Annotated in this window: 99 protein-coding genes and 2 riboswitches (1 of these 101 running past the window's edge); of the genes, 78 read left to right on the top strand and 21 right to left on the bottom strand. The window is 49.9% G+C overall.

Annotation, left to right across the window (positions count from 1 at the left end; translation table 11 throughout):
• From GON22_RS25905 to GON22_RS01650, 6 genes are all read left to right on the top strand, one after another.
• Positions 1 to 208 (top strand): hypothetical protein (locus GON22_RS25905; RefSeq protein ID WP_237178952.1); only part of this gene is annotated, 208 nt, incomplete at its 5' end.
• Positions 209 to 484: 276 nt separating this feature from the next.
• The gene (locus GON22_RS01630) at positions 485 to 1,213 is read left to right on the top strand and encodes a YjgB family protein (protein ID WP_160394390.1); all 729 of its coding nucleotides are present in this window, start codon (positions 485 to 487) and stop codon (positions 1,211 to 1,213) included.
• 249 nt (positions 1,214 to 1,462) lie between these two features.
• Complete coding sequence (locus tag GON22_RS01635; protein ID WP_160394391.1) at positions 1,463 to 2,560, top strand: sulfate ABC transporter substrate-binding protein; 1,098 nt, start codon at positions 1,463 to 1,465, stop codon at positions 2,558 to 2,560.
• A gap of 42 nt (positions 2,561 to 2,602) precedes the next feature.
• Complete coding sequence (gene cysT / locus GON22_RS01640; protein ID WP_160394392.1) at positions 2,603 to 3,436, top strand: sulfate ABC transporter permease subunit CysT; 834 nt, start codon at positions 2,603 to 2,605, stop codon at positions 3,434 to 3,436.
• Between the two features lie 54 nt (positions 3,437 to 3,490).
• Positions 3,491 to 4,363, top strand: a complete 873-nt coding sequence (gene cysW / locus GON22_RS01645; RefSeq protein ID WP_160394393.1) for a sulfate ABC transporter permease subunit CysW — start codon at positions 3,491 to 3,493, stop codon at positions 4,361 to 4,363.
• Positions 4,348 to 4,590 carry a YezD family protein gene (locus tag GON22_RS01650; RefSeq protein ID WP_160394394.1) on the top strand — a complete coding sequence of 81 codons (243 nt, stop codon included), beginning with the start codon at positions 4,348 to 4,350 and terminating at the stop codon, positions 4,588 to 4,590. Before cysW ends, GON22_RS01650 begins: the two co-directional genes overlap by 16 nt.
• 125 nt (positions 4,591 to 4,715) lie before the next feature.
• Here GON22_RS01650 and GON22_RS01655 read toward each other — a convergent pair whose 3' ends face one another.
• Positions 4,716 to 4,874, bottom strand: a complete 159-nt coding sequence (locus GON22_RS01655; RefSeq protein ID WP_160394395.1) for a YqzM family protein — start codon at positions 4,872 to 4,874, stop codon at positions 4,716 to 4,718.
• 178 nt (positions 4,875 to 5,052) lie between these two features.
• Here GON22_RS01655 and uvrC point away from each other — a divergent pair, with 178 nt between their 5' ends.
• On the top strand, positions 5,053 to 7,086 hold the full coding sequence (gene uvrC, locus GON22_RS01660; RefSeq protein WP_160394396.1) for an excinuclease ABC subunit UvrC: 2,034 nt from the start codon (positions 5,053 to 5,055) through the stop codon (positions 7,084 to 7,086).
• Between the two features lie 142 nt (positions 7,087 to 7,228).
• Here the strand turns inward: uvrC and GON22_RS01665 are convergent, their stop codons facing one another.
• Positions 7,229 to 8,869 (bottom strand): CPBP family intramembrane glutamic endopeptidase, encoded by a 1,641-nt coding sequence (locus GON22_RS01665; RefSeq protein ID WP_160394397.1) that lies wholly within the window; start codon positions 8,867 to 8,869, stop codon positions 7,229 to 7,231.
• A gap of 300 nt (positions 8,870 to 9,169) precedes the next feature.
• Positions 9,170 to 9,374: riboswitch (cyclic di-AMP (ydaO/yuaA leader) on the top strand.
• 87 nt (positions 9,375 to 9,461) lie between these two features.
• On the opposite strand from GON22_RS01665, the gene GON22_RS01670 reads away from it, so the two are divergent.
• From GON22_RS01670 to GON22_RS01680, 3 genes are read left to right on the top strand one after another with little or no spacing between them, the layout of a single operon-like run.
• Positions 9,462 to 10,802 carry a TrkH family potassium uptake protein gene (locus GON22_RS01670; protein ID WP_160394398.1) on the top strand — a complete coding sequence of 447 codons (1,341 nt, stop codon included), beginning with the start codon at positions 9,462 to 9,464 and terminating at the stop codon, positions 10,800 to 10,802.
• 27 nt (positions 10,803 to 10,829) lie between these two features.
• Positions 10,830 to 11,489 (top strand): potassium channel family protein, encoded by a 660-nt coding sequence (locus GON22_RS01675; RefSeq protein ID WP_160394399.1) that lies wholly within the window; start codon positions 10,830 to 10,832, stop codon positions 11,487 to 11,489.
• Between the two features lie 3 nt (positions 11,490 to 11,492).
• Positions 11,493 to 12,728 carry a cation:proton antiporter gene (locus GON22_RS01680; protein ID WP_160394400.1) on the top strand — a complete coding sequence of 412 codons (1,236 nt, stop codon included), beginning with the start codon at positions 11,493 to 11,495 and terminating at the stop codon, positions 12,726 to 12,728.
• Between the two features lie 203 nt (positions 12,729 to 12,931).
• On the opposite strand, the gene GON22_RS01685 is transcribed toward GON22_RS01680, so the two are convergent.
• Entirely contained in the window at positions 12,932 to 13,825 is an 894-nt protein-coding gene (locus GON22_RS01685; RefSeq protein WP_160394401.1) for a LysR family transcriptional regulator, read from the bottom strand.
• A 229-nt stretch (positions 13,826 to 14,054) separates the two neighbouring features.
• Here GON22_RS01685 and GON22_RS01690 point away from each other — a divergent pair, with 229 nt between their 5' ends.
• From GON22_RS01690 to GON22_RS01710, 5 genes are all read left to right on the top strand, one after another.
• The gene (locus GON22_RS01690; protein WP_160394402.1) at positions 14,055 to 14,723 is read left to right on the top strand and encodes a succinate dehydrogenase cytochrome b558 subunit; all 669 of its coding nucleotides are present in this window, start codon (positions 14,055 to 14,057) and stop codon (positions 14,721 to 14,723) included.
• Positions 14,724 to 14,755: 32 nt separating this feature from the next.
• Positions 14,756 to 16,501, top strand: coding sequence for a succinate dehydrogenase flavoprotein subunit (gene sdhA / locus GON22_RS01695; protein WP_160394403.1), 1,746 nt, complete (start codon positions 14,756 to 14,758; stop codon positions 16,499 to 16,501).
• A 160-nt stretch (positions 16,502 to 16,661) separates the two neighbouring features.
• Positions 16,662 to 17,426 carry a succinate dehydrogenase iron-sulfur subunit gene (sdhB, locus tag GON22_RS01700; RefSeq protein WP_006038947.1) on the top strand — a complete coding sequence of 255 codons (765 nt, stop codon included), beginning with the start codon at positions 16,662 to 16,664 and terminating at the stop codon, positions 17,424 to 17,426.
• A gap of 155 nt (positions 17,427 to 17,581) precedes the next feature.
• A complete protein-coding gene (locus GON22_RS01705; protein WP_160394404.1) occupies positions 17,582 to 17,929 on the top strand; it encodes an MmcQ/YjbR family DNA-binding protein in 348 nt (115 codons plus the stop codon).
• A gap of 31 nt (positions 17,930 to 17,960) precedes the next feature.
• A complete protein-coding gene (locus GON22_RS01710; RefSeq protein WP_160394405.1) occupies positions 17,961 to 18,254 on the top strand; it encodes a YqkE family protein in 294 nt (97 codons plus the stop codon).
• A gap of 338 nt (positions 18,255 to 18,592) precedes the next feature.
• Here the strand turns inward: GON22_RS01710 and GON22_RS01715 are convergent, their stop codons facing one another.
• Both GON22_RS01715 and GON22_RS01720 read right to left on the bottom strand, forming a co-directional pair.
• Positions 18,593 to 18,784, bottom strand: a complete 192-nt coding sequence (locus tag GON22_RS01715) for a hypothetical protein (protein ID WP_160394406.1) — start codon at positions 18,782 to 18,784, stop codon at positions 18,593 to 18,595.
• A gap of 102 nt (positions 18,785 to 18,886) precedes the next feature.
• Positions 18,887 to 19,195, bottom strand: a complete 309-nt coding sequence (locus GON22_RS01720; protein WP_272898759.1) for a winged helix-turn-helix transcriptional regulator — start codon at positions 19,193 to 19,195, stop codon at positions 18,887 to 18,889.
• A 190-nt stretch (positions 19,196 to 19,385) separates the two neighbouring features.
• Between GON22_RS01720 and GON22_RS01725 the strand changes: the two genes are divergently transcribed.
• From GON22_RS01725 to GON22_RS01740, 4 genes are all read left to right on the top strand, one after another.
• Positions 19,386 to 19,784 (top strand): DoxX family protein, encoded by a 399-nt coding sequence (locus tag GON22_RS01725; RefSeq protein ID WP_160394407.1) that lies wholly within the window; start codon positions 19,386 to 19,388, stop codon positions 19,782 to 19,784.
• 46 nt (positions 19,785 to 19,830) lie between these two features.
• Positions 19,831 to 20,553, top strand: a complete 723-nt coding sequence (locus GON22_RS01730) for a pirin family protein (protein WP_160394408.1) — start codon at positions 19,831 to 19,833, stop codon at positions 20,551 to 20,553.
• 202 nt (positions 20,554 to 20,755) lie between these two features.
• Entirely contained in the window at positions 20,756 to 21,583 is an 828-nt protein-coding gene (locus GON22_RS01735) for a DUF695 domain-containing protein (RefSeq protein WP_160394409.1), read from the top strand.
• Between the two features lie 202 nt (positions 21,584 to 21,785).
• Complete coding sequence (locus GON22_RS01740) at positions 21,786 to 24,095, top strand: bifunctional 2',3'-cyclic-nucleotide 2'-phosphodiesterase/3'-nucleotidase (RefSeq protein ID WP_160394410.1); 2,310 nt, start codon at positions 21,786 to 21,788, stop codon at positions 24,093 to 24,095.
• Here GON22_RS01740 and GON22_RS01745 read toward each other — a convergent pair whose 3' ends face one another.
• Positions 24,096 to 24,971, bottom strand: a complete 876-nt coding sequence (locus GON22_RS01745; RefSeq protein WP_160394411.1) for an EamA family transporter — start codon at positions 24,969 to 24,971, stop codon at positions 24,096 to 24,098. It abuts the gene before it with no gap.
• Between the two features lie 305 nt (positions 24,972 to 25,276).
• Between GON22_RS01745 and GON22_RS01750 the strand changes: the two genes are divergently transcribed.
• Together GON22_RS01750 and GON22_RS01755 are read left to right on the top strand one after the other, a co-directional pair.
• A complete protein-coding gene (locus tag GON22_RS01750; protein ID WP_160394412.1) occupies positions 25,277 to 26,551 on the top strand; it encodes a trypsin-like serine protease in 1,275 nt (424 codons plus the stop codon).
• Between the two features lie 40 nt (positions 26,552 to 26,591).
• A complete protein-coding gene (locus GON22_RS01755) occupies positions 26,592 to 26,942 on the top strand; it encodes a DUF3221 domain-containing protein (protein WP_160394413.1) in 351 nt (116 codons plus the stop codon).
• A gap of 147 nt (positions 26,943 to 27,089) precedes the next feature.
• Here the strand turns inward: GON22_RS01755 and GON22_RS01760 are convergent, their stop codons facing one another.
• Positions 27,090 to 27,899: a histidinol-phosphatase gene (locus GON22_RS01760; protein WP_160394414.1), complete on the bottom strand. Its 810-nt coding sequence runs from the start codon at positions 27,897 to 27,899 to the stop codon at positions 27,090 to 27,092.
• Positions 27,900 to 27,935: 36 nt separating this feature from the next.
• The gene (locus GON22_RS01765) at positions 27,936 to 28,838 is read right to left on the bottom strand and encodes a LysR family transcriptional regulator (protein WP_160394415.1); all 903 of its coding nucleotides are present in this window, start codon (positions 28,836 to 28,838) and stop codon (positions 27,936 to 27,938) included.
• Positions 28,839 to 29,021: 183 nt separating this feature from the next.
• Between GON22_RS01765 and GON22_RS01770 the strand changes: the two genes are divergently transcribed.
• Positions 29,022 to 30,323: an MFS transporter gene (locus GON22_RS01770; RefSeq protein WP_160394416.1), complete on the top strand. Its 1,302-nt coding sequence runs from the start codon at positions 29,022 to 29,024 to the stop codon at positions 30,321 to 30,323.
• A gap of 62 nt (positions 30,324 to 30,385) precedes the next feature.
• Here GON22_RS01770 and corA read toward each other — a convergent pair whose 3' ends face one another.
• Positions 30,386 to 31,321 carry a magnesium/cobalt transporter CorA gene (gene corA, locus GON22_RS01775; RefSeq protein ID WP_160394417.1) on the bottom strand — a complete coding sequence of 312 codons (936 nt, stop codon included), beginning with the start codon at positions 31,319 to 31,321 and terminating at the stop codon, positions 30,386 to 30,388.
• 88 nt (positions 31,322 to 31,409) lie between these two features.
• Positions 31,410 to 31,541 carry a hypothetical protein gene (locus GON22_RS26380; protein WP_272898760.1) on the bottom strand — a complete coding sequence of 44 codons (132 nt, stop codon included), beginning with the start codon at positions 31,539 to 31,541 and terminating at the stop codon, positions 31,410 to 31,412.
• Positions 31,542 to 31,880: 339 nt separating this feature from the next.
• A riboswitch (SAM riboswitch) is annotated at positions 31,881 to 31,993 on the top strand.
• 132 nt (positions 31,994 to 32,125) lie between these two features.
• On the opposite strand from GON22_RS26380, the gene metA reads away from it, so the two are divergent.
• The 4 genes from metA to mqnC all read left to right on the top strand — a co-directional run bounded on the left by metA (position 32,126) and on the right by mqnC (position 36,738).
• Entirely contained in the window at positions 32,126 to 33,043 is a 918-nt protein-coding gene (metA, locus tag GON22_RS01780; RefSeq protein ID WP_160394418.1) for a homoserine O-acetyltransferase MetA, read from the top strand.
• Positions 33,044 to 33,082: 39 nt separating this feature from the next.
• A complete protein-coding gene (locus tag GON22_RS01785) occupies positions 33,083 to 34,243 on the top strand; it encodes a PLP-dependent transferase (RefSeq protein ID WP_160394419.1) in 1,161 nt (386 codons plus the stop codon).
• A gap of 4 nt (positions 34,244 to 34,247) precedes the next feature.
• On the top strand, positions 34,248 to 35,432 hold the full coding sequence (locus GON22_RS01790) for a MalY/PatB family protein (protein ID WP_202113040.1): 1,185 nt from the start codon (positions 34,248 to 34,250) through the stop codon (positions 35,430 to 35,432).
• Between the two features lie 169 nt (positions 35,433 to 35,601).
• Entirely contained in the window at positions 35,602 to 36,738 is a 1,137-nt protein-coding gene (gene mqnC / locus GON22_RS01795; RefSeq protein WP_160394420.1) for a cyclic dehypoxanthinyl futalosine synthase, read from the top strand.
• 517 nt (positions 36,739 to 37,255) lie between these two features.
• Here the strand turns inward: mqnC and GON22_RS01800 are convergent.
• Positions 37,256 to 38,371 carry a GGDEF domain-containing protein gene (locus tag GON22_RS01800; protein ID WP_160394421.1) on the bottom strand — a complete coding sequence of 372 codons (1,116 nt, stop codon included), beginning with the start codon at positions 38,369 to 38,371 and terminating at the stop codon, positions 37,256 to 37,258.
• 152 nt (positions 38,372 to 38,523) lie between these two features.
• On the opposite strand from GON22_RS01800, the gene ytxC reads away from it, so the two are divergent.
• The 3 genes from ytxC (at position 38,524) to GON22_RS01815 (ending at position 42,524) form a co-directional block, all read left to right on the top strand.
• A complete protein-coding gene (gene ytxC, locus GON22_RS01805) occupies positions 38,524 to 39,438 on the top strand; it encodes a putative sporulation protein YtxC (protein ID WP_237178954.1) in 915 nt (304 codons plus the stop codon).
• A gap of 440 nt (positions 39,439 to 39,878) precedes the next feature.
• Positions 39,879 to 41,816 (top strand): threonine--tRNA ligase, encoded by a 1,938-nt coding sequence (gene thrS / locus GON22_RS01810; RefSeq protein ID WP_160394423.1) that lies wholly within the window; start codon positions 39,879 to 39,881, stop codon positions 41,814 to 41,816.
• Between the two features lie 141 nt (positions 41,817 to 41,957).
• Entirely contained in the window at positions 41,958 to 42,524 is a 567-nt protein-coding gene (locus GON22_RS01815; protein ID WP_160394424.1) for a 3D domain-containing protein, read from the top strand.
• A gap of 109 nt (positions 42,525 to 42,633) precedes the next feature.
• Here the strand turns inward: GON22_RS01815 and GON22_RS01820 are convergent, their stop codons facing one another.
• On the bottom strand, positions 42,634 to 43,095 hold the full coding sequence (locus tag GON22_RS01820; RefSeq protein ID WP_160394425.1) for an Lrp/AsnC family transcriptional regulator: 462 nt from the start codon (positions 43,093 to 43,095) through the stop codon (positions 42,634 to 42,636).
• A 236-nt stretch (positions 43,096 to 43,331) separates the two neighbouring features.
• Here GON22_RS01820 and uraD point away from each other — a divergent pair, with 236 nt between their 5' ends.
• From uraD to GON22_RS01835, 3 genes are all read left to right on the top strand, one after another.
• Positions 43,332 to 43,841: a 2-oxo-4-hydroxy-4-carboxy-5-ureidoimidazoline decarboxylase gene (gene uraD / locus GON22_RS01825; protein WP_160394426.1), complete on the top strand. Its 510-nt coding sequence runs from the start codon at positions 43,332 to 43,334 to the stop codon at positions 43,839 to 43,841.
• A 214-nt stretch (positions 43,842 to 44,055) separates the two neighbouring features.
• The gene (locus GON22_RS01830) at positions 44,056 to 45,480 is read left to right on the top strand and encodes a methyl-accepting chemotaxis protein (RefSeq protein WP_160394427.1); all 1,425 of its coding nucleotides are present in this window, start codon (positions 44,056 to 44,058) and stop codon (positions 45,478 to 45,480) included.
• A gap of 113 nt (positions 45,481 to 45,593) precedes the next feature.
• Complete coding sequence (locus tag GON22_RS01835; RefSeq protein WP_336604250.1) at positions 45,594 to 45,965, top strand: hypothetical protein; 372 nt, start codon at positions 45,594 to 45,596, stop codon at positions 45,963 to 45,965.
• A gap of 74 nt (positions 45,966 to 46,039) precedes the next feature.
• Here the strand turns inward: GON22_RS01835 and GON22_RS01840 are convergent, their stop codons facing one another.
• Entirely contained in the window at positions 46,040 to 47,341 is a 1,302-nt protein-coding gene (locus GON22_RS01840; RefSeq protein ID WP_160394428.1) for an ammonium transporter, read from the bottom strand.
• A 258-nt stretch (positions 47,342 to 47,599) separates the two neighbouring features.
• Between GON22_RS01840 and liaF the strand changes: the two genes are divergently transcribed.
• From liaF to serC (GON22_RS01900), 12 genes are all read left to right on the top strand, one after another.
• Positions 47,600 to 48,685: a cell wall-active antibiotics response protein LiaF gene (gene liaF / locus GON22_RS01845; protein ID WP_237178956.1), complete on the top strand. Its 1,086-nt coding sequence runs from the start codon at positions 47,600 to 47,602 to the stop codon at positions 48,683 to 48,685.
• Between the two features lie 7 nt (positions 48,686 to 48,692).
• Positions 48,693 to 49,754 (top strand): sensor histidine kinase, encoded by a 1,062-nt coding sequence (locus tag GON22_RS01850; RefSeq protein ID WP_160394429.1) that lies wholly within the window; start codon positions 48,693 to 48,695, stop codon positions 49,752 to 49,754.
• Positions 49,732 to 50,400, top strand: a complete 669-nt coding sequence (locus tag GON22_RS01855; RefSeq protein WP_160394430.1) for a response regulator — start codon at positions 49,732 to 49,734, stop codon at positions 50,398 to 50,400. Before GON22_RS01850 ends, GON22_RS01855 begins: the two co-directional genes overlap by 23 nt.
• 137 nt (positions 50,401 to 50,537) lie before the next feature.
• A complete protein-coding gene (locus GON22_RS01860) occupies positions 50,538 to 50,960 on the top strand; it encodes a YugN family protein (protein ID WP_202113041.1) in 423 nt (140 codons plus the stop codon).
• 394 nt (positions 50,961 to 51,354) lie between these two features.
• A complete protein-coding gene (locus GON22_RS01865; RefSeq protein ID WP_160394432.1) occupies positions 51,355 to 53,079 on the top strand; it encodes a S1C family serine protease in 1,725 nt (574 codons plus the stop codon).
• 69 nt (positions 53,080 to 53,148) lie between these two features.
• Positions 53,149 to 53,838 (top strand): response regulator transcription factor, encoded by a 690-nt coding sequence (locus GON22_RS01870; protein WP_160394433.1) that lies wholly within the window; start codon positions 53,149 to 53,151, stop codon positions 53,836 to 53,838.
• A 5-nt stretch (positions 53,839 to 53,843) separates the two neighbouring features.
• Complete coding sequence (locus GON22_RS01875; protein ID WP_160394434.1) at positions 53,844 to 55,349, top strand: sensor histidine kinase; 1,506 nt, start codon at positions 53,844 to 53,846, stop codon at positions 55,347 to 55,349.
• Positions 55,350 to 55,379: 30 nt separating this feature from the next.
• Positions 55,380 to 56,333 carry a 4-hydroxy-3-methylbut-2-enyl diphosphate reductase gene (locus GON22_RS01880; protein ID WP_160394435.1) on the top strand — a complete coding sequence of 318 codons (954 nt, stop codon included), beginning with the start codon at positions 55,380 to 55,382 and terminating at the stop codon, positions 56,331 to 56,333.
• Position 56,334: 1 nt separating this feature from the next.
• The gene (locus tag GON22_RS01885; protein ID WP_160394436.1) at positions 56,335 to 56,889 is read left to right on the top strand and encodes a DUF2062 domain-containing protein; all 555 of its coding nucleotides are present in this window, start codon (positions 56,335 to 56,337) and stop codon (positions 56,887 to 56,889) included.
• Between the two features lie 302 nt (positions 56,890 to 57,191).
• The gene (gene aroF / locus GON22_RS01890; RefSeq protein ID WP_160394437.1) at positions 57,192 to 58,253 is read left to right on the top strand and encodes a 3-deoxy-7-phosphoheptulonate synthase; all 1,062 of its coding nucleotides are present in this window, start codon (positions 57,192 to 57,194) and stop codon (positions 58,251 to 58,253) included.
• A 260-nt stretch (positions 58,254 to 58,513) separates the two neighbouring features.
• Positions 58,514 to 59,938 (top strand): type I glutamate--ammonia ligase, encoded by a 1,425-nt coding sequence (gene glnA / locus GON22_RS01895; RefSeq protein ID WP_006038986.1) that lies wholly within the window; start codon positions 58,514 to 58,516, stop codon positions 59,936 to 59,938.
• A 278-nt stretch (positions 59,939 to 60,216) separates the two neighbouring features.
• Complete coding sequence (gene serC / locus GON22_RS01900) at positions 60,217 to 61,305, top strand: 3-phosphoserine/phosphohydroxythreonine transaminase (protein ID WP_336604251.1); 1,089 nt, start codon at positions 60,217 to 60,219, stop codon at positions 61,303 to 61,305.
• A gap of 111 nt (positions 61,306 to 61,416) precedes the next feature.
• On the opposite strand, the gene GON22_RS01905 is transcribed toward serC (GON22_RS01900), so the two are convergent.
• Positions 61,417 to 62,145, bottom strand: coding sequence for a response regulator transcription factor (locus GON22_RS01905; protein WP_160394439.1), 729 nt, complete (start codon positions 62,143 to 62,145; stop codon positions 61,417 to 61,419).
• A gap of 165 nt (positions 62,146 to 62,310) precedes the next feature.
• Between GON22_RS01905 and trmL the strand changes: the two genes are divergently transcribed.
• Complete coding sequence (trmL, locus tag GON22_RS01910) at positions 62,311 to 62,778, top strand: tRNA (uridine(34)/cytosine(34)/5-carboxymethylaminomethyluridine(34)-2'-O)-methyltransferase TrmL (RefSeq protein WP_160394440.1); 468 nt, start codon at positions 62,311 to 62,313, stop codon at positions 62,776 to 62,778.
• Positions 62,779 to 63,004: 226 nt separating this feature from the next.
• The gene (locus GON22_RS01915; protein ID WP_160394441.1) at positions 63,005 to 63,253 is read left to right on the top strand and encodes an AbrB/MazE/SpoVT family DNA-binding domain-containing protein; all 249 of its coding nucleotides are present in this window, start codon (positions 63,005 to 63,007) and stop codon (positions 63,251 to 63,253) included.
• A 300-nt stretch (positions 63,254 to 63,553) separates the two neighbouring features.
• On the opposite strand, the gene GON22_RS01920 is transcribed toward GON22_RS01915, so the two are convergent.
• Positions 63,554 to 65,179: a helix-turn-helix domain-containing protein gene (locus GON22_RS01920; RefSeq protein WP_160394442.1), complete on the bottom strand. Its 1,626-nt coding sequence runs from the start codon at positions 65,177 to 65,179 to the stop codon at positions 63,554 to 63,556.
• Positions 65,176 to 66,993: a cache domain-containing sensor histidine kinase gene (locus GON22_RS01925; protein ID WP_160394443.1), complete on the bottom strand. Its 1,818-nt coding sequence runs from the start codon at positions 66,991 to 66,993 to the stop codon at positions 65,176 to 65,178. Before GON22_RS01925 ends, GON22_RS01920 begins: the two co-directional genes overlap by 4 nt.
• A gap of 185 nt (positions 66,994 to 67,178) precedes the next feature.
• Here GON22_RS01925 and GON22_RS01930 point away from each other — a divergent pair, with 185 nt between their 5' ends.
• From GON22_RS01930 to GON22_RS01945, 4 genes are all read left to right on the top strand, one after another.
• Positions 67,179 to 68,060: a carbohydrate ABC transporter permease gene (locus GON22_RS01930; RefSeq protein WP_160394444.1), complete on the top strand. Its 882-nt coding sequence runs from the start codon at positions 67,179 to 67,181 to the stop codon at positions 68,058 to 68,060.
• Positions 68,060 to 68,890 (top strand): carbohydrate ABC transporter permease, encoded by an 831-nt coding sequence (locus GON22_RS01935; RefSeq protein ID WP_160394445.1) that lies wholly within the window; start codon positions 68,060 to 68,062, stop codon positions 68,888 to 68,890. Before GON22_RS01930 ends, GON22_RS01935 begins: the two co-directional genes overlap by 1 nt.
• Before the next feature lie 125 nt (positions 68,891 to 69,015).
• Positions 69,016 to 70,338: an ABC transporter substrate-binding protein gene (locus GON22_RS01940; RefSeq protein ID WP_160394446.1), complete on the top strand. Its 1,323-nt coding sequence runs from the start codon at positions 69,016 to 69,018 to the stop codon at positions 70,336 to 70,338.
• Positions 70,339 to 70,546: 208 nt separating this feature from the next.
• The gene (locus tag GON22_RS01945; protein WP_160394447.1) at positions 70,547 to 71,743 is read left to right on the top strand and encodes an aminotransferase-like domain-containing protein; all 1,197 of its coding nucleotides are present in this window, start codon (positions 70,547 to 70,549) and stop codon (positions 71,741 to 71,743) included.
• 141 nt (positions 71,744 to 71,884) lie between these two features.
• Here GON22_RS01945 and GON22_RS01950 read toward each other — a convergent pair whose 3' ends face one another.
• Positions 71,885 to 72,613, bottom strand: a complete 729-nt coding sequence (locus tag GON22_RS01950) for a DUF2161 family putative PD-(D/E)XK-type phosphodiesterase (protein WP_160394448.1) — start codon at positions 72,611 to 72,613, stop codon at positions 71,885 to 71,887.
• 270 nt (positions 72,614 to 72,883) lie between these two features.
• On the opposite strand from GON22_RS01950, the gene GON22_RS01955 reads away from it, so the two are divergent.
• Positions 72,884 to 74,779, top strand: a complete 1,896-nt coding sequence (locus GON22_RS01955) for a PrkA family serine protein kinase (RefSeq protein WP_160394449.1) — start codon at positions 72,884 to 72,886, stop codon at positions 74,777 to 74,779.
• Positions 74,780 to 75,328: 549 nt separating this feature from the next.
• Here GON22_RS01955 and dnaN read toward each other — a convergent pair.
• Complete coding sequence (gene dnaN / locus GON22_RS01960) at positions 75,329 to 76,462, bottom strand: DNA polymerase III subunit beta (RefSeq protein ID WP_160394450.1); 1,134 nt, start codon at positions 76,460 to 76,462, stop codon at positions 75,329 to 75,331.
• Between the two features lie 598 nt (positions 76,463 to 77,060).
• Between dnaN and GON22_RS01965 the strand changes: the two genes are divergently transcribed.
• The 16 genes from GON22_RS01965 to GON22_RS02035 all read left to right on the top strand — a co-directional run bounded on the left by GON22_RS01965 (position 77,061) and on the right by GON22_RS02035 (position 92,226).
• Entirely contained in the window at positions 77,061 to 77,867 is an 807-nt protein-coding gene (locus GON22_RS01965; protein WP_160394451.1) for a methyltransferase domain-containing protein, read from the top strand.
• Positions 77,868 to 78,031: 164 nt separating this feature from the next.
• On the top strand, positions 78,032 to 78,844 hold the full coding sequence (locus tag GON22_RS01970) for a class I SAM-dependent methyltransferase (protein WP_160394452.1): 813 nt from the start codon (positions 78,032 to 78,034) through the stop codon (positions 78,842 to 78,844).
• Positions 78,845 to 78,920: 76 nt separating this feature from the next.
• On the top strand, positions 78,921 to 79,154 hold the full coding sequence (locus tag GON22_RS01975; protein ID WP_237178958.1) for a hypothetical protein: 234 nt from the start codon (positions 78,921 to 78,923) through the stop codon (positions 79,152 to 79,154).
• A 397-nt stretch (positions 79,155 to 79,551) separates the two neighbouring features.
• The gene (locus GON22_RS01980) at positions 79,552 to 81,009 is read left to right on the top strand and encodes a circularly permuted type 2 ATP-grasp protein (RefSeq protein ID WP_160394453.1); all 1,458 of its coding nucleotides are present in this window, start codon (positions 79,552 to 79,554) and stop codon (positions 81,007 to 81,009) included.
• Between the two features lie 44 nt (positions 81,010 to 81,053).
• Positions 81,054 to 82,037 carry an alpha-E domain-containing protein gene (locus GON22_RS01985; RefSeq protein ID WP_160394454.1) on the top strand — a complete coding sequence of 328 codons (984 nt, stop codon included), beginning with the start codon at positions 81,054 to 81,056 and terminating at the stop codon, positions 82,035 to 82,037.
• On the top strand, positions 82,034 to 82,969 hold the full coding sequence (locus tag GON22_RS01990) for a transglutaminase family protein (protein WP_160394455.1): 936 nt from the start codon (positions 82,034 to 82,036) through the stop codon (positions 82,967 to 82,969). Before GON22_RS01985 ends, GON22_RS01990 begins: the two co-directional genes overlap by 4 nt.
• Before the next feature lie 5 nt (positions 82,970 to 82,974).
• The gene (locus GON22_RS26385) at positions 82,975 to 83,100 is read left to right on the top strand and encodes a hypothetical protein (RefSeq protein WP_272898761.1); all 126 of its coding nucleotides are present in this window, start codon (positions 82,975 to 82,977) and stop codon (positions 83,098 to 83,100) included.
• Positions 83,101 to 83,663: 563 nt separating this feature from the next.
• Positions 83,664 to 84,098 carry a FixH family protein gene (locus tag GON22_RS01995; RefSeq protein ID WP_160394456.1) on the top strand — a complete coding sequence of 145 codons (435 nt, stop codon included), beginning with the start codon at positions 83,664 to 83,666 and terminating at the stop codon, positions 84,096 to 84,098.
• Positions 84,099 to 84,253: 155 nt separating this feature from the next.
• On the top strand, positions 84,254 to 84,595 hold the full coding sequence (locus GON22_RS02000; RefSeq protein WP_160394457.1) for a hypothetical protein: 342 nt from the start codon (positions 84,254 to 84,256) through the stop codon (positions 84,593 to 84,595).
• A gap of 8 nt (positions 84,596 to 84,603) precedes the next feature.
• Positions 84,604 to 85,179, top strand: a complete 576-nt coding sequence (locus GON22_RS02005; RefSeq protein ID WP_160394458.1) for a histidine phosphatase family protein — start codon at positions 84,604 to 84,606, stop codon at positions 85,177 to 85,179.
• A 28-nt stretch (positions 85,180 to 85,207) separates the two neighbouring features.
• Entirely contained in the window at positions 85,208 to 85,483 is a 276-nt protein-coding gene (locus GON22_RS02010; protein WP_160394459.1) for a DUF1572 family protein, read from the top strand.
• Positions 85,484 to 85,700: 217 nt separating this feature from the next.
• Positions 85,701 to 86,642, top strand: a complete 942-nt coding sequence (locus GON22_RS02015; RefSeq protein WP_160394460.1) for a methylenetetrahydrofolate reductase — start codon at positions 85,701 to 85,703, stop codon at positions 86,640 to 86,642.
• A gap of 719 nt (positions 86,643 to 87,361) precedes the next feature.
• The gene (locus tag GON22_RS02020; RefSeq protein WP_160394461.1) at positions 87,362 to 89,167 is read left to right on the top strand and encodes a hypothetical protein; all 1,806 of its coding nucleotides are present in this window, start codon (positions 87,362 to 87,364) and stop codon (positions 89,165 to 89,167) included.
• 25 nt (positions 89,168 to 89,192) lie between these two features.
• A complete protein-coding gene (locus GON22_RS02025; protein WP_160394462.1) occupies positions 89,193 to 89,861 on the top strand; it encodes an L-threonylcarbamoyladenylate synthase in 669 nt (222 codons plus the stop codon).
• Positions 89,862 to 89,863: 2 nt separating this feature from the next.
• Positions 89,864 to 91,018 carry a glycine cleavage system aminomethyltransferase GcvT gene (gene gcvT / locus GON22_RS02030; protein ID WP_160394463.1) on the top strand — a complete coding sequence of 385 codons (1,155 nt, stop codon included), beginning with the start codon at positions 89,864 to 89,866 and terminating at the stop codon, positions 91,016 to 91,018.
• On the top strand, positions 91,015 to 92,226 hold the full coding sequence (locus GON22_RS02035; RefSeq protein WP_160394464.1) for an MFS transporter: 1,212 nt from the start codon (positions 91,015 to 91,017) through the stop codon (positions 92,224 to 92,226). The genes gcvT and GON22_RS02035 overlap by 4 nt, the downstream gene beginning before the upstream one ends.
• Before the next feature lie 141 nt (positions 92,227 to 92,367).
• On the opposite strand, the gene serC (GON22_RS02040) is transcribed toward GON22_RS02035, so the two are convergent.
• Both serC (GON22_RS02040) and GON22_RS02045 read right to left on the bottom strand, forming a co-directional pair.
• Positions 92,368 to 93,471: a 3-phosphoserine/phosphohydroxythreonine transaminase gene (serC, locus tag GON22_RS02040; protein WP_160394465.1), complete on the bottom strand. Its 1,104-nt coding sequence runs from the start codon at positions 93,469 to 93,471 to the stop codon at positions 92,368 to 92,370.
• 11 nt (positions 93,472 to 93,482) lie between these two features.
• Positions 93,483 to 94,670 (bottom strand): pyridoxal phosphate-dependent aminotransferase, encoded by a 1,188-nt coding sequence (locus GON22_RS02045; protein ID WP_237178960.1) that lies wholly within the window; start codon positions 94,668 to 94,670, stop codon positions 93,483 to 93,485.
• Positions 94,671 to 94,955: 285 nt separating this feature from the next.
• Here GON22_RS02045 and GON22_RS02050 point away from each other — a divergent pair, with 285 nt between their 5' ends.
• From GON22_RS02050 to GON22_RS02060, 3 genes are all read left to right on the top strand, one after another.
• Positions 94,956 to 95,354, top strand: a complete 399-nt coding sequence (locus GON22_RS02050) for a GNAT family N-acetyltransferase (protein WP_160394467.1) — start codon at positions 94,956 to 94,958, stop codon at positions 95,352 to 95,354.
• A gap of 372 nt (positions 95,355 to 95,726) precedes the next feature.
• The gene (locus GON22_RS02055) at positions 95,727 to 96,101 is read left to right on the top strand and encodes a hypothetical protein (protein ID WP_160394468.1); all 375 of its coding nucleotides are present in this window, start codon (positions 95,727 to 95,729) and stop codon (positions 96,099 to 96,101) included.
• A gap of 191 nt (positions 96,102 to 96,292) precedes the next feature.
• The gene (locus GON22_RS02060) at positions 96,293 to 97,042 is read left to right on the top strand and encodes a polysaccharide deacetylase family protein (protein ID WP_160394469.1); all 750 of its coding nucleotides are present in this window, start codon (positions 96,293 to 96,295) and stop codon (positions 97,040 to 97,042) included.
• A gap of 119 nt (positions 97,043 to 97,161) precedes the next feature.
• Here the strand turns inward: GON22_RS02060 and GON22_RS02065 are convergent, their stop codons facing one another.
• Positions 97,162 to 97,962 carry an AraC family transcriptional regulator gene (locus GON22_RS02065; protein WP_160394470.1) on the bottom strand — a complete coding sequence of 267 codons (801 nt, stop codon included), beginning with the start codon at positions 97,960 to 97,962 and terminating at the stop codon, positions 97,162 to 97,164.
• A gap of 141 nt (positions 97,963 to 98,103) precedes the next feature.
• Here GON22_RS02065 and GON22_RS02070 point away from each other — a divergent pair, with 141 nt between their 5' ends.
• The 8 genes from GON22_RS02070 to GON22_RS02105 form a co-directional block, all read left to right on the top strand.
• Positions 98,104 to 99,456, top strand: a complete 1,353-nt coding sequence (locus GON22_RS02070) for a glycoside hydrolase family 30 protein (RefSeq protein ID WP_160394471.1) — start codon at positions 98,104 to 98,106, stop codon at positions 99,454 to 99,456.
• On the top strand, positions 99,447 to 101,645 hold the full coding sequence (gene bglX, locus GON22_RS02075; protein WP_202113042.1) for a beta-glucosidase BglX: 2,199 nt from the start codon (positions 99,447 to 99,449) through the stop codon (positions 101,643 to 101,645). The genes GON22_RS02070 and bglX overlap by 10 nt, the downstream gene beginning before the upstream one ends.
• Positions 101,646 to 101,944: 299 nt before the next feature.
• Positions 101,945 to 102,862, top strand: a complete 918-nt coding sequence (locus tag GON22_RS02080; RefSeq protein ID WP_160394583.1) for an ABC transporter permease — start codon at positions 101,945 to 101,947, stop codon at positions 102,860 to 102,862.
• Between the two features lie 31 nt (positions 102,863 to 102,893).
• Positions 102,894 to 103,781 carry a carbohydrate ABC transporter permease gene (locus GON22_RS02085; protein WP_160394472.1) on the top strand — a complete coding sequence of 296 codons (888 nt, stop codon included), beginning with the start codon at positions 102,894 to 102,896 and terminating at the stop codon, positions 103,779 to 103,781.
• 87 nt (positions 103,782 to 103,868) lie between these two features.
• The gene (locus tag GON22_RS02090) at positions 103,869 to 105,572 is read left to right on the top strand and encodes an extracellular solute-binding protein (RefSeq protein ID WP_160394473.1); all 1,704 of its coding nucleotides are present in this window, start codon (positions 103,869 to 103,871) and stop codon (positions 105,570 to 105,572) included.
• Between the two features lie 79 nt (positions 105,573 to 105,651).
• A complete protein-coding gene (locus tag GON22_RS02095; RefSeq protein WP_160394474.1) occupies positions 105,652 to 107,220 on the top strand; it encodes a helix-turn-helix domain-containing protein in 1,569 nt (522 codons plus the stop codon).
• A gap of 1 nt (position 107,221) precedes the next feature.
• Positions 107,222 to 108,985, top strand: a complete 1,764-nt coding sequence (locus GON22_RS02100; protein WP_237178962.1) for a cache domain-containing sensor histidine kinase — start codon at positions 107,222 to 107,224, stop codon at positions 108,983 to 108,985.
• Between the two features lie 208 nt (positions 108,986 to 109,193).
• Positions 109,194 to 115,343: the 5' portion of a carbohydrate binding domain-containing protein gene (locus GON22_RS02105; RefSeq protein WP_160394475.1), read on the top strand. 2,505 nt of this gene lie beyond the right edge of the window; 6,150 of the gene's 8,655 nt are visible here — the first part of the coding sequence; it begins with the start codon at positions 109,194 to 109,196; its stop codon lies beyond the right edge, outside the window.

Raw genomic sequence — 115,343 nt, forward strand, 5'->3', positions numbered from 1 at the left:
TTTGCTGTTGCCGGATCATCCGCTCACCTACTTTTTTGTAATGACTCAATTATACGGCAAAAAAGGCATAGCCTCTTCAACTTTTTTGAAGGGCTGTACCTTTTCTAAGAGTTGGACTTTTTCAGTGACCTCGGAAAACCTGCCCTATCGGTGGGTAAACGAGCAAATGGGCGGGATAGGGCAGGAAAACCTGCCCTATCGGCGGTGAAACGAGCAAATGGGCGGAATAGGGCAGAAAAGCCTGCCCTATCGGTGGGTAAACGAGCAAATGTGTGGGATAGGGCAGGAAAACCTGCCCTATCGGCGGTGAAACGAGCGAATGCGTGGGATAGGGCAGGGAAAACTGCCCTATCTACAATGTGTGCGGCTGGCACATATAGGTAAGCATTGGTATTTAACTATTCTGCAACAAGAAAACAGGTCATCTCGTCAATAATAAGGAAGGCAGCAATGACAGTTCGATGACTGCAAGGAGATGATCAGTATGAACCGATTGCTTCAAAGAAACAAACGCAGCGCCATGATGATCACGATTATTGCGTTTACCGTTATGCTTTCAGCCTGCGGCTCTAATTCAACGCCTAACGGTACGCTCCAGCCTACTTCGCCTGATCCTTTGACGGACACGCAACAGCTGAGTACCGGGGATAAGACCTCACATAGCCCGGCCCCGACCCCGAATGTAACAACGCAGCCTGTAAAAGCGACGAAGCCAGCGCCAGCGCCAACGCAGGAGTCGGAGGATTCGCAGCTTCGCAAGCAATATGTGGAGCGAATTTACAAGCTCGCGAAGTCTGGCAAAATGGTGAATGCAGGTGACTTTATCGTCGGCAAAACATTGATCGACGAGGTGCACAAAGCTTGGGGCGAGCCCAACAAATCGGAAGGCGGCTATGATTTCTACTCGCCTGGGATGATGAAGGGAACGATTGCCTTTGGCGTCGGCCGAGGCGATGTTGTGAAAGAAATACGGATTTTTGGAACGGCGCTTGACCCGATTAAAGACGGTGTACTGCTGAAGGTGTCTGACGTGAAGGCTGCGCTAGGTAAGCCAACGACAGTTCGCACTACAGGCAAGCAACGTATTATGGTCTATAAAATAAGTTCGTATGAACTTAAATTTGTCTATACGCCAGGCAAGTCCAACGATCCAACCTTGGATCATATTAACCTTTTCTCCCCAAAAGCCGCGAAAGCGATGGGCGAAGGCTAACGGTTTTGCTGCTCCAATAGATTACGCATATTAAAGCCCGCATCCCATATGGGACGCGGGTTTTTTGGCATTTTCCGATGACGGCTGGGAATGGATTGAACAGTCACTATAAGCAATTCTTATTATCCATATAAGATTTGTTGAAAATATTCGTTGACAACTCGAACGAGTGCCTGCTATTATTTTCCCATAACCTACTAAACAGATAGGAATTAAACAAATTCGAAATTGGATAAGGGGTGTAAGGAAATGAAAAAGTCTAAAACGATCAAATGGTTTACCGTATTGCTAGCTCTCTCGGTGGTGCTGACAGCTTGCTCTTCCAAAGAAAAAGAAACGAAGAGCGATCCTGCGGCAGCCGACACGAAGGAGCCAACAACAACGACGGAGGCAGCTAAGGAGCCTCTCAAGCCGGTAGAATTGCTTAACGTATCTTACGATCCAACCCGTGAACTTTATGAAGCTTATAACAAAGCATTCGCAGCATATTGGAAGAAAGAGAAAAACCAAGAGGTTACGATCAAGCAGTCGCATGGCGGCTCCGGCAAACAAAGCCGTGCGGTAATTGATGGGCTCAAGGCAGACGTTGTAACGCTCGCACTCGGCTACGATATTGATGCGATTCAAGAAAAAGGCCTCATTAATGAAGGATGGCAAAGTAAATTCGAGCTGAACAGCTCGCCATACACGTCGACGATCGTCTTCCTCGTTCGCAAAGGCAACCCAAAGGGCATCAAGGACTGGAACGATCTGGTGAAGGACGGCGTGCAAGTCATTACACCGAATCCGAAAACATCGGGCGGCGCACGCTGGAACTACCTCGCTGCTTGGGGCTATGCACTGAAGCAGAATGGCAATGACGAAGCGAAAGCGCAAGATTTTGTAGCTAAGCTGTTCAAAAACGTACCGGTGCTCGATTCTGGCGCACGCGGCTCCACGACGACATTCGTCGAACGCGGCATCGGCGACGTCCTGCTCGCTTGGGAGAACGAAGCGTACCTGTCGGTTAACGAGCTTGGCAAAGATAAGTTCGAAATCGTCTACCCATCGCTCAGCATTTTGGCTGAACCGCCAGTCGCTGTCGTTGATAAAGTAGCTGATGATCGCGGAACGCGTGAAGTGGCAGAAGGTTACCTGAAATACCTGTACTCCGAAGAAGGCCAACGCATTGCTGCCCAAAACTACTATCGCCCAACACTGCAATCCGTAGCTGACGAGTTCAAGGACCAGTTCAAGCCACTTGAGCTGCTGACGATCGACAAAGACTTCGGCGGTTGGAAAGAAGCGCAAACGAAGCATTTCGCTGACGGCGGCATCTTCGATAAAATCTACGTTCCAGGATCTTAATCATACATTCATGATTGCGAATGCTTAAGGAGCTGACTTCACATGAAAGGTTCCGCTAACCGACGGGCACTTCCGGGGTTCGGATTGTCACTCGGCTACACCATCTTCTACTTGTGCGTCATCGTCCTCATCCCGCTTGCCGGCGTGTTTATTAAAACCGCCGGCATGGGCTGGACGGATTTCGTGCACACAATATGGAACGCACGTGTCATCGCCGCTTACAAGGTGAGCTTCCTGACTGCACTAGCGGCAGCTGGCATTAATGCGGTGTTCGGCTTGCTCGTCGCTTGGGTGCTTGTACGGTATCGGTTCCCCGGGAAGTCGCTTGTCGACAGCCTGGTTGACCTGCCGTTTGCATTGCCTACCGCGGTAGCCGGCATCGCGCTGACGACGATTTACGCGCCGAATGGCTGGATTGGCTCCAAGCTGGAGCCGCTTGGCCTGAAGGTAGCGTTCACGCCGCTTGGCATAACGATCGCACTCGTATTCATCGGGCTGCCGTTCGTCGTGCGTACGGTGCAGCCGATTTTGCAGGATCTCGAGAAGGATACGGAGGAAGCGGCGGTCATGCTCGGCGCTTACCGCTGGAGAACGTTCCGGCGCATTATTTTTCCAGAGATAGCCCCTGCATTGCTGACTGGCTTTGCGCTTGCTTTTGCTCGCGGGATTGGCGAATACGGCTCGGTTGTCTTCATCTCCGGCAACATGCCGATGAAGACGGAAATTGCTCCGCTGCTCATTATGACGAAGCTAGAGCAGTACGATTATGCGGGCGCTACGGCGATCGCGTTAGTTATGCTGGTCGTTTCGTTCATCGCGCTGCTCATTATCAATTTCCTGCAAGCCCGCATTAGCCGCCGCACGACCTCTGCATAAGAGGATGGAATTGGCAGAAGCATTGCAAGTTAGGTTAGATCAGGGGGGATTTACATGGCTGGCGCAGTTACCGCGCACCTGTCGGAGAAAGCCGCCGTCAGGCCGCGCCACATTAATGAATCAGGTTGGGTACGTGCTGTACTCATCACCGTTGCACTCGGATTTCTCGCACTTGTTGTGCTATTGCCGCTTATTACGGTCTTTATTGAAGGGCTCAAAAAGGGCTGGGATGTGTACACCGCATCCCTCCGCGATGCGGATGCATTGTCGGCCTTGAAGCTTACTTTGCTTGTATCGCTTATTGCAATCCCGCTAAACACGGTGTTTGGCGTCGTAGCGGCATGGGCGATTACGAAGTTTAAGTTCAGGGGGCGCAACGTCCTCATCACGCTGATCGATTTGCCTTTTGCGGTATCGCCTGTCATCTCGGGCCTCATCTATGTGCTGATGTTCGGTGCGCAAGGTTTGCTCGGGCCATGGCTGGATGATCGCGGGATTCAAATTATTTTCGCGCTGCCGGGCATCGTCTTGGCTACGGTATTCGTTACCTTCCCATTCGTTGCAAGAGAGTTGATCCCGCTCATGGAAGCGCAAGGCGTCCAAGAGGAGGAAGCAGCGGTAAGCTTGGGAGCGCGCGGCTGGAAAATGTTCTGGCACGTCACGCTGCCCAACATCAAGTGGGGATTGCTGTACGGCATCATTTTGTGCAACGCGAGGGCAATGGGAGAGTTCGGCGCGGTATCGGTCGTATCCGGCCATATCCGTGGCGAGACGAACACGCTGCCGCTGCATATCGAGATTTTGTATAACGAGTACCAGTTTTCGGCTTCGTTTGCTGTAGCTTCATTGTTGGTTATGCTAGCGCTGGTCACATTGGCCGCGAAGAAATTTGTCGAGTGGAGGGGATCGAAATGGGAAAGCAAGTAGAGCTCAATGAATGGTGGCAGGATCGCATCGCCGATCAACTAGAAGGCATGGAGTATGGTTCCGTCGTCATTACGGTGCATGATGGGAGAATCGTCCAGATCGACCGGACAGAGCGTAAAAGGTTCGACCCTTCCGCGGGCGTAGTGCCGGCAGCGAAGGCAGGAGCGGAGCAGTTGAAGAGTGCGAATGCGCCATTGAAAGCGGCTGGGAAAGTCGCTAACGGCTAGCATTGTTGCTGATGTAATTAATTCCGGTGGGACGAATGCGTCTCGCCGGTTTTTTTTGTGGAAAAATGCCGTTATGAAAAAAGGCTCCGCACCGGCATGCGCCGAGCGAAACCTTCTAACATCCCTTAGGATTGAACAAACTTGATAATAACCATTGCTGCGAATACGATGGTCATAAAGCCCAGCATCCCGCCGAAACCGAACATAACATCCTGCAAATCATCGCGTGGTTCTTCGTTAAGATGCGCGCGCGGATCTTCCACTGTGTACTGCGAGTTGTTCATGACTCAATATCCCCCTCGTACGTAACCGTAAGTACATATATACTGTAGTATACCCAACACCGTAAACAATTGTAAAGTGAAATCCGGACAAACCTTTGGCCTTACGTATGCTACAATAGTAAGGATGGCGCATCGCGCCGTAATTCATGCATATATTTCGACCATTGGAGGTAGATCGATGGAACGGCGGGGACAGGCAAGTGAACGGGATGCCGCCGCGGAGCTTATCCGAGGCAAGCTGGCGCTGCTGCCGGATGCGCCGGGCTGCTATTTAATGAAGAACGGCGAAGGCACGATTATTTATGTAGGCAAGGCGAAGGTGCTGAAAAACCGGGTTCGGTCATATTTTAACGGATCGCATAATGGGAAGACACAGCGGCTTGTTTCTGAAATCCGCGACCTTGAATATATCGTAACGGGCAGCAACATGGAAGCGCTCATCTTGGAGTGTAACCTGATCAAGCAATATCATCCGCGTTATAACGTACTGTTGAAGGACGACAAGACGTTTCCATATATCAAAATCACAAACGAACGCCATCCGAAGCTAGAGGTTACAAGGCGGGTCCTGAAGGATAAAGCGAAGTATTTTGGGCCGTATCCGAACGCATTCGCAGCCCAGCAGACGAAGAAGCTGCTAGATCGGCTGTATCCGCTTCGCAAATGCAACACACTGCCGGACAAAGTGTGCCTCTATTATCATATTGGCCAGTGTATCGCGCCTTGTGAATATGATGTGGAACAAGCTGATTATGATCGAATGGTGCAGGATATTACGAAGTTTCTTAACGGCGGGCAGGACGAGGTGAAATCGGAGCTTCAGCGTAAAATGGGCGAAGCGGCGGAGTCACTGGAATTCGAGCGGGCGAAAGAATATCGCGACCAGATCATTGCGATTGAAGCGATTGTGGAGAAGCAGAAAATAACGATGTCCGACGCGGTTGATCGGGACGTATTCGGTTACGCGATCGATAAGGGCTGGATGTGCGTGCAGATCCTGTACATGCGGGCGGGCAAAATGGTAGAACGCCGCTCGTCGTCGTTCCCGTACTATGGCGAGGCTTACGACGATTTTGTCACCTTCGTTGCCCAGTATTATAGCGATAATCCCGCACTGCCGCGCGAGATTTTGCTGCCGGAGCCGCCGGAGGAGCCTGCTGATGGGCAGGCGGGAGAGCTGGCAGAAGAAACCGAAGGTGATTCTGTATCGATGCAGCCGGAACGAACTGGTGAAGTTTCGCTCTCAAGTGAGGGCGTTGCGCCTGATGAGCAAGCAGTGGCGGAATCCGATGAGGATGCGCCTGCTGGTTCACGTGCCGATGATGTGCGGGAATCGCTCCAGAAATGGCTGAAGGTCAAAGTATTCGTCCCGCGCCGCGCGCGGAAGCGTGAGGTCGTGGAGATGGCTTGCAACAATGCCAAAGTGGCATTGGATGAGAAGTTTCGGCTCATCGAGCGTGATGAGGAGCGCAGCGTGAAAGCTTCGGAATCGCTTGCTGGATGGCTTGGGCTGGAATCGGTTCGCCGCATTGAAGCGTTCGATAACTCGAATATTCAGGGCACAAATCCGGTGTCGGCAATGGTCGTATTCATCGATGGCAAGCCGGAGCGGAAGGAATACCGTAAATACAAGGTGCGTACAGTCGTCGGAGCCGATGATTATGAAACGATGCGTGAGGTCGTGCGCAGACGGTATGAGCGGGTGCTTAAGGAAGGGCTGGAGCAGCCGGACCTAATTGTCGTCGATGGCGGCAAAGGCCAAATTGCCGTCGCGCTCGATGTACTGCGCAATGAGCTGGGGCTGCAGATTCCCGTATGCGGCCTCGTAAAGGATGCGAAGCATAAGACGGCGCAGCTGATGACGGGCGATCCACCTGAGGTCGTTCCCCTGCCGCGCGACAGCCAAGAGTTCTATTTGCTTCAGCGTATTCAAGATGAAGTGCATCGCTTCGCGATCACTTTCCATCGTGAACAGCGCGGCAAGTCGATGGTCGCATCGCAGCTGGATGCGATTCCTGGGATAGGGGAGAAGCGGCGCAAGGCGCTGTTGAAGCATTTTGGCTCGTTGAAGAAGATTCGGGAAGCCTCGGTGGAGGACTTCAAGCCGTTGTCGATCGGCGAGAAGCTGGCGGAGCAGATCCTTGCCGCATTGCGGGAGGATGAGGAGACGGCGGCGGTTCCGGAGACAGCAGTGGGCGAAGCTGGCGAATAGATGACGGAAATGAATAATAAGCGCTACAGGGATTGATCCTGCAGCGCCTATTTTGCTTTTTGGGGTCTATCCACCTTCGACAAATACCCTATCCACCCGTGAACGGGCAATCTGTGCGAATAGGGCAGCCAAGCCAATCGACTCAAGCCGTATCGGCATTTCTGCCGCGATTGGCCATCTTCCGCAGCGCCCACGCGATGCCGACAGGCAGTGCCAAGTAGAAGAGCGCAGCGAGCCAATTCACTACGGTCCCCAACGTAATGAGATCGAACGCCATAAGGATCGTATCAAGGATAGCATGCGTTAAGACGGCAGTGACAAAACCATATCGCAGGAACAGCCAGCAGAACAGAAGGCCAACGATTGTTAACTCAATTAGGCGGCTGTATGCCGGATATACGGGATATGTGACATGCCCAAGCGCCCAGATGATCGTTGGAATTAGGCAGCCCACGAACTTATTGCGGAACACCTTCGTAAACCAGGCGATGCCGAATAGCCGGTATATCGCTTCTTCTGAAATAGCTGCGCACCAAGCAAGCAGCGGGTACAGCAACGGAATCGCCAGATTGTAAGGCGATGATTCGACGCTTGTTGTGGACCAAGAGCCGATCGAACGGTCAAGGCTATACAATAAAATGGATTGGGCGCCGAGCATAACCAATGCCAGCGGGTAGGATAACTTCATCGCCCGCCAAACATGGTCGCCGTAACCCGGCTCCCCATAACGTGACCATAGGCGCCGTCCATCCCGCCGCCAGATTCCGTCCCCACCGATGAGGGAGAACCAAACGGAGACCGCCATCAGCCCCGTGAATAGGTTAGAGAACAATAAGCCAGCGACAGTGAGTGTATCGGCATTCGGGCGCTCGCCATAGGAAGCGCGAATGCCGTCCGCCATGCTGTAATTATTCGCTACATAGAAGAGAAGGAATAGCCCCGCAAGCAACAAACCACGCCGGAATGACGTGCTCCGCCTCGTGCGTATCGCCATAATAATGGCAAATAAGAATAACAAGGCATTCATGAGCAAGCTGCCGAACAAGGAAAGCGAGGCAGCCAGCTTATCTTGTCTCTCTACATCAGCAATATAGCCTCGTGGCGCTTCGAAAGCTGCATGATAGCTGGTTGCTCTTAAAGCGCCTGATTGATCTGTAGCCATAACGGATATGCGGAGCATCAGCTGTGCATCACCGATCTTATAGCCCTTAGGCTGAAATGTGACGATCTCGCCGTTAACTTGGCTATCGCGCAGGTCCGTGCTGCGGAATCCTTCGGCGATCGCGGCCTTGCGGGCAAATTGCAGCTTTGTCCATTCGGAGACATAACGGGCAGATGATTTTGTACGGTCATCGCCAATTGGGAACAGCCGCCATCCGACGATACGGCCTGATTCCATATGCGTGTATACAAATAACTCGCCGTATTTCGTATGCAATTGGGACTGAAATGTATCGGTCGGAAAACGGGAATCGTACGTGTGCGCAAAGTCCAGAAGTTTGTTTTCTTTGGACAAATAGCCATATAACAAGCTATCCGATTGATGAACGGTATGCGGCGCATCAGCAGCCCCGCCGAACCTCTCATCCGCTAAGGCAATTGCCTTCTTCCCAGCCACTACCCGCGTAATTACGCCGCCATTTCCTTGAATATCCGCATCCTCAGGCGAAGAGGCTGTAAAGATGGGCGATAGCTGTAGCAAGCCAAATAATAGCAGGCCAATGACTCCCAGTATCGTTAGAATACGGGGGATGCGCTGCGGCAATAATGGGGTTTCGGTCATGAGTTCCTCCTTGAACGCTGAGTGTAGCGGCGCCGTTAGCTTGTTTGCTTTCCTTCTACAGTAGCATATGTGTTTGGCGTCCCGTCAATGTCTGTCTTGTCCTTAATCAGCAGAAGTGCACTCAAAATACGCGATAATGGATGCAATCACGTAAAATAACGGCCAGCGTCCCGCTACGGACAAGCTTCTTCGGAGGATTTGGCTGTTTTTCGTTCAATAGCGCCGCAATCCGTTCGATTCGCCAGTTGGATATAGGAACCATTTCGCTATATAATCGTTAACGTCAGTCGACAATAACCGCATATTCAACAGCCGAATTTCCAATGGAAAACGGGGGAACCATATAGTTGCCGTCTTAATCAATGATAACGAATCAGAAACATGTTCGGTCATTCTCGGCAATTCGGGGTGAATTCTGCGCAGACATCAAGTCTAAGCCGCAGATAGGGCGATCTATCCAGCCCGAATCCGACAGCTAACCTCGTAGGCTGCATGGACAGAACTCATCGCAGACGGCATTGGGTTTCCAATGTCTTTTTTTCTATGCCTTGCGGCGGGTTCCGCTTCGTTGGATCAAGGAGAGGAACGTGTAATGGACAAAAAGAAAAAATGGTTTAAGTGGTCTCCGCCGCGCATTTTGGTAACCGGATTTGCGCTCATTATTTTGCTGGGCGCCGTACTGCTGTCATTGCCGATTTCGAATACGAGCGGCGACTCGCTTCGATTTATCGATGCGTTGTTTACGGCAACTTCTGCGACCTGCGTGACTGGCCTAGTTGTCGTGGACACAGGACTGGATTTTACAGTGTTCGGCCAAATCGTCATTATTGCGCTTATTCAGGTTGGCGGATTAGGCTTCATGACGATGGCAACGCTAATCGCACTCGTGCTGCGTAAACGGATTTCGCTCAAGGAGCGGCTTATCCTTCAAGAGGCTATGAACCAATCGAGCATGGAAGGCATCGTTCGGCTTATTCGCAAAGTCATTATTTATTCTCTCGTCATTGAAGCGACGGCAGCCGTATTGTTTGCTTCCCGATTTGCCTTCGATATGCCGATGGGCAAAGCCATTTATTTTGGCATCTGGCACGCGATCTCGATGTTTAACAATGCGGGATTCGACCTATTCGGTGAATATCGGAGCTTGACCATGTACGTGAATGATCCGATCGTCAATTTTACAGCAATGGGGCTTATTATACTCGGAGGGCTCGGTTTTATCGTTATGTCGGACCTTATTGAATATCGAACGAACAAGCGGCTCTCGCTCCATTCCAAAGTCGTTCTTACGATGACAGGCATTTTGCTTGCGGTCGGCGCAATCGTTATTTTCATTTTCGAATTTTCAAATCAGAAAACGCTCGGATCGCTAGGCTGGGACGGAAAAATTTGGGCTTCCCTGTTCCAATCCGTTACCCCTCGTACAGCCGGAGCAAACACGATCGACATTGGCGCGATGCGGCATGCTTCGATTTTCTTCATGGTCATCCTTATGTTTATCGGTGCATCGCCGGGCTCCACAGGCGGCGGCATTAAGACGACGACATTCATGACGCTAGTTGGGGCCGTAATCGCAATGATTCGAGGCAAGGAAGATATCGTGCTGTTCCGCTTCCGTTTGGCGCGCGAGCGCATTTTCAAAGCATTGACGATTACGCTCTTGTCGCTCGCTCTGGTTATTGGCGTTACGATGCTGCTGTCGACAACGGAAGACCGCGATTTCTTGCGAATACTGTTTGAGACGACTTCAGCATTCGGCACAGTTGGATTAACGACGGGCATTACGACGACACTGACCGATTTTGGCAAAATCGTGTTGAGCCTCACCATGTTTGCTGGCCGATTAGGGCCGCTTACGCTTGCGTACGCGCTAGGGCCACGTGCTGAGAAAGAGCTGTACCGCCATCCGGAAGGCAAAATTATTATCGGTTAACCCACTATAGGAGTAGGAGAGAAAGAAATGAAACAATTCGTCATTATCGGCTTAGGCCGCTTCGGCTCCAGTCTTGGACAAGAGCTTGTACAGCTCGGATATGAAGTGCTCGGCATTGATAAAAATGAGGAGACCGTCGATGATATGAGCCATCTGCTGACGCATGTCGTCTCGGCAGATGCAACGGATGAAGAAACGCTTCGCGCGCTTGGCGTCCGCAATTTTGATTGTGGCGTCGTGGCGATCGGCGACGATATCCAAGCAAGCATTCTCGCGACGATCCAATTGAAGGATATCGGTGTGAAGAAGGTTGTGGCCAAGGCGTTGAGCGAGCTTCACGGGCGTGTGCTGGAGAAGTTGGGCGTTGACCGCGTCATCTATCCGGAGCGGGATATGGGCATTCGCGTTGCCCATCAGCTTGTATCCCCGAACTTGCTCGATTACATCGAGCTGTCCAAAGAGTACACGATTGCAGAGTTGGCTGTGCCTAGCTGCCTCAATGGCAAAACATTGCAGGATATTAATACGCGCGCGAAGTTTGGATGCAGCATTGTTGCCATTAACAAGCCTAAGGGCGGCGTTATTATTGCGCCCACGGCAAGCGAAGAGCTGGCTGAGAAGGATATCATGGTTGTAATCGGCACGAACGAGCAGATCGAGAAATTTGAAGCAAGCGTGGCCCGTTAATTAATGGAGACGGCTACTGCAATTGATATTCGCCATATATTATCGTTATTTCTTATTATAGCGGCAGCAGGCATGTTATCCGGCCGAATGGCGTCGCTGCTTCGATTGCCAGACGTTGTCTTGTTCATAGGCGCAGGCATGCTGCTGGGGCAAGGGCTGCATTGGATCGATGAGGCTGCTGGCACGCTGTTTAATCAGCTGATTCTTACGGCGGGTTCTACACTTATCCTGTTCGATGGAGGGCGTAATATCCGTTTATCCGGCTTGCGGAAGGTTGGTTGGACGGTGGGATTGCTAAGCGTGCCGGGCGTATTGATTACCGTTGGCGTCGTTGGGGCGGCGGTTCATTATGTGTTTGGTTTGGATTGGCTCACATCGCTGCTTGCAGCGTCTGTGATTGCCTCTACCGATCCGGCATCGATTATTCCGGTGTTTCGCCAAGTGACAGTCCGAAAGAAGGTAAGGGAGACGGTTGAGAGTGAATCGGCTTTCAATGATGCGACAGGCTCGATTATTACGTTCGCTTTATTGGCTGCTGTAACCGGCGAGTCCGCACTTCAAGCAGGGCCATTGGCATTTGATTTTGTAAAAACGGCACTCGGAGGCATCGTTGTAGGGATCGTGTTCGGCGTTGCAGTCGTTTACCTGGTCGCCCATCTGCGCCTAGGGCTCTTCCGGGATTATACGACGATTGCCATGGTCGGCACGGCGATTGGCGCGTATTTGATTGGGGATATGCTGCATGTGAGCGGCTTTATGGCGGCATTCGTCGCAGGCTTGATTTGGGGAAATCCTGATGTGCTTCGCTTGAAACTCGATGAGAAGCAGGAGGAACTCGTTCATTTCTCCGATAACGTGACGATCATTATGCGCATGCTCATCTTTATCCTGTTGGGCAGCCAAGTAGACTTTAAACTGCTTGGTGATTATGGATGGCAAGCTTTAATTGCCGTTCTTGTGATGATCTTCATCGCACGTCCGTTAACGGTGTTTTTATGTGCGCTGCCAGACCGCAAGTCGAAGTGGACGTTCAAAGAGATGCTATTTATGATTTGGGTGCGGGAGACGGGCGTTATTCCGGCTGCTCTGTCAGGCATGCTGGTCGGTATGGGCATTCCTCATGCTCAAGTAATTGCGTCGATCACTTTCATGGCGATCATGCTGACGATTATGCTGCAAGCAAGCACGACGGGCTGGTTGGCACGTAAGCTAGGCATGGATGTTGAGGAGCGGGTTTAAGGACGGGGCGGGATTAGAATAAGTTCGCTTTGGTTTGTATAAATGTGTGAACGCAGGCGATTACTGTTGAAGCAATTCGTTCATACTACATAGTGACTACGGCGAATAAGTCGCGGCTGCTCTCGTGCAGCCGCGACTTCTCGCATGTAGAGGGTAATGATTGGCGCATGCGAATGGGCAAGCATGAGGCCAGCCGCCGCTATCTATAAACGGGGGTAGGCGGCCGCAAGGCTATCGACCCATAAGCGAACGGCTGGGCTAAGCCCTGAAGGGGAAGCGTAGATGAGCGATGTTGTCCGTTTGGTTTGCTCCAGCTCGCGGATTGGCGCGACGGTTAATTCATTATCGTCCAGCAATTCTTGGCGGACATAGGAGCGGGGCAGCAGCGTTGCGGAACGGCAGGTGACCAACAAGCGCAATATCGCTTCGAAGGAGTCGATTTCCATGCGTACATCCGGCTCCAGCTTATACTTGTCGAACACTTCGTCAGTCAGTGTACGGTACCAGGTTCCTTTGGTAAACAAAATCATCGGAAAGCCATTCAGTTCGCTGATCGACATCGGGCCGCGATCCGAGACGAACAAATTGCGGGGCATGACGAGTACAAGGTGATCATCGAATAACGGAACGCAATGCAGCTGAGGGTCTTGGATGCGAGAGGCAACGATGCCGAAGTCGACCTTTCGTTCGCGCACGAGCGATACGATTTCATGGGTCTTGCCGGTAACGGCCTTGATGTCCAGATCAGGATGGCTGGAGGTTAACGATTTGATAAAGTCGGGCAGCGTAGTTTGTAGCGTTGTTAGGCTTGCGCCAATCGTAACCTCCGTCGGCCCCTCGTTGCGGAAGCCGGAGACGGTATGCAGGTAGCGTTGATGAAGCGAGCGAAGCTCCAGTGCGTATTCGTAAGTCAACTGGCCGACTCTCGTTAGCTCCAACCTTTTGCCAAGGCGGCGAAACAGCTCTACGCCGAGCTCTTCTTCCAGCTTCGAAATCCGGCGGGATAAGGCGGGTTGTGACAAATTTAGCAAGACGGATGCCTTGTTCATGCTCGATTGCTCGACCACAACGGCGAAGGCTAGCATATCTTCAAGCATGTCAGCAGCTCCTTTCTATATAGGTAATGGATGGTCTTATGCATAATAGTTATAAGAATTTATCAACAATAAGCAATTCCATTATAAGCGGAAAAGGAGTAGGATGGAAAGTGTGGCTAAGTTGTGTCGACTTTTGTTGGCGCTGTACGGGCTCGGGCTTACAATGTAAAATGTTTTGTTGGGCAAAGCAATCTAATCGGGTAAGTTTGGAAAGGAGAACGCATTACTTATGAAAGCAAACTCGTACCATTGGCGGAAGCTTCATTCCCTGTTGGGAGTCGTTCCGCTCGGCTTGTTCATTATCGAGCATGCCATTACGAACTATTCCGCATTCGAAAGTGGAAAGGAAGGGTTTAACGACAGCGTTAAGTTTCTGAATGACTTGCCGCTTGTGTACTTCCTGGAGATCTTCGGGATTTTCCTTCCGCTCTTGTTCCACGGCGTATACGGCCTGTACATGGCTTATCAGTCCAATATGAATGCTGGCCGATTCAGCTATGGCCGTAACTGGGCATTCGTCGCGCAGCGCGTAACGGGTGTCATTACGTTCATCTTTATTTTCTGGCATCTCTATGAGACGCGATTCCAAGTAGCAATGGGCAACTTGACGCATGAAGAGCTGGGCGCGCATATGCACGACATCTTCACGCATCCGGTAAGCCTCGTGCTGTACGTCATCGGCGTATTGTCTGCTGTCTTCCACTTCAGCAATGGCTTCTGGGCATTCCTGATTAGCTGGGGCATTACGGTAGGCCCTCGCGCACAGCGCATTTCGGCTGCGATCTGCATGGGCTTGTTCGTCATTATTTCCGTACTCTTCCTGCTGTCGATCGTTGCTTTCACGGGCGATGAATTCAAAGAAGCAGCATCTGCAGCGTCTTCAATATTGGTAGGCTAGCAACAGAACTTCCGAAAGGAGAGCATTCGATTATGGCTAAAAATAAAGTAATCGTCATCGGCGGCGGCCTTGCCGGCCTTATGGCGACGATTAAAGCAGCTGAGGCAGGCGTTCATGTTGACCTGTTCTCGCTCGTTCCAGTTAAACGTTCCCACTCCGTATGTGCGCAGGGCGGCATTAACGGTGCGGTTAATACGAAGGGCGAAGGCGACTCCCCATGGGAGCACTTTGACGATACGGTATACGGGGGCGACTTCCTAGCGAACCAGCCGCCGGTAAAAGCAATGTGCGACGCAGCGCCAGGCATCATCCACTTGATGGACCGGATGGGCGTTATGTTCAGCCGTACGCCAGAGGGCTTGCTCGACTTCCGCCGCTTCGGCGGCACGCAGTACCACCGTACAGCGTTCGCAGGCGCTACAACAGGCCAACAGCTGCTGTACGCATTGGACGAGCAAGTTCGCCGTTGGGAGACGGCAGGCCTTGTTACGAAGTATGAGCACTGGGAATTCCTCGGTGCTGTGCTTGACGACGACGGTGTATGCCGCGGCGTGTCGGCGCAGGACCTGCGCACGATGGAAGTTCACACCGTACGCGCGGATGCGGTTATTCTCGCAACGGGCGGACCTGGCATTATTTTCGGCAAAACGACGAACTCGGTTATCAATACGGGTACGGCTGCGAGTGCCGTGTATCAACAGGGCGTTAACTATGCCAACGGCGAAATGATTCAAATTCACCCGACTGCAATCCCAGGCGACGACAAAAACCGGCTCATGTCGGAATCGGCGCGCGGCGAAGGCGGACGGATCTGGACCTATAAAGACGGCAAGCCTTGGTACTTCCTTGAGGAAAAATACCCGGCTTACGGTAACCTCGTGCCGCGTGATATCGCGACTCGCGAGATTTTCAGCGTATGCGTCGACCAAAAGCTCGGCATCAACGGCGAGAACATGGTATACCTCGACCTGTCGCATAAAGATCCGAAGGAGCTGGACGTTAAGCTCGGCGGCATCATCGAAATTTATGAGAAATTCGTCGGCGACGATCCACGCAAGCTGCCGATGAAGATTTTCCCTGCTGTGCACTACTCGATGGGCGGCATGTGGGTTGACTACAACCAGATGACGAACGTTCCGGGCTTGTTCGCATGCGGCGAATGTGAGTACCAATACCATGGCGCGAACCGTCTGGGTGCGAACTCGCTTCTGTCTGCCATTTATGGCGGCATGGTTACGGGACCGAAAGCTGTTGAGTATATCAAAGGCTTGAAAAAATCGGCTGAGGACGTTGCTTCCTCGATCTTCGACCGTGCGAAAAATGAGCAAACGGCGAAATACGAGAGCATTCTCAAAATGAACGGTACGGAAAACGCGTATGTGCTTCATAAAGAGCTTGGCGAGTGGATGACGAACAACATGACTGTCGTTCGTTACAATGACCGCCTGGAGCAAACGATCGCCAAGATCAAAGAGCTGAAGCAGCGTTACAACAATATCAATATCAACGACACGGCTCGTTGGAACAACGCAGGCGTAGCCTTCACGCGCCAGCTGTGGAACATGTTCGAGCTTGCGGAAGCGATGACGCTTGGCGCATTGATGCGTGACGAGAGCCGCGGCGCACATTACAAGCCAGAGTTCCCTGACCGTAACGACGATGACTTCCTCAAGACGACGATTGCAAAATGGACCAAAGACGGTCCGCAAATTTCGTACGACGAAGTCGATACGTCGCTGATCGCACCGCGCAAACGCGACTACTCGAGCAATAAGTAATCGAGCGAACGATTTACGCAAAACCTAAGCAAGCGTATGCTGAAGTGAGCGAACGGATTCAAGCAAACCTAAGCATATGCTTACGATGTGGTTTTGCTCCATAGGGTTACCTCGAAATTCGGTAATCTGATTCACGCAAAACCTTTAGGAGGGATAACCGATGGCCGAAACGACTGTTGCAGCCAAAACGGTGAAGCTCGTTATCTCCCGTCAGGACGGCCCTGATTCGGCGCCGTATACGGAAGAATTCGAAGTGCCTTACCGTTCCAATATGAACGTGATTAGCGCGCTGATGGAAATTCAGCGTAATCCGAAAAAAACAGACGGAGCCGACACGGCGCCTGTCTGCTGGGAATCGAACTGTCTGGAGGAAGTATGCGGCGCGTGCTCGATGGTTATTAACGGCAAGCCTCGCCAGGCGTGCAGCGCGCTGATCGATAAGCTCGAGCAGCCGATCCGCCTGGAGCCAATGCGCACGTTCCCTGTCGTTCGTGACCTTGTCATCAACCGCGAGCGCATGTTCAACGCGCTGAAGCGCGTGAAAGCATGGATTCCAATCGACGGTACGTACGATCTCGGGCCGGGGCCACGCATGGCGGAGACGAAGCGCCAATGGGCTTACGAACTGTCCAAGTGCATGACTTGCGGCGTTTGCCTTGAGTCTTGTCCGAACGTAAACGACCGCAGCAGCTTCATTGGGCCGGCGGCGATTTCGCAGGCTCGCCTGTTCAACACGCATCCTACGGGTGAAATGCACAAGGAAGAGCGCCTGGACGCACTGATGGAAGATGGCGGCATCGAGGGTTGCGGCAACTCGCAAAACTGCGTACGCGCATGTCCGAAGGGCATTCCGCTGACGACTTCGATTGCAGCGATCAACAAAGATACGACGAAGCATTTGTTCAAAAAATGGCTCGGCATGTAGCATCACGCCTACATGTAGCCTGAGGCCGGCAGCTTAAGACGCTGCCGGTTTTTGCTTTTCCTTTTTGCGCGAATATCGCTCTAGCCTTGGCATCTTTACGCTCTCCAAGCGGTATGGTACGCTCATACAAGATGTTAAAGGGGGGTTCGCTAGAGATGGGAGCTACTAGCCTAAGCGTAAAATCTTATTGCCTCTCCAAGCGTGGAGCGGAGGAGACGTACCCATTCGGGCCAGAGCCGCTCGTATGCAAGGTCGGTGGGAAGATGTTCGCGTTGCTGTCTGATAATTCGGTTTCCTTAAAATGTGATCCAGCCATTGCCTTAAACCTGCGTGAGCAGCACGAAGCAGTGAAGCCGGGCTATCATTTGAACAAAAAGCATTGGAATACCGTCGAGTTTCATTCGTCGCTCACGGAGGGCGAGCTATGGGATATGATTGACCATTCGTATACGCTCGTCGTGAAAAGCTTAACGAAAGCGCAGCGAGCTGCTGTGGAAGCTTAGGTTATAAAGCTGAATGTAGGAGGGGAATCCAATGGCCAAACGCCAAAAGAGCAACAACGCATCGAATCGCAGCCATGCACAGGGTTATCAGCAGGGGCATGAGCTGCCTAAGGATAAACCGGCAACGTTGAAAGATTTGCTCGGAGGTGACGTACTCGAGAAGCTTAAGCAACAGCAAGATCAGCTGAAAGCTGCTGAGGAGCAGCGGAAGGAAGCAGAGCGCGTACAGGCTGAGGAAGCGCGCAAAGCGGAGCAGAAGCGGCTGGACAACGATTTTGAATATTTGCTGGGCAATAGCAAGATGGATTGGCGCAAGCACAAGTAAGCAGGATACGAGCATGCCTGCCGGCAACAAAAGCATAGCTGTCCGAAAAGTATGCCTATACGACTTTTCGGACAGCTTTTTCATTCAGTTCATATGTACAGATGCATGATGCACCGGAGGATGCGGGACCGGCGCGGCTAAGATAGGAGCCTTCCTTTTGATCTAATTGTGATGCCATTGTATTTTGTACAATGGGGAAGGCAGGAATGGACTGTCCCGAAGGTTCCCATTGTAGTTCATACAGTGGGAGGTGGTCCAGAGAAGCGAAGTTGTGCCCAAAACATAATAAGCAGCGTTCCCATTGCACGATATGCAATGATGCCTTCTCACTTCCGCGTTCAAGTTGATTCCATTGTACGAACTGCAATGAGCACGCTGCTGCATGAACCAACAAACCGCGTACCGCCGACGGCATCGCATGCTGCCGACGGCATCGCATGCTGCCGATGGCACTGCATGCTGCCGACGGCACCGCATGCGGCGCCACCTTCAATACGGCGTACAACGCCGCAGTCCACCCGTATACTCACCGCCGGCGCTACAGCATACAAACAACACAAAAAGGGTGTCCCCAGCCGTTGTGGCTTAGGGACACCCTTTTTGTGTTATTCAAGCGTTCGTTCCAAGCAAGGCTACATCCATTTCTCTCCCCAATTTTGAATGGAGGAGATAACGGGCTCCAAGTCATGCCCTCTTTCTGTCAGTTCATATTCGATACGAACAGGCATCTCAGGGTAAACCGTCCGTTTTACGATAGTTGTCGCTTCAAGCTCCTTCATGCGGTCGGTCAGCATTTTGTCGCTCATCTCAGGAATCTGCTCTTTAATTTCTTTGAACCGTTTCGGGCCTCCAAGCAGTACGCGAATGATGAGCCCTGTCCACTTTTTGCCGAGCAGCTCAGCTGCTGCTTCGTACCTCGGGCACATTTTTGAGTAATCCAACCGTATCACCCCTTTATCTAACTCTATTGTACCATATGAACTAAGGAAAGGTAAGTGAGTCTGGCTGGGAAAACGATAAAAACTTTATATTGGTTATATACTTGACTTTAGTAAGTGACTTACGATATGATGAGTCCATCAAAACATTACGCATCGATTCCACGGCGGAATCGGAAAGGTGAGGGGAAACATGTTGGATACAGGATTATTGATTATTCGGGTCGTTATTGGTTTGTTGTTCGTAGGGCACGGCGCGCAGAAGCTGTTCGGTTGGTTCGGGGGCTATGGCCTGAAAGGAACGGGCGGTTGGTTCGAGTCAATCGGCATGAAACCAGGTGTTCTGATGGCATTCGGTGCAGGAGCTGCTGAAGTGCTGGGTGGAGCGCTGTTCGGCTTCGGTCTTATCACATGGCTTGGAGCAGCATTTATTATCGGAACGATGTTGATCTCGATTGTGAAGGTGCACGGGGCTAATGGATTATGGGTGACGCAGAACGGGTATGAATATAACTTGGTGCTGCTGGCCGTTGCGCTTGGCGTTGCGCTCACTGGCGCGGGTGAGTATTCGATTGATGCTTGGTTGAAATAATACAAATAAGTGAAGCCAGAAACGGCTCGTGAGGAGAGATAGCGCTATGATTCAAACCTTCAAAGCTAATGAACGTTACCATACGAACCACGGCTGGCTCGATTCCTATTTTAGCTATTCATTTGCTGATTATTATGATCCTAACAACCTGCAGTTTGGCCCGATGCGCGTGCTCAATGACGACCGGATTGACGGCGGAACAGGCTTCGGCATGCATCCCCACCGGGAGATGGAGATTGTATCGCTCGTGCTTAGCGGGCAGCTTGAGCATCGCGATAGCATGGGCAATCAAGCGGTAACATCTTGGGGCGGCATCCAACGGATGTCAGCGGGAACGGGCGTACATCATTCTGAGAAAAATCCATCGCCAAGCGAGCCTGTCGAGCTGTTGCAAATGTGGTTTTTGCCCGCAGAACGAGGGATAGAGCCTTCGTACGAGACGACGGCATTTGATCCTAGTGCGCTTAGCGGCAAGCTTGTGCCAATCGTTAGCGGCAATGCAGAACTGCAGCAGCCAGGCAAAGTGGCGAAGATTCATCAGGATATGACGATGTATCTAACGGAGCTTACTGATGGCCAGACGATTGCATTCGATCAACAAGCCGGCCGTAAACAATTCGTGTTCGTGCTTGAGGGCGGCCTGTCCATCGAAGGAGGCGGCGAGATAGCGGATCTCCATCGCCGTGATTCCGCTCGTATTGAAGGGATCACATCGCTGAAGCTGGTGGGCAGCGATACGTCGCGAGTATTAATTATTGATCTCCCATAATCTGTGGCGAAGAAGCTGCGCATTTGGAATCGGAAGGTTCCAGGGCGCAGCTCTTGCCGTTTGTGCATAGGCAATATCGAAATTGGGCTAATCATAGGTTGGTTCCTTGGACCTTGTGCAGTATAATAGGCTCAAAGGCATGCTAACCGATCGGTTAGTTTTATGCGACATCATGGCAGGATAGAGAGGTAACGAGCGGGAGATGGCGGGAGAAGACTGGGGTTTTTTTGAACGGCGTACGAATAGCGAGCATCTGCGGCTGCTTGTCAATTCTGGATATAAATCAGAATATCCGATCGTATCGTTCGATGAGCTGTTATCCGTTACCGTGAACGTCTATCGGCTGTCCCACAGCGGGAAGCGCAGAGCGGACGCCGTCGCACAGCTTGAACAGTGGGCGAGCCGACTGGAGAGGACGATGCAGCAGGCAGGGGAGCATCATTATATTGGACGGCTGCATACGGAAGCGAAGCTTGAATTTTATTATTATGTGCCTAACAGCTTCAATGATGAGGCGGTTCGGGCGTTACTTAAGAATGAGGGCGATGTTCGAGCCCAGCTTTATCGCAAGCCAGATCCGGATTGGAGCTTTTATGCGTACATGCTTCCCGACGATAGGGAGCAACTGCTTATCCACAATGCACAGATGGTATATGCATTGGCGCATCATGGCGATCAGATCAATCGCCAGCGTACTGTGTACCATTGGCTGTTGTTCCGGCGAAACGATGACCGTGCTGGCATGAAGCATACGCTGGAGCGGTTAGGCTACCACATTGAGGACGGCAAGAAAGGCGATCCAGAGCCAGATTACCCTTATCCGCTAGTTATTAGCAGGCAAGACGATGTAAGGCTCGATACGCTTAATCGGCGGGTCGAAGAACTATATGGCTTGTTGAAGGATACAGAGGGCAAATACGATGGATGGGGTTCGGCGATGAAGCTGTCGCTTGGCGCCCGCATCAAAGCGTATTGGCGGCGCCTGCTTACCGGTTCTACGGACAGCAAACGTAATGGCATGTGGAAATGATAGGCGATCGAAATACGGCACTTTATGCATGAGATAGTGATGCATGAGGTGCCGTTTTTTACATTTTCAAAATAATGACAATATTGTTATTAAGATTATATATGGTTTAAGCCGAATGGATTGCGCAACTCCATATTCATCCGTACCATAGGTTTGAATGAATGACCCAATCACATAATAGATGGTGGAGGAGAGCGAATTCATGAGCAGGTTAACGTTATGGAAAGGTGCATTAGCAGCTGTTGCCGTTATTTCGGTTATCGGAACGATTGCTGTACCTACGAGCGTGCTAGGGGCTTCGGTTTCTGAATCGGCATCGGCATCTGCTGGTGCGACCGTTATGCTCCGCGTACTGGAAACGACGGATTTACACGTCAATTTGATGAACTATGATTATTTTGCAGACAAGCCTACCGTTGAGTATGGGTTAACGAAAACAGCGACGTTGATCAAGCAAGCGCGGGCAGAGAGCCCGAATAGCTTGCTGTTCGATAACGGCGATCTTATTCAAGGCAATCCGCTTGGCGATTATGTGGCGAAGGTTGCTCCGCTAAAGAAAGGTGAAACCCATCCCGTATACAAAGCGATGAATCTGCTGGATTATGATGCGGGCAATATCGGCAATCATGAATTTAACTATGGCCTCGATTTCCTCCAAACCTCGCTTCAAGGCGCCAAATTCCCATATGTGAACGCTAATCTTTACGTTGATGACCATGACAATAACGCTGCGAATGACAAACATTATTTTACTCCTTACTTGCTGCTTGACCGTACTGTAACGGACACTGCAGGCGCCAAGCATACGATTAAGGTCGGGGTTATCGGCTTCGTGCCGCCGCAGGTCATGCAGTGGGACAAAGCGAATTTGCAGGGCAAGGTTATCGCCAAAGATATCGTGGAAACAGCCAAGAAGCTTGTGCCGGAGATGAAAGCGAAGGGCGCTGACTTGATCGTCGCACTGCCGCATTCGGGCTTTGAGGACATTCCACAGACAGAGAACATGGAGAACAGCGTACTGTATTTGAGCCAGGTTCCGGACATTAACGTGATCTTGTTCGGCCATGCGCATAAGGTGTTTCCAAGCGCTGCATTCGAAGGCAAGAAGGGTGTAGACTTGGCGAAAGGGACAATTAATGGCGTTCCTGCGGTGGAGCCAGGCTTCTGGGGAAACAATCTTGGGGTGGTTGATCTGGAACTGTCGCTTAAGGATGGCAATTGGGCGGTTCAGAACTCGAAGGTTGACGTTCGGCCGATCTATGATGCCGCTAATAAGAAAGCGTTAGTTGACGTGGACCATGAGATTGCCGATGCGGTCGAATCGGACCATAACCATACGCTTGAATATATTCGGGGACCGGTCGGAACGGCGAAAGCGCCGATCAATAGCTTCTTTGCTCTCGTGCAAGACGACCCATCGATCCAAATTGTGACGAGCGCACAGAAGTGGTACGTGGAACAGCATCTGCAAGGTACGGAGTATGAAGGGCTGCCGGTATTATCAGCTGGCGCGCCGTTTAAAGCAGGCGGGCGGCAAGGCCCAAGCTATTACACGAATATCCCGGCGGGCAAAATTGCTATAAAGAATGTAGCCGATTTGTACCTGTACTCGAATACAGTGAACGCGGTCGTGCTGACAGGAGCAGAAATTAAAGAGTGGCTGGAATGGTCGGCTGGACAATTTAATACGATTGATCCAAAAGGGACAAGCGAGCAGCCGCTCGTGAACGAAAATTTCCCGACGTATAATTTTGATGTCATCGACGGCCTGAATTATCAGATCGACGTGACGCAGCAGGCTAGATATGATGCTGGCGGGAAGCTGGTTGCGCCGAATGCGCATCGCATTCAGAACATCGCTTACAAGGGCAAACCGCTCGACCTGAAGCAAAAGTTTATCGTCGCCACAAACAATTACCGAGCTTCCTCCAGTACGCTGGCGAATCCAGACGGCAAACGAATCGTACTCGCTTCGCCAGATGAGAACCGCCAAGCGGTCATTGATTATATTAAAACGTTCAAAACGATCGATCCGGCCGCTGACGGCAACTGGTCTTTCCTTCCGATTAAGGCAAACGTGAATGTGACGTTCAAAACTTCGCCGGATGCTAAAGCGTTCGCTGCTAAGCTAGCAACAATGAAATATGTAGGCGATACGGAGGATGGCTACGCGAAGTATAAGCTGTCGTTTGAAGGTGCGTCAGGCGCTAACGTGACGGCCGTGGAACCGGGGCAAACAGCTAAGCCGGCGGCAGGCTCGGCTCCATCCCCGGCAGAAGCGGGATCGAAGCCTTCAGCAGGCACGGGAAGCACTGCGACAAGTGCAGCGCCGTCGCCAGTTGGCCAGACGCCGACCGCTAAGGATAAGGTCTACATCGTGAAGGCTGGGGACACGCTTTCCCAGATCGCTTTGCGTCATGGCACAACGTGGCAGAAGCTAGCGGATTACAATAATTTACGTAACCCGAATTTGATCTATCCTGGCCAGCGCATCAGCATCCCTGCGAATTAGCTACAGCCGGATAACGACGAGGCCTGCAATGGTGAGCGCAAAAGCGATCCATTGCAGCTTCGTAAGCCGCTCGCGATAAAGCACGATGGCTCCGAGCGCAATGACTAAGCTATTGGTAGCAAATATAGGGGCGGCAATGCTGGCCTTTCCTGTCTCAAGCGCAACGGCGTACAGCTGTAGCCCCGCATAAGAGAAAATCCCCGCAAGAAGCCCCCAACGAAAGCCGATTCGGCTTGCAACAACAGGATTAGCTGCGGAGAACGGGATGATCGCTTCCCGTTCCCTGCGGTCAAGTCCCCAGAACCAAAGCAGCGACAAGGCATAGCCAACGAATAGGACAGGGGCGCTAGCCAGCCCGAGCTGTTCCGTAACTTTTAGCCCGCCATTGCGGAAAGCAAACAGTATAATAGCGGCAATGACCAGAACGTACCATCTTCGCTCGATAACGGTCAGCCGTTCCCGCCCTCGAATGGAAACGAATACGACAGATAGGAGTAGCAGCGCAATGCCGACGGATTCGGAAGCCGATACAGGCTCGTCATATACGATGATGCCCATGCCGACAACGAGTGCAATATTCATATTGGTCAGCGGCGAGGTTAGGCTGGCAGGACCGCATTGCAGAGCTTTCATAAATAAGGCGTTGCCCCAAGCGGAGCCAGCTCCGATGATTAGCCCGCCAAGCAGCAGGCGAGGGTCAAGCAAGCTGCCAAGCGTGCCTGTCACAGCGCTGTGAATGCCGAACCCGATCGTGCCTGTCACATATAAGCCGTAAAGCAGGCCGTTCGAAGATCCGCCCTTCATTTGGCTCACCTTCATCCACCAGCCAGCTAGCCCGAACAATATCGCGCTTCCTATCGCTGTTAACCACCACATGAGCAACCATCAAACCTTTCTAAGCCGTTGCGAATGCATAATACGACTATCTATTTTAAATTCCTCGTAAAATCAACGTTTCTTCGCTACATCCTATCAGATGGCCACGCAAATGACCACATTAATTTAATCTAGCTATTTACATGTTTTATGCTGTTAAGTAAAATGCAGTGCGAAAACGAAAGTTTAATCGTGGATTGTTATTTTAATGAGATAAACTGGGTAGTAAAACAATATTTTGTTAGTGAAATATGGTCTTTCTGTGAATAAAATTAGGATTAATTCTTGTGTGGAGGCTAATCCTTGTGAAAATGAAAATTATTGTAATGGTTTTTCTATCTTTAACCTTGTTGACACCATTAACAAACGGCGGAAATGTAAGTGCAGAAAATGAATTATCGACAGAAATTGAAAAAGCAAAAATGTTTAGAGAGAAATTCGGCCTAAACAATGACAAGGATTACGTAGAGAAACTTGAAAAAGATTCAAAGTCTAAAGAAGAGTTCGGAGTCGCATTAACAGTTGAAGAAGAAAAGGAGATTTATAGACGCATTAAAATTCAAGAAGAAGATTATCCGAAAATTAAAGAAAAAATGAAAGAGTACAAAGTAAGAGGAGACATTGTTTATATCGATCAGAAAGATGGCGGAAAAATAAACATCGGATTGAAAGATTTGAATGCTTCTGCATCAAAGATCGCAATTAGTGAAATTGACAAAGAATTCAGCGGCAAAACAAAGTTTTTTCAGGCTAAATACAGCGAACAAGAGTTGGATCAATATGTAAGTGGCGTGTGGGCAAAGAAAGCAGAGATCAAGCAACAAGGCATTGGCCTAATTTCGGTATCTACTGATGTGATTAACCAGACGGTTATCGTTGGTCTAGCAGATCTTGATTCTCAAACACAACATATCTTAACATCATTGCTTCCAGAAATCCCTATTTCAATAATGAAAGTTGAAGCTCCTCAAGATACAGCAGTAAGAGGTGGTGAAAAAATAATCTCAACTTCTGGTTCGAGCTGTTCTGTAGGATTTGGTGCAAAAGATAGTTCAGGACAATATTATGTAATAACGGCAGGCCATTGCAGCCGAGACTACAATGTAACAACGGGAAAGGGAACTTACAAGTCTGGAGAAGGGTGGAATTATTCAGGCACCTACCTTGGCTTTGCAAGTTCACATTGGAGTTATTACGGTTTGTCTGATTCGATGGGAATAGCAGTTACTAGTGTGACAGTCAAAGAGATGAATCTTAATGGTGGATTAAGAACAATAACTAGCTTTCAGGATTCGGCAAACGATGTGGTTGGGCAATTAGTTTGTAAAACGGGGTATGTAACCGGGGCGACATGCGGTACATTAAAGAGCAGGAATGTAGGGTATGATATTGACGGCTCCACATTTTTTAACTTGCGCGGAGATGATACCTACTCTGATCATGGAGATAGTGGGGGAACCGTCTATTCCAACAGTATGGTGTTAGGCATTACAAAAGGGTCTGGCGGGGGTTATTCTCATGTATACTCACAAGTAGAAAATGTTGCCAAAGATTTGAATGTTACGCCAACTACATCTTAATAATTTGTACGAAACACTTAAAATGCCGAAGGGGACTCATATGAAAAATTATGCTTTTTTACTCATACTGTTATTGTGTTTCGTGACGGGATGCTCAAGTGAAAAGAACGCTTTAGAAAGTGCTGAACAACAAGAGGGTTATGTTAAAGAAATAAAAGGAAATCAATATTTAATTATCATTACTGAAGATAAAAACGCAGCATTAAGCAATACGATGGTACAATTGGCTGAAAAGGATATTCCTTCGATTTGGGTTACAGTATCTGAAGAACTTTTATCGGGGAATATTAAAGTAGGGAATAAAGTTCAATTCTCAACTAAAGGCCCTATTGACCAATCAAGTCCTGCTAAGGGGACAGCCCAAAATATTGTTGTAATCGATGAGTCCTAGCCTCCGAGAATTTGTAACACAACGGTAATGTTCCTGTTATCGTCCCATCACATTAAGGGGCTATTATAATAAACAAGACCCCCTTTTTAATATACGATTTGAGCCTTCCCTGTTGGGAAGGCTCCTTTTTTTGCCTATAACGCTGAACTACAGCCCAACGGTGATCCGTTCTTTGTTCTTGAAGTACACCCAGTGCCTAAAGCCGATTTCCTTCAGCCGCTGCTGGACGAGCTCCCAGTCATCGCCTACGCGGGATGGAACATGCGAATCTGATCCAAACGTTACATCTACGCCAAAATGGCACGCGCGCTCAAGCATGGCGTCGGAGGGGTACCAGCCGCCGACATCTTTTGTTTTGCCCGACGTATTAATTTCAATCGCTACGCCGCACTCGGCAATGACACGAAGTGCTTCATCGACAGCATCATCAGCTGCAATATCCGCGAATGCTGGATAATAGCCTTTCATGGCATCGATGTGGCCGAGTATGTGGAACAACCCCGTACGGGCGGATTGCGCAATTAGCTCGTAATAGTGACGTTTCTCATCGATCTGCTGCTCGGCATCAAGGCTTTTCCAACGGTTTCTGTTAAAAATGCTAACGCCGCGTGTCTTATGCACCGAGCCGATCAAGTAATCGAACGGATACGGGGCGTAAGCTTGCCGGTAAACCTCGATATGGTCAGGGAAATAATCGGATTCCATCCCCAGCAGGACATCAATTTTCCCTTCATACTTTGCCTTGAGCCGCAGCACCTCGTCTACGTAGTTTTTCAGCTCGCTCCGGGCCATGGCGATTTTGGGAAATGGCTGCTCGTCCTTGTGTGCAAAGAAAGGTGAGTGATCGGAGATGCCAATCGCCTGAAGGCCAGCATCAATGCCTGCTTGAATGTATTGTTCAATCGTGCCGTCAGCATGGCCACAGCGATAATGGTGGGTATGCAAATCGAATTTCATTAAATCCCCTCCTAAAACTCCTAAAACTGAACTGAACTATTCCGTACTCACGAACTGGCTTTCCGACATGCCTCGCAGATCGCTTATAAACTGTTTAATAGCCGAGTTCAAATAACGTCCTGAACGGTAAACGACACTGACCGGATGCGTGAGCTCAAGCTCGTTGACCTTGATCATGCGTAGTGTGCCCAGCTTAAGCTCATTTGCAATCGACAGCTTGGACACAACAGCGGCGCCGAGATTAATTTCAACCATCCGTTTGACCTCTTCACTGCTGGATAGCTCCATGACGATGTTCGGTTGAATTTTGTATTTCTCAAAAATTTGATCGACAAAACGCCTTCCGAACGTATCCGGGGAGAGCATGATCAGCGGGGTGTCCTTTAAAGCTTCAACGGTTGTGTGCTTTAAGTGGCTCATGGGGTGGCCAGGCGCGACGACAAGCTCATATGTATCATAATATAGGGCGGCTGTTTCGATGCTGGGGCTTTTCTCCGAAATGTAGGTGATGCCAATATCGATTGAGCCGTTTTCGACAGCTGGCGTTATTTGCGAGGAGGGCATGGAATGAATGGTTGTCTTGATCATAGGAAATTGATTCTGAAAATAAGATAAGACACGCGGCAAAATTTGAATTGCGATCGTGCTGGTTGTGCCAAGCACGATATGGCCTTGCGGGATTTGATTGAGGTCAGACAGCTTCTGTTTTAATTCTTCAACGACGCCGAGTATTTGCTCTGCATGTTCCAAGAAAACCTGTCCGCGGTCGGTCAGCGTGACGGGTTGATTACGGTCGATCAGGACCGTTTTGAACTCATCCTCTAAGCTCTTAATCTGGGCGGATACAGCAGGCTGTGTCAGGTTGAGCAGTTCTCCTGCTTTACGAAAGCTCATCGTCTTGGATATCGTAAGGAGCGTTTCAAGCTGATTGATGTTCATGAAAAGCCTCCTTGATAAGAGATATTTATCACCATAATCTCTTATTATAATTGAAAGAGCCGTCTAGGGCAAAGTGTAAGTAAACTTTACATAACCTTTAGGAGGAGTCCGTACCTGCTTGTCGAAAATGTTGTCGCAACCTGTATTTTGAGAGGTTTAGCATGATGAGGGGGTCGGACATTAGTGAGCAACAAGAAGGCGATAAGAGGGTGGCTAATGTATGATTGGGCAAACTCGGCATTCGTAACGACGATGATCGCGGCGGTTATGCCTGTTTATTATGAGAAAGTAGCGGCCAAAGGGCTCGGCGGGAATTTGCCAGAAGTATACTGGGCGAATACGGCGAGCATCGCGGCGTTAATCGTTGCAGTGCTATCGCCAATCATGGGAGCGATTGCGGATTATACCGGCTCCAAGCTGAAATTTCTAGGCTTCTTCGCTGTACTAGGCTCGATTGCGAGCTTGCTGATGGCCTTGATCGGCGAAGGGGACTGGCTGCTCGCTTCGGCTCTCGTTATTTTAGGAACGATTGGCTTCGCCGCAGGCAATACGTTCTACGATGCGCTGCTAGTCGATGTTGCCCCGCCGGATCGGCGTGACCGCATTAGCGCACAAGGATTTGCATGGGGATACTTGGGCGGTGGCGTACTGCTGGCAATCAACGTCTTGATGATTCAAAAACCGGCGCTGTTCGGGCTTCCAACCGAGGGGAATCTCAGAACGCAGATCGTCTTCTTAACGGTTGGCGTTTGGTGGCTGTTGTTCACCATTCCGATCATGCGCAATGTGAAGGAGCGGAAGCGTAACGAGGCGGTTAGCGGCACAACAATCTCTTTTACACAAGCGGTCGGAGCTTCTTTCAATCGTTTAGGGCAAACACTGCGGCATATTAAGCGATATCCAGAGCTGCTTAAATATATGATTTCGTATTGGTTTTTCAACGACGGCATTAACACGGTTATCGTGATGGCGACGATCTATGGCAGCGGCATCGGGATCGAGATGAACAACCTGATCGTCGCGCTGCTGATTACGCAGTTAATCGGATTTCCAAGCACGCTGCTATTTGGGAGGTTTGCGGAGAAGCTTGGCGCGAAGAAGGCGCTATACACCTCATTGGCGATTTATATCGTAATTGTGACGTTAGGCTTCTTTATGGAAAATGCTACGCACTTCTACATTCTCGCGACAATGGTTGGGCTTGTGCAGGGCGGGAGCCAGGCGATTGCGCGTTCGATCTATGCCGACATGGTGCCGCCGGCACGGACGGCAGAGTTTTTCGGCTTCCTAACGATCTCAAGCAAATTTTCTTCTGTGGCAGGGCCTTTCGTGTTTGCCATTGTGGCAGGCAATACGGATTCGAGCCGTATAGGCATTCTGTCGCTAATCGCGTTCTTTATTATAGGCATTGCATTGCTCCGGTTCGTTAATCTGGATAAGGGCAAGCGTGAAGCGCTAGCTGGGGATGATGGGGGAGCGGCATAGTCCGCGGCATAAGAAAGGCGGAGAGCTGTTCGGCATTAGCCGAATGCTCCCCGCCTTATTCGTTATAGCCAATCTTTCTTGCGGAAGATGTAGAACATGCCCAGTCCCAGAAAAATCATAAACCCGAGCAAAATATACGACCCGTTGTGCATATGCAAACCTGGGATGAAATCAAAGTTCATTCCGTATACACCAGTCACAAACGTAAGGGGCATGAAGATTGTCGTTAATGCGGTGAATACACGCATGATTTCGTTGGCGCGGTTCGATAGGCTGGACTGGTAAGCCTCGCGCAAGTTGCTCATGAGATCGCGGTACGTATCGAAGGTCTCAGAAATTTTGACCGCGTTCTCGTATATATCGCTGAAGTACTTCTGGAGCTGGTCGTCGATCAGCTTTAAGTCCTTCTTATTTAGAGTCGCGATAACCTCGCGCTGCGGGCCAAGCACCTTCTTGAGCCATAAAATTTCGCTTCGCAAGCCAATAATTTCATTCAAGTGCGTCTTCTTCGTATGCATGAGGATGTCTTCCTCAAGATTGTCGATCCGAACCTCGATCCGGTCACCGACGAAGAAGTAGTTGTCGACGACAAGGTCGACTAGATGGTATAAGAAACGGTCAGGCTTATCAACCTCTTGCTCCCACAGCACAGGCTTAAGGGAACGAAGCTCGTTGATCTTTTGTTTCGTTACGGTAATGATGAAATGCCGTCCTAGAAAAATGTTCAATGCCCGCATGAAAATTTCTTCGTCATCGAATCGAATGCTGTTTATAACGATAAAATAATGCCCGTCATGAATTTCGATCTTAGGGCGCTGCTCCTCTTCGCTTAAGCAGTCCTCTACAGCGAGGTCATGCAAGTTGAACAAGGGCTGCAGTACGATCAGGTCTTCTAAATCGGCGTCAATCCAATAAAAGCCGTTGGCTGGTGGAATGAGCACATCCTGAATTTCTTCAGTCGGGGTGAATATGCCGTTGTGGACGTGGCGGATTTTCATGCCGCGTTCGCTCCTCTCGTCAAGTCGTCCGATGCCGGACGGCCATGACAAACGAAAGCCGCGTATGCCGCTGCGCCGGTAACGTCACTTAATGGTTAGCCCAGTGGGCTGGACCTTTCAAGTGAAGTCGCATGGCAGACAGATACGGGCGCCGTATGACCGTCGGAATCGCTATGCGCGAATCATTCGTCTGATTAGGACTAGACCCATCGCCTTCCATGCCGCTACCCCCTTCGTGAATGTCAGATTCTTCTCCAAATGAAACGTACTGTACCGCTGAATTGCACGGGTTCAGCCAATTCACCTTGTTTAGTATACTCCTGCATGGTAAGACGTACAAGAGGCATTGCAACAAGGTTTTTGGAACCAAACAGGCCAAGGTGAAAGCTGTCGATTGCCGTAGCATATGCGGACGTGGGCGACGCGGTTCGACATCCATTTATTCGGGTGAATTTCCAGCTTGACGCGTAACGAAGAATAACCTATAGTATAGACTAGATTAGTGTTCTGCCATACAAGTGCAGCATTCGACTAACCCCTAACAATTAAATATCGATCTTTCTTATCAAGAGCAGGCGGAGGGACTAGCCCGATGAAGCCCGGCAACCGGCATTAAGCACGGTGCTAATTCTTGCGGATCAGATGGTTTCCATCAGGTCTGGGAGATGAGAGAGTCATTATGGATACCATAAGACCCCTCTCATTTGACGAGCGGGTCTTTTTTGTTATTATCCGCTTTTGGTGATGTGCAAGCTTGGCGGAAGAGAATACTTACACAATGCAGGACAAAAGGAGTGATCGTACATGCCGATCAAAGTACCGGACAGTTTGCCGGCAAGAGAAGTTTTAGCCAATGAGAACATCTTTGTCATGGATGAGAGCGTAGCTTACCACCAGGATATTCGCCCGCTGCGCATTGCTATTCTGAATCTGATGCCAACGAAGGAAACGACGGAAACGCAATTGCTCCGTTTGATTGGCAATACGCCGCTACAGATCGAAGTTGTGCTGCTGCACCCGGCAACCCATACGTCGAAGAATACGTCGGCGGACCATCTGGAAATGTTCTATAAAACATTCGAAGAAATTAAAGACCAATGGTATGACGGTTTAATTATTACCGGTGCGCCGGTTGAGCATATGCCGTTCGAAGAGGTCAATTATTGGGAAGAATTGCAGCGCATCATGGAATGGTCGACACGCCGCGTTACTTCGACCCTGCATATTTGTTGGGCTTCGCAGGCAGGCTTGTACCACCATTACGGCGTTCCCAAACATGACATGGACAACAAAATATTCGGCGTATTCCCGCATACGATCGAGAAACAGAACGTGCCACTGCTTCGCGGCTTCGATGAGTGGTTCCATGTTCCGCAATCACGCCATACAGAAGTTCGCCGCGAAGATATTGAGAAGGTTGCCGAGCTGGACATTTTGTCGGAGTCTGAAGAATCGGGCATTTATATTGTAGCCTCCAAGGACGGCAAGCAAGTATTCGTCTCGGGCCACTCTGAATATGATCCGCTATCGCTGAAGTGGGAGTATGACCGCGACAAGGCCAAAGGGCTTCCAATTGATGTGCCGCGCAACTATTTTCCAAATGATGATCCGTCGCGCGAGCCGCGTTCGTCATGGCGCGCACATGCGAACCTGCTGTTCTCGAACTGGCTGAACTACTATGTATACCAACAGACGCCGTATGATATGGGCGCATATATTTAATCAACTATTCAACCTTCTATATAAAAGGAGATCCCGTTAATGAAAATCGAAAGCCGCTTGGCACAAATAGGCTCCACCAAAGAACCGAAGACAGGAGCAGTCAGCTTCCCTATTTATAACTCGACAGCTTTCCGCCATCCGAAGCTTGGCGAAAGCACGGGCTTTGACTACTCGCGTACGAAAAATCCGACACGTTCGGTGCTGGAGGAAGCAGTGGCGGAACTAGAGTCTGGCGATGCAGCATTCGCATGCAGTACGGGAATGGCGGCGCTGCAGACCGTATTCTCGCTCTTTGGCCAAGGCGATCATCTGATCGTTTCCCTTGACCTTTATGGCGGAACGTACCGCTTGCTGGAACGAATCATGTCGAGGTTCGGTGTTACAGCTTCCTATGTGGATACGAATGATTTGGATGGCATTAGCGAGTTGTGTACGCCGCAAACGAAGGCTGTTCTTATTGAAACGCCAACCAACCCACTCATGATGATTACGGATATCGAGCGCGTTAGCGCTTGGGCGAAATCGAAAGGCCTGCTCACCATCGTGGACAACACGCTGCTCACGCCGTTCTTCCAACGCCCAATCGAGTTAGGTGCAGACATCGTCGTGCACAGCGCGACCAAATACCTCGGCGGCCATAACGATGTGCTTGCGGGGCTGATCATTACGAAAGGCAAAGAGCTGTCGGAGGAAATGGCATTCCTGCATAACTCCATCGGCGCGGTGCTTGGGCCGCAGGACTCTTGGCTGTTAATGCGCGGCATGAAGACGCTGGCGCTGCGCATGGAGCGCCACCAGTATAACGCAACGCGTGTTTCGGAATATCTGATGTCCCATGAGGCTGTCGAGGAAGTGTTCTATCCTGCGTTGCCACACCATCCAGGGCATGACGTGCAAAGCCGCCAATCTTCCGGTAATACAGGAATCTTCTCGTTTAAGCTGAAGGATGCGCGTTATGTTGAGCCGATTTTGCGCCACGTTCAGTTAATCGCATTCGCAGAGAGCCTTGGCGGCGTTGAATCGCTCATGACGTATCCAGCGGTACAGACGCATGCGGATATCCCGCTTGAAATTCGCCAGAAGATCGGCGTTGACGATCGGTTGCTTCGTTTCTCCGTCGGCATCGAGCATTCGGATGACCTGATTGCCGATCTTGAGCAGGCGCTTGCGGCAGCGAAGCGCGAAATCGAGGAGGCATAATTGCATGGGCATCAAGTACGATTTTGATAAAGTCATCAATCGCTACGGTACAGCATCGTACAAGTGGGATCAGTCGGAGAAGCTGTTTGGACGGGCCGATCTGCTTCCGCTGTGGGTGGCAGATATGGACTTTGAGCCGCCGCATGAGGTTGTAGAGGCGATCAAAGAGCGCGCGAATCAAGGGATCTATGGCTATACGATTCGGACGAAGGGGTATCATGAAGCTGTGGAAGGCTGGCTGGAACGCAGGCATGGCTGGAAGATCCAGCATGACTGGATTTCATCGAGCCCGGGTGTCGTTCCGGCGCTCAGCCTTGTCGTACAAGCTTTCACGAAGCCGGGGGACGGCGTTATTCTGCAATCGCCTGTTTACTATCCGTTCTATGACGTCATTCGCATGAATGACCGCGTGGTCGTCGATAATCCGTTAGTGCTTAAAGATGGGCGTTACGAGATGGATTTCGGCTTGCTGGAGCAGCAAGCTGCAGCGGGAGCTAAGCTGTTGCTGCTATGTACGCCGCATAATCCGGGCGGACGCGTCTGGACGCGCGAGGAGCTGGAGCGGGTTGCAGAAATTTGCATCAAACATGATGTGCTCGTTATCGCCGATGAGATTCACCATGATCTCGTTTTCAGTGGGCATAAGCATACGCCGTTTGCAACGCTCTCTGAAGAGATCGCCCAGCAGACGATTACGTGTATCGCAACAAGCAAGACGTTTAATCTGGCTGGCTTACAGGCAGCAACGGTTATTATTCCGAATGACAGGATTCGCAATAAGTACAATCATTTGCTCAAGACGTTATCCATACATATGGAAAGCTACTTTGGCCTAACGGCGGTGGAGTCGGCTTATAATCACGGTGACGAGTGGCTGGATCAGCTGATTCCTTATCTGGAGGAGAACGTGAACGTCGTGCTCTCGTTCGTGCAGGATCGCCTGCCACAGATTAAGGCGATGAAGCCGGATGGCACGTATATGGTATGGCTGGATTGCCGCGCTATATCGGAGGATCCGCAAGAGCTGAAGAAGCTGATGTTTGAAAAAGCGGGCGTCGCCTTCAGCGAAGGCTCCGTATTCGGCAAGCAAGGCGCAGGATACCTGCGCATTAACGTCGCGTGCCCAAGGTCGATTCTGGCCGAGGCGCTGGAGCGGTTCGCCGAGGCCGTTCAAGCTGTTCGCCAATAGGAAGCGTTGCGGAAACGAGCCAGATTTGGCTCGTTTTGCCGTGGCAGTCACATTTCTGTCGGGTGACTGCCGCGGTCTTTTTGTGATAGGATAAGATGATGGACATTACCACGACCGGATTATAGCGTACATGTTTTTATAAGGCGCGATCCTTAAGGAGGGCTTCAGGATGCATACTGTAGATTCCGTATTGGAAAAGGCGCTTCGCGGCGAGCGAATTAGCCTCGAAGAGTGCGTCGTGCTTCTTGAATCAGACGAAATTGAAAAAATGGGGCAGGTTGCAAACCAAATCATGCTCCGTAAGCATCCGGAACCGATTACGACGTTCGTTGTCGGCCGGAATGTTAACTATACGAATGTGTGCGACGTATATTGCCGATTCTGTGCATTTTACCGTGCGCCAGGCTCGAAGGAAGGGTATGTTCTTCCTAACGAGACAATTATGCAGAAAATCCAAGAAACCGTTGATGTAGGCGGTACGGAGATTCTGATGCAGGGCGGAACGAACCCGGATTTGCCGTTCTCGTATTACACGGATGTGCTGCGTGAGATTAAACAGCGCTTCCCACAAATTACGATGCATTCCTTCTCGCCAGCCGAGATCATGAAGATGAAGGAAGTGTCGGACGGGTTGTCGCTCGACGAGGTTATCCGCCAAATTCATGAAGCGGGCCTCGACTCGTTGCCAGGCGGCGGCGCAGAAATTCTAGACGACCGGACACGCCGTAAAGTGAGCAAGCTCAAAGGCTCTTGGACGGACTGGATGGATGTCATGAAGTCCGCGCATAAGCACGGCATGAATACGACGGCTACGATGGTGTACGGCTTTGGCGAAACGATGGAGGAGCGTGCGCTTCACCTGCTCCGTGTGCGGGATGCGCAGGATGAGTGCATCGCGAACAACTATGATTCCAAAGGCTTCTTGGCCTTTATTTCATGGCCGCTTCAGCCGGACAATACGAATATGCGCGTTGAGAAGTCGAAGCCAGAGGAATATTTGAAAATGGTTGCGGTCAGCCGCATTTTCCTCGATAACATCGACAACTTGCAATCCTCTTGGGTAACGATGGGACCGGAATACGGCAAGCTGTCGCTTCAATACGGCTGCAACGACTTCGGCAGCACGATGATGGAAGAAAATGTCGTTTCGGCCGCAGGCACGACGCATAAGGTCAACATCGAGCTGACGCTGCGCCTTATTCGCGAAGCTGGCAAGATTCCAGCGCAGCGCAATACGAAGTACGAAATTATGAAAGTGTACGAAGAGAACGAGGAAGCACAAGTCGATTTTGTCATGCAGAACTAATGGATTTATATTGCCAATAAGGGGGTGTCCCAAAAGCCGCAATGGCTGGGTGGGGACACCCCCTGTTTTTGTGCTGCAATGGTAGGCGTTGTGTTTGAGTGCGGAGTGTGTGGCGTTGCTGTGTTAAGGCAACGTTGGTGTGTGCGGGTTCTGTTGTACGTCTTATTTAAGATGGCGTTGGTGCATAATGCAGCCGCAGCCTGCTCTCATTGCAGTTTGTACAATAGAATCAACGCGAATGCGGAAGTGAGGTGGTGTCATTGCATATCGTGCAATGGAAAAGGCAGCTTTCAATGATTTGGGCACATCTTGCCTCTTCAAGACCGTATCCCATTGCATGAACTGCAGTGGGAGCGTCCCGTGCAGGCTGCTCCTGCTTTTTTTGTTGTACAGAATGCAATTGCATGGCAATAAGCTAAAAGAAAGAACCCGGACCTGCTGGACCGCATCAGGTCCTTCTATGAAAAGAAGCAGCCCTCCTTGGTTTTAATAAGGAAGGGCTGCTTTTGATTTTGCGCTACGCGCTCGTAGAAGCGGATTCGGCATTTCCGCTCTGTGGGTCGATGTCATCAGCCAATACGATGCGGTTTTTGCCTGATTTTTTAGCCATGTACAAGGCTTCGTCGGTTCTGGCGAAAAACACTTCTTTTCCTTCCCAAGGGCGATAACGCGAGAAGCCGATGCTGATCGTAACTTTTTTGCCATCCAACAGGTCATGGGTTTCGGCAGCGATTTTGACACGGAGCTTCTCAAGAAGCGCTAACGATTGCTCGGGCATCTTGTCTGTCAGAAGAATGGCGAATTCTTCGCCGCCATACCTTGCAGCAACATCATTAGCGCCGGAAACGGTACGAATAATTTCAGACACTCTTCGTAAGATCGCATCGCCGGCACGATGTCCGTACTGGTCATTGACGAGCTTGAAGTTGTCGATATCGATAAGGGCAAGCTGCAACGACAGGTCGTTCGCTTCATGCTGTACGATTAGATGCTCAAGATATTCATGGAACGTAATGTGATTGTACAGCTCGGTCAATGCATCTGTTTTGATCAGCTTATCCATAAGTACGGTTTTGACCAGCAGGTCTTGGTTTGTAAGGTGGATTTTCGTTGAATATTGGATGAGCGCTTGCCCTCTTCGTATCGTTGCCCATGAGATGAAGGCGACGAAAGCGAAAATGATCGTTGTGCCAATCTGCTCATGCGCTGGTTTAGCTGTAAAGGCAAATAACTCGGTTCCTGCCCAATAATAGAGTTGAAGCGGCAATAATGCGGTAATTGCGCCAAAGAAAAGCTTACGCGTATCCAGATAATAAATGGTAAGCACGATTGGGAGAAGCAGCAGAAAGCATAAGTAGTCTGTATCGTAGCTGAATAGGTAGACAGAGGCTAGAAGTGATGAACAAATAATCATTACATAGTCATGTAAGCTTTTGTCCATTCGTTTCAAAGAAAAGTGCGAAATTAACATAATGAAGAGCTGAAGGGCGGTTGGCATTAGAATGTCGAATCGAGCTGTAAAGGCCCAATAAGCGAGCTCAATGAGCAGCGATACCGTCACAAAAGTCCAAAAGCCTAGCAATAATCGTCGATTCCATCTCTCGCGTGCTTCGATCAAGGATTCTAAATCCATGCGAGTCATTCACCACCAGAAAACTTTCATAATACGTTCCAATATATCATGATTCGACCGCCGTTTAAATACCTTTCCAACAGTCCCAGACGGTTCATCGTATATACGCGGGCTGGCGGCATATACTTTTAAAGAAGGAAAGGGGTGAGCGCATGGAGCTTTTTTCCATATCCTTGCACGACGCTGAACAAAGTCAGCGAATCAAACTATATGAACTGTTAGTTCGGGAGTACACGCAGTTACATAATATCCCCGCCGTGTCGCGGCTCGAATGGAAGTCGGGGATGGATCGGCTGATTGGCTGGATCGATAAGCAGCCTGAATTCCGGTTAACCCAGCATGGTGCAGCGTTGTATCAAAGCACAGCCTTGGCCATCGCAGAGTATATTGTTTCTGAATTGGAGCCATTGTTGCTCTCGTCAATCGTCCGCAAGCAATATCGGATTGAGCGTCCGGAGGAATTGGACACAATCGTTCGTTTCTGCTCCGAGATGCTCGGCTCGGTCCCTGTTTCGCTCCCAGACCGAGATGCTTTTAGCGAGGTGGACCGCAAGAGAAGAAGGCAGAAAGTAGCGGATGAGCTGGAACTGTATCTACAGGAACATACGGAGCTTCACCTGACGGGTTTTGTCACGTTCCGGTTGCAAGCCTACTGGAATGAACTGCGGGATGCAGCGGAGTATGCGGTCGATGAATTCGTGATGGATAAACAATACCAGGAGTTTATTTCGCTGCTGAAATATTTTGTCGACCTGCAGGATCCCAAGCTGCCGCTCGTCCATCTCGTCCATAAATCCGGGCATGAATTTATGGTGTGCGATGAACGGCTGCAGCCGCTCGAACATAAGCCTGTCGACCGGATCGTTGCAGAGATGGTTGAGTATGAGATGAATGTGGAGGATATGGTGATAAGTACGCTTGTGACGATCTCGCCTAAGCAGATTATCATTCATACGAGGCAGCCGGAGCTTCAAATCATTCGGACGATTGAATCGATCTTCGGGCTTCGCGTAAGCGTATGCGTCGGCTGTGGATCATGCCATTCGTCATTCGAAAATCGAGTGTAGAATGGGTGGCAGTGGCCATATTGACCATGTGTGATCGCTTAGGTATAATAAAGCGAACACAATTGTTAACAATGGAACAGCGTTGACGAAGACAATGATTTGCCGACGATGCACGGTACAGAGAGAGAAGCCAAGGCTGCAAGCTTCTTCCGGGGCAACGGTGAATATACCCCTTTGTAGCTTTGCGGTTGAACCTGAGTTTGAATGGTGAGCATTCGCTTAGTTGTAAGCCGTAACGGATCATTCCCGTTACCGAATGTCATGAGGTTCGCGTTTCCAGCTCGTCAGCAGCTGGCTATATAGCGCGTACGAATGAGGGTGGAACCACGAGTATACAAGCACTCGTCCCTTTGCGGGGATGCGTGCTTTTTTGTTGTTTTCGGGCATCCTCGCTAAACTTGTTTGACCTTAATCATAATAGAGGCAGAGGAGAATGAACCATGGCGATTCAAGTCACGCTTCCGGACGGCGCAGTCCGGGAATATGAGTCAGGCGCAACGATTGATGATGTTGCTGGCTCGATTAGCAAAGGGCTTCAAAAAAATGCAGTAGCAGGAAAAATTGACGGTAAAGTTGTCGATATTTATACGCCGATTGAGGCAGATGCTAAAGTTGAGATCGTAACACTGGACTCCGCGGATGGATTGGAAGTGTACCGCCACAGTACGGCTCACTTGATGGCACAAGCCATTAAACGCTTGTATGGCAATACTGCGGTTAAGCTTGGCATCGGGCCAGTTATCGAAGATGGCTTCTACTATGATATTGATTTGGAACAATCGTTAACGCCAGAAGATCTGGTGAAAATCGAGAAAGAAATGGCAAAGATCGTCAAAGAAGACTTGCCAATCCGCCGCCGCGTCATTGGGCGCGAAGAAGCGATTGCAACGTTTACAGAGCTGGGCGATCCGCTGAAGCTGGAGCTAATCCGTGATCTGCCAGAGAACGTCGAGCTAACGATCTATGATCAAGGCGAGTTCTTCGACTTGTGCCGCGGTCCTCATCTTCCGTCGACGGGACGCATTAAAGCGTTTAAGCTATTGAGCATCGCGGGCGCTTACTGGCGCGGCGATTCCAAGAACAAAATGCTGCAACGGATTTACGGAACAGCTTTCCCTAAGCAAGCGCAATTAGATGAGCATCTTCATTTCCTCGAAGAGGCGAAGAAGCGGGATCACCGTAAACTGGGCCGTGAGCTGAAGATGTTCACGTTCTCCCGTGAAGTTGGCCAAGGCTTGCCGCTGTGGCTCCCGAACGGTGCGCGCGTTCGCCGTACAATGGAACGTTATATCGTTGACCTTGAAGAACGTCTGGGCTATTCCCATGTTTACACGCCGGTTCTCGCGAACGTTGAGCTTTACAAAATCTCCGGACACTGGGAGCACTATTCGGAAGATATGTTCCCTCCAATGGCGCTCGATAACGAAGAGCTTGTTCTTCGCCCGATGAACTGCCCGCATCATATGATGGTATACAAAAGCGACATGCGCAGCTATCGCGATCTGCCGATCCGCGTAGCAGAGCTTGGCACGATGCACCGCTACGAAATGTCCGGCGCACTGACGGGCCTCCATCGCGTGCGTGCGATGACGCTGAACGATGCACACATTTTCTGCCGCCCGGATCAGATCAAAGAAGAGTTTGCACGCGTCATTAACTTGATTCGCCAAGTGTATGCAGACTTTGGCATCAAGGAATACCGGTTCCGCTTGTCGTACCGCGATCCTCAGGATACGGAGAAGTATTTCCCAGACGACAACATGTGGGAAATGTCGCAGCGCATGCTTCGCGAAGTAGTCGAAGAGCTTGAGCTGCCATTCTTCGAAGCGGAAGGCGAAGCGGCGTTCTACGGCCCGAAACTGGACGTGCAGATCAAAACAGCGCTTGGCAAAGAAGAGACGCTTTCGACGGCACAGCTCGACTTCTTGTTGCCTGAACGGTTCGAGCTTGAATATGTCGGCGACGATGGCAAGAAGCATCGCCCGGTCGTTATCCACCGCGGCATCATCAGTACAATGGAGCGCATGACGGCTTACTTGCTTGAGAACTTCGCAGGGGCATTGCCGCTGTGGCTGTCCCCGATGCATGCTCGCGTTATTCCGGTATCGTCCGCATACGACGGCTATGCACGCGAAGTGGAAGAAAAGCTGATGGCTGCAGGCGTTCGCGCAGAATCGGATTTGCGTAACGAGAAGCTTGGCTACAAAATCCGTGAAGCACAGCTTGAGAAGCTGCCTTACATGCTCATCGTAGGTGACAACGAGGCCCAAGCTGGCACGGTGTCGGTCCGCAAACGCGGTGAAGGCGACATTGGAGCGAAAGAAGTGAGCGAGCTGATTGCTTTGCTTGCGGGAGAAATCGCAGCCAAGACGGTCTAGGTAACCAGCCAGGTTGCCATTTGAAATCGCATAGAAGAAATACGATCCTCTGCTGCCCGATTTTAGGTTGCAGAGGATCGTTCTTTTGTGCATAATTGGAAGGCATGCGGGGCAACCTTCTTCATAAGGAGGAGATAACTGATGTTATCAAGCTTCGCTCGGGTACGGCACCGTGCTGCCTTGTTCCTATGCCTAACGATATTTGCTGCTAGTTCAGCATTAATGGGATGGGAAGGGTGCGCATCAACTGTATACGCAGCAGCCATCGACAAAGCCGATGGCGATGATGAATTAGCTAGGCCGTCTACGATCGAGGTCGTAGCGACAGGTTACACCGCAGGTGTAGAGTCGACAGGCAAACGCCCTGGGCACCCGCAATACGGCATCACTTATTCGGGGGTTAAAGTAAGGCGGGGCCGTATGTCGACGATTGCAGCTGACCCGAAAGTTTTTCCGATCGGTACCTTGCTGTACATTCCGAATTATGGTTATGGAGTAGTGGCTGATACAGGCTCAGCAATTAAAGGCAAGCGGATTGATTTGTATTTTGAATCGATCAAACAAGTGTACTCACAATGGGGCAAGCGTAAGGTGAAGGTGCAGGTGCTCAAGAAAGGGAATGGCAAGCTATCCCAAGCGTGGCTTAATTCCGTTAATGAGGCGCTTGCGGCCAGCCGGTCAATCCCGCAAGCTTATCTAGAATCTTAAACGGCGGCGATGCTGCCGGCTCACATAATGGAATGGAACAGTTAATGAGCAAGAGCCCCTGTGCCGTCGACACAGGGGCTCTTGCTCATTCGTGAGGTGGCCTGGTGAGTTAGTAAACTTCAAAGCCGTTGCCAGCTTTAAAGCGTTTGATGACGAGCTGCGTTTCGACGTTTACGACGCCTTGCAGCGTATAAATTTTTTCGTATAAAAACTTTTCTACATCTTCTTCGTCTTTCAGCTGGGCATGCATATGCAGCGTTGTCGGACCTGTCATTTGGTAGATGCTGATAACACATGGCTCTTCCGCTAGCTTGTTGCCAACTTGTTCTACAAAACGAGGCTCTATGACGACTTCAAAGAAAGCAGACACCGCCTTGCCAAGCTTGGCGACGTTTACGCGAATCGTAAAATGCTCGATGATTCCATCTTCAATCAGCGATTCTACACGCTTCTGAATTGCAACACGCGACAAACTTAACGATTCTCCTATCTTCGCATATGGCAGCCGCCCGTTTACCAGCAGCAGATCGACGATTCGTTGATCGATTCCGTCCAAATGTGGAAGCACCATCAGCAGTCCACCTTTCCTTCTGTATGTAATAAAACATAACATAAAAATGCTTGTTTGGAAATAGATCTTTCATAAACTAACCGTTTCAGCCTGTTTTTGCACCGTTTGACGCAACATAATAGGGTTTTATATAATATGAGGATAGGATAGTTAACATCCGAGCTTGTTTAAGGGTTGATATTATCGATATATCGATTAGTGAATCAATTTGGTTAACAAACGAAAGGAGAATGGGGATGAAAATTTCGCAGTTGAACCAATTGCCGAAGGAATCGTTTATGGAGGCGGTAGGCTGGGTAGTAGAGCATTCGCCCTGGGTCATGGAGCGCGTATTTGAGGAACGGCCATTCCATAATGTCGAGCAAATGCATGCGGCTTTAAAACAAGTTATTGCTTCTCTTGATGAAGAGGATAAGGTTAAGCTTCTTCGCAGCCATCCTGACTTGGGCAGCCGGCTGCAGATGACAGATGCTTCAGTAGCTGAGCAAAACGGTGCGGGCTTAGATCGCTTAACGCCTGCGGAATATGAGCAATTGGTTGCGTTAAATGCGCGGTATACCGCGGCTTTCGGGTTTCCTTTTATAATGGCGGTCAAAGGGAAGTCGAAGCCTGATATTATAGAAGCGATGATTAGACGGGTGGAGAATGGACGGGAAGATGAGTTGGATGCTGCGGTTGCCGAGATTGGACGGATAACCGGTTTCCGGCTCAGGGATCGTGTTCAAGACGAGAACACAACAGCTTGAGCAAATTGCAAGCGGAACGCATAGGTTAATGTGCCTGTGCGTTCTTTTTTTTTTGCTGATTTATCATCGCTTCGCTTGATTTAGCAGACAATGTGGGAGGTAATGTAACGGCAGTTTATAATGGGAAGGAGGAATGTGACATATTGTGTCGAATAAATTAACATTGGTGGGTTTTTTAAGAGGAAGCAAACAACGGATGTGGGAGTGAAGACGTATGGCAATCGGGCTGCAAAAGTTGTGGAAAAAAAGAAACGAAGCACCGGCTGCTGGACATTCAGAGGGATTGTCGGCAGACAGGCAAATGCTGGTGAGGCTGTTTAACGAATCGGAAGTGATCTCGAATCAGTTGCAGGCAGCTGTAGTTGAAGTTAATTCATCTATCGGGCGGTTGACGTTTGTAGCGGATCATTCTACTAAGCAGGAGGAGCAGTTACACAAGCGAAGTGCGCAAGCGGTATCGCGCATTGAAGAGGCGTTCTCGGCATTGCAGGAGGTTGCTTCTGCAGCTGACGAAATAAGTGCAGCGTCTTCACGGCTTAATGTGGAGAGTAAGGATGCCAAAAGCGTGGTTCTCGATGTTTGCCGCTCATTGCAAGCTACCGACCAGGTGATGGTTGATTTGGCTGGGCATAACCATTCAATGGAATTGCATTTTCAATCGTTGATTGACCAAATGTCGAATATATATGAAATTAATACGTTTATACAGGATATTGTATCCCAAACGTCATTGCTGGCGTTGAATGCGTCGATTGAGGCGGCACATGCGGGAGAATATGGCCGAGGTTTTTCGGTAGTCGCTCAAGAAATAAGGAAGCTGGCGGATCAAAGCCATCAAGCGGTGCGCCGCTCCTCCGGCATTGTGGACCAGATCGAGCAGGGGATTCAGAATGTTGTACAATCCGTCGAGCAGGAACGGCTGGCTGTGGAACGTGGCGTAGCGGAGATGGCCAAAAATAAAGAACGAATGGATATTATTTTTAATCGCATTTCTGAAGTGGATCGTTTGGTTGGGCATACGGATAAAGCGAGCACGCAACAAGCTGGCCATATGGAGGAGCTTTCCCAGATGCTGAAGGAGGTTGTTGATTCTGTGAACGAGACGCTAACCAGCGTCGATGGCACCATTGCGATTTCACAGCAGCAGCGCCAGCAAATTTCGAAGTTAAACCTTGTTAGCCGCAACCTGAATAAAACGTCAGATGAGCTGGGGCAAACGTTACGCCAGATCGGCTATCAAGCTGAAGCGAAGATGGTTAATGTGAATGGGGCAGAATTGCTGAACTGGCTTCAAACCGAAGCTGCGAATCCAGAGATCAGCGCAATGGATGAGCTTGCGCATGAACGTTTGCTGACAGCGCTGCTGCGTGGCAAGACGGATATCGAAGCAATCTGGTCGAATCGGGCAGATGGATCATTCGTATTCTCGTTGCCTGAGGCAGGGCTGGTGAACGCCAATGGGCGAGACTGGTGGAAACGTTCGATGGAAGGAAAGGCGTTCACCTCTGAAGTTTACATATCGGCAATTACGAAGAGGCCGTGCGTAACGATTGCTGTTCCAGTGCGTAATCAAGAGGGGCGGCCGATCGGTGTCATTGGAGCTGACATCAGGGTCAAGGAATTCAACGAATCGACATAAAAAGTTACGAGTCGAAATGAATTTGGGGGTTTTCAAATCGTTTTGGTTCATGTAAAATGGTGATATTGATCAAATGTAATGTATTATTACATGAAAGAGTCAGGTGAATTGACGTGACTGATCCCATTCCTACAATGAGCGCGATTGGATTGAAAGCTCCCAATAAGCCTGCGGACGTCGTTCCGTTTTTGGATGCGTACATCGCGAAGAAAGAAGCTGAAATTACCGAGATTGAAGAGATGGTTGAGCGTTATGAGAAGCGCCGCCTGAAAGAAGAGCGCGCTTATCAGGCGATGTCCTCGTTCCGTCGGCTGTTGTCCGGAAGAAAGCCTGCGCATCATCTCGCTGTCGAATATATTCATTACGTGAAAAAACCGATGGAGAGAGCTCGCAAACTTCGAGTTGAGGCTGACCGGGCGCGCCATTTGTTGGACAGCCCGAAGTCTTCAGATGAGAAGTTGTCCGACCTTGAAACGTTAACGTAATGCCTAATGAAAACGCCCTGTATCTGATGAGTATCAGACAGGGCGTTCTTTGTTGTGTTGCTAGCGCGTATATGCTAATGAGGGCGTTCTTGTTTCAAATGTTCAAGGTCGAGGAAGTCGTGCTCTTGGCTATAGGCTGGCACGCCGTGGATGCCAACATCAAGGCCGACGAGCTCCTCATCTTGGCTTACGCGCACGCGTACAAATCGGTTAATGATTTTTAAGGAAATCCAAGTAAGGGAGAAGCCCCATGCGCATACAACAACAAGACCGAGCGTTTGGATGCCGAGCAGTTGCCACCCACCACCATAGAATAGGCCATAATAGCCTTGTCCGACTTGCGAAGTCAATTCTTCCTTCGCGAAGAGGCCAAGGGCAATCGTGCCGATGCTTCCGCTAACGCCGTGCACTGCGAAGGCTCCAACAGGGTCGTCAATCTGGCGTGATTCCAGCCATTCGGTTGCGAGTAACATGGCAATGCCGCAGATGATTCCGATTAGGATAGCGACGTCATCAGATACATATGCGCAGCCGGCAGTGATGCCTACTAGCCCTGCAAGCGAGCCGTTGATGACCATAGGTGGATCGGCTTTTTTGTAACGAAACATGGTGAACAGAATGCAGGCTGCGCCACCCGCTGCAGCGGAGAGCATCGTCGTGACTGCAATATGCCCAATTGAGCCGTTGGTAGCGCTCATTGTGCTGCCAGAGTTAAAGCCGAACCATCCGAACCACAAAATGAAAGCGCCGACAGAGGCGAGCGGCAAGTTAGAGGGGGGGACGATATTCGCTTGCCCGTCTGCGGAAAACTTGCCAATGCGCGGACCGATGAAAATAGCTGCTGCCAAGGCTGCGAAGCCGCCAAGGCCGTGAATGACAGCGGAGCCGGCGAAGTCGAGCATGCCGAGTTTGCCTAGCCATCCGCCTACAGCCCAGATCCAATGGCCGGCGATTGGGTAGATAAGCCCGGTCATTGCGATCGTGAACAAAATATAAGCGCGGAAGTTGATCCGCTCAGCCACTGCACCGGATACGATCGAAATGACGGCGATTACGAATGCGCTTTGGAATAGCCAGTAGGTATCGAGCGAAACATTAAGTTTGATATGGGATAGATCGCCATTCATGAAAAAGCCAGAAAGCCCGATGAATCCGCCTGAATCTTTGCCATGCATGAGTGCGAACCCGAATGCAAAATAAATGAGAGCGCCGAATGTAATATCAACAAATACTTTCATAATAATGCTGACGGCATTCTTCTGTCGCACGAACCCGGCCTCAAGCAGGGCGAAGCCGCCTTCCATCAATAAAATCATTGCAGCGGTGAGTACGATCCAGATTGTATCTAGGCCTTGCGATAAGGTTAACAAATCCATATGCTGCTCACTCCTATTTAGATCAAACTACACGTCAGGTTTTATGCAATATATGAAGCCGAAATTCATTATAAGTTTACGAAGTTAACTATGTCAACACGATATGTAACAATACGTTACACAAATTAAAGATTTCTATTTAAAAAGGTAGACTCAGTCTTGAGACGGATGTTGGGTTCGACCAAGCGACGGTTAACGAAACGCCAAGCTTTCGTTATAATCAAATGTAACAACGGCACACTTAGGAGCTGAACGAGAATGAATGGACGACAATATGCAAGCCGATTCTTATGGGGATTGTTTATCGTCGCGATAGGAAGCGGCTTTTTGCTTAAGCAGTTTGGCATTGTAGATTTCGACATCGGGGATATCGCCTCTACGTATTGGCCTGTTGCCTTAATGTTTGCCGGATTGAACGGATTATTATTCGCGAGCAGCGTAGGATCGGCCATTTGGAGCGGAGGAGTGATGTTCTCTATTGGCTTCATTTTCCTCGGGCGCAATTTGGACTGGTTTGAATGGTCGGTTGGTGATCTGATGCGTTTCGTAGGCCCGGTCATTCTTATCATGTTTGGCCTTAATATGATCTTCAAACCTAAACATTACGGAAAGCGCGAATATAATCAGAAGGATGATTGGCAGCCTTACAAGCCGACGGGATATGTGCCGCCAGCGCCGCCACTGCATCCGGATCCGACTATGAATCCGGGAGCGCCTGGTCCAGAGGCTCCGGAGGGACCGATCCCTCCCCATCCGCCAACAGGGCCAAACTTGAGGAAAGAACCGACTCATAATTATGAGAGCCGCCATGCTCAGCATCTTGCGGATCGCATGAATCGCCATCAGCAGAAAATCGAGCGAAAAATGGAACGTATTCACCAGAAAATCCAGCGCCATGCGGGAGCCTCCTACCGGAAACACCACAATCCATGGGAGCGTGTGGAATGGTGGGATTCTGACCCGAATACGCAGACGCGATCCGGATTTATTGGTGACATTCACATTGGCAACGACCATTGGGAGCTGAAGCCGCTCAATATTTCCCATTTTGTTGGAGATACCGTGCTTGATTTAACGAAAGCGCAAATTCCACCGGGCGAGACGAAGATCACAATTTCTTCTTTTATCGGGGATGTCAAAATCTATTTGCCTAACGATTACGAAGTCGGCATTCACGTCGTATCGAGTGCATTTATCGGTGATGCGAGGGTGCTCGATATGAGGGATTCCAGGGTGTTTCGCAGCATGGATGTCGAAAGCCCTTATTATAAGGAAACGGAAAAAAGGATTAAATTGGTTTGCAGCACATTTATTGGTGATGTGCGGGTGACGAAAGTAGGGTGAGCGTGGCATGATGGTTCGGTTGTTTCGCAGCGGCAAGCTAGAAATTATTGCCCTATTCGCCGTGTCTGCCCTGCTCTCTGCAGGAAGCATGTATGCGCTTCGCGGCTGGTTCTCGGACGTAAGTGGCATAAAAGGGTTTGAATTTGGCCTGTGCGTGATTGGGGTAATCCTGCTCGTAAGCTCAGGATTCGGTTATTGGACTGCGCAGACGATCCAGCGGCGTGTCGATGCGCTGCACTTAGCAATTAAGCAGGCGAATAACGGCAATTGGGCAGTACGGCTGCCTGCAAGTGGCGCACGCTCCTTCGAAGCGGTCAATACGGAATTTAATGAAATGGCAGCAATGGTTGAAGAGAGGCTGCAACTCGTTCAGATCGCAGGGGAAGAACAGGTCATGCGGGAGATGGCTTCGAATGAAGCGGCAGTGCATGAGGAACGGAAGCGGCTCGCGCGTGATTTGCACGATACAGTTAGCCAGCAGCTATTCGCTATTCATATGTCAGCAGCATCGCTTCCTAAACTGCTTGAATTAAGGCCGGATCAAGCGGCGGAAGTAATGAAGCAATTGATAGATATGTCTACGATCGCACAGAAGCAAATGCGAGGCTTTATTGCCCAACTTCGTCCAATGGAGCTAGAAGGGCGCTCGCTCCAACAAGCATTGGACAAGTGGTTTCCGGATTATTGCCGCCAGAACCAGTTGCAGGGCGAGATGGATTGGCGGGTTATCGATCCATTGTCAGAGGCGAAGGAACACCAACTCTTCCTTATTATACAAGAAGCAATGGCTAACATTGTAAAGCATGCCCGCGCACATCGGGCAGTATTAACGCTTTCGGAGACCGACCATCAAATTATTATGACATTGCAGGATGATGGAGTGGGGTTCCGGCCGGATGAAGTGCGCGAAGGCTCATATGGCTTATCTACGATGAGGGAGCGAGCACAGAAGCTAGGCGGGGATGCAATCCTCTGGAGCAAGCCAGGCGGTGGAACGCGAATTCGGGTGACGATACCGAAATATACAGATAAGCGAGGTTTGATGGATGACGGTGACGGGGAAAAGTAACTATTCAGTTATGATTGTGGATGACCATGATATGGTGCGGGCCGGATTAAAAACTTACCTGATGCTGGAACCGAAGTTTGAAGTTATTGCAGAAGCAGGCAATGGGGAAGAAGCGCTTCGTGTGCTAGAGCAGAGCGAAACGCTGCCGGATCTTATTCTTATGGACTTAATGATGCCTGTTATGGATGGCGTACAAGCGACCGCCGCGATAATGGAACGTTATCCAGAATTAAAAATTGTAATGCTGACGAGCTTCCTAGAGGATGATAAAGTGCTTGCCGCTGTAGAAGCGGGAGCTGTTAGTTACGTATTGAAGACGGTATCTGCCGAAGAACTTATCTATGCCTTAACCGGTGCGGTCAAGGGGATGCCAGTCATGACTGCCGATGTATCCCAAGCGCTGACGCGCGGGCTAAGACAACGCTCAGCTCAAGGAGCGGATGAAGGGTTAACTGAGCGGGAGAAAGAAGTGCTGCTGCTAATTGCGGACGGGATGGCGAATAAGGAGATTGCGGAAGAGCTGCATATTAGCATCAAAACGGTCAAGACGCATGTGAGCAACCTATTAATGAAATGCGAGCTGGAGGACCGGACGCAGCTTGCTGTTTATGCGCATCGCAAAGGCTGGGCGAAGCCGCAAGCATAACTGGACAAGGGCTTCTCTTCGAGAGAGGCCTTTTTCGTTGTTGGTTGGCATAAAGCGGAAGTATGCAGGACAACCTACGGATATATGGACACTGCCAACTTACGGCATTGAATAAGCCGTGCTGGCCGAAAGGGGCAATGATAGTGATACCGCTGGAATCCGACATCGAATCAAGAGAGTTTGCCTTTGTAGAAGCCAAAGAACGGCTGGAGCAGCAAGATTTTGCATTGGGCGGCAATTGGGATTATGAGAGAGGGTCGTTCGACCGTTCTCTTGATGAAGCGAATAAAGTATGGCTTCGCCTCCCCTTTGAAGTGTTATCTGGGGCAATCGATAACCAGGATTCGGATAATGACGCGACGATCCGCCTGGGGGCGCCATATGTGCTGAAGCATTTATACAATGAGGGCAACGATGAGGAAGCGTCGGTACGCCTCCTCGGCAGCTTGGTTGATCAATTCCAATCGCCTGTTGATCCAGACGCTAAGATCGAGTCGAAATGGATCGACAAAGCGAAGCAAGTGTTATCCAGTGCTGAACAAGGATTGCTGCTTCATTAAAGGAGTCATGCTTCCCGGGCGGCTAGCCTGCAAACAACCTCTCGATGCACGTTCCTTTCAAACGTGGCCGAGAGGTTGTTTGATTTTTAAAGGCTGACTACTAGCGCTGCGACATTAATGGCCCATGTGATCAATTGCATGGTGTTTCCTCCGTTTATACTATTTGGAAATATTTCTCCTCATTTTATTTCTATCGAATAACGAATGCGTTACTATTTTAATGCGCATATCCAGCTGCGCGAACATGCTTAAAGATACGCAAATTTCAATATCATCAAGCTTTTCACGTATGCAAAAGTAATCAGAAATTCAGGTGAGTTTAAGTTTGTTTTAAGGTAGAATGTGCATGATAGAACTATAGAAACGGCAATCATTTGGTTGGAGGGATTTCAAAATGGATGATCAGAACAAAAAAGGGTCTTTTGATGATTTTTTCGCAGATAAGCCAGAGAACAATAACGATCGCAATGATGGCGAGCAAGCGCGTCCGTCTAGCCACCATAGTGAACCTCATGATGATATAGACAACCAGCATGGCGACGATTCATCTTCCAATAAATCTTCATACTACTATTCGTACGGGCCGTTTAAGCCAGGCGCCCAAGACGGCAGGTACAATAGCTTCCGCCAGCAGCCAGAAGCAAGCGAACGCCCTGAAGGGCCGGCGTATGGGGACGAACAGCATGAGCATGCCAGTTCGCCGCAGCCTGCTTCAGCGGAGCCGGTTTTGGATCAAGACAATGTGATAGTATCGCCGCCGCCGCTTCGCTCGTTCGCGCCAGTGGCGGCAACGTCAGCGGCACGCAATGGCTGGCAGGTGAAGGAGAAGCGCAAATCTCCGTTCAAAGCGGTAGTTATTGCTTTTCTAGCTGGTGTACTCACTGTTGGCTCGTTAATGTATGCCGCGGATTCGAACAACTGGTTTACGGGCAAAGAATCGCTTGCTGCAAGCGGCACGGTTCAGACGGGCAGCACGGTATCCAGTGATGGCTCAGGCGCTGGCGTCTCGAATGCGGCGGATGTCGTTCGGCCGAACAATATCGCCAAGATTTTTGAGCAAGCAAGCCCAGCGGTTGTAAAAATCGAAACATATGTCAAACAGCAGCAGCGTGGGAACAGTGGGAATGGCATGTTTGATGATCCATTCTTCCGCCAATTTTTCGGGGAGGATTCGCCCAATGGCGGCAATGGCGGCAATAACGGTAACGATCAACAGAACCAATCGCAAGGCCAATTGACGCCAGCTGGCATCGGGACAGGATTCTTCTTTGACCAAAGCGGATATATTCTAACCAATCAGCATGTTGTGGCAGATTCGGATGAGATTCAAGTTACGGTGCAAGGCTTCGATAAGCCATTCACGGCCAAACTGCTCGGTTCAAGCTATGATCTTGATCTTGCAGTGCTGAAGGTAGAAGGCACCAAACCATTCCCAACGCTGGCGCTCGGCAGCTCAGACGGGATCAACATCGGCGATTGGGTCGTTGCAATCGGCAATCCGTACGGGTTTGACCATACGGTAACGATTGGCGTATTGAGCGCCAAAGAACGCCCAATTGATATTCCGGATGAGAATGGCACACGCCAGTATAAGCATTTGCTGCAAACAGACGCTTCGATTAATCCAGGCAACTCTGGCGGCCCGCTGCTCAACCTCAAGGGTGAGGTTGTCGGCATCAATACAGCGGTTAGCTCGCAAGCGCAAGGAATTGGCTTCGCCATTCCGACGAGTACGATTCAAGAGGTGCTGGATAGCCTCAAGAACAATAAAGAAATTCCGAAACCGCCAGTGCCGTTTATCGGCGTTGAGCTTGAGAATTTGAACGAACAATACGCTCAACAATTAGGGCTCAGCTCGACGGATGGCGTGTTGGTCAAAGCGGTTTACTTTAAATCGCCAGCCTATATGGCGGATGTACGGCAGTATGACGTCATCGTGGGTGTAGATGGCACGAAGTATGCTGATTCGACGAAATTAGTAACTGCAATCCAAAGCCGCAAGGTAGGCGATAAAGCAGTGCTCAACGTCATTCGCAATGGCAAAAATATCGACCTCACCGTCGACATTGGCGACAAAAATAAATTTAATGTTGAACAACCACAGCAGCAGCAACAATAATAGAATAAAGAAGGAGACGCAGGCCGGCGCATAACCGCCTGCGTTTCTTGCCGTAGGAGGACAACATTAATGAGACAACGGATATTTGTAGTGGATGATGATGACAAAATAACGTCGATGCTGCGCCGAAGCCTTGCTTTCGAAGGGTATGAGGTGACGATCGCTAATGATGGCTTGGAAGGGCTCAAGGTGATGGGGAAATCGGATCCTGACCTTCTTATTCTGGATGTGATGATGCCACAGATGGATGGCTGGGAAGTATGCCGCCGCGTCCGGGAAGCGGGAAGCAGCGTTCCTGTCCTTATGCTGACCGCCAAGGATGATATTCAGGACCGGGTTAAAGGGCTGGATATGGGCGCGGATGATTACTTGGTCAAGCCGTTTGCGCTAGAAGAATTGCTCGCTAGAGTACGGGCACTGCTGCGGCGCAAGCCGGATCGCCAAGAGACGGACGGAAGGCTGCAATTCGAGGACATGACGCTCGATCTTGATTCTCGCGAAGCGATTCGTGGCGGAAGGCGTATCGATTTGACCGCGAAGGAATTTGATCTGCTTCATCTGTTCATGCAAAATCCCCGCCGCGTATTAACGCGTGATTCCATTATGGACAAGATATGGGGCTATGATTACAGCGGTGAATCGAATGTGCTTGAGGTTTATATTGCGATGCTGCGCCAAAAAACGGAGGATGGCACGTCGAAACGGCTTATCCAGACCGTGCGCGGGACAGGCTATGTGCTGCGAGGGGAAGGCGGCTAATCAGCATGACGATACGGCTTCGATTAACGTTATGGTACTCGGGGTTGCTTGCAGTTACACTGATGCTGCTCTGCGGCTCCATTTACTTTTTTACCTATTATAATTCTTATGGCGAAGTCCACTCGCGGCTGGAAGCAGGGGCGAAGGAGTTGCTTGAAGAAAGTAGCGGGATATTTGGCGAAGGCATCCATCTAGACCGGCTTACTAGATCGTCCGTTCAAAGCGAGTTATACGTTCAGCTTGTTAATATGAATGACAAGAACATCGTTGATAAATCCAATAATATGCTGTCGAACAATCTTCAATTCCCGTTGCCCAATGATGCGGGTTTAGATGGCGCTGTTTACCGTAAAGTAAAAGCGGATGGCTATCCGTTCATGTTATGCGAAATTACGCTTGTTAAGCAAAGAACGAACGAGCAGTTTGTCGTACAGATCGGTGCGTTCACTGGCAGTGAAGCAGATTACTTGTATGACCTGCGCAATATTTTAATTATTTCGTCGTTGGCGGCGGTCATTATCGCGTTTACGATTGGGATGCTTCTCGCACGCCAAGTGTTGCGCCCAATCGAGAATGTCATTCAAGCTTCGCGCAAAATCGAAACAGGCTCTGACCTGACATACCGCATACCGCGGGAGGCGCCTAATGATGAGATTGGCCGGCTGACCGATACGCTTAACGGCATGTTAGGCAGGATGCACACTGCATATAACGAGCTAGATGAAGCTTACAACTCCCAGCGGAGGTTCGTGTCTGACGCATCGCATGAGCTGCGAACGCCGCTTACGACGATTCGCGGCAATATTGAATTGCTTGAGCGGATGTGGCGGCCGGCGCTGGAGCCGCAAGCTGGCGATGGGCCTGCGTTGACAGAAGAAGAAGCGGAACGCCATGCAATGACTCGCGAAGCCATGCGGGACATTGCCGAAGAAGCGATTCGGATGAGCCGGCTCGTGAACGATTTGCTGTCGCTTGCCCGTGCGGATGCAGGCTTCGTGATGGAGAAGTCAGAAGTCGAGCTGCTGCCAATTGTTGAGGATGTGTGCAGGCGCGCCCAGCATTTGCCGAGAAAAGCGGAATGGATCATTGGCAATTACTCGCAATTGGAGGACGTTAGGGTATTTGGAAATCCAGACTTTCTCCGGCAGCTGCTGTTTATTTTTATTGAAAATGCATTCAAATATACCCCTAGCGGAAAGGTCGAGCTGACAGCTATTCGGCAAGGGGACCGTGCAGGCATCATGGTGCGGGATACCGGGATCGGAATGAAGGGGGACGAGGTCCCGAACATATTCGACCGCTTCTATCGCGCCGATGTATCTAGAGGCAAAACGTCTGGCACGGGCTTAGGGTTATCGATCGCTAAATGGATTATTGATGAGCATAACGGCTTCGTCGAGGTAACGACGCGCGAGGAGGAAGGAAGCACCTTTACGGTGTGGCTGCCCATCGCCTTTTCTCGACAACATGAATCAGGTATAATGGAGGGAACGGATAACCGACCGAGCTAGCGGGTTGGGCAGAAAGCAGGTGTTTCTTTCATGGAAGTCGTCAAAATATCACCGCGTGGCTATTGTTATGGTGTCGTTGATGCGATGGTACTAGCATTGCAAACAGCTCGAAATTTAGATTTGCCTAGACCGGTTCACATCTTGGGCATGATTGTCCATAATGCGCATGTAACAGATGCTTTCGAGAATGAAGGCATCATTACATTGGATGGCCCTAACCGGCTTGAGATATTGGAGCAAATTCAAGAAGGCACGGTTATCTTCACTGCACACGGCGTATCGCCAGAAGTTCGCCGCCGCGCTGTGGAGAAAGGGCTGACGGTCGTCGATGCTACTTGTCCGGATGTGACGAAGACGCATGATCTCATTAATGAGAAGACGGCAGAAGGCTACGATATTATTTATATCGGCAAGAAGGGGCATCCAGAGCCGGAGGGTGCAATTGGCATCGCGCCGGATCGCGTTCATATTATTGAGAATGAACAGGACATTGCCGCGCTTGAGCTTGATAAAGAGCGTTTGCTTATTACGAACCAAACGACGATGTCGCAATGGGACATTCGCATTCTGATTACGAAGCTGCTGGAGAAGTTCCCGAAGGCAGAAATTCATAATGAGGTGTGCCTTGCTACGCAGGTTCGCCAAGAGGCGGTCGCACAGCAAGCGGACCAAGCGCAGCTTGTTCTCGTCGTAGGGGATCCAAGAAGCAACAACTCGAACCGTCTTGCGCAAGTTTCGGAAGAGATCGCTGGGGTAAAAGCTTACCGGGTATCGGACCTGAGCGAGGTCGATATCGAATGGCTCAAAGGACTTGAGCGCGTAGCAGTCACTTCAGGCGCTTCTACGCCAACCCCGATTACGAAGGAAGTTATCGCTTTCGTCGAGCAGTTTGACTCGAACGATCCTTCCACGTGGGAGAAGGTCCGCACGATTAATATGAACAAATTGCTCCCAACCATTCGTACGAAATCGGCGGGAGCGTAAAATGAGGGCGATGGAGCGGGGCGGAAGGCGGAAAGCGGGCAATGGAACGCCTGGGCGCAAGCCGCTGCAGTTGAAGCGTTGGTTTCGTCACAAATTATTAATGCTTTTGCGCGCACCTGGCGGGGCTGCGTTCGTAGCGCTCGGATTTTCGATCGGCATGGCAATCGAGATGGTAACATTGCCTACAATGGGGCTTGCGTTTTTCCTCTTATTCCCGCTTGTGTATGTGTTTCGCGCGAGCATGGCAGGAGCGCTCATCGGATTTCTTATAGGCAAAATCATATTTATACCCATCGCATTCCTGAGCGGAATCGTTGGCGGATGGATACTTCCAGCTCATTTGCATGTGCATATTTCGTTTTTGCCGCATTTTGTGAACAAGTTTATCGGGTATAACCTGAAACTAATCGTCGGTGGCCTCATTAATGGCATTTTGCTGGGCATCTTGTTCTATTTCCCAGTGAGACAGAGCATCACGTTCTTCACGGAACGCAGGCGCAAGAAACGGAAGGAACGCCGCGCGGATACAGTGGCGACAAAGCCGGCGGTGGAATGATGGATGGATAAGGCAGTCTTGATGGTGTGCGACACACCGCCGAGGCTGCTTTTTTTGTGAGCGGATGTTGAGTAGATAACGGTTAAGCGAATGATTTTTGATTGGAGGGGTTGACGGAAAGCTTGTTTATCCTGTATATTTACTTTAGCGATTAAAAGCATAAAAGCCACAAAGCATAAAAGCCACAAAGCATAAAAGCCACAAAGCATAAAAGCTAAAAAGCATAAAAGCAAACAAGCGTTTAAGCGCGAAAATGTAATCTGATGAATGGCCATTATAGATGTTTAAAGGAGATGGATGAAATGATCGTTATTACACAGTCCAACATTACCGAGGAACGTATCGCAGAAATTGTGCACCAAATCGAGAAGACTGGCGTCCAGGCGCATGTATCACGGGGAACGGACCGGACTGTAATTGGCATTATCGGCCAAGCCGAGCCAACACTCGCGGAACACCTTCGCCAACTCAAAGGCGTAGACAACGTGATTAAAATTTCGAAGTCTTACAAGCTGGCTAGCCGTGAGTTCCATCCTGACGATACGATCATTGAGATCAAAGGCGTTAAAATCGGCGGCGAGCATCTGGTTATTATGGGCGGCCCTTGTGCAGTCGAAACGCCTGAGCAAATTAACGAAATCGCTCGGCTCGTTAAAAACGCGGGTGCTCAAGTACTTCGCGGAGGCGCATTTAAGCCACGTACGGGACCTTACAGCTTCCAAGGCGTAGGCGTAGAGGGATTGAAAATGATGGCTGATGCGGGAGAGAAGCATGGCCTGCTGACGATCACCGAGGTTATGACGCCGGAATACGTCGATGTTTGCGCAGAATATGCAGATATCCTTCAAGTCGGAACGCGCAACATGCAAAACTTTGACTTGCTTCGCAAGCTGGGCACGATTAACAAGCCGGTCCTTCTGAAACGCGGTTTCAGCGCAACCTATGACGAATTCCTAAACGCGGCTGAATACATCCTTGCTGGAGGCAATCCGAACGTTATGCTCTGTGAGCGAGGAATCCGAACGTTCGAAACGTACACACGTAACACACTCGACCTGTCCGCCATTCCGGTTTTGCAGTCGCTTAGCCATCTTCCGGTCATTTCTGACCCGAGCCATGGCACTGGAAGAAGGGAATTGGTGGAGCCAATGTCCAAAGCATCGGTTGCGGCAGGCGCGAATGGCCTTATAGTCGAAATGCATACAGATCCGGATAATTCGATGACAGGTGATGGGGTGCAATCGTTATTCCCTGATCAATTCGCAAACTTATTGAAGGATTTGGAGAAACTTGCTTCACTGGTAGGCAAGCGATTTGATACGCCGAAACAGCCGGCAGAAGCATTCGCAACTTGGGTAAAATAGACATGCCATCAACTGGCAGTAAAAGCGTGAACCCCTTGCACAGCAAGGGGTTCACGCTTTTTTCATAGGTGTTGTCAAGCGAGCAAATGTGAATAATTATAAAAACCTGTAAGCATACCTAACACAAGCGCAAAAAATACCTTACATAAGTCTTGACCACTCAAAAGCCTGAGTTTTATAATAACCACATAGTACGAAGGAAACTTGAACGTTTCAAGTTCAAACTAACCTAAATGTTCGGAAATGGGAGGCTTTCATTCATGTCAGTTCAAAACGTATTGAACACGATCAAAGAGAACAATATCCAATTCGTAGATTTCCGCTTCGTAGACCTCGCGGGCCGTGCGCACCACATCACGCTGCCAGCAACTGAGGTTGACGCTGATACTTTCGTTAACGGTGTAGCATTCGACGGCTCCTCGATCGAGGGCTTCCGCGGCATCGAAAACTCTGACATGGTAATGATGCCGGATACGGAATCCAGCTTCATCGATCCTTTCACTGATCATCCAACTTTGAATATTATGAGCAACATCCATACGCCAGAAGGCGAGCGTTATGACCGTGACCCACGTTCCATCGCTCAAAAAGCTGAAGAATTCCTGCAAACGACGGGTATCGGCACGACGGCATTCTTCGCGCCAGAGTCCGAATTCTTCATCTTCGACGATGTTCGCTATGAGAGCGGCATGAACAAATCTTATTTCGAAGTTGATTCGGAAGAGGCAGCTTGGAACACGGGCCGTAAAGAAGAAGGCGGCAACCTTGGTTTCAAAGTTGGCGTTAAAGGCGGCTATGTTCCAGTAGCTCCAGTTGACTCCCAACAAGATATCCGTAGCGAAATGGTTCGTGTTATGCAAGAATCCGGCCTTCGCGTAGAACGTCACCACCACGAAGTAGCAACGGCTGGCCAAGCAGAAATCAACTTCCGCTTCGACACGTTGACGAAAACGGCTGACAACCTGATGAAATACAAATACATCACGCACAATGTTGCTCGCCAATACGGCAAAGTTGCAACGTTCATGCCTAAACCGCTCTTCGGCGACAATGGCAGCGGCATGCACGTTCACATGTCGATCTTTGACGGCGATTCACCGTTGTTCTATGAAAAAGGCGCTTATGCTAACTTGAGCCCGCTCGCTATGCACTACATCGGCGGTATCCTGTACCATGCTCCAGCGCTGATCGCACTGACGAACCCTTCGACGAACTCGTTCAAACGTCTCGTTCCGGGTTACGAAGCGCCGGTTAACCTCGTATTCTCGAAAGGTAACCGTTCCGCTGCAGTACGTATTCCAATCGCAGCAGTTACGCCAAAAGGCTGCCGTATCGAGTTCCGTACGCCGGACTCCACAGCTAATCCATACCTCTGCTTCGCAGCAATGCTGCTCGCAGGCCTTGACGGAATCAAACGCAAAATCGATCCAGTTGCATTGGGCTATGGTCCTTTCGACAAAAACATCTACGAACTGTCTGACGAAGACAAAAAAGAAATCCGCAGCGTACCAGGCACGCTCGACGAAGCGCTTAACGCTCTGGAAGCGGACTATGAGTTCCTGACAGAAGGCAATGTCTTCACGAAAGAATTCATCGACAACTACGTTGCAGTTAAACGCAACGAAGCTAAAGCAGTATCGATCCGTATCCATCCACACGAGTACGGCCTATACTTCGACTGCTAATCTTAAGCACTTATATAAGTGATTCGAAGCGGACCCAATCGGGTCCGCTTTTTATTTTTCACGAATGATGTCGAAGCTTGAAAGCTGCTTTTTGCGCAAATTGGCGAAAAACCGAATGATTTCTTTACATTATTCTTGTTTGTTCGACTTTTTGACACTTGAAGCGCGGGCTTAAACTTGCTATCATAGCGATAGCTAATGGAAACGGACTTGTCTCGGGTATAGTAATGAATAGGAGACTTCTCTATTTTCTTAAATCGAGGACAGGAGTGTTTACGGTGACGAAACGGGCTTTTAACTTTAATGCTGGACCAGCTGCATTGCCGTTGGAGGTACTTCAGCAAGCGCAAGAGCAATTCGTGGATTTTAATGGTGCAGGCATGTCGATTATGGAGATGTCCCATCGCAGTGCGCTTTACGAGCAAGTGAACAATGAGGCACAATCGTTGCTGCGTGAATTGTTCGGCATTCCGTCAAACTATCATGTATTGCTGCTGCAAGGCGGCGCGAGCACACAATTCGCATCGGTTCCATTAAACCTGTTGCATGCGGGCCAGACTGGCGCTTATGTCATGACAGGCAGCTGGGCAGATAAAGCGATCAAGGAAGCGAAGCTGTTTGGTGAAACAGCAATCGTAGCTTCGTCGGAAAGCGACAAATTTAACCGCATTCCGGACTTGTCATCGATTCAACTTCCTGACAATGCAGCATACCTGCACATTACGTCGAATGAGACAATCGAAGGAACGCAGTTTACGACGTATCCTGACACAGGCAATGTGCCGCTCGTGGCGGATATGTCGAGTGACATTTTGTGCCGTCCAGTAGACGTGTCGAAATTTGGGTTGATCTATGCTGGCGCTCAGAAAAACCTGGGACCATCAGGCGTAACGATCGTAATCGTGCGTGAAGATCTGGCTGCTAACAGCCCTAAGACGATTCCAACGATGCTTCGTTATGACACGCATGCCAAAAACGACTCGCTGTACAACACGCCGCCTTCGTTCTCCGTATACATGGCGAATCTCGTGTTGAAGTGGCTTAAAGGCAAAGGCGGCGTAGAAGCTGTTGAGCAATATAACCGCAATAAAACAAAACTTATTTACGATACGATCGACAATAGCGGCGGCTTCTACCGTGGATTCGCACAAGAAGAGAGCCGTTCGATTATGAACATCACGTTCCGTATCCACTCGGAAGAGCTGGAGAAGCTGTTCGTGAAGGAATCGGAAGCGGAAGGCTTCGTTGGGCTGAAAGGCCACCGCAGCGTAGGTGGCCTTCGTGCATCGACTTACAATGCTGTACCGCTCGAAAGCTGCCAAGCGCTTGCCCAATTCATGGCTGAATTCCAGAAGCGCCACGGTTAATCGCATCATTAACTTCACGTAAATGATAACAACCGCCCTTTTCAGCTCATCGAGCTGAAAAGGGCGGTTGTCTGTCATGCACGTATGTTCACACTTGCTTGCTATGCGAGCCTACATGCCGGCAAGCGATGTGGAATCGATCGCGGCCGGGCCAGTCAACTTGTAGCCGACGTTCCGAACGGTAATAATATACTCGGGCGTGCGCGCGTTTTTTTCGATTTTGTCACGAAGATGGCTAATGTGAACGTCAACGATGCGCGTATCGCCGAGGAAATGATAATCCCATACGCCATGAAGCAACTGTTGGCGGCTAAGCACTTTGCCGCGATGGCGGCACAAGAAGACGAGGAGCTCGAACTCTTTGGGCGTTAACTCGATTAGCCTGCCATCAATGCGAACCTCGCGCTGCTCGGGATATACCTTGAGACGGCCGTATTCATAGATGACAGTCTCACTAGCACCTGGGAGTGCCTGTACACGCCTGAAAATCGCTTGAATGCGAGAGATGAGCTCCTGAGGGCTGAACGGTTTCGTCATATAATCGTCTGCGCCGTTATCGAGCCCAGATATTTTATCGGTTACGTCTTGAAGGGCAGTGAGCATGACGATTGGAACGGCATTGTTCTGGCGGCGAAGCTCGCGGCATACTTGGATGCCGTCCATCTTAGGCAACATCAAATCGAGAACGATAAGATCCGGTCGAAACGGCTTCAGATGCTCGAAAACGGCCTCACCGTCGTGTACGCAACGGACCTCGTAGCCAGCTAATTTTAAGTTAAACTCGATTAGCATTGAGATGGATGGTTCGTCATCGACGATTAATATTTTCTTCTTCAGCATCGTTCTAACCCCTTTGTTTCCATATTATTAACGCATGTATGCTCGATCTGAGAAGGAAAGCGGCTCTTTGTTTATTGATTATAGGGGTAGACCGTATTCCTAAGATTATGGTAACGTTAACCGGATGTAAAAATCGGCAGCGAAATAACGAAAGGAATGACAACAATGGCTTTTCATATCGTATTAGTGGAACCGGAAATTCCGGCGAATACAGGCAATATTGCAAGAACATGCGCAGCGACAGGAACCCATCTTCACCTCGTGCGGCCACTTGGGTTTCGTACGGATGATGCGACGCTCAAACGTGCAGGATTGGATTATTGGTACGCTGTGAATATATCGTATTACGATAGCTTCAGTGAAGTGGAGGAGCGCTTCGAGGGTCACAGGTTTTTCTATGCAAGTACGCGGTCGACGAAGCGCTACTGCGACTTTGAATATAAAGATGGGGATTTGTTCGTGTTCGGCAAGGAAACGAAAGGGTTGCCGCAGGAGCTGCTTGAGGCGAATCCGAACCAGTTAATCCGTATGCCAATGACGGACAAGGTCCGTTCGCTTAATCTGGCGAATTCAGCTGCAATCGTTGTTTATGAAGCGTTGCGCCAAACCGATTTTCCTGGCATGTTGGACTAAGCTTGTTTCGTCTTGTATCCAAGCGGGTAAGAGTAACGAACGCAAGTACGGCGGGTTGAAAGCTTTCTTTCTATGATGGGTGATTTGCTTGCAGGTCTGACAGGGAATTGCAGAATCTTAAGAAAAACTAGATTTGGGAAGGAAAAGTACGTGAACCATCGAAAGACTATAGAGCATAGGTTTCTCAAAACTGGCTTGCGAACGAAGACATAAGGAGTGAAAACAGATGAAGCCGGCAGGTGTTGTACGGAAAGTTGACCAATTGGGCCGCATTGTATTGCCTAAATCGCTGCGCAAACGGTACCAAATGAACGAGGGAGATCCTGTTGAAATCTTGGTGCAGGGTGACCATATCATTTTGGAGCGTTACCGCCCGAGATGTGTATTTTGTGGATCAATGGAAGATGTTAACGATTTCAAAGAGCGTTATGTATGCGCTGAATGTATGTCTGATATGGGGCATCTTCGCCGTTAATTGTTTATTCCTTTATTGTTCGACAAAAAGAAAAGAAGCTTTCCGCCCAGGGCGGAAAGCTTCTTTTCTTTTTGTGTGCGATTAGCACGTAAATCAGCAAGTATGCGATTTACAGGCCTTTCGTTTTGTCGTCGTTGTACGACGACGTCAGAATCGCGGTGATAAACAATACAGTGACGGTACAGAAGATAAGAAAGTTAAGCGTCATCACGCACACCTCCAATTATTGCTTTTATTATACCCAACAGTTAAGCAAAAGAAAACGAAACAAATTGTGAACAACTTGTTACAGTTCGGAAATTACGGTTCCAACTTACGGAATTGTTGCGGCGAAAGCCCGCCATGCTTTTTAAATACTTTACTGAAATACTTCTCGTCAACGTAACCAACCATAGCGGCGATGTCTGTAATTTTGTAAGCGCGATTGGATAAGAGCTTCTTGGCGTGTTCCATTCGCAGCCCTTCCACATATTCGGACAAAGTGACGCCTGTCTCCTGCCGGAAGCGGCGGGACACATATTCACGGCTCAAGAAGAATCGTCCAGCTAGCTGCTGCAGCGATAGGTCCTCTTGAAGATGGCGTTCGATATATTCGATAATATCGCGAATGACGTTGCGCTCCTGGCGAATGAGGCGAGCTAAACGATCGGCTTCTGCATTCAGCAGGGCATTCCAGTTCTCCTCCGTTTTGCGAAGCGACAGGGTCGTATCATCTTCATACAGAAACGGCAACGATAGTGGAGGCGTAGAACTGCTTTCTTCAGCATCTGCATCGCGATGCTGCCATCGGGCAGAAGCGATTTCGATTTGTTTCGTCCAGCGTTCAATATGGATCGGCGTTATCGTCGGCAGTTTGCTGACGGCTTCGAACCATTGCCTGAGCGTAGTTGCTAGCAGCTGTTCGTCACGGCTAATGAGCGCAAGCCACACCGGATCAGCGAGTGTCGTGAAGTCTGGAGGTGCAGGTTGCTGTGAGGCAGCAGCTCCAGTGTCGCTTGAGCCCGGCGACCATACATAAGGCCCTTGCACGGATAATAAATTACGGTGCAAGGAAGCGTTATGCGCGGATTCGACAGCCATCGCAGCACTTGCAGGGAATGGCGACAAATGGCCGACTCCTGCATGGAAGGGCAGCCCGAACGTATCGCGCAATGCTTGAATCAGTTGCCCGGCCCGTTGGAAGGCGCGATCTGCGCCACGCCATAACAGTACGACAAGCTCTTCAGGATCATGCGTGGCTCGAAATGCACAGCCGTCATTCCATTCATGCACGACGAAATCGTTTAACACGTTTTGAATCGCAAAGACGGCCAAGTCCCGATCATGCCCGAATCGTTTGAGCAGCGGCGCCATGACAGGCTGAAGCGAGAAAAGAATCGCGCAGCAATCCGTCGCACTTGCTAGCTGCGGAAATTGTTCCGTGAGCTGTGCAATGACTGTTTCCGTATCGCTTTTGGGCTGGATGAGCTGCCCGAACAAATAGTCGCGATAGACGGGCTTGTATTGGTTCAGCGTGATGCCTTGCTCGATTTGTTGCAACCGTTGCTGTTCTTCTTCATTTAACTGTTCAATCGCCCGATACACCGCATCCAGCAGTTGGGCAGGATCAATAGGCTTCAGCAGATAGTCGATGCCGCCGTGCTTTAACGTGTGCCGAACGTAACGAAAATCATTAAATCCACTAATGACGATAAGCTTCGCTGAGGGGGCATGCTCACTCACCCATTCGAGCAGCCGCATTCCATCCGATACAGGCATGTGCATATCCGTTACGATAATGGAGGGCTGCTTGTCCAAAATGACTGCCTTGGCGCTTTCGCCATTATCCGCCTCTAATAGCTCCTGCACGCCAAGCCGTTCCCAAGGAACGAGAAGCTTCGCTGCTTCGCGAGCATGCTGCTCATCATCTACGATTAGGACGTTCATAGCAAATTCACTCCTTCCTCATAGCTGATCGGTACGATTAACGTAACACGAAGGCCGCCCCTTGCGCCATGGTCGAGCATCAAATCGGCTTGTTCCCCGCAATTGAGCTTTAATCGTGACCGGACATTGGCTAAGCCGATATGCTCCTGATCGCCGGCCCCTTGCTGCTCGACAAGGCTGCGCAGCTCCTCCAGCCGTTCATCCGCCAGCGGCGTTCCATCATCTTCAATGCTTATGATGACGAGTTCATCACGTTTATGCGCGCTAATCCGAACATGCATGAAACCGCCAGCTGGGTCGAAGGCATGCTTAAATACATTTTCTGCGAGCGGCTGTAAAATCATTCGCGGAACAGGAAGCATTGCCATGCCTGGTTCGGTCTCAATGACGTAATCGAGCTTATCGCCGAATCGATGCTTTTGTAGCTCCAGGTATGCTGTCGTGTGGTCGATTTCCTGAGACAGCGTGACCCGTTTATCGGAACCGCTCATGGAATAACGCATAAGCTTGCCGAGCAGCATAACGAGCTGATAGACGCTTGGCGCACCACTCTGAAGGGCTGCCGTGCCGATCATCTGAAGGGCGTTATATAAAAAATGTGGCTGCACTTGCGATTGAAGCGCTTTGAGCTGATTTGTTTTGTTCGCTATTTCGAGCTTGTACTCACGCAGGACGAGATTGTTAATCGTTTCCATCATAAGCCGAAACCGCCTAGCAAGTACGCCAATCTCATCCGTTCGATTCAATCGAATATCAATATCGAGTTCGCCGGATTGGATGCGGTTAACATAACCTGTAAGCTGCCGAATCGGCCAAGTAATCCAGAAGGATACATAAATCGCCATGGCAATAACAATAATAGCCGAGACGACGAGCACAATCGTATTGACCATCGTAACTTGGCGAGTGCCTGCTTGCAGTGTCGAGTTTGGAATCTTTTTGACAAGGGTCCAGTGAATGCCGCCCTCGTCTAAGTGATCGTACACATAAACGCCATTGAAGCCATCTGTGTTCGCAACTTTATAACCGCTGCCGTTTCTAGCTGAGACGATTGCACGGCCTTCGCTGTCGTTCCACAGCTTGCCAATCGCTTCTAGCTGGGGGCCATATACGACAATGCCGTCATCGGATAGCAAATAAAGCTGCTCTTGGCTGCTGTCGTAAAGCTCATGGCAAATGACATCAATGACAGAAGTATTAATGTCGATTGCGAGCGTCCCGATCTGCTCGTCGGAAGGAATGCGAAGGATATTGCGATGGAGCGAAACCACTCGCCGCGGCGTGTAATAGGGCGGTTTGTTGATGCCATAATTTCCGCTATCGTGGGTCGGTTCATAAATTGCAGCAACCTTGGCATTACGCAGCTTGTCCGCATTCGCAGGGTTTGGCTGATTGTCTTTCTTTGTGTTTCCTTCAACGACGAGATAGCCACGCTGCCCTTTGTCCGCATGCAGATAAACCTGATGGACTTCCCGTACAGCAAGTGCGATGGCTTGCAAGCTTTTGTAAACTTCCTGTTCGGATAAATAGTCCTGCCGCCCTTGCTCCAAGATTCGGTATAACGTATCTCCGCCGGAGCTTGCACCGTTATAAACGAGCAACGAAGCTTGTGTAACTGTCGACAGGTAATGCTGAAGATTCGTCTTGCCTTGGTAGAGCAAATTAGATGCGGTTTTGACCTTATCATCCGTAACGATTGCGGATGTGCGAACGTTCGTGATGATAATGGATGCCGTTAACGGCACGGCGATTGCCAGCAGCAAGAAAATAATGAGCTTAGCACGAAGGCTGCGCCGGAGCTTATAAAACCTCATGTCGGACTTCCTCTCAGCGATTTTGTCAGCAGTTGTAGAAGTTTGTCAGGGAATACTGGTTATTATAGTGAATGCTCAACCGATGATCAATATGTTCCACCTTTCCTGTCACGTTCGTCGGTGTGCGCGTTGGTGCACGGATTTTATACTAGAGGTACAAACACGCTGAAGGGGGCGCAAGCGCCATGACGAAAAAATGGATTAACGCTGGTTGGATGCAGCAGCTTGTATTCACTGGACCGGCCACAATCGCTTTCTCCATCATCGTATTGCTGCCATTCGTGCTGGGCATGTATTATGCGTTCACCGATTGGAATGGCGTAGCAGATACGGCTAAATTCGTAGGGTTCGACAACTTTAAAGCAGCTTTCCAAGACGAAAGCTTCCGCAATTCGTTCAAATTTACAGCCAAGCTGACGGTCGTCGCAGTCATTCTGACTAATGTGGTAGCGTTCCTGCTTGCCTTATTGCTAACGCAGCAAATCAAGCTGAAGAACATATTGCGTACCGTATTCTTTCTGCCTAACGTAATTGGCGGGTTGCTGCTCGGTTTTATCTGGCAGTTTATTTTTATCAAAGGTTTCGCGGCCATCGGCAAATCGACTGACTGGCACTTATTCAAGCTTCCTTGGCTCGGTGATGAGCAAACATCCTTCTGGGCGATTGTCATCGTGAGCATCTGGAGTGGAGCAGGATACCTGATGGTTATCTATATCGCGGCGCTTATCAACGTACCGCAAGACTTGACGGAAGCGGCTTCCATTGACGGCGCAACATCGTGGCAGCGGATGCGGCACATTATTTTCCCGCTCGTTATGCCCGCAGTTACCATTAGTTTGTTCCTTGCCTTATCCTGGTCGTTCAAAGCTTTCGACGTCATCTTGTCGCTGACGAAGGGCGGACCGTTCAACTCGACCGAATCCGTTGCGCTTAACATTTATACGGAAGCGTTCCAAAACAATCGTTATGGCCTGGGGACGGCAAAAGCGTTCATCTTCTTCCTCATTGTAGCAGCCATCACAACGCTTCAAGTATGGCTGACGAAAAAACGGGAGGTGCAGGCATAATGAAGTCCCGTACTTACAATGCCAGATCGTTCACGATGGAAATTGGAGCTGTCTTGCTTGCGCTGCTGTTCCTCGTGCCGTTCTACTTTTTAATCGCCAATTCGTTTAAGTCGTTTGCAGATATCTTGATGGATTCCGCCGCGCTGCCAAAAGCGCTTCGTTGGCAGAACTACGAGAAAGCATTCGAAATTATGAACTATACAAAAGCGTTCCGCAATTCCTTCATCATTACGGTGACGAGTGTTGTAGGGCTCGCGGTGTTCGGCTCAATGGCGGCATATCGCATGGTACGCAAGCCGAACTGGTATAACAACTTGTTATTTACAATGTTTGTGGCTGCGATGGTCATCCCGTTCCAATCGATCATGATTCCGCTGATGAAGGTTGGCAACTGGTTCCATCTGATCAATAGCGTTCCAGGCATTTGGCTATGCTATCTTGGCTTCGGATCGTCGTTGACGATCTTCCTCTACCACGGCTTCGTGAAGTCGATTCCTGTCGAGGTTGAAGAAGCCGCAGTCGTTGATGGCTGCTCGCCATATGGCGTATTCTGGCGGATCGTGTTCCCGCTGCTTAAGCCGATGACGGTTACCATCATTATTTTGAACAGCTTGTGGATCTGGAACGACTTTTTGCTGCCGCAGCTGATGCTCGGCCCAGAACTTCGTACCATCCCGCTGTCGACCTACTCGTTCTTCGGCCAATATACGAAGCAATGGGATCTCGCGCTTGCCGCACTCGTTATGGGCGTACTGCCAATTGTCGTTTTCTTCTTGTTCTTGCAGAAGCACATTATCGAGGGCATTACGGCAGGTTCGGTCAAAGGGTAAAACGGCTAGGTCAACAATCTCCACCTTTTTGTTCAATGTGGTCGGTGTGAGCGGTTTCATCGATCCGGTATACTGAAGTTGTTCAGGAAAGACACTGTGTGACCAAGAAAAGGGAGGTTTTACAGATGAAAAAGACATTGTTGATCGTAATGACTTTCGTACTGATGGCTACGCTTGCTGCGTGCGGCGGTTCGAAAAAAGAAGACACGGGTACAGACAAAAACAATGCATCTACTGACAACAAGACGACTACAGAAGAAAAATCCGATGAACCTGTAACGATCAAAATGTTCCAGTTCAAGGTTGAAATTGCAGAAGCGCTCAATAAGCTGACAGAGGAGTACAAAAAAGTTCATCCAAACGTGACGATTAAAGTCGAAACGGTCGGCGGCGGTGCTGACTACGGCGCTGCACTGAAAGCGAAATTCGCTTCAGGCGATGAGCCAGACATTTTCAACAACGGCGGCTTCAATGAAAGAGAAACGTGGATGAACCGTCTGGAAGACCTGTCCGACCAACCATGGGTAGCTGACGCAATTGACGTTGCGAAAGAGCCAATGACGAAGGACGGCAAAATTTACGGCATGCCAGTGAACCTTGAAGGTTATGGCTTCGTATACAACAAAGACCTGTTCGCTAAAGCAGGCATCACGACGCTGCCTAAAACGATCACGGAACTGAAAGATGCAGCTGAGAAGCTGAAAGCAGCTGGCATTACGCCTTTCGCTAACGGCTACCAAGAATGGTGGATCCTCGGCATTCACAACTTCAACGTAGGCGTAGCTAACCAAGACGACCCGAATGCATTCGTACAAGCAATGAACGCTGGCACGGGCACGACGAAAAACAACCCAGTACTGGATCAATGGGCAAACCTGCTTGACCTGACGCTGCAATATGGCAACGAGAACCCATTGACGACGGACTACAACACGCAAGTAACGACGTTCGCTAGCGGCCAAGCTGCTATGATGCAACAAGGCAACTGGACGCAAGTTCAAATCGACGGCATCAATCCGGACCTGAACCTGGGCTTGCTGCCAATGCCAATCAACGACGACGCTGCTAAAAACGACAACCTGTATGTTGGCGTACCAAACAACTGGGCTGTTAACAAAAACTCCAAAGTTAAAGCTGAAGCCAAAGAATTCCTGAACTGGCTCGTAACTTCCGATATCGGCAAACAATACACGGTTGAGCAATTCAAGTTCATCCCTGCGTTCAAATCGATCGAAGTTAAAGACCCTGCTATTCTCGGCGACATCGCGAACGACGTAATCGCGTACAGCAAAGAAGGCAAAACGAAGAGCTGGAACTGGTTCAAATATCCAGAAGGCGTACAACAAGAACTGGGCGCTGCAATTCAAGCGTACATCGCGAAGAAACTGGATCGTCCTGCCCTGTTCGACGTAATCGATACGAAATGGAAAGGCCTTGCTAAGAAATAAGCAAGCCTGCCATGAAAGCTCCGCTCCGGCATTATGCTGGAGCGGAGCTTTTTGCGTTGAGCCGTGAGTTAAGAATCGCATGAATAACGGGAGAAGACGCTAGGCGATGCGATGGCGTATAATGAGGCAAGAGCTCAAGCAAGCGGCGATTTAGCATCCGGACGGGCTAGGGAATGGCAATGTTCAAGTTCATGAGGAGGTTCAGGCAATGGAGTATCGGTTCTCAACATTAATTGAGCAAGTCAAATCATCCGTGACGCGCGACATTTTGAAACTAACGCAGGGAAAAGGCAAATCCATTATTTCGTTCGCTGGCGGCATGCCTGCTGAGGAACTGTTTCCGCTGGACGCGATACGCGACGCCGGAGCAAGCGTGTTCGCGCGCGGGCGAGGCACGCTGCAGTATGGGCTGACCGAAGGCTACACGCCGCTCAGGGAACAGCTGGCTGCGCGAATGACGGCTAGCGGGATGCCGACAGAGGCTGAACGCATCCTGCTAACGACAGGCTCACAGCAAGCGATCGAGCTCGCGTCCCGCGTCCTAACGGAGCCAGGGGACGTCGTGCTGGTAGAAAACCCGACGTATCTGGCGGGGCTTCAAATTTTCAGCATGCAGGGCTTGCGTGTCGTTTCCGTCCCGAGCGATGATGATGGGATGCTGCTCGAAGAAGCAGAGGAGCTAGTGAAGCGGCATAAGCCACGCCTCGTATACGTCGTGCCGACGTTCGGCAATCCGACCGGGCGCGTATGGAGCCAAGAACGGCGCGAAGGGCTGCTAGCCTTGTGCCAACGATATGGGATTCCCATTATAGAGGATGATCCCTATGGGGAGATAAAGTTCGACCCTACAGCAAGCTATCCTTCGATTTATGCGATGGCGGGTGCGGAAGGCGGCGTGCTGTATACAAGCTCGTTCTCCAAAATCGTCGCCCCAGCGCTCCGCGCCGGTTGGGCGGCGGGCGATGGACCGCTCATCGCGATGATGGCGAAGGCGAAGCAGTCTGCCGATCTGCATTCGAGCTCGCTTGACCAGCAGCTGCTCAGCGAGTTGCTGCAACAGTTTGACCTGGAAGAACACATTCGCGGCGTCGCCGCTGCGTACTTCGACCGGATGAACGAGATGCAGGAGCTGTTGCGCGCTTACTGCCCTGTTGGCGTAACGTGGAATGCGCCGGAAGGCGGGATGTTCTTGTGGCTGACGTTGCCAGAGGGGCTTGATGCCGAAGCGCTGCTTCGTGTTGCTATTGCCAAAGGCGTGGCCTTCGTGCCAGGCGTAGCGTTCTATGCGGAGGAGCCGGAGCGCAATACGGCGCGGTTAAGCTTTACCTTGAATACAGGGGAGCGGATGGCGCAAGGGATTCGGCTGTTTGCGGAAGCAATAGGGGAGTTTACGGCGCGAAGCTAACCGGCTATAGAGTGTTGCATGTACATGACAGGGGTGTCCCAAAAGCCGCGGCGGCTGAAGGACACCCCTGTTTTTGCTGCGTGCTGTAGCCTGCCCATTGCATTCGTGCAATGAAGTGAACTCAAGCGCGGAGATGGGGACTTATTGCCTGTCCCATCCGGCCACGATATCGTTATGCTCGGCGAGAGCTGCCTCGCCCGCGGCAGTGAGCCGGTAAATGCCACGTTCGGCGCGTTCGAACCAGCCGTAATAGTTGATGCGCAGCATGTCGCCAGCTTTGCTGTTCGCGGTAAGCCGGGCAAGCGAGGCTGGCGAAGCAGGCCCTTGGCGCAGCGAGTTGGCGAGGCGGAGGCACTTCTCCCGGTATGCGGTCATCCGCTTCACCTTCGTCGTGCCGCCGACGTTGTAATCGCCTGAGCGTTCACGGAACTCGCGTACGAGCCGGTCATGCTTCTTCGCGCGGTAGCGGGCGCGAGGCGGATCGCCGGGCTCGCACAGCAGCTCGACGAGCGCCGGTTTTGTTTTGAACAGCGTCACCGTCATTAATCCGAGCCCGAGCATGCGGCACAGCTCCGTAATCTCGCCGAACCGCTGGTTGACAGCGCCGCTTTTCTTGCGATTGCGTTCCACGGCAAGCATGACGCGGTTATTTATTCGCAGCCGCTCGACCCCTTGAAGCAGGAGGGCGAGATTGAAAGTTCGTTTTAATTCGACAATGAGCATTTCTTCTTCTTCGGCTGAATGATCCCCTGTGTGTTGGCGGATAGCGACGAGATCGCAATGCAGCACTTCGCCTTTTACCTCGTATCCTTGTGCTTCAAAATAACGCTTCACCGGTTCATACAGCTCGGCTTCTTCCTTCACGGCCACCCCGGTTTTCCTCCCCATTATGTATCGGCGGCAACAGGCGCAGGCCGCCGAACGTTCATTCGTATAGTTGTGTTTCATTATAGGAGAACCAGTGCGGCGTGTCGAGCGCTAGCGAATAGTCGTCTTAAAAAAGTGGTCAATTTCCTGCTCGGCTACGCATAGGAATGTAATACTTCAACATCGCAACTAGGCATGGCGGGCGGAAGCAGAGAAATCCCAAGGCGGAGAGCAGGGATAAGGCAGATCGCGAGTGATGGGAGGAGGCAAGGCATGGATATATTCAAACGGTTATCAGAGTATCGCACAGAGAGTGATAAGCTTGCCTGGACAGGATCGTTCAAGGATTACATTGAATTGTTGAGGCGGGATGCGACCCCTGCCATGACGGCGCATGCACGCGTGTACGATATGATTGAATCGTACGGCGTCGAAGAGGCAGGTGGCAATAAGCGGTATCGTTTCTTCGAACAAGAGATATTCGGCCTCGATCGTGCGATCGAGAAGCTGGTAGAGGAGTATTTCCATTCAGCGGCAAGGCGTCTGGATGTTCGCAAAAGAATTTTGTTGTTGATGGGGCCAGTCAGCGGAGGCAAATCGACCATAGTTACGATGCTTAAGCGCGGGCTCGAGCAGTTCTCGCGCCAGCAGCGGGGAGCTGTCTATGCGATTAAAGGCTGCCCGATGCATGAGGACCCTCTTCATCTAATTCCTAATGAGCTGCGCCCTGAGGTGGAGCGGGAGCTTAGTGTCCGTATTGAAGGCAGCCTATGCCCGTCCTGCCAAATGCGGTTGAAAACTGAGTTCAATAATGATATTGAGAATGTGCTCGTAGAGCGCGTTATCATCTCAGAGGAAAACCGGATTGGCATCGGCACATTCAGCCCTTCTGATCCGAAGTCCCAGGATATCGCTGATTTGACGGGCAGCATCGACTTCTCGACGATTACGGAGTTCGGTTCCGAATCCGATCCACGCGCTTATCGTTTCGATGGCGAGCTGAATAAAGCAAATCGCGGGCTCATGGAGTTCCAAGAGATGCTCAAGTGTGATGAGAAGTTTCTATGGAACTTGCTCTCGCTGACGCAGGAGGGCAATTTCAAGGCCGGAAGGTTCGCATTAATTAGTGCTGACGAGTTAATAATTGCACATACGAATGAATCGGAGTACAAGGCGTTCATCAGCAACAAGAAAAATGAAGCGCTTCAATCGCGGATGATCGTCATGCCGATCCCTTACAATCTGCGCGTTTCCGATGAAGAGAAAATTTATGAGAAGCTTATTGCGCAGAGCGACATGAAGCATATTCATATCGCACCGCATGCTTTGCGGGCAGCAGCGATCTTCTCCATACTTACCCGCCTGAAAGAGACGAAGAAGCAAGGCATTGACCTGGTGAAGAAAATGCGGATGTACGATGGCGAAGAGGTTGAAGGCTTCAAAGAAGCTGATTTGAAGGAGATGCAGACCGAGTTCATCGAGGAAGGCATGTCCGGCATTGACCCTCGTTACGTCATCAACCGCATATCCAGTGCGCTGATCAAGCAGGATTTGCAATGCATCAACGCGCTTGATGTGCTCCGCGCCCTGAAGGATGGCCTTGACCAGCATCCGTCGATTACGAAGGACGAGAGGGAGAAGTATCTTAACTTCATCTCTATCGCCCGCAAGGAGTACGACACGCTGGCCAAGAAGGAAATTCAGAAGGCGTTCGTGTACTCGTTCGAAGAGTCCGCGCGGACGTTGTTCGAGAACTATCTCGACAACATTGAAGCCTATTGCAACTGGGCGAAAATTAAAGATCCGCTCACAGGCGAGGAGATGGATCCAGACGAGCGGCTGATGCGTTCCATCGAGGAGCAGATCGGCGTCTCCGAGAATGCGAAGAAAGCGTTCCGCGAAGAGATTCTCATCCGCATCTCTTCGTACTCACGCAAGGGCAAGAAATTCGATTATTCGAGCCACGAGCGGCTGCGCGAAGCAGTAGAGAAAAAGCTGTTCGCCGATTTGAAAGATATCGTGAAAATTACAACCTCGACGAAGACGCCAGATGAGATCCAGCTCAAGCGGATTAACGAGGTAACCAAACGGTTGATGGATGAGCACGGCTATTGCCCAGTATGCTCCAATGAGCTGCTGCGTTATGTCGGAAGCTTGCTGAACCGGTAAAACATTAAGGGTGGCGAGGCATTAAGCAAATCGGCTCGTGCAGCCGAGCGCAGCATGCGATGATTGGGCATCGATGCGGGAGAGGCGGCAACTGCAAACCTTCGGGTATGCGGCTGCCGTCTTTTTTTACAGGCAAACACTAGATGCAGCAGGCTGGCAAGCTGTTGCTAAGGTGGGTGGGCGGCGTGATGAAAAGTGGGTGGTGCGATACTAGGCAGACGAGCGAAAAAAAAGTAGACGGAGTGATGGCATGCAGGCCGATGCGCTTGTAATCGATGATCGTCGATTGCCGAGTATATTAGGGCGCAGTGGCGGTTGCTGTAAAGGACACCACAGCCGTTATATGCTGGATTTTTGCACATATTTAATTGTAACGGACCGAGCAGCCTTTATTTGCACCCAACGAGCTCAATCGGGCGGCAAAATTGAGCAATAAAGGCTCCTGGGTCCGTTACGTTTTGGGAGGGTGCGATTTAGGCGGAATAACGCCCTCTGAGTCCGTTAGCGTAATGGTGGAGAAACGAATTGTGCATGGACACGCTGCCCACGTTAGCTCGCAGTTCTCACTGGAGTGATTAAAAAGAGGGCAGAAGAAGGGTCGCCCGCTGGCAGTAATACAATAGGGCTGTCTTTGCTTGCAAATTGTAATTTCGCATAGGGATCATCCAGGCATCGGAGCATGTCAATAAAGTACTTGCTGTTCAGTGATATCATGAAATTCTCGCCGTGCATGCTAGTTAAGGCAATTTCATCGTACGTTTCCCCGACTTCTGTCGTCTGGGATGACAATTGTAATGTAGTGGCCGTAGCCACAAGCTTGATTATGCTGCCTTTTGCTAAAATAGATGCTCGTTCAACTGCATGCAATAAACGGGAAGTTTCAACGATTAATTCAGAATGATACGATTTTGGGATGACATGGTGAATAGAAGGGAAGGTTCCATCGATGAGTACAGATTGAATAAGAAGATGATTTGTTTTGAACGTTATGCGTGTTGTGTCCACTTCAATTTCCGTCGTTTGATCGTTATCTTCCAGCATCCGCGCAATCTCGTATAGGTTTTTCCATGGAATAATAACTTTCGCGTCCAAGCTTCCTTTCGTTTCATTCCGTATTATTCGCATTGCAAGCCGTACACCATCGGTAGCTACTAGGTTAAGGGAATCATTACGATGTTCAAAAGAGACGCCAGTTAGTACGGGTCTAGCCTCAGATGTTGAAGCAGCGGCCGCCACTTGTTTGATAGATGACTTTAATAATGCATTATTTATTCGAATTTTTACGGCAGGGCAATGGTGATTTTCCTTGTGCCAATATAATGGGAATTCAGCGGCGTCTATTCCACAAAGCCGAAACCGGGAAAGGCCTGATGCAATAGCTAATGCTGGTCCCTCTATAATTTCGAGCACAATGGCTTCCTCATCCAACTTACGTATAATTTCATAAAAATAACGTGCAGGGACTACGATGCTGCCAGCCCTTATGACATGCAATGCTCTAGTTATTTGAGGAATGCTATATTGAACCATCATGCTTGTATTGCTTGATGTAAACATTATTGCATGTTCAAAAGCCTGAATATGTATGCCTGACAGGATAGGGATCGGACAATTCGATGGAATAGCTTTTAGCACATGTTGCATTGCGGCGAGAAGCGATTCTTTTGATAAATGAACTAGCAATGCAGTCACCTCATCTCACGAAATATGCTTAGGAGTAATACGAATCGATGATCGTGCGTAATGCTTCTGATCGGGATTGTTTATGCTCGTTACAATGGTTTTCAATATGGTCCCAAATCTCGGCTGATAACGTTAAGGACACTTTTTTCGTGATGCCTATTTTTTTTCTGCCAGCTCCCTCGCGTAACCCGCCTTTTGTGAACATAAATCCTAATTGGCCGTCTTTATTTGAGAGTCCTACTTTAATTTCCTTATCGGTCAATTTAACTCCACTCTTTCTTTGAATTTGGTTACCAAAATCATTTTCGTTGATTTCATTTTATCATATCGCTGAGGCAAGCACAAATTGGCTATAATCGCCCATCATGCTTCGTATTAGCCGGCATCTCTGAAATGCTGAAGCACGCGCCTGATCTTCACTACAAGCAATTATCAGAAGGAAATGGCCGAATGAACGCGACGGGTATCGCATTTCATTTGTTTATTAAAAAAAACTATAAAGTTAATATCATTTATCTATTTCACCTATCGTTCACTCGCATGGTATAACTGTATCAAGAAAACGAGCTTACAATATCAGGATGGGGACGTGGTTAGGATGATGAACGAGCAACGCGCACAAACACAAGAGCAGCATGCAGGCAATGAGACGAAGGTGTGGCAGTCCGAGAGTTATGACTATCAGATGGCGTTCGTATCAGCCTATGGGGCGCCGCTGGTCGAACTGCTGAACATTCAGCCGGGAGAAACAGTCATCGATTGGGGCTGCGGCACAGGTGACCTGGCAGCGTCGATTGCGGAAAAAGGGGCCATCGTTTTCGGAATCGATGCTTCTGTTGACATGATCGAAAGCGCACGGGTTAAGCATCCATCCATCGACTTTGCTGTAGCAGATGGCCAGCGCTATCGTTCGGAGCAGCCGGCAGATGCGATATTCAGCAATGCGGCACTGCATTGGATGACAGATGCTGCAGGCACGGCGGCGAGCATCGCAGCGTCGCTGAAGCCAGGCGGGCGATTCGTCGCAGAGTTCGGCGGAAGCGGGAACGTAAAAGCAGTGACCGATGCGCTGCAATCTGCATTCGAGACGCTGAAGCCTGCGAAGCCATTCCGGCATCCTTGGTATTTCCCGACGATTGGCGAGTACGCTTCGCTGCTGCAGGAAGCAGGTTTTGAGGTGAACACGGCGATGCTGTACGATCGCCCAACGCCGCAAGTTGGCGGGGATAATGGCATTCGCGGTTGGCTGGCGACCTTCGCGGACGGCATTATGGAAGGGATCGAGGAAGAGCAGGCGGCTGCGATTATCGCGCTGACGGAAGAGCGCCTGCGCCCAATGCTGTATCATGACGGGCAATGGAACGTCGATTACAGAAGGCTGCGTGTAACGGCGACGAAGCGTTAAGCGAGTAATGTTTTGATTGATTTGTTCATTTTCATTCACAAATATGGGTTGAAAGTAAAATATTTCTAACGGTATACTCATTCCAATTCATAGCATAAACGCAAGGATTGGGAGCATTAAGGAATAACTATTGCCAAGAGAGCTGTCGGCAGGTGCAAGAGGAGATGGACAAAGTAATCGATTATTACTCCCAGTTTGACGAATGGGGGAGGCTGGATAGGGAGCCGCTTGAGTTTACGATTAATCTTCATTTTATAAAACAGTATCTGGAGGCAGCTAGCGCTAGCCAAGTGCTGGATAACGGCGCAGGGCCGGGCAAATATGCAATTGCGCTCGCGAAGCTGGGCTATAACGTAACGTTGTCTGATTTGACGCCTATGTTAGTGGAGATCGCTAAGCAGAAAGCGGCTGAACAACAAGTGCTCGATCAATTTAACGGTTTTCATGTCATGAATGCAACCTGTTTAGAAGGAATTCATGATGAAACATACGATGCTGCCCTCATGCTCGGTCCACTGTACCATCTTCAAAAAGAAGAGGAGCGAACAGCGGCTGTAAGGGAGCTGCATCGCGTAACGAAGCAGAACGGCCTCGTTTTCGTTGCCTGCCAGAGCCGAATGAGAATGGCGATTACTTCCCTGTCGCATCCGCAGGCTTGGAAGCCGAATGATAGCTTGGCTGCGATCCGGGCGTTCTTCGAAACGGGAGTGTTCAATCATCAGGATCAAGGCCGATTTACGGGCGCTTATTATTTTCATGCCGATGAAGTGAAGCCTTTCATGGAACGGAATGGATTTGAGACGATTGATTTAATTGGTTCCTCCAGTATTGGCTCATTGCTTTCGAATGAACAACAGCAGTATTGGATCGATCGGGGCGAGTATGATGAAATGATTCAATTTCTGATCTCCGTAGCGAATGATCCGTCCGTATTGGGTGCTTCTTCGCACTTGCTGTATATCGGCAAAAGAGTGTAAACCTTCTCTGCTAACGTTGACTTGTACCGCTAACATGGGCACAATAAGGTCAACTTCTGCAGAAAAGTGGATCAGCATGTTTCGCAACTGGAAGGAAACTCGTCGGGCGGCATGTTGGGCAGGGCAATCCCAATGGATATTGTTCGTGCCGCTGGCTTACTTATTTATTGTTCAGCTAGACATGGGCAGCATCGGCGCTTGGTTGGCGTTGTATGCCTACTTGACCGTATTTGGCTTAGCCGTCATGATCCGCTTTTACCGTACGGATTGGAGTGCGGTCCGAGTTCGCGAAGCGCATGGAGCCTTATAGCAATTGTCCAAGAAATAGAACTGATTTATTTTCGTTCGGTAAGCATATTTGCCCGCGTACCCACATATAATCCAGTAAGGCGTTCTTTTTGCAAAATATTGATCCTGTTGGACGACCCCGGAACAAAGGAATTAGCGGTCGTAACGACGAATGGATAAATATAGAATGCGGCTGGATATTCAAAAGGCAGGGTCCCATTAGTGGATCCTGCCTTCATGTTACTCGAATGTAACATGTATGTTATTAAAGTTGACATAGATAACTTGTTTATAGTAGGATTTAGTTAATTAATCTAACAAATTGCGGCTAAAATGTAACATTCGTGGCATTGGCTTAGCGAAAACGCAATTGGCACGATTGGGCAGGTTGCTGCAGCACCTTGGAGGAGGCGGTTGGCATGTCGACGGCCAGACAGTCGCAGACTCATTATTATGATTCGCAATCGTTCTACGACGAAATGTTTGACAAAGACCTTGCCGTTCGTCCGCATTACGAATCAGTCCATCGGCTATTCTCTCGCATGAAGCCGGCGGAGCAAGCTGCAAGGCAGCAAGCGTTGAACCAGCGAATGCTCGAAGAAGGCATTACTTTTACCCTTTACAGTCCCAACCAACCAGAACCCCTTGAACGTACCATTCCTTTCGACTACATCCCGCGTGTCATCCCAAAGCATGAATGGGAAGCCATCGACCGCGGACTCCGCCAGCGCGTCCAAGCGCTGAACGCTTTTATCCATGACATTTACCATGAGCAGCATATTGTGAAAGACGGGGTTATTCCGCGCCGCATGATCGTTTCTAATACTTATTTTCGTCCCGAAATGATTGGGGTCGACGTGCCGGGAGGCGTATATATTACGGCCTCAGGAATAGATCTCATACGAGACGAGAAAGGCAAATATTATGTATTAGAGGACAACTTGCGTTCGCCGTCCGGCTTCTCTTATTTGTATAAAGGGCGGACGATGATGAGCGAGCTGTTCCATGATTTATATTTATCATGCTCGGTGCAGGACATTGAACGCAGCTTGAACGTGTTTCTAAGCGCGCTACGGTCCCTGTCGCCAACGGGCAAACGTGATCCGGTTATTGCGCTGCTCAGCCCAGGCTCTTACAACTCGGCTTATTTTGAGCATACGTTTCTTGCGCAGCAGATGGGCCTCCACCTCGTCGAGGGGCGGGATCTGGTGTACAAGGACCACAAAATTTATGTGCGCACCTTAAGCGGGCTTCGCCAAGTCGATGTTATCTATCGCCGGCTTGATGATGATTATCTCGACCCGCTCGCATTTAATCCGAATTCCATGCTCGGGGTGCCGGGGCTTATGAATGCGTATCGCGCAGGCAATGTGGCGATTGCCAATGCGCCGGGTACAGGCGTTGCCGATGACAAAGCGGTATACGCGTACGTGCCAGATATGATCCGGTATTACCTTGGCGAGGAGCCGATTCTAAGCAATGTTCCTACTTACATTTTGTCGCGCAAGGAAGATCGTGAGTTTGCGCTTGCTCACCTGGATCAGCTGGTTGTGAAGGAAACATCGCTCTCGGGCGGATATGGCATGCTGATTGGCCCGACGGCATCAGCCAAGGAAATTGCGGCTTTCGCAGATGCGATTCGCAAAGCGCCGGAACGGTATGTGGCCCAGACGACGATGTTGCTGTCCCGTGCGCCGGTCATGCTCGATGGGGCGATGGCGCCTCGCCATATCGATCTTCGTGCTTTTGTGCTCAAGGGAACGGATTCCCATGTCATACCTGGCGGACTGACGCGTGTAGCGCTGAATGAAGGCTCATTGGTTGTCAATTCCTCGCAAGGCGGCGGTGTGAAGGATACATGGGTATTGAATCGATAAGGTAGAGACAAGCGGATTCAAGGGAAACGGATGGAGGGATTGCTGTGTTGAACCGGAATGCTGAAGCGCTGTTTTGGATTGGCCGTTATATGGAGCGTGCGGAAAACCATGCGAGGCTAATCGATGTGCATTACCATTTGCAGCAAGACGAACTTCGCGCAAGCGATAACGACCAATCGGTAGAAACGATGTGCAAATGGGCGCGTATCGTCGATGCGCTAGGCAGCAGGCAAGCGTTCGAGCAGCAGTACGACTCGTATGATGAGGAAGAAGTGCTCATGTATGTCACGCTTGACCGTGATAATCCGAATTCGCTGGTGTCCTGCGTAAATCACGCCAGAAACAACCTTCGCACGCTGCGAGAGAAGGTGCCCAGTGAGCTGTGGGACACGATTAATGGTTTCTACCTGTGGCTGAGGGAGAAGCAGCCGCAAGATTTGACGAATGAATCGCCGCATCAGTTTTTCGGGCAGACGAAGGATTGGACGGCGTTGTTCCAAGGGTATAGCCAATCGGTGATGCCCCGGGAGAATGAGTGGCATTTCATCGAGTGCGGTCGGTATTTGGAACGCGCAGAAAATACGCTTCGCATTATGCAGGCGGTAGAGCATGCAGTTGCCGGTGATGGCTGGAATAGCGCAGCAGCCTATCCGTATCTTCATGCCGTGTTGAAGTCGGTTAGCGGCTATCAATCGTTCCGGCGGTATTATATGGATAGCGTCGCAGTGGAGGCGATTGTAGAGTTCGTCGTACTGAATCCTTCGTTCCCGAGATCGGTTCATTTTGCATTGCACGAGTTGGTCGATCATATGCGCGCCATTGATTTGCAGGATCAGCAGCTGCGAGCTTCGCATGAACGGATCGTTCGCCAAGTGGGCAAAGTGATTGCGGACATCGCTTGCTTGGAGCGGGAGGATTTGGTGCTCGATCGCGAAGGGCGCATTACGAACCACTTGCTTGATGCTTGCGAATCGCTGGGCACGACGTTTGCCAAAACGTTTTTCCGGATGGGGGAAGCCAGCGCATGAAGCTCTATATCTCACACTTAACGCAGTATAGCTATGCAGAACCGGTCACGGACAGCGTGAATGAAATTCGGCTGACGCCAAGCACGAATGAACGGCAATCGTGTTATAACCATTCGATCTCGATCGAGCCGAACGCTTCATTATTTACGTACGAGGATAGCTTCGGCAACCGGGTACATTCTTTCTCCGTGAACGCGCCTCATACAAAGCTGATGATTAAGACGAACATGACGGTCGTGACGACGGAGTCATTTAGCAAGGAAGAAAGCGTCCATAAGCAGCAGCTTAAGCCGGTAGATGCATGGGCGAAGCTTCATTCTGACGAATCGATTGATCGGTTCATCGAGTTTTTGTTGCCGACGGAATATACGGAAGTGACGCCTGAAATTGTTAGCTTCATGGAAAATGTGCCGGTCGTCGGCGCGCTTCATGAGGCGGCAATAGCGGCGGAGGGCAGTGTGGCTATTAACGTAACGCCAGCCATCGGTGTATATGATTGGCTAGCGGCGTTGTCGAAGCATATCCGAACGGCGTTCATCTATGATCCACAAGCGACCGACGTTCACACGAAAGCTTCTGAGATGATCGCTAAGCGGCGCGGCGTCTGCCAAGATTTTGCCCATCTGATGGTGGCGGTGTGCCGGGCTCGCGGCGTGCCTGCACGCTATGTGAGTGGCTATCATTTTGTCGGCGACCTGCAGGGCGGAAGCGCCGACTTCGAGCAGGCGTCCCACGCTTGGGTTGAAGCGTATGTGCCCAAGCTCGGCTGGTGCGGCTTCGACCCGACGAACGAATCGCCGATTGGCGAGCGGTATGTCAAGCTGGGGCACGGCCGGGACTACAAGGACATCGTGCCTGTGAAGGGCATTTACCATGGCACGGGCAAGCAGAGCTTGCAAGTGACGGTGGATGTGCGGAAGGTTGAGGAGTAGGTGTTGTGCGTGGATGGACGGAACGTATTGACGCGCAGCGTGTAGCGAGGGTTTGGTGGGCAGCTGAACAGAGCTACGTGCAGCCAGGGGCTGATGCGCAGATGAACAGAGTATGTGCAGCGTGGGGCTGATGCGCATGTTGGTAATTAAGCGATAGCCGTGGGCGGGAGTAACCGTCTGCGGTTGTTTTTTTTGTTTGTTGTGATGTAGTGATGTAGCGATGGCGAGCAGGTAAGAGTGTGGTGTTGCGCTCATTGTATTCTGTACAATGGCAATGAGAGTTGGTTACGCTAATGTTGGTGTCATTGCAGAACGTACAATGGGATGTGCGGGGAAAGTCCAATTAGGCTCGTAAAGTAACGTTTATACAGCTTCCCATTGTACAAACTGCAATGAGAAAGTCCCAGGCCAGCAGAATGCTCGCATCTCATTGTACAAACTGCAATGGGGGCACATCGCGAAGCCATACCCGTGGGCGGGAGTATCCGTCTGCGATTATTTTGTGCCAAAAAGGTATGCCAAATCGCATAGGGGATTATCTTTTTGTGATCAAGCCGGCAAATTAGCTGGGGTCGAAAGGCAGAAGCAACTCGATTGTCACAAAATCGTTACCGGTGTAGCCCTTACGAGTTATGTTAATCTTCTTGATATGCGCTAATATTAGGGGGAAGCAGCTTGGAGGGAGTTTTGAACGATGAACAAGAACAGGAATTGGTTAGTTAGTCGGATTGATGTTGCCAAACGTACGCGGATTTTATCGTTCATTTTGATATCGATGCTGACTTTGGTTATGCTCTCGGCGTGCTCGGCGAAAGCTGACGAGTCGGAGGTGGATCCCAAAGACGTGGCCGTTGATTTCTCGACAGCGCCGCAAGTGGTGCATACGGGGGAGGCAACAACGCTGATTGCAGACGTAAAAGGTTTGAAGACGCTGGACGGCGCATCGTTGGCGTTCGATATACGCAAGGCGAATTGGAAAGGCCTGCCGGAAGTTATCAATGCGGAGCTGGCAGACGGGAAGTATATGATAAAGAAGACATTTGAGGAAAAAGGTGAGTTTTTCATCTATATCCACCTGTATCAAGGCGAGCTGCACATTACGAAGAAGAAGCAGCTGGTGGTGGAATAGCGGTAAGGTTTGTAGTTGGGAGGAGAGGCATGCTGAAGCGAGCAATCGCGGGGCATGCCTTTTTTAATGGCTAGTATTGGTTTAGCATCTTTTGTAAAATATAGTTGATCATTTTTAAAAACTAATGATATCAGAACTGAAGGCGGCTAGAAACGATGACGATCGATGAAGTTATTTATAGTTATTATGAAGCAATGCTTAAAGGAAAGATGGAGGAATCCCAGCAATTTCTCGATTGGAACTCGAAAGAGGGAAGTGTAATTGACTATTTCGCAAACTTAGGGAAACTTCGCAAAAAGTATCAAGTTGTATCTGTAGAGGATTTGGAAATCGCTATTCTTAGCGAAACCGATGGAATAAGCAAGGTGGATGTGGCTATCATTTATTTGGATAATAATGGAGATAAGCGTATTGAAGGTAATGAAGTAATGCTGAAATTGAATGCTCAAAACAGTTGGAGAATTACGTCTATTAAGGGAAATATAGAACGGGAGTAGGGCGCGGAATGACAACGATCGGACTAATTAGGCACGGGATAACGGAGTGGAATGTTCTGGGGAAGACGCAAGGCATAACGGACATCCCGCTTAACGACGAAGGCAGAAAACAAGCAAACGCAATCGCCCGCAGGCTTGCAGGTGAAGAGTGGGACGCCGTTTACTCCAGCGATTTAACAAGAGCTAAGCAGACGGCTGAAACGGTGCGCAGTGCACTAGTAGGAATCACGGCGTTGATCACGGATGAGCGTTTAAGGGAAATTAATTGCGGACAAATTGAAGGCACTACGGAAGATGAGCGAGTTGCAAGATGGGGGAACAATTGGCGTGACCAGGAGCTTGGCATGGAGGGTTATGAGGAGGCGGCTAAACGTGGAGTAGCATTTATCGAGGAACTGGCGATGAAGCACAGAAACCAAAACATACTAGTCGTTAGCCATGGGGCATTGATTGGCTTATCGCTCCAGCGGCTGTTTCCACACCTATTCACTAATACGTACATCGATAATACTTCCTTAACGATCGTTGCCAAGCCGCAAGAAGCATGGGAATGCCGATTATACAACTGCACCAAGCATCTCTAGCATTTTAATCGAGCGAGGAGCGGGATATATGGGGAGCATAACGAAGAGGTATGAGGGGAACAGGGAATGGCTGGCGGCAAAGTTTGAAGAGATTCGTAAGCGCATACTTAAAGCTCTGGAACAGCTCGATGATGAACAGGTGAATTGGCGCCCTAATGATGCAAGCCATAGCATTTCAACATTAATAAAACATATAGAAGGCAACATTCTAGAGAGAATTGCGAAGGGAATTCTTCATCATGACCTATCCTGGGAACTATTCGAGTTTCGAGAGCAGAAGGGGGCTGTCGTAATTTCGTTGTGAATGCAAAACATGGGCAAAATGTTACCTTTACTTTGTACAAACTGCAACGGGTGCGCGCGTGGGGGCGGTGTTTAGCGCTGTTTTGTGATGTTTCATCGCATCGGCCATACGCGTAGCCTATAGGAGACCATAAGTAAAAGTTATAACAAAACCGATGGTTTTTCCTGTATCATTAAAGCATATATATATATGCTACGTGATTGAGGATGTGAACTTAATGTTAAAACAGTCGATATTGAATAAAAAAACCGGCATTATTACGTACGGCATGACGCCACCTAAAAATACGCACACACCAGAGAAAATTGAAGAAATTTCACAAAAGCAGATCGAGCGCCTCGCTGGCTTGGACATCGATGCGTTGATTCTGTACGACGTACAGGAAGAGGCTGACCGGATCGACGAGGAACGCCCGTTTCCTTACTTGCCGACGTTGGATCCAGAAATCTATAGCAAGCAATATCTTGCTTCGCTCGATATCCCGAAAATCATTTACCGCTGTGTAGGCAAATACTCGGAGGCGGAGCTTGCTGAATGGTTGAAAAAAGAAACCGAGCAACAGCGTTACACCGTATTCGTGGGTGCTTCTTCAAGCCAGCAGCAAGTGCAATTGCAGCTATCCGACGCATATCGGTTAAGCAAGCAGCATAACGATCAGATGACATTCGGCGGCGTTATTATTCCCGAGCGGCATATGAAGAAGAATGACGAGCACATTCGCGTCGTGGACAAGATGCAGCGCGGCTGCGATTTCTTTGTTTCGCAAGCGACGTACAATGTGGAGGCGTCCAAAAACTTTTTGTCCGACTACTATCACCATTGCCAGCAGCATGAGCTGGACATGGTTCCGATTTTATTCAATCTAGCGCCATGCGGCTCAACCAAAACGCTAGAGTTTATGAAGTGGCTCGGCATCAGCATTCCGAAGTGGCTGGAGAATGAACTGAAATTTTCATCAGATGTGTTGGACAAGTCCATTCAGCTGACGCAAAAGATTTTTGAAGAGTTGCTTGAGTTTGGCTTGGAAAAAGGAATCCCGGTTGGCTGCAGCATTGAGAGCGTTTCGACCCGCAAAGTCGAGATCGAAGCGTCTATTGAGATGGTGAAAGACATCAAGTCGATGCTTGACCGTAAACAATTGGTCGATGCCGTTAGGTAATAAGCAGTAGTTGGGGCGCACGCAAGCACTAGGTTTAGGCACATTCATCCTGGATGAATGTGCCTTTTTTTGTGCGGCGAACCAGTCCTAAGGCAGTGGGGCGATCGCTCGTCGGCGTCTTGGAATTCGATTACAAATAAATGGGCCGAAATTGGCCAGCGTTGGCAAGTTGCCCAGTAGACCTAAGCGAGGGCTGGGGAATGATCCTCCTCGAAGCCTAGAACGAACGGCACAAAATGGCTATCGCATTAATTAAATGGGCCCTCGGCTTTGTTTCTCTCACGATCCAATCCCTCCATCTTCCCCTACGCATTCGCGTAATGCTGGACTAGTTCAAATGCCCTCCCTAGAAAGCGAAACCTAGCATTCATGCGGGTTTCAGTTAACAAAATATTGTTATTAAGGTTTATGCTGGGCCGTTGATTTCTTCAAAACCTTTCGATACAATACGTATCACAGGCTTTTGTAGGAGGTAATTACTGGGTATAAAACGACATCCAAAATGTGAGCAGCAGAGAGGAGATATTTACAACAGACTAAGGTTTACTATGACATCTGGAATCGGCCGATCAACCTAGGCCTCGGCCAAGAGTACTGGGCGTATTAGGACTCCATCGGCAGTATGCAGGGGCAATGTGCTCATGTGAACGATTGCTGGGCACAGCTGTGTGGTACAGGCAACATCAATTAATCTATAGCCTGAGCGGGAGGGTATCGTTATGGAAAGCGTGAAGAAGCAAGCACAGCAGGGGGCCCAAGGCTTCGAGGGCATTATCGAAGAAATCCGGTTGCATGCATTAGGCAAAGCGGTATTGCACGAAATGATTGATGTTATCGTGACCCAAGGTGACCGAATTGCTTATACGGATGGCATTAAAAGCTTAACGGATGGCCAGAACGAGCTGTACAAGGCGGCTTTAAACGCACACTTAACTGCCGCATTGGAGCAAGAGGCGGTTGAGGAACCGGGACAAGCGACATTCCGTATCGGGATGAAGGCTTATGGCCGAATTATTTTTGAACAGATTAGCAGCGATGATATAAAGGTGAATGATATACATACGGATGATGTTGTGTTTGGGCATGTTCGCATCGCACAGCCGTTGGTTGACCAGGCAGCAGCCCGTACACGAGCGCTGCAAGAGAGCAAGAAGGAGCTCGAACAAGGGGCGATCGGCTACCTTCATCAGCTTAGCCAGACAGAACGGGATGAGCTGGTGACAGAAGTTTCTTTCATTTGCTATCACATGGCGCCAGTGCTGATGTATACGAATGACGACACGTTTACGAATTTCTATGACCACAATAACTTAATTCGAGTGATGGGCGGACCGTCGGCACAATATTTGTTTGATGACTTAGTAGGCAGGCCGATTCAAGAGTGGACGAATAATCAATTGCTGTATATCTATTCGCTGCACTTCTTGCTGAAATCTGGCCCACCTGCAAGGGGAGAGGAATTCAACGGCATTCAGCTCACGCCCTACACGCTTAAGCAATTTCTCGAAGATAAATATAAGCAGTACATGGTCTCGCTCTCCGAACCGCAATCCGAGCCGCTATCTCAGTTCGAAGCGCTATCGATTCCAGAGCAAGCGAAGGAGCTTGCGGCATGGCGAAATCGCCTGCTTGATAACATGCTGTTCTACCGCAAAGTAAATGGCTTGAATTTGTTGAAGAAAGAACTGCTGGTGCCACAGCATTCGATACCATCTAGCAAGCAAGAGCTTATTGCGCCAATAAGCGAGCATATCAAACAAACCTATCAATTGGATTTGGAACAATTCGACAGCTTATATGCGTTGACGCGAAGGATGCTAGATGATAGGATAAGCACACAAACTTTGGACACCCACCCATTAGAAGACATTGTTCAAGTCATTGTAAAGAGTGCGCTTGAGCACACAAAGTCGGATATTGGCATGTCCCGATCGCTGCGCAATTTCAGAAATCTCATCGATGTCCACAATCGCCTGGCTGTAGCGGATGCAGCTGCCTGGAAGCAGGCTGATTACTTCTGCTGTGTCGTGCCGAGCGATCCGCTCGTACGCATGCTGGAAGAGCGTGAAGGTGTACTTAGCGGCATCCTTAAGGCGATTTCCATTCGTATGCAGTTCAACTCCTGGCACTATACACCCGGTAATTTCCCACGTGAGCTCGTCCCAGAGGACAGGCATTTCTACTTCCCGCCAGTTATGCCGGATACGGCAGACTGGTCCGACCAACATCACCGCGGCCACAAGCATGCATCTGTTCGCTACAGCATTAGATCCCCTCACCATTTGACCTATAAAGATAAGAAGTATTTGGCATTTTTCGATCTGCGCTTGATGCGCCAACGAGGAAACCCTTACGGCCATCAAGAATTGCAAGACGCTATCATTTACACTGGCTATCTGCGCGAGGTTTATCAGGCGCTGCTTGACGATATGGAAGAGAACGATAGCCATTTTGAATTCAAAGCTTTCACGAAAGAATGGTACGACAGAAAGTATAAGGCCGCAAGCAAACTTATCCCGGTATAACCGACCCAACTGGAGGAGATCACCCATGAATGCAAACGCGTTGATTAATCACCCTAAAGTATTTCGTTCCGATGAGGAAGGAATCGCCCGTGCAATTGAAGTGCTGTCACAAGGCGGCGTAGCCATTTTGCCAGCTGACACTGTATACGGATTTTTTGCGAGCGCTGTTCGCCAACCATCGGTTGAACGCGTCTATCAAATTAAAAACCGTGAAAAACGCAAGCCGTTCGTTATTTACACGAATGAGCAGAAGGTTCGCGATATCGTGCATATGAACGTTTATGGAGAAAAGCTTGTAACCGAAGCATGGCCAAAAGCACTGTCATTGATTTTGCAAAAGCAGGATATTATTCCCGACTGGTTCACGAACAACCAATCAACGCTTGCTGTCATGACTGCGCAAAATAAAGTCGTTTCCCGCGTCATTGCTGAAGTTAGCGAACCGATCTTAGGCACGACGTGCAACTTGTCCGGCGAACCCGAAATGAAAACGGCGGAGGAAGTGTTCCAATTCATCGACCAAGTCGATATTCTCATCGCCGATGACAGCATACCGATCTACAATAAGCCGTCCACCATGATTGATTGCACCGTTAATCCGCCCAAAATCGCCCGCTTGTCCTCGCTGACGCTAGAGGAGCTGCAGGAGATTATTCCGGAGCTCGATATCGACCTGAGCAGGAGGTTTGCATAATTATGGCCACAGTAACGAATGTAGGCGCTCCTGCTTTCGCGCGCGTCACGCCTTATTATCAACACCATCTTCGCCATGGAGCCCAGATGATGGAGAAGGGTGGCTGGATTCGCCCGGCCGTCTATACTTCGATTGAGGAAGAAGTTCGCAACACAAGGGAGCATGTCGGCATTATCGATGTGCATTCCATGGGCAAATTCGAGGTGCTTGGCAAGGATGCTTTCGCATTCATGCAGATGGTGATGACCAACGACTTGAATCGGATCAAGCGCGGCGAGCAAGGGATCTATACTTGCTTGTGCAATGACGAGGGTGGCATTGTCGACGATGTGGTCGTCTATTATTTGAACGATGAGCGGTTTTATTTCATTACGAACACCGTATCGCGCGACCGTGTCGGCCCGTGGCTGAACGAGGTGAAGGCGCGCCTCAATCACGAGGTGGAAATCGTAGATGTGACGAATGCGACGGCATACCTTGCTATCCAAGGGCCGAAGTCGCTGCAGCTCATGACGGATCTATTCGGAGAGGAAATTCAGAAGCTGAATTACTTCGACATGCTCCAGACGGACCTCGGCAACGTGCCTGTGCTGTTGTGCCGTACCGGCTATACAGGCGAACTCGGTTACGAGCTGAACTATCCGTCGGAGTATGCGTATCAAGTATGGTCCCATGTTGAGGAGCACGGCCAGGCCTATCATATTAAGCCGGTAGGCGGAGGCGCCATTCAAACGCTTCGGAGCGAGAAAGCGTACCGTTCCCATGGAACCGATATGACGGAAGTGACGAACCCATTCGAAGCGGGCATTGAATGGACGGTTCGCTTCAACAAGCCAGCCTTCATCGGGAAAGAAGCGCTGCTTGCCATTAAGGAGTCGGGCGTTGAGAAGAAGATCAGGGGCTTCGAAATCCCGAGTGGCGCGCTGCTGGAGAAAGGGACGCCGCTGTTCACGGGAGAAGAGCAAGCCGGTTATTTGACGACTTGCTACTATAGCCCAACTTTGGCCAAAACGATCGCGCTAGGCTATGTGGTACGCGGCGCCTGGGACGTTCAGCAATTTCAAGCAGGCACGGAGCGGATTGCTGTCGAGACGACGCCAATTCCGTTCTATGATCCGAAGGGCTTGCGTGTAAAAGGGTTGGACCAAGCCGAATGACGACACAAGCTGCAGCCGCTTTCGGACGATTAAAGCTTTTGTTTTATGCGTACCGAATCATCTCACGCTTTTATCTCTACTTGCCAATCGTCGTCATTTATTTGCTGCATTATGACTACTCCTATTTGACCATCGGCTTCATCCTAGCCAGCTATGGTTTCGCCGTTATGGCGAGCAAGCCAATAGCTGGCTGGTTCGGCCGCCGGTTTTCAAGAAAAGCGTCGCTGGTCGCAGGGGAATGGCTGAAGTGCCTCGGTATCCTCGGCCTGGGATTATGCCATGACAGCCTTACTATGCTCATTATTTCCCAAGCTGCTATCGGCTTCGGATTCTCCTTCACGCAGGGACCGGATTCGATCCTGCTCGGGCAGTGGACGGAGAAATACAATGAGCAAGCCAATTATCGTAAGATAGAAGCGGTCTCACAAAGCTATATTTTTCTCGCTGTGTTGGTGGCTGGCATTGTAGGCTCACTGTTCGCTGAGATCGACCTGTCGCTGCCGATTTTGTTAACGGTGCCGTTCAACTTTGCCGCTTCGCTGTTCGTGATGGGGATGCAGGAGAATAAGTCCACAACGAACGGGGGCGGCAAAGCAACGGCAGCCACAACGGCTAGCGGAAGCATTTGGAGGTTCTTCCCGGTTATCTCGTTCTATGCGATTAACCGCGCGGTCATTATGACGTTCTTCGTGCTTGTATTTCCGCTTCTGCTGTTCGTTAATGCCCATATCTCGGTCGGGTTGTTCGGGATCATCCTCAGCCTGTTCTCGATCACTGCCTTCTTATGCGGCAAAACGATGGGAGCTTTGGCGAAGAAGCTAGGGGACGGCCTATTGTGGGCAATCGTGCCGATCGCGCTGCTGGCCGCGAGCCTGCTGCTTACGCAAACATGGAGCTGGGTTTATTATGCTGTTCCAATCTTGCTGGGGGTCGCTTCGGGCATCGTAAGGCCGCTCTGCTTCGGCTACTTCAATAAGAATACCGGAGCGCTGAACGCCAAGGTAATATCCGTCTCCGAATTTGTGTTCGCGCTGCTGAATGCAAGCTTCCTCGTATTGGTGGCATCCTTGTTCGAATGGGATATTAATCTGGCGCTGTATGCGATAGGTGGTTTCCTGGCTGCCGTATCGGTATACCAACTGCTGCATGGCGCAATTATTTCTCAGCGCTCGGGGTCTAAAGCGTCCAAAGCTGCGTCCCACGGGTAATATAAAACAGCCTTAGCACGGTATCCATCAACCGGGCTAGGGCTGTTTTTTTGTGATTCTTAAATATGGCTATGAAAAATCCCCTCCATGTAAGAGCGAGGGGATTTTGGCGCGTGTATCTCATTTAGTGGCATGAATGAATTAGGAAGGGTTGCTGGTTTTGAATGCAAGCATGAAATCGCGCAAAACTAAGCAGGATTCCAACGATGTTGCGTTATAAATGGAAGCGCGAATGCCGCCGACCGAGCGATGGCCGCCCAGCCCGACTAAGCCGTTCGCGTCAGCCTCAGCGATAAATTTAGCTGCAAGCTCATCGGATGGCAGGCGGAACGTAATGTTCATGTCCGAGCGGCAGTCTACGTCAGCATGGCCGTCGTAATAGCCGTTCGATTGGTCAATCGTGTCATAAATCGCTGAAGCTTTATCGCGATTAATGCGCCCAACTGCTGCGATGCCGCCCTTATCTTGGACCCATTGGAGCATAAGCTGCAGCAAGTAAATCGAGAAGGTAGGAGGTGTGTTGTATAAGGAATTGTTCTTGAGATGGGTCTTGTAGCTAAGCATGGAAGGCAGCCCGTACGCTGGCGAAGCGTCGAATAAACCTGGGTCAGCAATGACGACCGTTACGCCGGAAGGGCCGAGGTTTTTCTGTGCGCCAGCGTAGATAAGCGAGAACTGCTGTACATCGATCGGCTTGGATAAAATGTCGCTGGACATATCGGCAACGAGTGGAACCGAGCCGGTATCTGGGAATGCCGTCCATTGGGTGCCGAATACCGTGTTGTTGGAAGTGAGATGAACGTAGGCGCTGTCAGGCAGCACGTTAATGTCGGTTAAGCGCGGAAGCGAGCGGTAGTTGTTGTCCTTCGTAGAAGCTGCGGCGTATACGGAGCCGACTTTGGCTGCATCTTGGTAAGCTCGTTCTGCGAACATGCCGGTTACGATATAGCCCGCCTGCTTGCCTTGCGACAGCAGATTCAAAGGAATCATGCCGAATTGCATGCTTGCGCCGCCTTGCAAGAACATGATTTGGTAATGCGCTGGGATGGAGAGCAGCTCCCGTAGCAATTGCTGTGCTTTGTTGTGGACGGCTTCATAGGCGTTGCTGCGATGGCTTAGCTCCATGACCGACATGCCTGTTGATTGGAAGTTAAGCAGCTCTGCTTGTGCTTGCTGAAGCACCTCGGTAGGGAGTGCAGCAGGGCCGGGATTGAAATTATGGACACGCTCCGTTAATGTACGCATAGTTTGTTCACCTATTCCAATTCTGCCAGGAATGCATCCAGGCGATTCATTGCTTCCTCGAGGCGAGTTAAATTGAGCGCGTACGAAATGCGTACGTTGTTCGGTGATCCGAATGCTACGCCGGAAACGATTCCTACTTTATGGTGATCCAGCAGCAGGCGACAGAAGTCTTCCGAGCTTTCAATTTTTGTCCCTTTGTACGAACGTCCGAAGGTTTGTTCGACGTTAGGGAAAACATAGAATGCGCCTTGTGGCTTCACGCATCGCAGGTATGGCATTTGGGAGACGCGGCCGTATACATATTCAAGGCGCTGCCGGAACATTTCTTTCTGTGTGTGGTCGTAATCGTTGAGTGCGCCGATTGCTGCCAGTTGGGCGACGGAAGTGACGTTAGAGGTGACGTGGCTCTGGAAGTTTGCAATGCCTTTAATGATTTCTTTCGCACCTGCCGTGTAGCCGAGGCGCCAGCCTGTCATGCCGAACGTTTTGGAGAAGCCGTTGACAATGAGGGTGCGTTCTTTCATTCGTTCGCTGACGTTGGCGATGCTGTAGTGTTCGCCGTCGTAAATCAATTTCTCATAAATTTCATCGCTGATGACATAAACGTTGTCGTGCTTCTCCAGCACGCCAGCCAGCGCAACGATTTCTTCTTTCGTATAAGCGGTGCCTGTCGGGTTGCTAGGGCTGTTCAATACGAGCAGCTTTGTTTTGTTTGTTATGTAGGACTCTAGTACAGCAGGCGTAACTTTGAAATCAGTCGATTCGTCGGTCGAAATGATGACGGGAACGGCGTCAGCCAGTTTGATTTGTTCGCTGTAGCTTACCCAGAATGGAGCAGGGAGGATGACCTCGTCGCCCGGATTGCAAAGCGTCATGAAAATATTATAAAGGGAGTGCTTGCCCCCAACGGAAACGATAATTTGGTCCGGATCATAATCCAGATTGTTGTCCTCTTTGAACTTCTGGGACAAACGTTTGCGAAGCTCAATGATGCCAGATGAGTTCGTATATTTCGTAAAGCCTTTGGAAATCCCCTCAATCGCCATGTAAGATGCCTTCATCGGCGTGTCCGTATCAGGTTCTCCGACGCTTAAATTAATGATGTCTTCTCCATTTTGTATCAATTCTTTGACACGAGTGTCGATTGCTAATGTTGCGGATGGCGCAATTTCGCTAACCCTTTTTGACAATACGGTCATCATTCTCTCTCCTCATTCGTGATAATAGTAGCAATTCTATCAACTAACACATGTAATATCCTACCTCTTTTTACAGGGAGAATCAAGATTCAGGAAGAGGATTCCATATGCCTCTTTCGAACTATTTTGATACATTTTGTATACTTACATAGAACTAAATAGAAGCTCAGTTTGTCGATAGGCGCGTGAAAATTTTGTCAAATCAGGTCGGAATGATTATAATGGAAAAAACGCTGCTAATCACATAGGGGACCATCGAACGACTGACTCAAGGAGCGATGCATAATGAACATCCAGTACAAGGATTCGAAATCGATAACGGCCGAGGAGTTATCCTCCGTATTCCAATTATCTGGCATCACGCGGCCCTATCAAGATCTGGATCGGCTCGAACGAATGATTACGCATTCGGATCTGCTCATTACGGCGTGGGATGAAGAGAAAATGGTAGGCGTAGCGCGGGCTGTAACTGATTTTTCTTACTGCTGCTATTTGTCGGACCTTGCGGTGGATGCCTCGTATCAAAAGTATGGCATTGGCAAGGAGTTAGTGCGGCGAGTCCAGGAGCAGGCTGGGGAAGAGTGCGCTTTGCTCCTAATTTCAGCGCCGAGCGCTGTCGATTATTATCCGAAGATCGGATTTGCACAATCAGATCGAGCGTTCCTTATTCCAAGAGCGAAGTAACGGAAGGAAACGTACAGGGGCTGTCCCAAGAGTCATTGCCAATTGACTTTAGGGGCAGCTTTGTTGTTTGTTTGGGCTCTTTTTAACTTATTCCATGCATGCGGTTGCACTTTGTACAATGAGAAAGGCAGGAGTGGCTTTCCTTGAAGGTTCCCATTGCAGTTCATGCAATGAGATACATGCCAGAAGATACGTAATGTGCCAGAACTGTAGAAAGCCGCTTTTTCCATTGTACGATATGCAATGATAACTCCCTGCTTACGAGTTCAAGTTGATTCCATTGTACAAACTGCAATGAGCACGTTGCTGCATGCAGCCGTCGTGGCTATGGGACAGCTCCTTTTGGCAATTACAAAGGAAGGAAGTTCACCCATGAAGGATTCTGAGAAAATTCATACACTGGCAAGGAAATATTGCATGGTCTTAAGCAAGTATTGGAGCGGCAAATATTCTAAATTAATGAGTGCCGGCAGGGATCGATTAGACAATGGCAGTGGTGATTATACGGTGGAAGCGAAGGGATTATTTCCAAGATATATCGTCCTGAATGCGATCTTAGCGGAGATCGAACAGTACGAACCCGATCAATTTGTCAATAAAGAAGAAGCGAAAGCGATCATCATAGAGGCGATCTTAACGGCCCAATTCAATCACGATAGCAGGAGCATGGTTAATAAACGAAGTGAAGAAAAGGTGGATAAATTGGGAAAATCGCATTTGGTTAGACTGGAGAGAGCGGCTAACTAGAGGTTTATAATAGCGGCAAAGCAATATAACATCATATAAAAGGGTACCGGCCGAAAAAGCTTCCAGCTTATTCGGTCTTTTTTTGTAAGCAATTGTTTCTGTTCTGGAAGCCCGTAGGCAATTAATGGAGTAAAATGCCGCTCCTTCGGGCAATCTGAGGGGGACAATTCTGGACGAGGAGAATAGTAACGATGATGTTTGATCGACGATATTGCAAAGCGCTTGCGGTGTGTACAGCAATCTGCGTGGGGATGATTGTTTGTGCAAGCCCGGCCTTAGGCGCCCCGGTTCGCAAGGATCGGTTTTATTACGAGAAGCGCGGGGAAGTGGTGTGGGAGGTGCCGACCGACCGCCCGATAATCGCGCTAACGTTCGATGATGGGCCGAATCCGGCACAGACGAACGAAATATTGGATTTGCTGAAGCAACATGAAGCGAAGTGTACGTTTTTTGTTGTTGGCAAGCGCGTGAAGGCGTTTCCCGATGTAGCAAGGCGGATTGTGGCTGAGGGTCATGAGATTGCGAACCACACGTACCATCATACTTACTTCCAAGCGCCTAGCTCAGAGCGCCAGGTGCAGGAGGAACTGGAACTAACCGAGCAAGCCATCGTGCAGGCGACAGGGCAGCATTCTGTGCTGTTTCGCCCGCCGGGCGGGATGTTTGATGAGCGGCTCGTGACGGTTGCGAATGGAATGGGATTAAAGCCAGTTCTATGGTCTTGGCATCAGGATACGAAGGATTGGATTCGTCCCGGCGTGTACCGAATTACTAATAAAGTGCTGCGCAATGCGCATCATGGCGACATTGTGCTATTTCACGATTTTGTCGTGGGAAAGTCCCAGACGAAGCAGGCGCTTGAAACGATTTTGCCCGAGCTGCACAAGCGGGGTTATCAGTTTGTTACGGTATCCGAGCTGCTGAAGCATGCGACGAAATGACAGGAGCTAGTAGGAAGCCTGCGCACGATACGGCACGGGCGAACGTCTATCGCATTAGTGCCATCGCAGCCGGTCCAAGGCCGCAATCGCGACGGTCTACAATGACAATCGCGGCAGCCCTACAGCCGGGATTGTTTCCGGTAAGCCCCAGGCGAGATGCCGTACTGTGCCCGGAAAATACGATGGAAATAAGCGTAGCTGCCAAGCCCGGTATCCGCAGCAATCTGTTCAAGCGATAGCGGGCTGTGATCCATCAGCTTAACGGCGCGCGTCAAGCGAAGCTTCTGAGTGTACCCGATAATCGATATGCCAAAATGTGCCTTAAACAGGCTGACGGCTCTGGAGATGCTCAGGCCAGAGTGCTGTGCGACGTCTTTGAGTTTGATCTCATTCGCCGCGTGCTCTTCGATATAATGGCGCATGCGCAGCGCGTGGTAAGCAGCAGCTGATTGGGCTACGGGCGCTTCTTCAATCGCGCGGTCCAGCAGAAACAGCAGTGACCAGACGAGTGAGGTGACGAGGGTGGGGCTGCCGCCGTCGAGCCGCCTTTTCTCTGCGATGATTTGCTGCCAGATCGACTTGATGCGGCTGTCCTCGGCGATTTTGGTGCGCGTTGGGCGTTCTTTGCTGTTCCACCATTCCTTCATGCCAGGACCGTTGCCCATGAGATAAAAATCGCCATTTGGCTTAATTGGAGTAGGTTCGTTCGCTGCCCCGATGCGCAGATCGTAGATATCGCCTGGCTTGAAGAGCAGCAGGTCGCCTGGGCGAACATCGGTGAGGGCGCCATCGACGAGCGCTTGGCTGATCCCTTCTGACTGCAGCCGAATTAAATAGGTATCGAGACCGTTTGCAAAAAAATGGTGAAAAGGTTCCTTATGCTGGGAATAAGCGGTTAAGTGGACGTGGATTTCGTTCAATTTCGTCCCTTCCCTTCTGCGTTGTTCATGTTATATCAATCAGATTGTTGATGTATTCGATCATATTGTTTCTTCAATGGTTGGACTGGCTCCTATTATAATAAATGAATACCAGTAGTGGAAAGGGGATTTCTATTCATCATGGCTAATCGCACAATTCGAGTCATTCAAACTTCACAAGGTTCCGAGGACCGCCTTACAGAGGTAGCGCCAATTACGCTCGTTGGGGACGCGGCAGGCGTAGAGAACCAACTCATTAACGTTTATGACGATGTTGAATACCAACAAATTATCGGTTTCGGCGGCGCGATCACGGAAGCTTCTGCCGTAACGACGTCGAAGCTTGGCGAAGCGAACCAAAAACGTATCCTTGATGCGTTCTATAGCTTGGAAAATGGTATCGGATACAACATTTGCCGTACGCATATTAACAGCTGCGATTTCTCGCTCGGCAACTACACGTACGTAGCAGATAATGACGTTGCGCTAGAAAGCTTCGACATCAGCCATGATCGCGAGCTTATCATTCCATATATTAAACAGGCCAAAGAGCTGTCCGGCGATGGATTCCTGTTCTACGCATCGCCTTGGAGCCCACCGGCTTGGATGAAAACGAACGGCGAAATGAACAATGGCGGTTTCCTGAAGCCAGAATACCGCGAAGCTTGGGCGAACTATTTCATTAAGTACGTCGAGGCTGTTGAAGCAGAAGGCCTTCCAGTATGGGGCTTGACGGTTCAGAACGAAGAGAAGGCTGTCCAAGTTTGGGATTCTTGCATTTTCACGGCGGAAGAAACGCGTGACTTCGTGCGCGACTACCTCGGGCCTGCACTTGAGAAAGCAGGGCGTTCCGATATTCGCCTCATGATCTGGGACCATAACAAAGAGCGCGTTTATGACCGTGCTAAAGTTGCATTTGAAGATGCGGCAGCTTCCAAATACATTTGGGGCATCGGCTTCCACTGGTACTCGGGCGACCACTTCGAGGCACTGGGAATCGTTAACAAGAAATATCCAGACAAAGCGCTCATCTTCACGGAAGGCTGCCATGAGGGCGGCGTACAGCTCGGATCGTGGAAGAGCGGCGAGCGTTATGCGCATGACATTATTGGCAACCTGAACAACGGCATGGCTGGCTGGACAGACTGGAACATCGTATTGGACGAGCAAGGCGGCCCTAACCATGTTGGCAACTATTGCGATGCGCCAATTATTGCAGACACGAAGAACGATTCCTTGACATTCCAAACTTCGTACTTCTATATCGGGCATTTCAGTAAATATATCCGTCCGGGCGCAGTTCGTATTGCGGCTACGAAATATACAGAGCATTTGCATACGACAGCATTCAAAAATCCGAATGGCGAAATCGTATTGGTTGTTATGAACAAATCGGATGAGCAACACCCGTTCATTGTACGCAATCGTGAGCAAATCGCAGAAACGGTTATTCCGGCGCACACGATTCAGACGCTGATTTTCCCATGTCAATAAGCATGATTCCAACAGCACCAGCTAAGAAACAGTGGATTACGCCAGCCATTCGTGAACAAGCTGAAAAACTGTTGTCTAAGATGACGCTAGAGGATAAAGTTGGCCAGATGACCCAGTTTGACTGGGGATATAACCCGATTAACCCGGAGACGGGCGAATCGAGTCATGATCGTATCCTTCAGCTGATTCGCGAAGGCAGGATCGGCTCGATCTTTAACTTGCCTGGAGCTGCGGAAGCGAACGAGCTTCAACAATTGAATGAACAGCATACAGATTTGAAAATTCCGCTGGTAATCGGGCGCGATGTCATCCATGGCTACCGTACCGTATTCCCGATCCCGCTTGCGATGGCTGCGGCTTGGAATCCAGATATTGCTCAGCAAACATCCGCAGCAGCGTCCACAGAAGCGCTCACGGATGGGGTTACCTGGGTGTTTGCTCCAATGATCGACGTTAGCCGTGACCCTCGTTGGGGACGGATTGCGGAGAGCATCGGGGAAGACCCTTATTTGACGGCTGCTTATGCCCGCGCGTGGGTAGAAGGCTCCCAGATTGACAATGGCCCAGGCCGAGCGACAGCAAGCTGCCCGAAACATTTTGCTGGCTATGGCATGGCAGAAGCAGGGCGCGACTACAACACAGTAGACCTGTCGGACCGTGAACTGCGCGACATTATTCTTCCGCCGTTCCAAGAAGCAGTCGAAGCAGGCGCGCTTAGTATCATGGCTTCTTTCAATGAAATCAATGGCATTCCAGCATGCGCGAACGAATATTTGTTGAAAACAATTCTTCGCGATGAATGGGGCTTTGAGGGCGTTGTAGCAAGTGACTACAATGCGCTTGTTGAGCTAATCGTTCACGGCGTAGCTGCCAATGAAGAAGAAGCATGCGAAATGACCGTGCTCGCTGGCTGCGACATGGACATGCACTCTGGCATCTTTGATCGGCAATTGCCCAAGCTCGTAAGAGCGGGGCGCGTGCCGGAGTCTGTAGTGGACGACGCAGTGCGCCGCATTCTCGCTATGAAGATTAAGCTGAGCTTGCTGGAGCAGTCGAAGTCGGATGAATCCCAGTCGGCAGCAACGCTTCCGCTGAAGACGGAGTATGTAGAGTTGGCTCGCGAGGCTGCACGACAATCGATCGTATTGTTACAAAACCATGATCAAGTACTGCCATTGGGCAAATCTGGCGCTTCAATTGCTGTTATTGGACCGCTTGCAGACAACGCAACAGATCCGCTTGGCTGCTGGGCGCTCGACGGGCGCCAAGAAGAAGTCGTGACGGCCTTGGACGGCATTCGCCAAGCTGTAGGTGCAGATACGGCGATTCATTACACTGAAGGCTGTGGCATCGATTCTGACTCAGAAGAAGGGTTCGAAGCAGCGTTGGCAGCAGCGCGCAACAGTGATGTTGTCGTGATGGTGCTCGGCGAATCGGCCTTGATGAGCGGCGAGTCGCGGTCACGGACTGAGCTCGACCTTCCAGGCAAGCAGCGCGCGTTGGTTGAAGCTGTTGCGAAGCTTGGCAAGCCGATTGTAGCGGTAATACTAAGCGGCAGGCCGTTAACGTTTGCTTGGCTGCCTGAACAAGCAACAGCGATCGTACAAGCTTGGCATCTAGGCGTACAAAGCGGCAATGCGATTGCGGACGTGCTGTTCGGTGACTTTAATCCGAGCGGACGACTCCCAGTTACATTCCCGCGCAGCGTTGGGCAGATTCCAATCTATCATTATCGTAAGAAGACCGGCCGTCCGCCAGGAGGCCCATACTCCTCTTACTATATTGATTCGACGACAGATCCGTTGTATCCGTTCGGATACGGCCTGACGTATACGACGTTTGAGTATGGCGCTATTCGGATGAGCAAAACAGAAATCGGCGCAAGCGAGCAGCTCGACGTAACAGTCACCATTCGTAACGCCGGCGAAGTGGCTTGCGAAGAGGTTGTGCAATGTTATGTTCGTGATGAGGTAGCAAGCGTAACCCAGCCGCTGAAGCGATTGGTTGCGTTCCGCAAAGCAGCAGTTGCTGCGGGTGAGTCGGTTGACGTCACGTTCACGATTGGCGCTGCTGAGCTTACGATTTTGGATAAACATATGAATCGAACCGTTGAACCAGGCGACTTTACGCTATGGATCGGGCCGAGCGCTGGAAGCGGCGAATCGGTAACGGTTACGGTGAAAAAATAAGCAATGAGAGCAATTTGAGGAGGGTATTGATCTGCGATGTAAATCGTGGGTCAATACCCTTTTTAATCTAATTTATTGAAAAATATGGTTATAATTAGTCCTATAGTCTCATTGACTTTTCATTGCGGTTCGTTGAATTTGTATAGTTTTCGTTAACCAGTGTCCTAGAATGGAGGTGTGTTCTAGCTTACTATTAAAGCACTAAGACAAGATAAGTTGGTGGAAAAATGAAGCAGGCATTAAACGGAGGCGTGAGTCCTCAAGCCGCTGAGGCGGCGGTAGGAAAGCTGGAGAAGAAGATGACATTAGGGCGCCGATTCATCAAGCAATGGGACTTCCAATTGATGATCTGGCCTGCCATGTTGTTCATCCTAGTGTTCAGCTACGGACCGATGTGGGGTGTGTTGTTAGCTTTCAAAGAGTACAACATATTCGCCCCGTTTAGCGAGAGTCCATGGGTAGGAACACTGCAATTTAGAATGTTTTTCGAATCGCCAGAGTTTTGGGACATTATGCGCAACACGTTTTGTATCGCATTGCTGAAACTGGCAATTGGGTTCCCGGCTCCAATCATATTGGCGCTTCTGCTCAATGAGGTTGGCGGATGGTTCAAACGGCTTGTACAGACGGTCACGTACATTCCTCACTTTATGTCCTGGGTCGTTATTTCGGGAATGGCATTCTCCATGCTGTCGGTGGACCAAGGCACTGTGAATGATGTATTGCTCTTCTTGCACATTATTAAGGAGCCAATTAACTGGCTGTCTACACCGGATTACTTCTGGGGCATTCTCGTCTCCTTGAATGTGTGGAAAGAAATCGGGTTCGGTTCGATCGTCTACTTGGCTGCAATCGTCGGGATTGACCCCGCGCTGTATGAAGCCGCATCGATCGATGGCGCGAGCCGCTTTAAACAGATTTTCCTCATTACGATTCCAAGCATTATGCCAATCATGATTATCTTCTTGATCCTTGGCATCGGCAACACGCTGAATGCAGGCTATGAGGACATTCTCGTACTGACGAAAAACATGAACAACGGTATCGTGATGCCGGTTGCAAATGTTATCGATACGTATGTGTATCAGATGGGCGTACTGAATCAACGGTACTCTTATGCGACGGCTGCTGGCGTCTTTAAGTCCGTGCTCAGCGTCACGCTTCTCCTGATCGCGAATGGGTTTGCAAGAAGATTTGGCAAGACAAGCTTATGGTAGTGCATGATTTGGAATTTGGGGTGAATCAACAATGAAACTGACTCTAGGTGATAAGGTATTAAAAACGATCGTATATGTGGTTCTTACATTGCTAGCGTTCGTTACCTTCTACCCATTTTGGAACTCGCTGGTGCTATCATTTAATACCGGTTCGGATACATCGCTTGGCGGCGTAACGTTCTGGCCCCGCAAGTTCACGTTCGAGAATTACAAGATCGTGTTCCAGGAAAGCGGCATTTACCATGCTTACTTGATTACGATTTTACGTACCATCGTCGGGACATTCCTTGCTATGTTCTTCACTGCGATGTTCGCTTACGCGATGTCGAAGAAGGGGATCGTGTTCAAAAAGACGTACATGGTGCTTGCAGTCATCACGATGTTTTTCAACGGCGGGTTAATTCCATATTTTATCATTGTATATAACCTGCATCTGTATGATACGTTCATGTTCTTGGTTATTCACGGCATGATCAATGTGTACAACATGATTATCTTCCGGACCTTCTTCATGGAGATGCCGGATGGGCTTGAAGAATCAGCTAAGATCGATGGCTGCTCCAACTTCGGCGTGTTCTTCCGTATCGTTCTGCCTGTATCGGGCCCGGTTATCGCGACATTGTCGTTGTTCACAGCGGTCTTCCTCTGGAATGACTGGTTTATCCCAGCTGTGTTCATCAGCAACCAAGAGCTGATTCCGCTGCAAACGCTGCTGGTGCAGATCATCAACACTGGCGCAACGGATAACTTGATACAGAACATGAACACCTTTGCACAGAACATGGTTGAGAACACTGTAACTGTCAAAGCGCTTCAAATGGCTACGATGATGGTTGCGACATTGCCAATCCTTTGCATCTATCCATTCCTGCAAAAGTACTTCGTCAAAGGGGTACTGGTAGGTTCCTTGAAAGAGTAGTGCTTTACCTGGTTATTTGCTGGCTTGCCGATACGGCAAGCTGGCTCCATAACATATACATTAAAGAGGGCGAGAGGGGTAACAGATATGCTTAAAAAGAAAACATTCAATTCGCTTTTGATGTTAACTGTATGTTCCGCAGTCGTGTTGTCGGCATGTGGCAAAGAAGAGACACCGAAAGACCCAGCAGCTACGAATGCAACACAAACGGACACAAACAAAGAGGATGCACCAGCAGCAGTTGACCCGAATGCTGACGCAAAATCAAAAGTGAAACCGGTTACGTTTACGCAATTCGTTAACTATGACTGGTATACAGCTCCAAAATGGGACGAGCGTCCACATGCAAAATGGATCACGGACAACCTGGGCGTAACGATGGAGCCTGTTCAATCGAACGGTGCAGCCGCATCGAAGCTCAATTCGATGATCGTATCCAAGAAATTGCCGGACGCAATCGTTTTGGATCGCGGAAAAGACGTAGAGCGTCTCGTAGCAGCGAACCAACTCGTTGCACTCGACGACTACCTCGCGAAATACCCTGAATTCGTAAAAACGATCGGCGAAGAAACGCTGAACATGCTTCGCAGCGCTGACGGCAAGCTGTACCAGATTCCGAACTGGTTCATTAGCGGCGACAACGGCAACGGTAACGCGGGTTACTTCATTAATAAGAAGATCTACAAAGAGCTGGGCTCCCCTGCGCTCGAAACATGGGATGACCTTGAGGCATACCTGCAACAAGTTAAATCCAAATATCCAGATGTAGTGCCGATCGACTTCGGCGAAATGCGCGACAGCGAGTCCCAAATGCTCGGCATGCTGTACAGCGGTGCGGCGAATGATGTAACGCCATCGTTCATCTCCCCAGGATCGGGTGCGATCTTCGGCATTCCAAACGGTGACAAATTGACTTCGATCTACGAAGACCAAGCGTTCATCGATGCAGCAATGTACACAAGCCGCCTCTTCCGTGAAGGCTTGACGTCCAAAGACGCATTCACGCAAACACGCGACCAAATCAAAGAAAAGCTGAAAAACGGCAAAGTTGCTGTATTCGGTGCTTATGACGCTTATGTTGAAGGCATCGGCCGTGAAGTGAACAATGATTTGAAAGCAAAAGATCCAAACAGCGGCTACGATGTAATCTGGCCTGTACACAAAGCTGGCGTTGATAAAAACAAAGTATTCCCTTCCGGCTACAACACGCTGGGCTGGAACGTTAACGTTATTACGAAAAGCGCAAAAGATCCAGAAGCAATCTTCTCATTCATGAACTGGGCAATTAGCCCTGAAGGCCAACAGCAGTTCTTCTTCGGTCCACAAGGCTTGTTCTATGATGAAGTAAAAGACGGCGTTCCAATTCCGAATGATGCATACATCAACCGCGACATGAAAAAATATGATGACCTGAAAATCGGCGAATTCAACTGGTATGGCAACACGAGCTATGTTGACGCAACGAAAGCAAAACGTGAGCAATTGCTCAAATCAGAAGCACAAGACTGGACGACGATTGCACAATCGACAATCTCGTTCAAAACGTCCAAAGACATTACAGAGTTCTCCAACCTTGATCCGGTCCCTAACTCTGCAGAAGGCATCATCATCCAACGCCTGAGAGACTACTACAAAACGTTCATTCCGAAAGTCGTATTCGCGAAGAGCGACGAAGAAGTGAAGCAACTGATTGCTGACGCGCAAGCGGAATCCGTAAAACTCGGCTATGACAAAGTTCTTGAATGGAAAACGAATGTGTGGCAAAAAAATCTTCAAATTATGAAAAAATAGTAAGCTTTACTATGCACTTGAGGGTATACTTTATGTATACCCTCTATTCTCTATTACACTAACAAGGAGCCCGAACGAGATGTATAAAGCGATATTAGTAGATGACGAAAACTTCGATCTCATCGGTATGCAACAGCTAATTCCTTGGTCTTCCCTACAAATTGAAATCGTTTACAGTTCAACCAAGCCGCTGGCGGCATTAAGTTATATTCAAGACCATGAAATCGATATCCTTATAACCGATATTAAGATGCCTGTGATGTCCGGGCTAGAGTTAGCGAAGGCCGCTCTGCAGAAAAATGCTGATCTTAAAGTGATGTTTATTAGCGGTTATCAGGATTTTGAATATGCGAAACAGGCGTTGCAATTGAAGGCTGATGGCTACATTTTGAAGCCGGTAGATGATGACGAGGTCATCGAAACCTTGAAGCGGGTCGTTGCCGCGCTGGATGAGAGGGCACGCCTGGAGAAAGGGAAGGATATGAATCTAGAATCATTCGAGTTTGTGAAGCATAACTTCCTTCTGCATCTAATGGAAGGGACGATTGATGAGGAGACCCTCCATGCTTTCATGCGCAAATATCCAGTAGAAGTGTCCGTTGATCGCGCACACGCGGTCATTATCGAGATGGATGATGCCGCGCGGATGATGCAAGGAAATCAAGCGGAGTTTGATCCAATCACAGCAACGGCTAGGTTAGTTGTTTCCTACATCGAATCGTATGGGCTCGGTTTATGGTACAGGCTGTCGCCAACCCGTATTGGATTAATTTATTCCGGCGATTCCGAGCATATAGAGCGTGATTTGGGCGGCTTGCTTAACGAGGTGCGGTCGAATGGGGGCACAACTGCCACCGTGAGTTATGGACAAGCTGTATCTGGCATTCCGATGCTCCCGGCTTCGTTCAAGGAGGCGCGTGAGCTGATCGACTGCAAAATGTTTATCGGCAAAAACCGCATTATATCGCCGGGCGCTTCCCAGTCAGCCGGGATGCGCAATGCGAAAGATATGAATGCGATTCTAGACCAATTGTTCAAAGCAATATCGAGCTATGCGCTCGTCGTTGTCTGCGATTGTATTGAAGATCTGTTCGAGAGCGTCCGTTCTTATGCAGAACCGGTGAAAGTTTACCATTTTTCAACCCATATCATATCTCGGCTGGAAGGCTACCTAAGCGATGCTGGAACGTCCTCTGACGTGCTCGCGAATTGGAAAGATAACGGATTTGCGGCGGTTCAGCAGTTCGAGACGATCGATGATATCAAGTCATGGCTGCGCCGCACAGCATTCGAATTGTCCGAGATGCTGTATATGCGCAATCAAAAGCCGGTATGGCGCTTGTATTCCGATATTGAGGAGTACGTAGCGGAGAATCTGGCAAGCGATATTACGTTAAAGGATATGGCGAGCCGATTCTCGTATTCGCCGAACCATTTTGGCGTTTTGTTCAAGGAACAGGTCGGAATCAGCTTTAATGATTATGTCGTTAGTAAGCGGATGGCTAAGGCAAAGGAAATGCTTCAGCAGCCGCAATACAAAATCTATGAGATAGCGGACCAGGTCGGTTATAAGAGCTTGACCTATTTCAGCAGAATGTTCAAGGAAGCCTTCGGCATGACGCCGGGAGACTACAGAAAGCAGAGCTGATATGACGATGTGGAACGGGAAGCACGGCTACATATCTTTTCATTACAAACTATTCATTTCGTACTTCTTGCTCGTTATTACGCCAATCACGGTCATCGGCAGTTATTCTTACGTCTCTTCTATTAATACGCTCAAGCAGCATACTAGAAGCAATCTTGAGGTTGCAATCAACCAGATTAACAATAACGTGCAGTACCGGGCCGATGATGTCATTCGGGTGTCGAATGAGATCTATGCGGACCAACTGCTGTCGCAATATTTGGCCGGCTATTATTTGGACTGGGAACGTTATCAGGTAACCACGCAATATGTGCTGCCGCGGATGGAAACGGTTACGCATTTGCCGAAGCTGGACGTGAGCATGACACTCTACTTGAATACCCACACGTTAAGCGAATATTACTACGATATGATTGAGAAATCGCTTGTCGCAGGCGAGCGCTATTATGAGATTCGGTATATTGACCGGATAAAAGATGAGCCTTGGTATCAGTCCGCCAGCAAACTTCCGTTCGACGGAATCGCATGGGAACAGGTTGGAACCGATGCAGAGTATGGGCTTATCTCGTTGCTGCGTCCGCTCATCAACTACGATACGCTGCAGCCCAACGGCTTGATTCGTATTCGAGTGAAACTGAGCGACCTATTCGAGGAGGTTAAAGTTAATCAGCTAGGAAGCGGAACCAAGCTGTTTATATTAAACGATCAGCAGAAGATGCTATATGCGAACATGACGGATACGGATGCGGGGAAGAACGGCTTCACCGATCTAATGGCGAATAAGAAAGGTTATCTACGCATTACGAAGACGATGAATAATCTGCCAAGCAGCTTGGTGGCGCTAATTCCTGTTTCATCCTTTACGGAAAATTCGGAGAAAGTTCGGAACGTCACGATACTGATCTGCTTGCTGAGCTTCATTATTTTGACGTTTATTAGCCTCATTGTCGCGAATATGCTCTCCAAACGGATTTTGAAGCTGAAGCTCTCGCTTAAGGCGTTTAAGGATGGGGAGTTCCATCGCCGCATTTATTACCGTGGCAAGGATGAGTTTGCGGAAATTGCAGACTCCTTCAATGATATGGCCTCGACGACTCAGAAGCTGATCGACGAGGTGTATATTAGCAAACTGGAGAAAAAAGAGGCCGAGCTGCAAATTTTGCATGCCCAGATCAACCCTCACTTCCTATATAATACCTTCTCATCTATTAGCAGGATGGCGAAGCTGGGAGAAATCGGGCTCCTGCATGAAATCATTCGCGCCCTGGCAAAGTTTTATCGCTTGACGTTAAACAAGGGCGAAATGCTCATCCCAGTCGATAAGGAACTGCAAATCATTAATGCGTACCTCGATATCCAGAATATGAAATGCGATAACCGTATTCATGTAGAGCTAGATGTGGAAGAAGGGCTGGAGAACTACGAGACTGTGAAGTTTATTCTCCAGCCGTTTGTAGAAAATGTACTGGAGCATGCTTGGTATGATGATGAGATCCATATTGGCATTCGCGTTTATCGGAGCGAAGGAGCCATTAGTATGGAAATCCGTGATAATGGCCTGGGCATGAAGCAGGAAACGATTGATGCGATTTTCTCACAAGGGCCGGGTGCAATCGGTTATGGCATTCGAAACGTTGACCAGCGGATCAAGCTGCATTATGGCCGCGAGTATGGCGTTACGATCACAAGTGAAATTGGCGTTGGCACAACTGTTGTGCTGCAGATTCCTTATGTCTTATACGGCAACAAACAAGACGAACAATGACCCCATTGGTTTCACTGCCCAGCTGGTTACTCGAAGGAGAATGAGCTGGGCTCTTTTTATATATAGAAGCCTAACTATTTATTGAAAGGAGTCGAAAGAACGTACATTGCCTTTAATTTATGACAGATTTCGTTAATTTGAGCACTGTTTTTGAAAGCGTCGTCAATCTAAAATATGGAATGAATGAAGTAGAGGGGGACAAGCTCGCATGAGGTTAACCAAGCGGACGAATCAAATCATTGCCATTGTACTTAGTTTTTTAATCATTAGTGGCTACCTGCCCTTAGAAGGAGCTGCAGCTGCTGCACAACCATCGGCGAATGATGATTTGCAGGGGCATTGGGCAGCGGATGAAGTGCATAAATGGGCAGAGGAAGGATTTATCTCGGGTTTTACAGACGGGACATTCCGCCCGAATCAGGGGGTCACGCGTGCCGAACTAACGAAGCTGATTAACGCACTGTTCGGTTTCACGGATCAAGCTGCGGCTTCGTTCAACGATATTGCGAACGATGCGTGGTATAAGGATCAGGTCGCGATTGCGAAGGAAGCGGGATATATCTCCGGGTATCCAGACGGCTCCTTCAAGCCTAATGAAACCGTTACTAGGCAGGAAGTTGCGAAGATGGCTGCCGCATTGTTCCCGCTGCCAACAGCTGCGGACAATACGTTAAGCGTTTACAAGGATCAATCGTCGATTAGCGGATTCGCGAAAAGCGCGATGGCGAACATGGTAGGCGGCGGATTCCTGAAAGGTTTCACTGACGGAACGATTCGCCCGGCACAGCCGATTACGCGGGCAGAGGCAGTTGTGTTGCTCGATCGGCTAGCTGGAGATGTCGAGCATGAGGCAGGTACGGTTAAGGACATTAATGCGAAGGGCAATATGCTTGTCACGACGCAGGATGTGAAGCTTGTGAAGCCGCAAATCGGCGGCAATCTGATTCTGACAGCAGGAATCGGCGAAGGAGATTCCCATATCGAAGGCGGCAGCGTTGCTGGAGCCGTTTACGTAAATGGCGGCGGCGTTAACAGCATTCACATCAAGGGAACGAAAGTGAAGCAGCTGACGGTTAATAAGAAGAAGCCTGTACGCGTCGTTATCTCTGAAGACGCTAACATTGAGCAGTTGAACGTAGAGACTAAGGCGATTATCGAGCTTGAGAAAAATGCTATAGCCGGCAAAATCGTTGTTAGCGCTGGCGCTAAAGGCACAGAGATTAAAGTGCAAGGCACAATTCGCGATCTTATTATTGAAGCGGATGGCGTAACGGTCAATGGACAGGCTGTAACGAAAGGATCGAAAGTTTCCATTGTAGACGGACGTATCGTGACAGAGCCAACTACACCGGGAAGCGGAAACACAGGATCGAACCCAGGTACGAACCCAGGAACGGATCCGGGTACGAACCCAGGAACGGATCCGGGTACGAACCCAGGAACGGATCCGGGCACGAACCCAGGAACGGATCCGGGCACGAACCCAGGAACGGATCCAGGTACGAACCCAGGAACAGATCCGGATGAATGGGAGCTTGTATGGGATGATGAGTTCGATCGTAGCGGAACGAATCTCGACACGAACGGCGTCGATCTCGATAAGTGGGGCTACCAAGAAGGTACGGGCGCGCAGTACGGCTTGGACGGCTGGGGCAACAAGGAGAAGCAATCGTACAGCAAAAACAATATTAAGGTTGAAAATGGCAAGCTAGTAATCGAAGCGCGCAAAGAAACGGCGAATGGAGTGCCATATACGTCAGGCCGTTTGTACACGGAGCCTACGTTCAACAAAACATATGGCAAGTTCGAAGCGAAAATCAAAATGCCAGAAGGTGACGGCATCTGGCCGGCATTCTGGATGGTGCCAACCAACAGCGAATATGGGGTTTGGGCATCTTCCGGCGAGCTGGACATTATGGAAGCGAGAGGCCGTCTCCCGCAAGAAGTTGCAGGTACGATCCACTTTGGCAAGAAGTGGCCGAACAATAAAGCAGAGGGCGGAGACTATCACTTCGAGAATGGCGAAAGCATCACAGGCGAGCATGTTTATGGCGTAGAATGGGAGCCAGGCGAAATTCGCTGGTATGTTGACGGCAAACTTTATTCACGCCTGAACAAATGGGATAGCACAGGCGAGAATCAGCCAGCTAAGTATGCGTATCCAGCACCATTTGACAAGGACTTCTATATGATCTTGAATCTCGCGGTTGGCGGAACCTTCGATGGTGATCGCATTCCGCCAGACAGCAAGATTCCAGCGAAGATGGAAGTCGATTACGTCCGCGTATACGACAAGGTTGGCGGATATGAGAATCCTTCGGCTGAGCCAACGGTAGAGTCCGAACCATTGCCAGCCGTTCATAAGGAAGCAATCAATGGCAGCTACGTGTACGATCCTAGCTTCACGCAGCCGTTCACGCTGCTTAAGGTGCAGGATGATGTGCTAAATCCGACGTATTGGAACTTTGCAACGATCAGCACGTTCAGTGGTGCGGGTACCGTTAGCACGGAAACGCTGGATACGACGCCATTCGCCAAGGTCGACATTACGTCTGGCGGCGGTGCGGCGCATGCGGTCCAAATGATTCAGAACGTGACGCTCGGCAAAGGCCGGTGGTACAAGTTATCCTTCGATGCGAAGGCTGCGAGCAGCCGGACGATGCTGGTGAAATTCGGCGGCGGCGCTGACCGCGGCTGGACGAGCTATTCGGATAGCCTGGAAGCAGGGCTGACGGATCAACTGCAATCATATGAGATGACGTTCCAAATGAAAGCAGATACCGACACGCAAGCGCGCCTTGAGTTTAATATGGGCTTGAACACGAAATCGATCTGGCTTGGCAATGTGAAGCTGGTCGAAGTTGATGCGATGGACCTGTACAAGGAAGATGAGGCGAAAGATCCGCTTGTTGGCGGAAACCATGTATATAATGGCACGTTCGATTTGGGCCGCATTGACCGGATGACTTACTGGCATTGGGCAACGAACGGTGCGACAGCGACGGCTTCTGTCGATGCTGATGGCCGTCAGCTATTGGCAACGATTTCAAACGGTGGTGCAGCTGCTGATTCGGTAAGTTTGGTGCAAAAAGGCATTAATCTCGTACAAGGCAACGATTATCGGATTACGTTTAAAGCGAAGGCGGAAGTTGCGCGCACCATTGCGGTCGGTGTGCAGAAAGAAGACGGAACTGCCGTTGAGCAGCCGGAAACGGTAGCACTGACGACAGCGTGGGAGACGCATACCGTAAACTTCTCCACGCAAGATGGCGACTCTGATCTGAACGGCAAGCTGCTCTTCCTGTTAGGCGGGCAAGCTGGCGATGTTACTTTGGATGATATCGTTATGGTGCGCCTGACGAACCATAACATGGGTGAGCTGCCGCTAGCAGATCAGTTCCCAGTCAAGAACGGCGATTTCTCCAATGGCAAGTTAAACTGGAGCGAGCACGTACAAGGACGTTTTGACGGCTGGGGCTCTAGCGCCGTATTCACGGCAAACCAAGGCGAGCTAAAAATCGCGGTTGCTAACGAAGGCAACAATCCTTGGGATGTTATGCTGATGCAAACTGACTTCAATTTGTTCAGAACGAACACATACGTCGTGTCACTGGACGCCCGTTCAACGGTGGCGCGCCAAGCTGAGCTTGTTGTCGATTCGAGCAATACTCGATACGTATCGCAGACGCTCAATTTGACACCGACGATGCAGACATTCACCTACGAGTTGCCGGTGGATGCCGATATGACGGCTTCCTTCAAGCTGCTGCTTGGCAAGCTGCAAAATGCTGCTGCTATTGGGGCGCATGACGTTTATGTCGATAATGTTCGCGTTGAGTTGAAGGGGGCGCGTGACCACGCATTCCTCGTACACAATGGCGACTTCTCGGCGGGCTGGAATAGCTGGAGCAAGCATTTGCAAGGCGATTATGATGGAGACTCCCGTGCAACCATAACGACGGATATCGGTGCTTACCACGCTGATATTACGAATAATGGTGCTAATCCTTGGGATATCATGCTCTATCAAGAGCCGCTGGCACTTGAAAAAGGCAAAACGTACACCGTGACGTTCAATGCCCGTTCCACGAAACCTCGCAAGATTGAGGCGGTCGTTGAGAACAGCACGAACTTCCGTTATTTGAACCAAGCAGTACAGTTGGACGATTCGACGAATACGTACAGCTACACGTTTACGATGGATAAAAACGATACGACGGGCTTGAAGTTCTTGATGGGCAAGCTGTCAGGAGATAGCGTAGTCGGTGCACATGATATTTATATCGATAACGTACGCTTCGAGGTGCAAGGCGCATTGGAAGCAACTGGAGAACGTGTAAGCGAGCAGGATAATATCCACTTGCCGAACCCGCCAGCCCTATCGCCTGATGCAACGAACAATCTGATCGGGCAACCGCAGACGATTTCGTTTGCTGACAAGATGATCTGGCGGACTGCAATTTCTTCGATTTCTATCGACGGAAATGTAGTGTCTCCACAATCGTATTCCATCGCACCGGGCTCCATTACGCTGGATGCAAGCCTATTCCCGACAGCGCAGAATTACGAGATCGTCGTGAAGTCAACAGGCTATGAGAAAGCAACGGTCGTCCAGCAGGTTGAAGCATCCAGCGATTGGAGCTTGATCTGGAATGACGAGTTCGACGGTACGGGCTCGAATCTGGATACGAACGGCGTCGATTTGGACAAATGGGGTTACCAGCAAGGCAATGGCTCAGAGTACGGCGTTCAAGACTGGGGCAATAACGAGCAACAGTATTACCGTAAGGATAATATGCAAGTAGCGGATGGCAACTTGGTCATCGAAGCCCGGAAAGAAACATTCAGCGGCAAGCCGTATACATCCGGCCGCGTATTTACACAGCCGACATTTACGAAAGCTTACGGGCGTTTCGAAGCGCGGATGCAGCTGCCGACAGGCGAAGGCATCTGGCCTGCATTCTGGATGATGCCAGCGGGTAACGAGTATGGCACATGGGCATCTTCCGGCGAGATTGACATTATGGAAGCGCGCGGCAGATTGCCGGGCGAAGTAGCCGGCACGATTCACTGGGGCAAACCAGCTCCAAGCAACAAATCGACGGGCAGCGATTACCACTTCCCGCAAGGGCAGTCGATTGCAGGCTACCACACGTATGCAGTTGAGTGGGAGCCAGGAGAAATCCGTTGGTATGTAGACGGAAACCTCTTCCATACAGTGAACGACTGGAGCAGTACGGGAGCGGGGCAACCGGACAAGTATGCTTATCCGGCACCATTTGACAAACCGTTCTATATGATTTTGAACCTTGCAATCGGCGGCGTTTTCGATGGCAACCGGCTCCCGGCTGATTCGATGCTGCCTGCAACGATGAAGGTCGATTACGTTCGCGTTTATGAGTTGACGGGACGTCCATACAAGACGCCTGTAGAGCCAGTCGTAATCAAGGAGAATTTCCCTGCGAACGGCAAGCCGGCAGTAAATGGCAATTTGATTTATGACAACACGTACCAACATGGCCTTAAGGATATCGCAGCAGCGGGAACGCCGCTGGATCCAACCTACTGGAGCTTCCTTCATACGCCGGACTTCGGCGGAGCGGGATCTGCTTCGGTAGAGCAGCTTGGAGGCGTACCTTATGCCAAGCTGAATGTAACGAACGGCGGCACTGTACCATATGCGCTGCAAATGATTCAGTATGCAACGCTCACGAAAGGCCATACGTACAAGCTGAGCTTCGATGCCAAAGCTTCGGCGGCTCGTGCCATCAACTTGAAAATGGGTGGAGACGACGATAACGGATGGGCGGTCTATTCCGATAACTTCGAATCCTCGCTGAAGACGGATGTGCAGCACTATGAGTATCGTTTCACGATGAATGGAACGACGGACCCTGCAGCCCGCCTGGAATTTAACTTAGGGCTTGGTACGGGCACGGTCTGGATCGGCAACGTTGTATTAGAGGAAACGGACTTCCTGTCTGATCCGACGGGCAATAAAACGCCGCTTGATAACGGCAACCATATTTATAACGGCACGTTCGATCTGGGCACGATGGATCGGATGAAATATTGGAACTTTAACGTGACGCCGGATGCATCAGCAACCGCTTCGGTCGATGCTGACCGCAGGCAGCTTGATGCAGTGATTGCGGATGGAGGTTCTAATGCAGCCTCAATTACGCTGGCGCAAACCGGGCTTGAGCTGCTGCAAAATGATGAGTACAAGCTGGCCTTTGATGCCAAGGCATCTGCAGTGCGTACGATTGGCGTCAAATTAACGAATGCAGATGGAACCGTAGTATTCGCGGAAGATAACGGTGTTGCGCTAGGAACAACGCTAGCTAGCCATACCTTA

This window comes from Paenibacillus sp. MMS18-CY102 (assembly GCF_009789195.1).
Classification (GTDB): Bacteria; Bacillota; Bacilli; order Paenibacillales; family Paenibacillaceae; genus Paenibacillus_T.

What these genes read in the sequence shown, in the direction of transcription:
- GON22_RS01875 (WP_160394434.1), top strand. Translation starts at nt 53,844, where the DNA reads ATGACGATACGGCTTCGATTAACGTTATGGTACTCGGGGTTGCTTGCA.
- GON22_RS01705 (WP_160394404.1), top strand. Translation starts at nt 17,582, where the DNA reads ATGGGAGCTACTAGCCTAAGCGTAAAATCTTATTGCCTCTCCAAGCGT.
- sdhA (WP_160394403.1), top strand. Translation starts at nt 14,756, where the DNA reads ATGGCTAAAAATAAAGTAATCGTCATCGGCGGCGGCCTTGCCGGCCTT.
- trmL (WP_160394440.1), top strand. Translation starts at nt 62,311, where the DNA reads ATGGCTTTTCATATCGTATTAGTGGAACCGGAAATTCCGGCGAATACA.
- GON22_RS02025 (WP_160394462.1), top strand. Translation starts at nt 89,193, where the DNA reads ATGAATGCAAACGCGTTGATTAATCACCCTAAAGTATTTCGTTCCGAT.
- GON22_RS01995 (WP_160394456.1), top strand. Translation starts at nt 83,664, where the DNA reads ATGAACAAGAACAGGAATTGGTTAGTTAGTCGGATTGATGTTGCCAAA.
- cysW (WP_160394393.1), top strand. Translation starts at nt 3,491, where the DNA reads ATGGCTGGCGCAGTTACCGCGCACCTGTCGGAGAAAGCCGCCGTCAGG.
- GON22_RS02050 (WP_160394467.1), top strand. Translation starts at nt 94,956, where the DNA reads ATGAACATCCAGTACAAGGATTCGAAATCGATAACGGCCGAGGAGTTA.
- GON22_RS02095 (WP_160394474.1), top strand. Translation starts at nt 105,652, where the DNA reads ATGTATAAAGCGATATTAGTAGATGACGAAAACTTCGATCTCATCGGT.
- GON22_RS01880 (WP_160394435.1), top strand. Translation starts at nt 55,380, where the DNA reads ATGGAAGTCGTCAAAATATCACCGCGTGGCTATTGTTATGGTGTCGTT.
- GON22_RS02060 (WP_160394469.1), top strand. Translation starts at nt 96,293, where the DNA reads ATGATGTTTGATCGACGATATTGCAAAGCGCTTGCGGTGTGTACAGCA.
- GON22_RS01865 (WP_160394432.1), top strand. Translation starts at nt 51,355, where the DNA reads ATGGATGATCAGAACAAAAAAGGGTCTTTTGATGATTTTTTCGCAGAT.
- GON22_RS02080 (WP_160394583.1), top strand. Translation starts at nt 101,945, where the DNA reads ATGACATTAGGGCGCCGATTCATCAAGCAATGGGACTTCCAATTGATG.
- GON22_RS01820 (WP_160394425.1), bottom strand. Translation starts at nt 43,095, where the DNA reads ATGGTGCTTCCACATTTGGACGGAATCGATCAACGAATCGTCGATCTG.
- GON22_RS01915 (WP_160394441.1), top strand. Translation starts at nt 63,005, where the DNA reads ATGAAGCCGGCAGGTGTTGTACGGAAAGTTGACCAATTGGGCCGCATT.
- GON22_RS01655 (WP_160394395.1), bottom strand. Translation starts at nt 4,874, where the DNA reads ATGAACAACTCGCAGTACACAGTGGAAGATCCGCGCGCGCATCTTAAC.
- GON22_RS01940 (WP_160394446.1), top strand. Translation starts at nt 69,016, where the DNA reads ATGAAAAAGACATTGTTGATCGTAATGACTTTCGTACTGATGGCTACG.
- GON22_RS02100 (WP_237178962.1), top strand. Translation starts at nt 107,222, where the DNA reads ATGACGATGTGGAACGGGAAGCACGGCTACATATCTTTTCATTACAAA.
- thrS (WP_160394423.1), top strand. Translation starts at nt 39,879, where the DNA reads ATGGCGATTCAAGTCACGCTTCCGGACGGCGCAGTCCGGGAATATGAG.
- GON22_RS01665 (WP_160394397.1), bottom strand. Translation starts at nt 8,869, where the DNA reads ATGACCGAAACCCCATTATTGCCGCAGCGCATCCCCCGTATTCTAACG.
- GON22_RS01920 (WP_160394442.1), bottom strand. Translation starts at nt 65,179, where the DNA reads ATGAACGTCCTAATCGTAGATGATGAGCAGCATGCTCGCGAAGCAGCG.
- GON22_RS02055 (WP_160394468.1), top strand. Translation starts at nt 95,727, where the DNA reads ATGAAGGATTCTGAGAAAATTCATACACTGGCAAGGAAATATTGCATG.
- GON22_RS01830 (WP_160394427.1), top strand. Translation starts at nt 44,056, where the DNA reads ATGGCAATCGGGCTGCAAAAGTTGTGGAAAAAAAGAAACGAAGCACCG.
- GON22_RS01650 (WP_160394394.1), top strand. Translation starts at nt 4,348, where the DNA reads ATGGGAAAGCAAGTAGAGCTCAATGAATGGTGGCAGGATCGCATCGCC.
- GON22_RS01935 (WP_160394445.1), top strand. Translation starts at nt 68,060, where the DNA reads ATGAAGTCCCGTACTTACAATGCCAGATCGTTCACGATGGAAATTGGA.
- GON22_RS01855 (WP_160394430.1), top strand. Translation starts at nt 49,732, where the DNA reads ATGACGGTGACGGGGAAAAGTAACTATTCAGTTATGATTGTGGATGAC.
- GON22_RS01710 (WP_160394405.1), top strand. Translation starts at nt 17,961, where the DNA reads ATGGCCAAACGCCAAAAGAGCAACAACGCATCGAATCGCAGCCATGCA.
- GON22_RS02020 (WP_160394461.1), top strand. Translation starts at nt 87,362, where the DNA reads ATGGAAAGCGTGAAGAAGCAAGCACAGCAGGGGGCCCAAGGCTTCGAG.
- liaF (WP_237178956.1), top strand. Translation starts at nt 47,600, where the DNA reads ATGAATGGACGACAATATGCAAGCCGATTCTTATGGGGATTGTTTATC.
- GON22_RS26380 (WP_272898760.1), bottom strand. Translation starts at nt 31,541, where the DNA reads ATGGAAGGCGATGGGTCTAGTCCTAATCAGACGAATGATTCGCGCATA.
- corA (WP_160394417.1), bottom strand. Translation starts at nt 31,321, where the DNA reads ATGAAAATCCGCCACGTCCACAACGGCATATTCACCCCGACTGAAGAA.
- GON22_RS01760 (WP_160394414.1), bottom strand. Translation starts at nt 27,899, where the DNA reads ATGAAATTCGATTTGCATACCCACCATTATCGCTGTGGCCATGCTGAC.
- aroF (WP_160394437.1), top strand. Translation starts at nt 57,192, where the DNA reads ATGATCGTTATTACACAGTCCAACATTACCGAGGAACGTATCGCAGAA.
- GON22_RS02010 (WP_160394459.1), top strand. Translation starts at nt 85,208, where the DNA reads ATGGGGAGCATAACGAAGAGGTATGAGGGGAACAGGGAATGGCTGGCG.
- GON22_RS01925 (WP_160394443.1), bottom strand. Translation starts at nt 66,993, where the DNA reads ATGAGGTTTTATAAGCTCCGGCGCAGCCTTCGTGCTAAGCTCATTATT.
- GON22_RS01745 (WP_160394411.1), bottom strand. Translation starts at nt 24,971, where the DNA reads ATGTGGTGGTTAACAGCGATAGGAAGCGCGATATTGTTCGGGCTAGCT.
- GON22_RS01885 (WP_160394436.1), top strand. Translation starts at nt 56,335, where the DNA reads ATGAGGGCGATGGAGCGGGGCGGAAGGCGGAAAGCGGGCAATGGAACG.
- GON22_RS01990 (WP_160394455.1), top strand. Translation starts at nt 82,034, where the DNA reads ATGAAGCTCTATATCTCACACTTAACGCAGTATAGCTATGCAGAACCG.
- GON22_RS01735 (WP_160394409.1), top strand. Translation starts at nt 20,756, where the DNA reads ATGGCGGGAGAAGACTGGGGTTTTTTTGAACGGCGTACGAATAGCGAG.
- GON22_RS01680 (WP_160394400.1), top strand. Translation starts at nt 11,493, where the DNA reads ATGGAGACGGCTACTGCAATTGATATTCGCCATATATTATCGTTATTT.
- sdhB (WP_006038947.1), top strand. Translation starts at nt 16,662, where the DNA reads ATGGCCGAAACGACTGTTGCAGCCAAAACGGTGAAGCTCGTTATCTCC.
- GON22_RS02045 (WP_237178960.1), bottom strand. Translation starts at nt 94,670, where the DNA reads ATGACCGTATTGTCAAAAAGGGTTAGCGAAATTGCGCCATCCGCAACA.
- GON22_RS01870 (WP_160394433.1), top strand. Translation starts at nt 53,149, where the DNA reads ATGAGACAACGGATATTTGTAGTGGATGATGATGACAAAATAACGTCG.
- GON22_RS01815 (WP_160394424.1), top strand. Translation starts at nt 41,958, where the DNA reads ATGTTATCAAGCTTCGCTCGGGTACGGCACCGTGCTGCCTTGTTCCTA.
- GON22_RS01945 (WP_160394447.1), top strand. Translation starts at nt 70,547, where the DNA reads ATGGAGTATCGGTTCTCAACATTAATTGAGCAAGTCAAATCATCCGTG.
- bglX (WP_202113042.1), top strand. Translation starts at nt 99,447, where the DNA reads ATGTCAATAAGCATGATTCCAACAGCACCAGCTAAGAAACAGTGGATT.
- glnA (WP_006038986.1), top strand. Translation starts at nt 58,514, where the DNA reads ATGTCAGTTCAAAACGTATTGAACACGATCAAAGAGAACAATATCCAA.
- GON22_RS01905 (WP_160394439.1), bottom strand. Translation starts at nt 62,145, where the DNA reads ATGCTGAAGAAGAAAATATTAATCGTCGATGACGAACCATCCATCTCA.
- GON22_RS01965 (WP_160394451.1), top strand. Translation starts at nt 77,061, where the DNA reads ATGATGAACGAGCAACGCGCACAAACACAAGAGCAGCATGCAGGCAAT.
- ytxC (WP_237178954.1), top strand. Translation starts at nt 38,524, where the DNA reads ATGGAGCTTTTTTCCATATCCTTGCACGACGCTGAACAAAGTCAGCGA.
- GON22_RS02000 (WP_160394457.1), top strand. Translation starts at nt 84,254, where the DNA reads ATGACGATCGATGAAGTTATTTATAGTTATTATGAAGCAATGCTTAAA.
- GON22_RS01930 (WP_160394444.1), top strand. Translation starts at nt 67,179, where the DNA reads ATGACGAAAAAATGGATTAACGCTGGTTGGATGCAGCAGCTTGTATTC.
- GON22_RS02085 (WP_160394472.1), top strand. Translation starts at nt 102,894, where the DNA reads ATGAAACTGACTCTAGGTGATAAGGTATTAAAAACGATCGTATATGTG.
- GON22_RS01730 (WP_160394408.1), top strand. Translation starts at nt 19,831, where the DNA reads ATGATTCAAACCTTCAAAGCTAATGAACGTTACCATACGAACCACGGC.
- gcvT (WP_160394463.1), top strand. Translation starts at nt 89,864, where the DNA reads ATGGCCACAGTAACGAATGTAGGCGCTCCTGCTTTCGCGCGCGTCACG.
- GON22_RS01800 (WP_160394421.1), bottom strand. Translation starts at nt 38,371, where the DNA reads ATGGATTTAGAATCCTTGATCGAAGCACGCGAGAGATGGAATCGACGA.
- GON22_RS01765 (WP_160394415.1), bottom strand. Translation starts at nt 28,838, where the DNA reads ATGAACATCAATCAGCTTGAAACGCTCCTTACGATATCCAAGACGATG.
- GON22_RS02090 (WP_160394473.1), top strand. Translation starts at nt 103,869, where the DNA reads ATGCTTAAAAAGAAAACATTCAATTCGCTTTTGATGTTAACTGTATGT.
- GON22_RS01725 (WP_160394407.1), top strand. Translation starts at nt 19,386, where the DNA reads ATGTTGGATACAGGATTATTGATTATTCGGGTCGTTATTGGTTTGTTG.
- GON22_RS01740 (WP_160394410.1), top strand. Translation starts at nt 21,786, where the DNA reads ATGAGCAGGTTAACGTTATGGAAAGGTGCATTAGCAGCTGTTGCCGTT.
- GON22_RS01790 (WP_202113040.1), top strand. Translation starts at nt 34,248, where the DNA reads ATGGGCATCAAGTACGATTTTGATAAAGTCATCAATCGCTACGGTACA.
- GON22_RS01840 (WP_160394428.1), bottom strand. Translation starts at nt 47,341, where the DNA reads ATGGATTTGTTAACCTTATCGCAAGGCCTAGATACAATCTGGATCGTA.
- mqnC (WP_160394420.1), top strand. Translation starts at nt 35,602, where the DNA reads ATGCATACTGTAGATTCCGTATTGGAAAAGGCGCTTCGCGGCGAGCGA.
- GON22_RS01685 (WP_160394401.1), bottom strand. Translation starts at nt 13,825, where the DNA reads ATGCTTGAAGATATGCTAGCCTTCGCCGTTGTGGTCGAGCAATCGAGC.
- GON22_RS01860 (WP_202113041.1), top strand. Translation starts at nt 50,538, where the DNA reads ATGATAGTGATACCGCTGGAATCCGACATCGAATCAAGAGAGTTTGCC.
- serC (WP_160394465.1), bottom strand. Translation starts at nt 93,471, where the DNA reads ATGCGTACATTAACGGAGCGTGTCCATAATTTCAATCCCGGCCCTGCT.
- GON22_RS01955 (WP_160394449.1), top strand. Translation starts at nt 72,884, where the DNA reads ATGGATATATTCAAACGGTTATCAGAGTATCGCACAGAGAGTGATAAG.
- GON22_RS01635 (WP_160394391.1), top strand. Translation starts at nt 1,463, where the DNA reads ATGAAAAAGTCTAAAACGATCAAATGGTTTACCGTATTGCTAGCTCTC.
- GON22_RS01785 (WP_160394419.1), top strand. Translation starts at nt 33,083, where the DNA reads ATGAAAATCGAAAGCCGCTTGGCACAAATAGGCTCCACCAAAGAACCG.
- GON22_RS01675 (WP_160394399.1), top strand. Translation starts at nt 10,830, where the DNA reads ATGAAACAATTCGTCATTATCGGCTTAGGCCGCTTCGGCTCCAGTCTT.
- GON22_RS01970 (WP_160394452.1), top strand. Translation starts at nt 78,032, where the DNA reads ATGGACAAAGTAATCGATTATTACTCCCAGTTTGACGAATGGGGGAGG.
- GON22_RS02035 (WP_160394464.1), top strand. Translation starts at nt 91,015, where the DNA reads ATGACGACACAAGCTGCAGCCGCTTTCGGACGATTAAAGCTTTTGTTT.
- uvrC (WP_160394396.1), top strand. Translation starts at nt 5,053, where the DNA reads ATGGAACGGCGGGGACAGGCAAGTGAACGGGATGCCGCCGCGGAGCTT.
- GON22_RS01755 (WP_160394413.1), top strand. Translation starts at nt 26,592, where the DNA reads ATGAAAAATTATGCTTTTTTACTCATACTGTTATTGTGTTTCGTGACG.
- GON22_RS01690 (WP_160394402.1), top strand. Translation starts at nt 14,055, where the DNA reads ATGAAAGCAAACTCGTACCATTGGCGGAAGCTTCATTCCCTGTTGGGA.
- GON22_RS01850 (WP_160394429.1), top strand. Translation starts at nt 48,693, where the DNA reads ATGATGGTTCGGTTGTTTCGCAGCGGCAAGCTAGAAATTATTGCCCTA.
- cysT (WP_160394392.1), top strand. Translation starts at nt 2,603, where the DNA reads ATGAAAGGTTCCGCTAACCGACGGGCACTTCCGGGGTTCGGATTGTCA.
- GON22_RS01975 (WP_237178958.1), top strand. Translation starts at nt 78,921, where the DNA reads ATGTTTCGCAACTGGAAGGAAACTCGTCGGGCGGCATGTTGGGCAGGG.
- GON22_RS02005 (WP_160394458.1), top strand. Translation starts at nt 84,604, where the DNA reads ATGACAACGATCGGACTAATTAGGCACGGGATAACGGAGTGGAATGTT.
- GON22_RS02015 (WP_160394460.1), top strand. Translation starts at nt 85,701, where the DNA reads ATGTTAAAACAGTCGATATTGAATAAAAAAACCGGCATTATTACGTAC.
- GON22_RS01630 (WP_160394390.1), top strand. Translation starts at nt 485, where the DNA reads ATGAACCGATTGCTTCAAAGAAACAAACGCAGCGCCATGATGATCACG.
- GON22_RS01670 (WP_160394398.1), top strand. Translation starts at nt 9,462, where the DNA reads ATGGACAAAAAGAAAAAATGGTTTAAGTGGTCTCCGCCGCGCATTTTG.
- uraD (WP_160394426.1), top strand. Translation starts at nt 43,332, where the DNA reads ATGAAAATTTCGCAGTTGAACCAATTGCCGAAGGAATCGTTTATGGAG.
- GON22_RS01980 (WP_160394453.1), top strand. Translation starts at nt 79,552, where the DNA reads ATGTCGACGGCCAGACAGTCGCAGACTCATTATTATGATTCGCAATCG.
- GON22_RS02070 (WP_160394471.1), top strand. Translation starts at nt 98,104, where the DNA reads ATGGCTAATCGCACAATTCGAGTCATTCAAACTTCACAAGGTTCCGAG.
- metA (WP_160394418.1), top strand. Translation starts at nt 32,126, where the DNA reads ATGCCGATCAAAGTACCGGACAGTTTGCCGGCAAGAGAAGTTTTAGCC.